Below are 115,343 nucleotides of genomic sequence, written 5' to 3'. Positions count from 1 at the left end.
CTGAACGGCGTTGTCGTCTCCAACCATGGCGGCCGCCAGTTCGATGCCGCGCCCGCGACGATCGACGTGCTGCCGGAGATCGCCCGCACCGTCGGCACCCGCGGCACCGTCCTCTTCGACAGCGGCGTCGTCTCCGGCGTCGACATGCTGCGGGCGCTCGCCTGCGGGGCGCAATCCTGCTTTGCCGGCCGCGCCTTCATGCTGGGGCTCTCTGCCCTCGGAGACCGCGGTGCCACCCACATGGCGCAGGCCTTCATCGAGGAATACCGCATCGCGCTTGGCCAGAACGGGCTTTTGAGCTCTGACGAGGCCCGCCGCGCGCCCGTGCGCCATCCCGGCGCCTGGACCGCCGACAATTTCCAACTTCGTAGCTAAATCCGTTCCCGGGAGGGGAGATCCATGAAAGTCGCAGACGCTATTGCCGAAATCTTGAAGCGCGAGGGGATCGAGATCGTCTGCGGCTATCCGGTGAACCACGTTCTCGAACACGTCGCGATGGCTGATATCCGCCCGATCATCGTGCGCCAGGAGCGCCACGGCCTGCATATGGCCGATGCCATGTCGCGGCTCTCCTCGGGCAAGACGATCGGCGTTTTCGCCATGCAGCTCGGACCGGGCACCGAAAACGCTTATGGCGGCATCGCTCAGGCCTATTCGGAATCGGTGCCGATCCTCGTTCTGCCGATGGGTTACGAGCGCCGTGTCGCGCATGTCGATCCGAACTACAATGCCACCCGCTCGATGCGCGACATCACCAAGTCGGCCGAGCCCATCACGCTGGCGGAGGAAATTCCGAACATCTTCCGCCGTGCCTTCTCCAAGCTCCGCAACGGCCGCGGCGGTCCGGTGCTGATCGAGATCCCCAACGACATGTGGCAGCATGAAGTGCCGGAACCCTTGAACTACCGGCCGGTGCTCGCCACCCGCTACGGGCCGGACCCGGCCGCCGTCAAACATGCCGTCGACCTGCTGCTCGCTGCCAAGCGCCCGGTTCTTTATGCCGGCCAGGGCGTGCACTACGCCGAAGCCTGGCCGCAGCTCAAGGAACTCGCCGAACTCCTGGCGATCCCGGTGTCCACGAGCCTAGAAGGCAAGAGCGCGTTTCCGGAGACCCATCCGCTGTCCGTCGGCGCCGGCGGCGCGGCGATCTCCAAGACGCTCCGGCATTTCCTCGATACGTCCGACGTGATCTTCGGCATCGGCTGCTCGTTCACCGAAACCGCGTTCGGCGTGCAGATGCCGCTCGACAAGACGGTGATCCATGCGACCCTCGATCCCGACCACATCAACAAGGACATCGAGGCCAAGGTGGCGCTGATCGGCGACGCGGCGCTGACGCTCGATGCGGTTCTGGCCGAGATCACGGCGCGCAACACGGCGCAGCGCGACAGCAAGGACGTCGCCGCGGAAATCGCCAAGGTGCAGGAGGAATGGCTTTCCGAATGGATGCCGAAGCTCACCTCCGAGAGCAAGCCGCTCTCCCCCTATCGCGTCCTCTGGGACCTGCAGCACACGGTCGATATCGAGAACACGATCATCACCCATGACGCCGGCAGCCCGCGCGACCAGCTTTCGCCCTTCTGGAAATCGGTGAAGCCACTCACCTATATCGGCTGGGGCAAGTCGACCCAGCTCGGCTACGGTCTCGGTCTCGCCATGGGCGCCAAGCTGATGCATCCGGACAAGCTGTGCATCAACGTCTGGGGCGATGCGGCGATCGGCTTCACCGGCATGGATTTCGAAACGGCGGTGCGCGAGCGTATCCCGATCCTGTCGATCCTGCTCAACAACTTCTCCATGGCCATGGAACTGCCGATCATGAAGGTCTCGACGGAGAAGTACCGCTCGACCGACATTTCCGGCGACTATGCCGCCTTCGCCCGCGCCCTCGGCGGTTACGGCGAACGGATCACCGATCCGGCCGAGATCGTTCCGGCGATCAAACGCGGCATCGAACAGACGCAGAAGGGCGTGCCGGTCCTGCTGGAATTCATCACCACGCAGGAGATCGCCCGCTCGCGTTATCACCGCATGCTGACGGGTGAGAAGAAATGAGCGGTCTGCAAACCACTCTCGACGCGCTGAAACTCCATTTCGGCGACCGGCTTTCGATTGCGGAAGCCGTGCGCGACCATCACGGCCACGACATGTCCCGCCAGCCGACGCGTCTGCCGGACGCGGTCGTTTACGCCGACAACGAGGACGAGGTGGCGCGCGTCGTCTCGGCCTGTTTCGAGGCCGGCATTCCGGTCACGCCGTTCGCCGCCGGCTCGTCGATGGAAGGCCACACGATCCCGCTGAAGGGCGGCATCTCGCTCGATCTCACCCGCATGAACCAGATCGTCGCGGTGAACCATGAGGATTTCGACGCGCAGGTGCAGGCGGGCGTCACCCGCAAGCAGTTGAACGCCCATATCCGCGATACGGGCCTGTTCTTCCCGATCGATCCCGGCGCCGACGCCTCGCTCGGCGGCATGGCCTCAACGCGGGCTTCCGGCACCACCGCCGTGCGCTACGGCACGATGCGCGAAAACGTGCTGGCGCTGCGCGTCGTCACGCCGCAGGGCAAGATCATCACCACCGGCCGGCGAACCAAGAAATCGTCGACGGGCTACGACCTGACGAAGCTCTATGTCGGCGCGGAAGGCACGCTCGGCGTCATCACCGAGGTCACCGTCCGGCTGCATCCGATCCCGGAAACCATCGCGTCCGCCGTCTGCACCTTCGCGACCATGCGCGGCGCGGTCGAGGCCGTCGTCGCGACGATCCAGAGCGGCATCCCGGTCGCCCGCATCGAATTCCTGGACGAAGTGGCCGTCGAAGCGGCCAACCGTCATGCCGGCCTCACCCTGAAGCTCGCCCCTACCCTGTTCCTCGAATTCCACGGCAGCCCACGCTGGGTGGAGGAGCAGTCGAACACGGTGCGCGAGATCGCCGACGAATTCGGCGGTTCCGATTTCGAGTGGTCGACCCGCACCGAGGATCGCGAACGGCTGTGGAAGGCACGCCATGAGACGCTGTTCGCCAACCAGACGCTGCGCCCCGGCTGCAAGGCCTTCACGACCGACGTCTGCGTGCCGATCTCCAGGCTGGCCGATGCGGTGATGGCCGCCCGCGAGGACATCGACAATTCCTTCCTGATGGGCAAGATCATCGGCCATGTGGGCGACGGCAATTTCCATGTGGGCTATCTGATCAAGCCGGAATTCCCGGAAGAACTGGCGGAGGCCGAGCGGCTTGCCGAACGGCTCTACCAGCGCGCCATCGACATGGGCGGCACGTTCTCGGGCGAGCACGGCATCGGCATTTCCAAGCTGAAATATCTCCGCCGGGAACACGGCGACGCCGTCGACATGATGAACGCCATCAAGGCGGCGCTCGATCCCAAGGGCATCATGAACCCCGGCAAACTCGGTCAGGTGGAATAGGATATGGAAAATCCATCCGTTTCTTCTGAAAATGCAACGTCCATTTCAATTGGAACGGGAATCCATTTCCGTCGTTAGGCCTATGTAACCCACGCCGCATATTGGCCAACGGAGGAAATCCAATGTTCAAGATCATCTCTGTATCCCTCATCTCGCTCGGTCTCGCAACCGGCGCCATTGCCCAGACGGCAAGCTCGCCCTCGACGCAAAGCGACTCCGGCGACCCGACCAACAAGGTCAATCCCGGCCCGATGCGTGGTCCGCAGGCGACGGACGACACGACCACCAACAGCATCCGCACCAATTGCGCGCCGAACCAGCAGACGGACAAGACGTCCAACATGCCGGACAAGACCGCCACCACCAACGTCACGCCCGGCACATCCGGCTCCAATACCAACGGTCAGTCCTCGGACTGCTGATTTTTTTGAACTTCAGGAAAAAGGCCGGTAATGCCGGCCTTTTTTCGTGAGGTGTACCCCGATGGCCGGATTGCGGTCGGCACCGTCGACGCGGATGATCCCGCGCAAGAGGACCATCGATCTTCCCCCCGACCTCCCCCTGCCCTAACTTGACTGAACAAGAAGAGAGAAAAGGAGCGATCATGATCATCCGGTCCGGCAGCTGCCTGTGCGGCAAGGTGCGATATTCGGTAAAGGATGCGCCGATCAGGCTCGGGCTCTGCCATTGCGCCGATTGCCGCAAGGAGAGCGGCTCGGTCTTCGCGACCTTCGGCATCTGGCCGGCCCACGCCTTCGAAAGCAGCGGCGAAGTCAAATATTTCCAAGGCCGCGGCTTCTGTCCCGAATGCGGTTCGCGCGTCTTTAACGAAAGCAGCGACGGCATGGAAATGGAGATCCGGGTGGGCTCGCTCGACATGGCGCCGACCGATCTCGAACCCACCTACGAGCTATGGGTAAAGCGCCGCGAAAACTGGCTTCCGCCGCTTGATGTTTCTCAGTTCGACGAGGATCGCCCGCAGTGAGAGGATGAAAGTGACCCATTGCCGTCACCCGCGATCTCTATAGAGTGCCGCCGAAGCGACGGAGACCAAAGCAATGCCGGACCTGCTCGAAAAAGCGATCGCCATCGCCACCGAGGCTCACAAAGGTCAGTCGTCGAAGACCGGCGGGCCGTTCATCGACCATGTGCGCCGGGTCGCAGAAGGCATGCCGGGTGAGGATGAAAAGCTGGTCGCCTGGCTGCATGACGTCGTCGAAAAAGGTCCCGGCTGGACCTTTAAACGCCTGCGCGAGGAAGGATTTTCGCAAGCGGTCGTCGATGCCGTCGATGCCATGAGCAAGCGCGACGGCGAGGAATATTTCACGTTCGTCCGCCGCTCGATCCGAAATCCGCTCGCCCGGCCGGTCAAACGTGCCGATCTTACCGACAATCTTGCGCAGATGCGCCAGATGGGCGGCGACGGCTCGAAATTCGCCGAGGGTCTGCGTATCCTCGACGAGGAATATCCCTCTTAGGCTCCGGAACCTCGAGCCCAGGTCCTCCGTTCGTTTCCGCGGGTCGCGATACTCTTCGAACGCAGGATGGGCTCATGGAATCTCGGGAATTCAAATCTCAGGTGGCGCTGGTCACCGGCGCAGGTTCGGGCATCGGCAAGGCGGCCGCCTTGAAGCTGGCGGCCGAAGGGGTGCGGGTGGGCGTGCTCGGCCACACCCGGAGCGAGGTCGACAAGACGGCCAGGGAGATCGAGAACGCAGGCGGCAAGGCGCTGGTGCTGGAAGCGGATGTTTCCAACGCCACCCAGATGCAGAACGCAGTCGACCGGCTGGCGGGAGAATTCGGGCGGCTCGATGTCGTCGTCGCGAATGCCGGCATCAACGGCGTCTGGGCACCGATCGACGATCTGAAGCCGGACGAATTCGACAGGACGATCGCCGTCAACCTACGCGGTACCTATCTCACCTTCCATGCCGCCGTGCCGCATCTCAAGAAAAACGGCGGCTCGATCGTGGTCGTTTCCTCCATCAACGGCAATCGTACCTTCACGACGCCGGGCGCCACCGCTTATGTGGCCACCAAGGCGGCCCAGGTGGCGATCGTCCAGCAGCTGGCGCTGGAACTCGGCAGACACGGGATCCGGGTCAATGCCGTCTGCCCCGGCGCGATCGACACCAGCATCAACGACAACACCACCGTGCGCGGCAAGCGCGAGACGGCCGTGCCGGTGAAATTCCCGGAGGGCGACATTCCGATCACCGGCGGCAAGGCGGGGACAAGCGAGGATGTCGCCGACGTCATTCTGTTCCTTGCTTCGGATCGCTCGCGGCATATCACCGGCACGCCCATCTTTGTGGACGGCGGCCAGGGCCTGCTTCGATAGGATTGTCTTCTGCTGCCTTGGTTGCGGAGACGCTCGCCAAAGCCGGACCTTGGTCCATTCCGGCGACCGGCGTATATAAAACCAAGGTCCGGCAGGCGCAGGACTTTGGTCCCAGCCGGCCGTTTTCCCGGAACCCCCAACCTTTCAAGGCGTTCAAACCTCATACAAAACACGAGGTTACACCCATGAAGAAACTGATTATCGCAACGGCATTCGCCTTTTCGTCCCTGCTTGCTTTTGCAGGGCCCTCACAAGCCCAGGGCGCCAGCGTCACCATCACCACCGGCGACGGTCCGCGCTATTATCGCGATTACGATCGCCCGCGTTATTATCGCGATCATCGCCCTCCGCGTTATGTCCGGAACTGGGATCGTCCGCGCCACGGCTGCATGACCAAGAAGGTCCGCACCTATCGCAACGGTGATCTCGTCGTGAGGACCACCCGGGTCTGCCGTTGATCCTCCCTGATTCTGCCGGTTGAACGGCACGGCATATCCGCGCATAAGAGGGTCTAAAGCCCGTGCTCAGGAGACCGCCATGCAAAAGCCGGCAGACGCCGCCCCCGTCATCGTCATTGATCTGCAGACCGGCATGTTCGACGGGGTCGCCGAACCGCCGCTTCATGATGCCGACAGGCTTGTCGAACGTGCCCGACAGGTGATCGACTGGGCGAGACGCGAAGGCCGCAAGGTCGCCTTCATCCGCCATGACGGTCCGGAGGGCGATCCGCTGGCACCCGGCGAACCGGGCTGGCCCGTCTGGCCGGCCCTCGGCCAGGCAGAGCACGAACCGACCTTTTCCAAGTCGGTGCGCGATTCCTTCAGCAACCCGAAGCTCGGCGCCTGGCTGGCGGATCTCGACACGCCCGAGGTGGTCATACTCGGCGCCCAGACGAATTTCTGCGTCGCCGGCACGGTGCAGGGCGCCATTGCCAACGGACTGAAGGTCACCGTTGTTTCCGATGCCCACAGCACCGTCGATCTTCCCGACGAAGCCGCCGCCTCGATCATCAACCGCTACAATGCCCAGTTCGCCGAAGCCGGCGTCAATCTGGTGACGACGGACGCGCTCACGAAGGCGTGACGCCGAATTCCAGCCTGCGGCTCGCACCGATCTCGTCCAGGAATACCTCGTCGTGGCTGACGACGAGGAGCGCCCCGTCATAGGCCCGCAGGCCGGCCTCCACCGCGGCGAGGGAATCGATGTCGAGATGGTTGGTGGGCTCGTCGAGGATCAGCAGCGACGGCGGCTCCTGACCGCCGAGCACGCAGGCAAGGCCCGCGCGCAGCATCTGGCCGCCGGAAAGCGTGCCGCTCACCTGCAGCGCCGCGTCGGCCCGGAACATGAAACGCGCCAGCGCCGCGCGGCAGGCGTTTTCATCCGTCTGCGGATTGAGCCTTTTGAAATTGTCGCGGATCGAAAGCGCCGGATCGAGAATGCCGACCCGCTGATCCAGCATAGCGGTCTTCACCGGCACGCGCACCGTGCCCGAGAAGGGCAGGAGCGCGCCGGATATCAGCGACAGAAGCGTCGTCTTGCCCGATCCGTTCGGGCCGGTGACGGCAATCCGTTCCGGACCGGTGATCTCGAAGGACAGGTTGCGCAGCACCGGTTTTTCCGGATCGTAACCGGCCGTGACGTTCTCGAGCCGAAGCACGGTCCGGCCCGCCGGCAGGCCGGTCGGCGGCAGCGTGACGGTCAGCGGCTGCAGGATCTCGACCTTTTCACGGGCGGCTGAGACGTCTTCCAGCGCCCGGGTCCGGAGCCGCTCGGCCAGCCGGGCGTTCCCGCCGCTGGTATTCTCCGCCTGGCGTTTCAGCCCGCCGGCAACGATACGCGGCATGTCGCCCCGTGCCGCTTTCCGTTTGCCGACGCCGTCACGGCGAGCCTTGCGTTCGGCGGTTTCCTGCGCGGTGCGGTTCACATCTGCAACCCGCTTTTCGGCATCGGCCAGATCGTGCTCGGCCGCAGCCAGTTCCAGCGCTCGGCACTCCCGGTAATGGCTCCAGTTACCGCCATACCGGGTGGCGCCGAGCGTCGTCATCTCGATGATCGCATCGACCGTGTCGAGCAGTTCGCGATCATGGCTGACGACGATCGCCCCTCCCCTCCAGCCGGCGAGAAGCCCGATCACCGCCCGCCTGCCCTCGCGGTCGAGATTGTTGGTCGGTTCGTCGAGAATCAGGAAATCCGGCTCGCGAAAGATCAGCGCCGCCAGCCCGGCGCGCGTGCGCTGGCCACCGGATAATGTCGCGAGCGGCGTTTCGGCCGTGGCCTCAAGGCCTGCGCGCGCCAGGGCCTCGGCCATGCGCGCTTCCAGCATCCAGTCGGCATCGGCAAGTTCGTCAGCCGTCGCCTCGCCCCGTTCGGCGCGGGCAAGAAGGGCAAACGCGCCGCGGACGCCGAAGAGATCGGCGATCGTCTCCTTCGGCCCGACCTGCACGCTCTGCCGCAGCACGCCGAGCGTGCCGGAGACGGAAATCGTGCCGGAAACCGGCGAGAGTTCGCCGGTAATCAGCTTGAGCAGCGTCGTCTTGCCGACGCCGTTGCGGCCGACGAGCCCGGCACGTTCCGGACCAAAGCCGAGATTGAGATCGGAGAAAAGCGGCCGGCCGTCAGGCGTGGACCACGAAAGATTGGCAAGCGTAATGGAAGGCATGGACAGATTCCCGGATTGCAAGGCGAAGGGGCGCTGCGATCTGGGTGGAATCCATTTTCAACCGTCCTGTTGGTGCTGCGGATGGTGGATATCTATGCGGGAAATACGGCCTGTTCAAGACCGCCCAAAAGAACCCTCGCGGGGTAGTGCGAGGGTTCTCTTGTTGGTCGACGCGAGGCCACAGGAAATGCCTCGATAGCCTCTAAGCATATCTTGCCGACTGTTGTACCGGCTCTGCACCAACCTTTTTTGGGTGCATCGAACACCCGGCCGCTAGGCGGGAACGATGCGATGGAGACGATCCGGGACCTATGCCCGCTCTTCCCAGAGCCTGGCGAGTTCGATCACGGTCTTGACCGCTTTTTCCATGTCCTGGCTCGAGACGAATTCAAGCGGCGAGTGGAAGGCGTGGCCGCCTGCGAAGAGATTGGGGCATGGCAGGCCCATGAAGGAAAGGCGCGAGCCGTCCGTGCCGCCGCGTATGCTGCCGCGCACCGGTTCCATGCCGGCCCGGCGGATCGCCTCGACGGCGTATTCGACGATCTCCGGATGCCTGTCCAGCACCACCTTCATGTTGCGGTACTGTTCCTTGATCGTGAACGTATAGCTGGAACCGGGATAGGAGGAGAGAACATCCTTCGTGATTTCTTCGAGCAGCGCCTCCTTCGTTTTCAAGCCTTCCTCGGTAAAATCGCGGATGATGAAGGAGAGGTTTGCCTTTTCCATTACGCCTGACACACCGGTCGGATGGATGAAGCCGTCGCGGCCCCTGGTGGTTTCCGGCGCCTGGTCCTTCGGCAGCCGGTCGATGATGGCGCCGGCGATCCGGATGGCATTTTCCATCTTGCCGTAGGCAAAACCCGGATGGATGGCGACGCCCTTGATGGCGATCTCCACCGCATCGGCGGAAAAGGTCTCGTCCTCGATCGTGCCGGCGGTCTCGCCATCCAGCGTATAGGCGAAATCGGCACCGAGCTTCTTGAAATCGACCTTGTCGACGCCGCGGCCGATCTCTTCGTCGGTGGTGAAGAGAATGCGGATCGCGCCGTGTCTGATGTCCGGGTTGTTGATCAGGAATTCGGCCGCCGTCATGATTTCGGCAATGCCCGCCTTGTCGTCGGCGCCGAGCAGCGTCGTGCCGTCGGTGGTGACGATGTCGTGACCGATCAAGTCCTTCAGCACCGGATGTTCGGCCACCCTGATCACCTGGGTCCTGTCACCCAAGAGCTGGATGTCGCCGCCCTGATAGTTCCTGACGATCTGCGGCTTGACGTTGGTGCCGGAAAAATCGGGCGCCGTATCCATATGGGCGGTGAAGCAGATGACCGGCACGTTGTTCTTGGAGGTCGTCGCGGGGATCGTCCCGTAGACGTAGCCGTGTTCGTCGAGATGCGCGTCGGTGACCCCGATCGCCTGGAGTTCGGCGGCAAGCAGTTCCCCGAGGATCCTCTGCTTCATGGTGGAAGGCTGGGTCGGCGACTTGGCATCCGACTGGGTATCGATGACGACATAACGGAGAAAACGATCGGTAACGCTATCGGCCATGGCGGGAAATCCAATTTTTCGAACGGAATGATGGATTTGTAGCGAGGCAGACCGGTCGCGTGAAGCGGCAAATGATGCCAAGGCCGGCATCTTTCTCCCTGATCCCAGATTCCGCTCCGGGAAGACCATAAAGTCGGTGCAAACGATGGTCGTCAGGCCTGCCCGCCGTTGACAGTCCGGCACCACAGGTACTACATATGATGGACCGTCGTTCCACATAGAAGAACATTGGCCGCTTGAAATACGCTGCGACGTGGCTGTGAACCTGCCGTTCCGCCGCGACGGCCGGAAACAAAGAGAAACCGCATTGGAAACGCGCAAGACCGTGCCGCTGATCGTCGCCTCGGCGCTTATCATGCAGCAGATCGACTCGACGGCGATCGCCACCGCGCTGCCCTCCATCGCCGATGCGCTCGGCGAACCGCCGGTCGTCCTGCACTCGGCAATAACCATCTATCTGCTGGCCGCCGGCGTCTTCCTGCCGATCAGTGGCTGGCTGGCCGACCGGTTCGGGGCACGCCTCCTCTTCTGCTCGGCGATCGGCATCTTCACCTTCGCCTCGCTTCTTTGCGCCGCATCCACCACCCTTCCCATGCTGATCGCCGCCCGTGCGCTGCAGGGCTTCGGCGGCGCGCTGATGCTGCCGACGGCGCGCCTTATCCTGGTGCGCTCCGTACCGCGCGAGGACCTGATCTCCGCCATGGTGCTGACGAGCATGCCGGCGGTGGTGGGTCCCGCGATCGGTCCGCTGTTCGGCGGCTTCATCACCGGCATCAGTTCCTGGCGCTGGATCTTCTGGATCAACCTGCCGGTCGGCATCATCGCGATCATCCTGACGCTGGCGCTGATCGACAAGGTGCCGGTCGCCGAACGCAAATCCTTCGATGTCCTCGGTTTCATCCTCACCGGCATCGGCATCGGCGCGACGATCTTCGGCCTCGATGCCTTTGCCCGCGATATGAATGGCGGATCGATCGCGCTCGCCTGCGCCGGGCTTGCCATCCTCGGCCTCTATGTGCTGCACGCGCGGCGCAAGACGGACCCGATCCTCGACCTGCGGCTTTTTCGCCACCCGACCTTCCGCGCCAGTCTTTCAGGCGGCACGCTGTTCAGGATCAGCATTGGGGCGCTGCCCTTCATGCTGCCGCTGCTGATGCAGGAAGTGTTCCGCTATACGCCGCTGCAATCCGGCGCCATCACCTTCGTTTCGGCGATCGGCGCCTTCGGCATGCGAACCATCACCAAGCGGATACTCCATCGCTTCGGGTTCCGCCGCATTCTCTTCTGGAATGCGCTCGTCGCCAGCTTTTCGATGGGACTCTGCGGGATTTTCACACCACAGACGGCAATGGCCGTGATGATCGGCATCATCCTGCTCGGCGGCTTCTTCCGCGCGCTGCAGTTCACCTCGCTCAACACGCTCGGCTTCGCCGAGGTAAGCGATGCGGAAATGAGCCACGCGACCTCGCTGTCGCAGATGGGCCAGCGGATCGCCCAGAGCATTGGAGTCGCATTCGCCGCGCTGCTGCTGCAATATTTCTCCGGCGGTTCGCAGACACTGACCAACCACGCCTTCACCATGTCCTTCGCGATCATCGCCGCGGTCTCGGCCAGTTCCTGCTTCACCTTCCTCCGCCTGCCGGAAACCGCCGGAGACGTGCTGGCCGGACGCAGAAGGCACGCCGCCGAGGAGCCGAGCCGGGAACGGGAAGCGGCGGAGTGAGGCATGAGGCGGGGTTTCAGAACGTACGGTTGTGCGTGACAGCACCAATTAGGCCATGGCCCGCCGCATATCGGCTCGACCTCCCGGGCCAGCCCTCGGTTTCCTTGAAGCGAAATGGTACACGTGCTAAGTTTGAACAACTTAGCACGCTAACTTCTGGCCTAGATGAAACCTGATCCGATCGCATCCGAATTCCTGGAAGCCCTCACCAAGGTGAGCCGCAAGATCCGCACGGCCTTCAACCAGCAGGTCACCGCGCACGGGCTGACCTATCCGCGGGCCCGCGCCCTTTTCCGCCTCGCCAAGAAACAGAACATGACACAGAGCGAACTTGCCTGCGAGCTGGAACTCGAACAGGCGACCATGGTGCGCCTTCTCGACCGCATGGAGGAAAACGGCCTCATCGAGCGCCGCCCGGACCCGAACGACCGGCGCGTCAAGCTGCTCTTTCTCACGCCGTATGGCGAGGAACAGGCGGCGATGGTTCGCGCGATCGCCGAACGGATGCGCGGGCAGATCTTTCGCGATATCGACCCGGATCAACTGCATGCCGCCCTCGCGCTCTTCGGGCACATCTCGGCCAATACCGGGGAACTGGAGGATATCGATATCCTCGCGTGACGCGGCTGCCCAGGCAATTATCGGGTGGATGACGGCGGTCGCACCTCCTACATGGAGGTCTCATTCTCCCTTTGACGCGTTGCAGCAATCGAATAACATCGCGACAAACCCAGGTCCGTTTCATGAGCTTCCGCCCGCCCCAATCCCTCTCGCAGCCCGGTTTCATCAATACCGGCTTCAACGTGCTCGAATACGAACTGCAGTCCGAGAGGGCGGCCGCACTGACCCGGCAGGGGGTTAAGGTGGAGGCCGCCCTTGCGGCGCTCGATGCGTGGGACGAGACGCGTGACGGGGCCGGGCGGCACGACACGCTGCTTTACGAGGCGGCGGATGCCGTCTGGGCCTTGTTCATCCAGCGCGAAATATGCGGCATGCGGAACAATCGCGACATCATCAAGCGCTACGGCATTCCGAAAGAGGTGTTAGCCAGGGTCGGCACGGTGCGCAAATGACGGCAAGCAGAGATATTCAAGAAATGTCCGTCCGGCCTTTCCCAAAGGCTGCGCGGTCCGGAAGACAGGACCTAAAATGACCAGACCTGTGATCGGCGTGATCGGGAATTCCTTCGTCGTCGAAAACCGCTTCACGGCCCAGCTTGTCGGCGAGGGAAATCTGAAGGCGATCGCCGATGTCACCGATGCCCTGCCGCTGATGTTCGCCGGCAATCCTGGTATCACCGATATCGGCACGCTTCTCGATATCGTCGACGGCATCCTGCTGACGGGGGCGAGGGCCAATGTCCATCCGAGCCATTTCAATACGGAGCCGCACGCGCGGCACGAGCCCTACGACCAGAACCGCGACGCGGTGGCGCTGCCGTTGATCAAGGCCTGCGTCGAAAAGGGCGTCCCGGTTTTCGGCATCTGTCGCGGCTTCCAGGAAATGAACGTCGCGGCCGGCGGTTCGCTGCATCCGGAGATCCGCGAACTGCCCGGCCGCATCAACCACCGCATGCCGAGGCTCGAAAACGGCGAGATCCATCCGGATATGTCGGTCGTCTTCGCCGACCGCCACGAGGTGCGGCTGATCCCCGACGGCGTGTTTGCAAGACTGCTCGGCCGCGAGACGATCCGGGTCAATTCGCTGCACGGACAGGGCGTTCTCGATCTCGGCGAAAGGATTATCGCCGAAGGCACCGCCGACGACGGAACCATCGAAGCGATCCGGTTCAGGGATGCGAAAGGTTTTGCGCTCGGCGTGCAATGGCATGCGGAATACGATCCGCAGGCCAATCCGATCAACCGGGCGCTGTTCGAAGCCTTCGGCGAAGCGGTCAGGACCTACAGGACCCGAAGATAGGCGGAAGACAGGTCAGGATCTCGGCCGGCCGTCGTCGAAGAGCTGCGCCAGCCACTGATAATAGCGCGGCTGCTTGTTGCGCAGCTCGGCGCGGGAATAGGGCGGCCGGTCGATATTGCCGAAGAGATAGACGCTCGCCGTCACTGCGAAGAACTCCCGGGCATTGCTCATCATGTAGGAATCGCCGGGCCAGAACTGGCGGCCGCGGTCATGGAATTCCTTGATGTCGGGGTTGTTGAAGCCTTGTGGCACTATCTTGTCGTGATAGGCATGCAGGAACTCGTGCAGGATGATCGGCTTGTCCGGATCGAGCTGCCTGACGCGCACGTCGACGCCGGCCCCGCTGCCGTAATGGCCGGGGCCGGAGCTTGCTTTCGAAGGGTCCGCCCAGACCGGGATGGAGCGCATGAACTGAACCACGTCCGGCTTCAGGCCGACCTGCTCGACGATATCGAGCTGGCGTTTGACGGTCGCGACCATCTTCTGGTCCGACTCGGCGCCGCGGGCGCCCGTCAGGTCCACCCGCCACCCGTGATAGGAGAAGACGAGCGGATCGGCCGCCGCCGGGAAGGCCTGCAGGGCATTGAATAAAATAGCGGCGCAGAGCACCGGAAATCTGGAAAATAAGCGCACTGTCTCCCCCGTTCCGGGTCGAAATCCCGGCCGGATCGTCTTGTCTCACGGGCGGCGGTGGAGCGCAATCGCCGCCGATGGCCTCACCCCCTTTTGACCGGCGGAAGCTCCTCTTCGAACCCGGCAGAGAGCCGTTTTCACGAGTGCACATTGGTGAGGCTAGGGCGCTTGCATGATGCGGCCACTGCCTCTGATCTCCGAGCGCCGCAGGATCGGGTGGCCGGATAGGTCAACATTGCCGCTCCCGAAAATGGAGACGTCCGCATCTGTCAGCGCCGTCATTTGCGCGTCGCCACTGCCGCGGATCTTGATCTGCGCGGACTTGGCAGTCAGTTCCTTGAGCCGTGCCGCGCCCGAACCCGAGATCTCCACGTCGACCGTATCAGAGGCTCCGCTGGCGGCGACGCTGCCGCTTCCGCGTATGCTCAGGCGCAACCGAGGCTGATCGATCTGCGACAAGGTCAGGTCGCCGCTGCCGAGCAGTGTCCAATCAGTTATCGCGGGTCCCGACACGCTGACGGCGAGTTTGGATGCAAACCAGCCTGGATCACAATCCAGACTCAACCTGTGACCTTCCATTCGCACATGATCGAGAAGAGCGGGATCTCCGCTGACAACAGCCTCCGCCTTGTCACCCGGCCTATAGCGGACCGAAGCCGGCAGATCGATTGTCAGGCTGTCGCTCGCCGCGAAAGGAAGGGTAATCTGCTGTTTGGTAGAGGCGGCGGATCCGCATGCGGACGGCATTGCACCCCACAGGTGCCTCGCGTCGGTCCAATCCCGCCCCGAAAGTCCGATGCCCAGGGTTAGAAAGGCCACCGCGCCGATCAATCCCGTCGTTGCAACGAATGCCAATTTTCCCGCCATTGTTCGGTTCCTTCCGTCGTGTCGTTCAAAATCAGACGCGGTCGCGGTCCAGCTTGGCCAAACGGAAATGCAGCCTGGCATAATGACCTAGAAAGCGTACGCCCGCGCCCAGTCCAATGAGCAGCAAGGCGCCGCCACCCAGCAGGCCACTCACGAGGCCAGCGCCAATGAACAAGCGCGCTGCTGCTCCAATCGCCGGTTCACCAAGGTCGAGCAGCAACGTGGTGAAGATGATCTTCACGCCGACGGCGCCGATCGCTACCAGCGCGATCGCAACGCCGAATGCCACAAAAATCGTAAGGATCAGCAACGGCAGCAAGAAGAGGATGTCGACAATCGCAAGGCCGGCGAGAGCCGTCGTGGCTGCCACAAGATTCGAAAGGCTCCAATGGTCTTCGAAGCGGCGCAGACCCGCCTCGGCCCGCAGTTCCCTGGCAATTCTGGCCGGGTCGCCCAATGCGGCGGCGACCTCTTCTTCGCTACGGCCGGACGTTTTCGACTCGGCAAAATGAGCAGCATAGTCAGCAACGATGTCCTCGACATCTTGAGACGGCAGGCCAGCAAGTCCCGATCTCAGCGCACGTAAGAAGGCGTCCCTGGTCATGGCAGATCCTCAAGAAGTTTGTCGACGGCATCCGCAAACGAGCGCCAGTCGCGGCGATGAGCCTCGAAAACCGCCTGGCCCAACGGCGTCAGGCGGTAATATTTGCGCGGCGGCCCACTGCTCGACTCGATGATGCGGGTGGCCACCAGGCCGTCATTCTGCATCCGGCGCATCAGCGGGTAGATCGTGCCTTCACCCATACCGACCGCCGCGACCAACGTGCTGGCGATCTCATAGCCATAGCTCTCGCCCCGCGAGAGCACGGCCAGGACGCAAAGATCGAGAGCGCCTTTTCGCAGTTGAACCTGAATCGAGTCGGACATGAAAACCTCGGCTTTACAGCTTGAATATAACAAGCTATCTGTTTATGCAAGATAGCAGCGGTATTTTTCATGCCTCGCGTTCAGCCCACGCTGAACTCGTGGATCATTCGCCTTCCCTTCAAATGTTTCCTACTCGATAGACCCGCAATCACATCTCTTTAAATGGAGTAATTTCAATGACTCGTCTCGCTTTAGCGCTTGCTGCGGCTCTCAGTCTTATCGCGCCACCGTCCCATGCCGCAGGCTTGAAATTCATCCAAATTCCTGCCGACGAGAGCGACCCGGCAATCGATGCCGCAATGTGGTCGCCTTGTACGGCGGCAGCCTCGGAAATGAAGATCGGAGCCTTGAGCGTACCGGCAGTGCCAAATTGTCCGATTGCGGGTGAGAAGTTGCCGCTTGTCATTATCTCGCACGGCTATGGTGGTTGGTATCTTGGCCACCATGATACCGCCGAAGCATTGGCCGACGCGGGCTTTGTCGTCGTTGCGATCAATCATCCAAATGCGAATTACGCCGACATGAGCCGCGCAAACGGCCTTGGTGTGCTGATCAAGCGTCCGGTCGATATCAAGCGAACTATTGACTTCATGATTACCACCTCTCCCGATGCCGCGAAGATCGATCCACAGCGGGTTGGCTTTTATGGGTTCTCTCAGGGCGGCTATACGGGGCTTGTCGCCGCTGGCGCCAATCCCGACTTCAGTAAGCTGCCGCCGCGTTGCGCAGATCCAAAAGCAACGGACTGCTCATCAGCCAATCAAGCTCAGGCTACCCGGCCAAAACTGCCGCCGCGGTCATGGAGCCACGATCCTCGGATCAAGGCCTTGGTGGTGGCAGACCCTCTGAGCATCGTCTTTCAGACCTTCGATAGCGTGAAGGACGTCAAAATTCCGCTCCAACTTTGGGGATCGGAGCTCGGAGGTGGTGGCGGTGCATCTCCCGAAGACGTTGCAACGCTTGCACACCTATTGCCGGAAAGACCCGACTTCCGAATCGTGTCCAACGCAGTTCATCTGTCATTTCTGACGCCTTGCCCGAAAATCCGACCATCGTCGGACGCGTGCGTCGATGCGCCGGGCTTCGACCGTGCCGAATTCCACAGAGAGCTCAATGTCGAAGTGGTCGCCTTCCTCCGCCGACATCTGGTGGAGAATAGCAGTCCCTGAAAATGCTCCGCCAAGACGAGTGAGGGGAAATATATGTTTTCCGCCCTCTTTTCGCGTCAACTGCCTTTGACGTAACCAAGCGCCTCGACAATACGGCCATCCTTGACCTTCATCAGGTTGACGCCGCGGACCGAATTCTCCTCTCCCGCGCCCCAGAAGAAACGCCAGAGAATGATGCCGCCCTCCCCCTCCGCCGTCAGGCTTTCCGTCTCGAACCGGGTGCCTTCCGCCGTGGCGATACCGGTCCAGAGCGCGATACAGGCGTCGCGCCCCTCGTGGCGGGCGCCGTTCGGGGCGGGAACGGTATTTTCGATCACGCAATCCTCCGCCACGAGTTCGGCGAGCGCCGATGGGTCATGGTTCAGGAAGACATCGTTGAAGCGGTGGAGCACCGCTTCCGTAGTTGCCGAAAGCCCGCTCATGGCCGCACTCCTGCAGCCGCCCGGTGATCTTCGCCGGCGCGCGGCGCAAAGAAAATGTTTTCGGGGGAAGCATGCAGACCTTCGGCCTGAAGGGCCGCCTGCACCGCCGGCCGGCCGGCGGCGGCGCGAAAGAAGGCTTCCAGGCGCGGCCAGGTCTTGAGGTCGATGCCGATCCATGGCGACCAGTTGAGGCAGACGAAGAGATAGGCATCCGCCACCGAAAAACCCTCGCCCTCCAGATAAGGTCCGCCGATCCGTCCGTTCAGCCAGTCGAGACGTCTCGACACCAGGCCCCGAATGGGGTCATGCGCCGGCGCATAGGCCGCGTTGAAGAGCATGACCATCGGCTTGTGCAGTTCCGAGGTGATGAAATTCAGCCAGGATTGCACCCGGCTGCGTTCCAGACTACCTACCGCTGGCAGCAGATTGCGGCCGGACGCAACGCTGGCGGCGAGAAACTGTACGATCGCCGGCCCCTCGGTCAGCACCGCGCCGTCGTCAAGCATCAGGGCCGGCACATAGCCAGTTCCGTTGATCCCGAGATAATCGCCGCCATCCGGCAGGCGGTAGGTGCCTCGCTCGACCGGCACGGTTTCGACTTCAAGTCCCAGTTCCCGGCAGACGATGTGCGGGGAAAGCGAACAGGCGCCGGGGTGCATGTAAAGTTTCATATTGCCTCTCCATCCTTGCGGCTTTGCGATTGAATATTTGTACCATCTCGCATAAAATCCTCTTCGTCAAGATTTTAATGCGGAACGGTACAAAAATGAGCGAGACAAAGAAGCGCGGCCGGCCGAGAGCGTTCGACGAAGCCGCGACGATCGAAAAGGCGCGCGAGGTTTTCTGGGACAGAGGTTTCGAGGGCACGTCGCTGGATGCGCTCAGCGCCGCGACCAGTCTCAACCGGCCGAGCCTCTACGGAGCTTTCGGCGACAAGGAGGATCTCTATCTCGGCACGCTCGCCGGCTATCGCGACGACAGTCTCGTTGCGATGGAAGAGGCGCTCGACCCTTCCCTGCCGCTTCGCGAGAACATTGCAGAGATCTATCGGCGGGCGCTCTCGACCTATCTTTCGGGAGAAACCTCCGCCCGCGGCTGTTTCCTGATCGGCACCGCCACTGCCGAGGCCATCCAGCATTCCCGCGTGCGCGACATGTTGCGCCAAAGCCTCGAAGCCTTCGACGCGGAGATCGAGGCGCGGCTCATGCTTGCGGTCGAAAGGGGTGAACTACCGAAGGAGGCGGATCCCAAGGCACTTTCGCTGCTTGCCTCTTCGGTCATGCATTCGCTGGCGGTGCGCGCCCGCGCCGGCGCCCCGCGCGACATGCTGGAAGACCTCGCCCGTGCCGGCGTCGACATGGTGTGCGGCAGGGCGCCCCAAAAATAAACTCGAAAAAATTTTCGGAGCGCTGTCGAATCCGACGGCTGGCTGACGACTATGGCCGTTCGAAGCGCCAACCCAAGGGAGACCACCATGCGCTATGCTTGCCTGATCTATTACGATCCCAAGATCCTCTTCAACGGCAGCCCGGAATCCAACACGGCGCTTGCCGGCTGCGCCGGTTATGACGACGTGCTGAAGGCCAGCGGCCATTTCATCGTCGGCGAGGCATTGGAAATGCCGGAATCGGCGATGACCGTGCAGGTCCGCAACGAAAAGATGTCGGCAACGGACGGTCCTTTCATGGAAACCAAGGAAATGCTGGGCGGCATCGTCATCATCGAAGCGCAGGACCTGAACGAGGCCGCCAAGGTTGCCGGTGGCCACCCGCTGGCGCGGATCGGCTCGATCGAGGTGCGGCCGCTGGTCGATTTCAGCACCGAGCCACCGCAGCTATGAGCGCCCTCGAAGCACGCGTCGCGCTGGAGCGCACATACCGCACCGAAAAACGGCGCGTGCTGGCAACCCTGATCCGCCTGCTCGGCGGCTTCGAAGCGGCGGAGGAGGCCTTGCACGAGGCCTTTGCCGCCGCGGCCGACCGTTGGCGGCGCGAGGGCGTGCCGAAGAACCCTTACGCCTGGCTGGTCTCGACCGGCCGGTTCAAGGCGATCGACCGCTGGCGGCGGCAGGCGCGGATCGCCGGCGCGATGCCGGAACTTCTGGCGCTTTCCGAAACAGAAACGGAGACCATGCTTCCGGCCGTGATCGAAGACGATGAATTGCGGCTGATCTTCACCTGCTGCCATCCGGCGCTGCCCGCCGACGCGCGCCTTGCGCTGACGCTTCGGGAAGTCGGCGGGCTGACGACGGAAGAGATCGCCCGTGCCTTCCTGACCCGCACGCCGACAATCGCCCAGCGGATCGTCCGCGCCAAGGCGAAGATCCGCGACGACAAGATCCCTTACGAAGTCCCGGCACGGGCGGAACTGCCGGCCCGAATCGAAAGCGTGCTCCGGGTCATCTATCTGATCTTCAACGAGGGTTATGCGGCAACCGACGGGCCTGACCTTCTGCGTACCGAGCTTACGACCGAAGCGATCAGGCTTGGCCGGCTGGCGTCCGGTCTGCTGGAAGATGCGGAAAGCCTTGGCCTGCTGGCGCTGATGTTGCTGCACGAAAGCCGGCGCAACGCCCGTGTCACTCCCTCCGGCGACATCATCCTGCTGGAAGACCAGGACCGGTCGCTTTGGGATCGCGACCTCATCGCCGAGGCGGACGGCCTGATACGCCGCGCCCTGGGGCAGCAGCGCATCGGTCCCTATGTCCTGCAGGCGGCGATCGCCGCCGTCCATGCCCATGCGGAAACGATCGACGCGACCGACTGGGCGGAGATCGCAACGCTCTACGACATACTGTTCCGGATCGATCCCTCGCCGGTCGTGGGGCTCAACCGCGTGGTGGCGATCGGCATGCGGGACGGGCCGGCGGCCGGCCTGGCCATGCTGCAACCGCTCCTCGGCAAAGGCGATCTCGACGATTACCATTTGGCCCATGCCGTCAGTGCCGATTTTACCGGCGGCTGGGCCGCAACGCAGAAGCCCGAGCCGGCTATCGCCGCGCGCTGGACCATGCGCGGCAGCCCGCGGAACGTCGCTTTCTCGAAATCCGGCTCGCGGAGCTTTGCAACGTTTACTGAAACTCTCAGCCGGGCACGCGTCGCTCAACGGCATGCCAGAACCCTCCCGGCACGCCGGCCGGGAAGGTTGTCTGCGGATCCCAATGATTTCGGAATCAATGCGAAGGGTGCTGCGTGCCGCCGCCTTTCTTTTTCGCATCGTGGGTATGGTGGCTGTCGCATTCGCCGCCCCCGCCGGAAACCCGGCTCTGCGAGCGCAGGTCGCTCCCGGCTGGCGGCTTCTTCACATCGAGCGGCGCCTTGGCATTTTCATGCGACGCGCCGGGGCCGCCCTGGCGGATGCTGGCGGGCGTCTTCGTCGAGGTCGACATGGGGCAGTCCTCCTTATCGATCCTGCTGGTAACCCTGGTGGGTCGTGTTGATCTTCGTATTGCCCTGCTGGCCCTGCTTGCCGGGGTCGTTGGCGGCGTGGATCTGGCCGCGCTTGGTATCCGCATGGGCCTGTTCGCCGGCGCCCTTGTGGCTGAGGTTTTCCGGCGGCGTCGGGGGAAGTCTGCTGCTCATGATGGGCCTCCTTGGTCTTCAGGTTTCCCAATATTCCAACCATCGAAGACTCCTAATGTTCCCTCCGATCAGCCGAAAGCAGGCGCCGCGAACGACGGCGGCTCCGGCGGAGGCCCGCCGAAGCCGCATGTCATTCTTCGTTTACCGGCCGGGATGCCGGGTTTCAGGCGGCGCGGCGCCGGAAGCCGGGTTCACCGGCCGCCCGGCGCATCTGGAAGCGGGCGAGAAGCTCCGACAGACGGCCGCTTTCCTCCGCAAGGCCGGCCCCCGCCGCGTTCATCTCCTCGACCATGGCGGCGTTCTGCTGCGTCACCTGGTCCATGTGGTTCACCGAGGCGTTGATTTCGGAAAGGCCGGACGCCTGTTCCTTGGCGGCGACGGCGATCGCATCCATGTGCTGGTTGATCGCGGTGACGAGACGCGCGATCTCCTGCAGGCCCTCGCCGGTGTCGTTGACCAGCACGACACCCTGGTTGACTGCCGCTTCCGAATTGCCGATCAGCGTCTTGATCTCCTTGGCGGCCTTGGCAGAGCGCTGAGCAAGCTCGCGGACTTCCTGGGCGACGACGGCAAAACCCTTGCCCGCCTCTCCGGCGCGGGCCGCTTCGACGCCGGCGTTCAGCGCCAGAAGGTTGGTCTGGAAGGCGATCTCGTCGATCACGCCGATGATCTGGCTGATCTGGTTGGACGCCGCCTCGATCTTGCCCATCGCATCGACCGCGTTTGACACGACCTGGCTGGAGCTTCCGGCACGGTCGCTTGCATGACGTACCATCTCGCGCGCCTCGCTGGCGCGCTCCGAGGTCTGCTTCACGTTGGTGGTGACCTCTTCAAGCGCCGCAGCCGTTTGCTCCAGCGAGGCGGCCTGCTGTTCGGTGCGCTTGGAAAGCTGGTCGGAGGCCGAGGAAATCTCGCCGCTGCCGCTGCGCACGCTGAGCGCCGACCTGCTGACGCTTTCGAGAGCGGAGCGCAGCTGATGGACGGAACTGTTGAAATCGTGGCGAAGGCTCTCGAACTGTTCCGAAAACACTTCGTCGATCTCGCAGAGCAGGTCGCCGGAGGCGAGACGCTGCAGGCCCCGCGCCAGACCCGACGTCGCGTGCTGCAGGCGTTCCTCCGCTTCGGCCTCCGCACGCTGCTGGAATGCGATACGTTCCGCTTCGGCAGCCTGACGGGCGCGGACCGCTTCCGCCTCGAGTTCGCGATTGTGGATCGCCGCCTCGCGGAACACCTCCACCGCACGGGCCATCTCGCCGATCTCGTCCCTGCGGCCGGCACCGGCGATCTCGACCGCAAGGTCGCCGCCCGCCAGCTTGCGCATGGCACCGGTCAGCACCGCGATCGGATTGGCGATACGGAAGACGATGGTGGAGATTACAGCCAGCGTCAGCACCAGTGCGACCAGCGTCGCGATCGAAAGGCCGATGATCGTCGCCGTCGACGATGTGAGGTTTCGTGCTGTCAGCGCGGTCATCTCAGCCAGCGAGACCGATGCGATATCGGCAATCGAGGACTGCGCCGGGCCGGCAGTCTTGCGCCAGTCGTCGACCGACATGTTGAACGGCCGGCCGGCCTGGGATTCCTTGATGGCCCCGGCGCGCTGTTCGGCATAGGCACCGCCGAAATAGGTGGCCTGCGCAGTGCGGTGCAGGGCCTTCAGTTTTTCCGGCGCGACATCGCTGCCGGCGAGCTGGGTGATGACATCCCAGGCCAGCGCCACCTTGGCGTCCTGCACGGCGATTTCGGCCAATTTTTCGGAAGAAAGCGGCTGCTTGGCGATCACGCCGCCGACAAGCGTCGAATTGGCCGTGCCGAGCTGGGTGCGCGCCGTCCAGGCAAGCGAGCGCAGCTGGGTAAACATGATCATCGAGGGATCGCGCGAGATGATCGCCGCCTCGACCAGGTTCGCCGTCCTTTCGAGATCGGCCAGCGTGCTGTCGGCAAGGCCGAGCACCGATTTGCCGAGCGCCGGGTCACGCTCCTTGACCGGCTGGTTCAGCGCCCGGTCGATATCGGCGCGATAGGCGAGCCAGCGGCCATAGCTTTGCAGCACGCCGCTCAGCGCATCCTGCAGCTTTCCGGTTCCGACCTCCTCGACCAGCGCCTTCGTCCTCGCAAACGCCGCGTCCACATCCTTGCGGCCGTCGGCGATGTTGCTCTTGCTGGTGGCGACATCGGCGGGCTCGAGCTTGATTGCCGAGGAAACGCCGCCGCGCTCGCCGCGCAGGCCGAGCAGCGCGTCGAACAGCGAAGCGTCGAGCTGGGCAAGTTCCGCCAGGCGGGCGGAGTTCTGACGCAGGCCGATTTCCTCGATGAGCAGTTTGCCCATCAAGCCCATGACGGTCAGGCCAAGGATCGAGAAAGAAACAATCAAGACATACTTAATGGAAAACTTCATCTTGCAACCGCCCCCTGAACGCGCCGCCGGCATCCGCTTCGGACGACGCTCGGCAATCACCGAATTCCTGCCCGAAATCTGATAAATTTGTCTTAAAATGTGACATATCACATAATAGGTCATACAGGTTTTTTAGCTTCATATGATGACTGCGCGCCCGTTCATGCCTCTGCCTCAGGAACCTGCGCCCTGTCTGTCGCGTTCGACCCTAAGGAATGGCGAGGGAGGACGGGATGAACGACATCCATGACCAGCTCGACGCGGTGATCCGGCAGGCGATGCCGCCTCTGGACCGCAAATGGTGGCACACCGCCACCATCTACCAGATCTACCCCCGCAGCTTCTGCGACCTGAACGGCGACGGCATCGGCGATATCGCCGGCATCGCCTCGAAGCTCGACTATCTGAAATCGCTTGGCATCGACGTGATCTGGCTGTCGCCCATCTATAAGTCGCCGATGGACGACAACGGCTACGACATTTCCGATTACCGCGACATCGCCCCGGAATTCGGCACGCTCGCCGATTTCGATCATCTGGTGGCGGAGGCGCGCAAACGCGGCATCGGCATCATGCTCGATCTCGTCGTCAACCACACGTCCGACGAACATCCATGGTTCCTGGAAAGCCGCAAAGGGCCAGGCAGCGAGAAAGGGGGCAATCCGTTCCGCGATTTCTACATCTGGCGCAAACCCGCGCCGGATGGCGGGCCGCCAAACGGGCTCAGATCCTCCTTCGGTGGGCCGGCCTGGACGCTCGATCCCGACAGCGGCGAATATTACCTGCACCTCTTCTCTCGCCGGCAGCCGGACCTGAACTGGGAAAACGAGAAGGTGCGCGAAGAAATCTATGACATGATGAACTGGTGGCTGGGGCGCGGCATCGCCGGTTTCCGCATGGACGTCATCGATTATATCGGCAAGCAGGCGGACCAGGAGATCGTCCATGACGGACCGCATCTGCACGACTATCTCAGGGAAATGAACGCCAGGACCTTCGGCAACCGCAACGTCCTGACCGTCGGCGAGACCTGGAGCGCCACCCCCGGCTCGGCGCTGCTCTATTCCGGCCGTGACCGCCATGAATTGTCGATGGTCTTCCAGTTCGAGCACGTCACGCAGGCATGGGACGAGACCTATGGCAAATGGCGCCCGAAGCCCTTCGACCTCGTGAAACTGAAATCCGTGCTCAGCAAATGGCAATATGCGCTCTCGGACGATGGCTGGAACTCGCTCTTCTGGGGCAATCACGATCTGCCGCGCGCCGTTTCCCGTTATGGCGACGCCACCGGCCACCGGAAGGAATCCGCCAAGATGCTGGCGACCGTGCTGCACCTGATGAAGGGCACGCCCTTCGTCTACCAGGGCGAGGAGATCGGTATGACCAACGTGCCTTTCACGACGATCGAGCAGTATCGCGACATCGAGACGCTGAACATGCACCGGCTGCATGTCGAGGCCGGGCTCTCCCCGGAAGAGTTTATCCGGGGTGCGAACGAGAGCGGCCGCGACAATGCCCGCACGCCGATGCAGTGGAGTGCCGCGCCCTACGGCGGCTTCTCGACCGGCGTGCCCTGGATCGAGGTGAACCCGAACTACGCGACAATCAACGCCGAAATGGAAATGACCGACGAGACGTCGATCTGGAACCACTATCGGCGGCTGATCGCGCTCCGCAAAGCGCATCCGGTCATCGTTTATGGCGAGTACCAGTCCTGGCTCGATCAGCACCCGGATGCCTTCGTCTACACCCGCACGCTGGACCGGGACCGGCTGGTCGTGGTGGCCAATTTCACGGCTCGGGAGGTCTCGCTGGACCTGCCGGGCGAACTGCAGTTTACGGGAGAGTGCCTGACCTCGAATTACGAACCGGTGGATGCGCTCGGGGAAAACGTGGCGCTGAAACCGTACGAGGCCTTTGCGGTGCTCGCGCGAGAAGGGTAAACCGCCGAACTATTCCCCTACCAATCGATCCGGCGGACAATCCATACCGTGTGGCAGAATGTGCAGGTGGTCACATTGTCTTTCTCCACTACGAAAGGGAGGCATTGCGCTCGAAGCCTATGCCCCGGAGGCCGTGATGAATGTGGTTTCGCACGGTTCCCCGCTCGGGAAATGTCGCCAAGCCCATGCAGACGGCTTAAATCTGATCGACATAGTTTCCGGCCCGCCCGTGACCGGCGCAGTGTACAAACTTGACTCAGCCTCAAGGTTATACCCTCACCCGCAGCAGCCGCAGCGCGTTGATCGTCACGAGCACCGTCGCACCCGTGTCCGCAAGAATGGCCGGCCAGAGGCCGGTGATGCCGATGATCGTCGTCACCAGGAACACCGCCTTCAGGCCGAGCGCGATGGCGATGTTCTGGTAGATGTTGCGCATCGTTCGTTTCGACAGCGCGATCATCCCGGCGATATCGCCGACGCGGCCGTGCAGCACCGCGGCATCGGCGGTTTCCAGCGCCACATCCGTACCGCCGCCCATGGCGATGCCGACATCGGCTGCGGCCAGCGCGGGCGCATCGTTGATACCGTCGCCGACCTTGCCGACGACGAACCCCTCGCGCTTCAACTCGCCGACGATCCTCTGCTTGTCCTGCGGCATCAGTTCGGCGCGCACCTCTATGCCAAGCTCTGCGCCGATCGCGCTCGCCGTGCGGGCATTGTCGCCGGTCAGCATCACGGTCTTCACGCCCGCATCGGCAAGCGCCTTGAGACCGGCCCTGGCATCGGCGCGCGGCTCGTCGCGCATGGCGATCGCGCCCGCCGGCACGCCCCCGACGACCAGTACCGAAACCGTGTTGCCTTCGTCGTTGAGCGCGGCGATGCGGCGGGAATGCGCCATCGGCAGCGGGACGCGTTCGGCCGCAGCCTTCGGCGACCCGAGGAAGACCTCCTGACCGTCGACGACAGCGGTGACGCCCTTGCCGCCGAGCGCCCTCGCATCGCTTGCAGCCGGGATTTCCACCTCGTCCTCCGCAGCCTTCGCCAGAATGGCCGCCGCCAGCGGGTGGCTGGAACCGGTTTCGAGCGCGGCGGCCAAACGCAGCACGTCCTCCGCATTGCGGCCGAAGGCGATGACGTCGGTCACCTCAGGCCTGCCCGAGGTGAGCGTGCCGGTCTTGTCCAATGCGACGGCCGTGATCCTGCCGAGGTTTTCCAGCACCGCGCCGCCCTTCATCAGGAGACCGCGGCGGGCGCCGGAGGAGAGCGAAGCGGCGATCGCCGCCGGAGTCGAGATGACGAGCGCGCAGGGGCAGCCGATCAGCAGGATGGCCAGGCCCTTGTAGACCCATTCGCCCCAGTCCGTGCCGGCCGCCAGCGGCGGAAGGATGGCGACGAGGGCCGCGACGACAACGACGCCCGGCGTATAATACCGCGAGAACCGGTCGATGAAGCGCTCGGTCGGCGCCTTCTTTTCTTGCGCCTCCTCGACCAGCCGCACGACGCGGGCAATCGTGTTGTCCTCGGCCGCAGCCGTGACGCGCACGCGAAGCGCCGCGTCGCCGTTGATCGTGCCGGCGAAGACATTGTCTCCGGCGCCCTTGGCGACCGGCGTGCTTTCGCCCGTCACCGGCGCCTCGTCGATCGAGCTTTCGCCGGCGATGATGACGCCATCGGCGGAAATCCGGTCGCCGGGCCGCACGAGGATGACGGAACCGACCGACAGGGTTTCGGCCGGCACTTCACGGGTCTGGCCGTTTACCTCCAACAGTGCGTTCTTCGGCACCAGTGCCGTCAGGCTCTGGATGCTCCGGCGGGCCTTGCGGGCCGCCACGCCTTCGAGCAGCTCGCCGACGAGGAAAAGGAAGACGACGGCAGCGGCTTCTTCCGATGCATCGATGATGACCGCGCCGACCGCGGCGATCGTCATCAGCATCTCGATCGAAAACGGCGTGCCGGCCAATGCCGCCATGAAGGCGCGCCGCGCGATCGGCAGGAGACCGATCAGCATCGCGGCGGTGAAGATATAGGTGTCGTAGGCGGGGATGAGATGGCCGATGCCGTAGGCCGCCACCAGCGCGAGCCCGGTCAGGATCGTCAGCCGTCCCTTGGGCGATTTCCACCATGGCCCGTCCGTCGGCCCGTGATCATGGCCATGCAAGCCTTCGATTTCTGCATGGTCGTGATGGGAATGATCGTGGGCGCCGTGATGGTGGTGCCCGTGCGAATGGCCCTTCTCCCCCCTTGCGGGGGAGATCGGGAACTCTGCAGCGGCGGTTTTCCTTCCCAACGCCCTCAGCGAATACCCGAGCCCCGCTACCCGCTTCTCGATCGCCGAAAAATCGCTCGAGCCGTCATGCGTCACTGTCATCGTGCCGGATGCAACCGACACGGAAACATCCTCGACGCCTGCCATGCGGCGGACCGCCGTGTCGATCTTCGTCGCACAGCTGGCGCAGTCCATGCCGCCGACCTTGTATCGTGCCTGATTTGTCGCTGCCATCTCGCTCTCCGCTTCTCTTCGCATCGAGCAGCCTTTCTAAGACCTCTAGCCGCTAGAGCTACAAGAGGCTTTTTCGAGAAAAATTCGCTGGCGGCGGCGTCCGGGTTTCGGTAAGCGTAAATTCAAGACAGGGGCGTCCGGCAAAGCCGGGCTGAGAAGCACCCTTTGAACCTGAACCGGATCATGCCGGCGGAGGGAGTCGTCCGGGCCTTCTTGAAATGTCTGCCCCCGCGCCTGCCTCACGTCTGCCCCCGGCCGAACGAGGCGAGAATGCGGATGGAACATACCCCCGGCCAATTGCTGAGCGCGATGCGCGCCAAAAATCCTCTGGTGCAGAACATCACCAATTTCGTGGCGATGAACATCGCCGCCAACGTGATGCTTGCGGCCGGCGCTTCGCCCGCCATGGTGCATACGAAAGAGGAGGCCGGCGAATTCGCCCGCATCGCCGCGGCGCTGACGATCAATATCGGCACGCTGTCGCCGGATTTCCTGGCCGGCATGAAGGAAGCCGCAAAGGCCGCCGGCGAGGCCGGCAAGCCTTGGGTGCTGGACCCAGTCGCGCATTTCGCCACCGCCTACCGCCGCGCGGCCGTCGCCGAACTCGTGGAGTTCAGGCCCGCCGTCATCCGCGGCAACGCTTCCGAAATCATGGCGCTGCTCGGCGAGCGCTCGAGCGGACAGGGCGTCGACAGCGGCGACAGCGTCACCGCGGCTGAGGGTGCGGCCACCGCACTTGCCGGCCGGAACGCCTGCGTGGTCGCGGTTACCGGCGAGGTGGACTTCGTCACCGATGGCCGCCGTTCGGTGCGCATCGCGGGCGGATCGGCACTGATGCCGCGCGTCACCGCGCTCGGCTGCTCGCTCACCTGTCTGGTGGGTGCGTTTGCGGCGGCAGGTCCGCAAGATGTCTTCGGGGCGACGGTCGCCGCCCTCGCCATGTTCGCCGTCGCGGGCGAGGAGGCCGCGGTCGAGGCCAAGGGTCCCGGCTCCTTCTCTCCCCTCTTCCTCGACCGCCTGGCGGCGCTGACGCCGGAAATGCTGGATGCCAAGGCACGCGTGGTGGCCGCATGAAGACCTTCGACCTTTCCGTCTATCTCGTCCTCGACCCCGATCTCTGCCGGCCCATCGGCATGGTCGAGACCGCAAGGCTTGCCGTCGCCGGCGGCGCCACCGTCGTGCAGCTGCGCGACAAGCAGGCGACGACCGAGGAGATGATCGAGACCGGCCGGGCGCTGAAGGCCGTGCTTGCCGGCACCGGCGTGCCGCTGATCGTCAACGACGACGTGGAGGCGGCGATCGCGATCGGCGCAGACGGCCTGCATGTCGGCCAGAGCGACATGGCGGCGGCGATGGCGCGCGCGCGTGTCGGCAGCGGCATGATCCTCGGCCTTTCGGTCGAGACGGAGGAACTGGCGCGGCGGGTCGATCCGTCCATCGCGGATTATGTCGGCATCGGCCCGGTCTTTGCCACCGCCACCAAACCCGATCACAAGCAGCCGATCGGCTTTAACGGCCTTGCCCGCATCGTTGCGGCGGCACCGGTTCCGGCGGTGGCGATCGGCGGCGTCAAGGCGGAACATGCCGGCGCCGCGCTCGCCGCCGGCGCCAAGGGCATCGCCGTGGTTTCCGCCATCTGCGGCCAGCCGGATCCGGAAGCGGCAGCCCGCCGGATCGCTGGGGAAATCGGAAAGGCCCGTGCATGACCATCAGGAACGTTCTCTCGATCGCCGGTTCCGATCCGTCCGGCGGCGCCGGCATCCAGGCGGACCTCAAGGCATTTGCCGCACGCGGCACCTATGGCATGGCGGCACTGACGGCGCTTACCGCCCAGAACACGCAAGGGGTTACCGGCGTGCTGACGATTCCTGCCGCCTTCGTCGCCAATCAGATCCGCACCGTTTTCCTGGATGTCCGCGTCGATGCGGTGAAGATCGGCATGATCGCCAATGCGGAGATCGCCGAGATCGTCGCAGACGTGCTGCGGCCTTATCGCGACACCGTGCCGATCGTGCTCGATCCGGTGATGATCGCCAAGGGCGGTTCGCCGCTGCTGAGCGCCGATGCGGTGGACGCCGTCACCCGCCGGCTGATGCCGGTCGCCGCCCTCGTCACGCCCAACCTGCCGGAAGCAGCGGCCCTTCTGGGCGAGCCGATTGCCACGACCCGCGAGGAAATGGCCGGACAGGCGGAGCGCCTGCGCGGGCTCGGACCGAAGGCCGCGCTGGTCAAGGGCGGCCATCTCGACGGCGACGAAAGCCCCGACGTGCTGGCGGAGGCGTCGGGCCTTCACTGGTTCGAGGGCAGGCGCGTTCCTACGAAGAACACCCACGGCACCGGCTGCACGCTGTCGAGCAGCATCGCCGCCGAACTCGCCAAGGGCGCCTCTCCGGTCGAGGCGGTCACGATCGCCAAGATCTATCTTGCCGGCGCCATCGCCGCGGCCGGCGACCTCAGCGTCGGCAGCGGCCACGGGCCCGTGTCGCATTTCCACGCCATGTGGTGAGCGGCCGGGCTGTTTTGCCCCCGCAGTCGCGGCAGCAGGACAGGCTGCCGCCGCTTCACCCCTTCTGCACGGTGATCTTCTCGAAGGCCGCGGCGATTTCATCGCTGCCGTAGGGTTTCTTGAGCAGGACCGCGCCTTCGACGGCCCCGTCGTCGGGCACGCGGTCGTTGCCGGTCGCAAACACGATGCCGATCTCGGGCGACAGCCGGCGCGCCTCATGCGCGAAAGCGCCGCCCGAAATCCCGGGCAGGCCGAGATCCGTCACGACCACGTCGAAGTGCCGCTCCTGCAACATCGAAAGCGCCTCTTCGGCCGACGAGGCTTCCGCCACTTCGTGACCGAACTCGCCCAAAAGATCGGCGGTGCTCATGCGGATCAGGAAATCGTCCTCGACGAGAAGCACGGAATACCGCGGCATTGCCGGCGAGCGGCTCGCCGCCGACGGCAGCGGCTTGGTCGAAAGCGTCGCCCGCACCCGGTTGCGATGCTGCTGGCCGTTCAGCACGTGGCGGATCTTTCTCGCCAGCGCTTCGCGGGTATAGGGTTTCGACAGCAGATCGACGCCCGGATCGAGCCGGCCGCCATGCACGATCGAATTCTCCGTGTAGCCCGAGGTGAAGAGCACGGCGATGTCCGGCAGGCGCTCGCGGGCGTGGCGGGCCAGTTCGGTGCTCTTGAGCGCGCCGGGCATCACGACATCGGTGAAGAGAAGGTCGACCAGCACGCCGCTCTCGATGACGCTCAGTGCGCCTGCCGCATCCTTGGCCTTCAGCACCGCGTAACCGAGATCGCCGAGCATTTCGACGACGGTCGTGCGCACCTGCTCGTCGTCCTCGGCCACCAATATGGTTTCCGTGCCGCCGGTCACCGGACCGAAATCGGCCTCCGTCACCAGATCCTCGCTGCGCTGCACGCGCGGGAAATAGATCTTGACCGTCGTGCCCTGGCCGACCTCGCTGTAGATCTTGACATGCCCGCCCGACTGCTTGACGAAACCGTAGACCATGGAAAGCCCGAGACCGGTCCCCTTGCCGACGGGTTTCGTCGAGAAGAACGGCTGGAATACCTGTTCGACGACCTCGGGCGGCATGCCGGTGCCGGTATCGGTCACGGCGAGCATCACATATTGACCGGCCGGCACGTCGGCATGTTGGCGCACGTAGTTGTCGTCGAGGAAGGCATTGCCCGCTTCGATCGTCAGCTTGCCGCCGCCCTCCATCGCATCGCGGGCGTTGATCGCAAGGTTCAAAAGCGCGTTCTCGATCTGGGTCGGATCGACCAGCACGTTCCATAAGCCGCCGGAGCGGATCGTCTCGATCTCGATATCCTCGCCCAGCGTGCGGCGCAGCAGTTCCTCCATGCCGGTCAGGAAGCGGCCGATATTGACCACTTTCGGCTCGAGCGGCTGGCGGCGGCCGAAGGCGAGAAGCTGGCTTGCGAGCTTCGAACCGCGTTGCACGCCGGCAAGGGCGTTTTCCACCCGCCGGACGGCGCGCTGATTGCCGGCCACGTCCTTGGTGAGAAGCTGCAGATTGCCGGATATCACCTGCAGGAGGTTGTTGAAGTCGTGCGCCACGCCCCCGGTCAGCTGGCCGAGCGCCTCCATTTTCTGGGACTGGCGCAGCGCTTCCTCGGCCTTCATGCGTTCGGCGATTTCCGACGCAACCCGCTGTTCCAGGCCGGCATTCAGCGCCTGCAACGCTTCTTCCGCGCGGCCGCGCTCGGCAAGCTCCCGCTCGACCTCGCGGAAAAGCCGCGCATTGTCGATGGCGATCGCCACCTGGCCCGCGGCGCCGACGAGCAGCCGCTCATGCTCCTCGCGGAACCGGGCCGGCTCGCCATGGCCGAAGAACAGGCCGCCGATCACCTCGCCGGAGCGCGACACGACAGGCACGGTGAGATAGCTGCGCACCGGCAGATGGCCTTTCGGCATGCCGAAATAAGGCTCGTTGTGGCCGTAGCGGGGGTCCTTCAGGATATCGTCGGAGCGGATGACGCCCTCGCCGTCGAAGGTCGGGGCGAAAACCGCCGTATTGCGCGGCATTGGAAAGTTTTCGAAAGCCGAGCGCGGAACGCCGGAGAGCGCATAGAGCATGTAGCTCTCGCCGCGTTCGTCACGGACGTTGTAGAAAAACGCCCCGAACTGCGCGCCGGTCAATTCCACGCCCGCATCGGTCGTCATCTGCACGACCTTTTCGAGGTCGAGTTCGGCGGAAAGATCGGCGCCGAGCCGGTTCAGCACTTCCAGATAACGCGTCTCGTTGCGCAGGGCGATCTGCGCCCGCTTCTGGTCGGTGACGTCGCTGCCCTGGATGAAGATGCCCGTCGTCCGGCGGTTCTCATCGAGGATCGGCTGATAGACGAAATCGAGGAACCGCTCTTCCGGCGGCTGGCCCGGCTGGCGCGCCAGCATGACCGGAACCGCCTGGCCGACATAGGGTAGCCCGGTGCTGCGGACCTGATCGAGCAGGTCGGGAAATCCCTGCTCGACGATTTCCGGCAATGCCTCGCGGATCGGCCTGCCCAAGACGTCGCGATTGCCGATGAGGCGCATATAGGCGCCGTTCGCCATCTCGAAGACGTGGTCCGGACCGGACACCATCGCCATAAAGCCCGGAGCCTGCTCGAACATCCGCATCAGGCGGTCCTGTTCGCCCTGCAGCCGCCGCTCGGCACGCACCTTGGCGGTGTTCTCGACGACGATCGCCATCACCCCGAAGGGCCTGCCCGCCTCGTCGTAGACCGGCGAATAATAGAGGTTCATGAAGGCGGAGGCCGGCACGCCGGACCGGTCGAGGATCATTTCCTGGTCGTAATAGTCCAGCGTGCCGCCGGCAAAACAGACCTTCATGACGTTGTCGTTGAAATCCGCGACTTCCGGCCAGCCCTCGCGGACCTTCGATCCGAGCAGGCCCGGATGGCGCCGCCCGGCAAACTCCGAATAGGCGTCGTTGTAGATCATCACGCCGTCTTCGTTCCAAAGCGAAACGATCGGAACAGGCGATTGCAGCATCAGCGAAATGGCCGTCTTGAGGCTCTGCGGCCACGCGCCGATCGGTCCAAGCGACGTGGCCGACCAGTCGAAGGCCGCTATGAGACGCGCCATTTCACCACTGTGGGAAAGGAAGGCGGTCTCGGCAGTCGGATGGTTCATCGTCGGGCTTTCGGTGGCGATAAGCTCATTGCCTGCCGTCTTACATGAGAACGATCACCTCGGACAGCCTTTTTGACAATCGTCAACTAGGGCGGCGGTCCAAAAAAACCACAGGCGGAAAGGCAGTTTCTCGATGCCGGAGAGATCAGGCGAGACGCATCGTACCGGTCTGCCGGCTCCTTTCATGCCAGGAGAAGGCCTCTTCGAGAAGGTGCGGCGTCTGCCCTCCCCGCGCACAGGCCCGTTCGAAATAATCCGCGAGCCGCTCCCGGAAATCGGGATGCGCGCAATGGGCGATAATTTCCCGCGCCCGTTCGCGCGGAGCAAGTTCCCGCAGGTCCGCGAGGCCGTTTTCGGTGACGATGATGTCCACGTCGTGTTCGGTATGGTCCACATGCGGCACCATGGGAACCACCGAGGAAAGACGTCCGCCCTTGGCGACCGACTTGCTGACGAAGATCGACAGATAGGCGTTGCGGGCGAAATCCCCCGAGCCGCCGATACCGTTCATCATATGCGTGCCGTTCACATGCGTGGAATTGACGTTGCCGTAGATATCCACTTCCAGGGCTGTATTGATGCCGATCACGCCGAGCCGGCGGATCACTTCCGGATGATTGCTGATCTCCTGCGGGCGCAGCACCAGCTTGTCCTTGTATTTGTCGAACCGGCCGAAGACCCGCTCGCCGCAGGCGGCCGAAAGCGTGATCGACGAGCCGGACGCAAAGGTGAGCTTTCCGGCGTCGAAAAGATCGAAGGTGCTGTCCTGCAGCACTTCGCTGTACATGCGCAGATGATGGAAAGGCCCTTGCGCAAGGCCGGTCAGCACCGAATTGGCGATCGTGCCGATGCCCGCCTGGAGCGGCTGCAGCGTCAGGTCGAGCCGGCCCTTCGCCACTTCCTGTTCGAGGAACCGGATGAGATGGCCGGCGATCGCCGTGGTGTCGGCATCGGCAGCCTCGACGGTGGAGAAGCTGTCCTTCTCGTCGGTCACCACGATCGCGGCGATCTTTTCCGGATCGATCGGCACATAGGGAAATCCGACCCGGCTTTCGCAGGAAACCACCGGGATCGGCACGCGCGACGGGCGCTTGGTCGGAATGTAGATGTCGTGCAGGCCTTCGAGCTCCGCCGGCTGGCTGAGGTTGATCTCCACGATGATCTTCTTCGCCAGGATGGCAAAGCTTGCGGAATTGCCGATCGAGGTGGAGGGCACGATGCCGCCATCCTCGGTGATTGCCGCCGCCTCGATCACCGCATAATCGATCGGGCCGAGCTGGTTGGACCGCAGATGCTCCACCGTCTCGGACAGGTGCTGGTCGATGAACATCACCTCCCCGCGATTGATCGCGGCGCGCAGCGTGGCGTCGGACTGGAAGGGGATGCGCCTTGCCAGCACATGCGTCTCGGTCAACATCCGGTCGATGTCATGGCCGAGCGAGGCGCCGGTGATGAGGGTGATCCTGAAGGGGTCCGTCTTCGCCCGCTCCGCCATGGCGATCGGTACGGCCTTGGCATCGCCGGCGCGGGTGAAGCCGCTCATGCCGATGATCATGCCGTCCTTGATGAGGCTGGCGGCCTGTTGCGGCGTGACGATGCGGTCGAGGAGCGAGGGGCGGCGGATACGGGTTTCGAGCATGGGCCTTCACGAAAAAAACGAAATGACGGCGCGACGCTATCCGCGCCGCCCGAACGCCTCATTGACCGACGTCAATTTGACAAACCGCAGGTCGGCCAGCCTTGGCGGTCCGAAATCCTCGGCTCAGTTGCAGCTCGCGGCCTGGTTCAATGCCGCGGTTATGCCCGAGAGCGAAAAGGTGTAGCTGGTCTTCGTTCCCCGTTGCGAGGTGGCCTGCAGGGTCATGCCGCTGCCGGCCTTCATGGCATCGATCATGGCCGCGTCGCTGCTCGCCTCCTCGGTCCAGCCGGAATTGCCCTTGGGCATCATGATGAACGTCTGGTCGTCGATCGTCACCGTCATCCGCGATCCGCTCTGCAGGTCATAACCCATGATCGCCTGCGGATAATAACCGGCGCCGGAGGGATCGGGCGCCACGAGGAAATAGTTGTCGCCATGGCTGACATTGGCGGGCATGGCCTGCTTCGGAACGGTCAGCACGTAGCAATGCCTGGAGCCGCCGGTATTGTAGGAATAAAGCCCCCAGTCGTTGAACATGCGGACCATGCTGGGGTTCGGGCTCGGTTGCGCGGCAACCGGCGCCGCAAGCGCGGAAAGGACGAAAGCGGTCAGGGCGAAAAGCTTGATGGACATCTTGCCTCCATGGTCAGAAATGGCGAGGGAGCGGGGCGGCGAAGCCGGCCACGAGGATAGCCCAATGAAAAATCTGCCGGTTACCGTAAAGTTAATTCGAGACGGCAATGTCCCCCGACAAGACAGCGATACGGCCGAAAAGAGCCGGGCCGTGAACCTTCGTGAGCGATGATTCCCCGCTTTTCCGGGAGAATTCGGCCAAGGCCGGGGGTGTCGTTCACAGATCGGTCACAGTCGTGTCAGGCAGCCGTATTTGCTGCCGCCGGACCTCTCTCACCCACCCTCACGTCTGTTGGTAGACGGCAACGACACGATCGAAATCGCGCTTTTCGAGATCGTTTTTCTGGATCAGGAAATAGACCGTCCCCTCTGCGCTCTGCTGCATCCAGTCGGCGACATCGATCTGCAGAAGCAGCGTCCAGTCGCGGGCCTTCTCGAAGATGGCAGCCCGGTTCGCCTGCCACTCCTCGCTGGAAAGGAATTGCTTGCCGAATTCCTTCACCGCCACCGCCTCGAATCGCGGGTCGTCCTGCACCGGGACTGGCAGGCCCAGCATCTGGTTCGGCGGATAGTAGCTGTTCGACAATTCATCGTAGGCCTCCGTGAAATCCGCGGCCGGCTCGCCGTCTGAACGGCCCGCCGAATAGATCGCCTGGAGTTCGCCGGTCGCTTGGGATTCGAGGCTGAGAAACGGCATGAGCTGCAAACCTGCCTTCAGCGCCATCGGCCGCAACGGGCCGCCGTAGGGCGTTCCGGGTTCAGGCGCGCCGTCCTTGCGCGCTTCGGGCTCCAGCCCGTACCGCTTGTTGGTTTCGTCGATCATCCGGCGATAGGCCGACGCCGCCTCCGCGAGGTCCTTCGGTACTGGTGAAGCTGAAAGATCGGCGGACGGGCTGCGATCCCAGATCACCCGCGCCGACTGCGTGCCCGTATCGAAAGGCCCGCCGATCATATCGTAGAAGAACAGCAGACGCCCTTCCTTCGGCAGCGCCGCACCAGCGGGGCCGAGGCCCGCGGCCTGCCCGAGGTCCACCTGGGCGAAGAAGGCGTAGGACATGCCCACGGCGAGATGATCGCGGAGTTCCTTGTCGTAAGGCTCGCCCGAGCGTTTCGAGATCTCGTCGGCGTTTTCGGGAACCGGCCGCCGCGGCCAGACTATGCCGGCCGGCAGATCGGGCACCCCGCCGATGCGGGTGCCGCCCTTCGTGTCCGTGTCCCTCGGCAAAAATGCCAAGGCCGGCCGCAGCTGTCCGAGCAGCATGTCGACCTGGCTGGCATCGAAGCGCTCCTCGATGACCTGGCGCGCTTCCACTGGCGTATCGAACATTTCGTCTCCCGCATCCCGCTGCATCCGGCCAGGATGTATGGCGCAGGTGCAGTGCGGCAAGGGTCACGATTTGCCATCGCCCTGCCACATGAGAGATGGCTGCGACATGAACCGGGCGACCGTCGTTACGGCCGGCCATCTCCCGTCATCGACCGCCCCGGCAGGTCAGTGACGCGCGCCCTTTTCCACCGTCAGGTGCTGGCCGAGAATGTTTTCGTCGGCCAGCAGATCGGCGCTCTTGCCCTGGTAGACCACCGCGCCGCGATCGAGAATGACGGCGTCGTCGGAGAGCGGCAGGACCTTCTTCGCCTTCTGCTCGATGATGATCGCCGACATGCCCTCTCCTTGCGTGATCCGCTGGATCGCCGCCAGAAGCTCGTCGACGATGATCGGCGCGAGGCCCTCGGTCGGCTCGTCGAGGAGGAGCAGCTTGGGATTGACCATCAGCGCGCGCCCGACCGCCAGCATCTGCTGTTCGCCGCCGGAAAGCTGGTTGCCAAGGTTCTTGCGGCGCTCCTTGAGGCGCGGGAACATCTGGTAGACGCGGTCCAGGTTCCAGATGCCGGGCCGCGCGATGGCGGTCATGTTTTCCTCGACAGTCAGCGACTTGAAGATGTTGCGCTCCTGCGGCACCCAGCCGATCCCGGCTGCGGCGCGCCGGTCGGCGCGGAGCTTCGTCACGTCCTTGCCCATCAGGTGGATCGAGCCGGAATGATGCGTCGTGACGCCCGCGAGCGTGTTCACGAACGTCGTCTTGCCCGTGCCGTTGCGGCCGAGCAGCGCCAGTGTGCGGCCTTCCTCGATGGTCAGGCTGATGCCGGCGAGCACGCTCGCCTCGCCGTAACCCGCCACCAGTTTTTCAGTGACCAGAACCGCAGTCATGCGTTTTCTCCGAGATAAACCGCCTTGACGCGCGGATCGGCGGCAATCTCCGCCACCGTTCCTTCGGTAAAGAGCGCGCCGGCGACCAGAACGGATATCCGGTTGGCGAACGAGAAGACGAGATCCATGTCGTGTTCGATCAGAAGCACGGTCACGTCGGCCGGCAGGTCGGAGACGATCGACAGCACTTCGTGGCGCTCGTCCTCCGGTACGCCAGCGGCCGGTTCGTCCAGCAGGAGCACGCGCGGCTTGGAGGCGAAGGCGAGCGCGATTTCGAGCAGGCGCTGCTTGCCGTAAGGCAGGATGACGGTGCGTTCGCCCATGACCGAGGCCAATCCGAAGCGAGCGAGGAGCGCTGCCGCCTCGTCGACGATCCTGTCGTAGCCGGCCATCGACTTCCACAGATTGTGGCCGACCCCTTCCCGCTCGGCGATCGCCAGCGCCACGGTTTCAAGCGGCGTGAAGTCGTTGAACAGCTGGTTGATCTGGAAAGTGCGGGTCAGCCCCCGCTTCACCCGCCGGAAGGAAGCGAGCGAGGTGATGTCCTCGCCTTCGAGGAACACCTGGCCCTCCGACGGCGGCAGCACGCCGGTCAGAAGGTTGATCAGCGTCGTCTTGCCGGCGCCGTTAGGGCCGATCAGGGCGTGGCGGGCGCCGCGCTCCACCTTGAGGCTCACGTCGTTGGTGGCGAGGAAGGCGCCGAAGCGGCGCTTCAGGTTCCTGGTTTCGAGAACGATGTCGCTCATTTGCCGTCCTCCTTCTTCGAGAAGCGTTCCGGCAGATATTCCACCCAGCGCGCCAGCCGGTCGCGGCCGATCAGCACGAGGATGACCAGCAGCATGCCGATGTAGAACATCCAGTATTGCGGCGTGATCACCGACAGCCAGTCCTTGATCAGCGTGAAGAAGACCGCGCCGAAAATACCGCCGTAAAGATAACCCGTGCCGCCGATGACAAGCACGAGCAGCACGTCGGCGGAGCGGTGGAAGGCGAGCACGTCCGGCGAAACGAAGCTGGTCGTCTGGGTGAGCAGCGCGCCCGCCATGCCGGCGAAGACTGCCGCGATCGTATAGACGGTCACCACGCGCTTGCGGGCGGGCACGGCGATCATGCCGGCGCGCATCGGATTGGCCTTGATCGCCTTCAGCGATATGCCGAAAGGCGAAAACGCGATCCTGCGCATGATCATCGTGCCGATGAAAAGCACGATCAGGCAGTAGATATAACCGGTCTTGCCGAACAGGTCGAATTCGAACAGGCCGAGGATAGCGCCCGGCGAGAAGCCGGAGAGCCCGTCGGCGCCGCCGGTCAGCCAGGCCATCTGGTTCGCCACTTCGGCCATCATCAGGCCGATGCCGAGCGTCGTCATCAGGCGGGTGAGGTCGGATCCGCGCAGGATGAGGAAGCTCGTCAGCAGGCCGAGAATACCGGAAACGGCGCCTGCCACGATCAGCCCGGTCACGGGTTCCGCCACATAATGCAGGGCGAGCAGGCCGGCGACATAGGCGCCCAGCCCGAAAAAGGCGGTGTGGCCGAGCGAGACGATGCCCGCGAAGCCAAGCACCAGATCGAGCGACACGGCAAACAGCGCCAGGATGGCGATCTCGGTGAGGATCAGCATCTTCGACGGCAGCAGGAAATAGGCGGCGATCGCGGCGATCCAGACGATGATCTCGTAGAAGCGGACGCGGCTGCGGCGCTTCATCAGCTTGGCGGCGCGGCTTTCCGCGGTGGCGGTGGAGGATTTGGCCGTCACGTTTGTTTCCTGTTGAACTGCACTCATCGGCTGCCCCTCGAAAAGAGGCCGTTCGGCCGCACGATCAGCATGACGATCATCAGAGCGTAGATGACGAAGGGACCGATCGCCGGCACGTAATATTTGCCTGCCACGTCGGCGATGCCGAGCAGCAGGGCGGCGAGGAACGGGCCAGAGACGGTCGAGGTACCGCCGACCGACACCACGATCAGGAAATAGATCATGAATTTCAGCGGGAAGTTCGGGTCGAGGCCGAGAATTTCCGCACCCATCGCGCCGCCGAGGCCGGCAAGCCCCGACCCGAAGGCGAAGGTGAGCGCAAAGACGACAGGCACGTTGATGCCGAGGCCCATGGCAACGCGCCGGTCATCCACCGCGGCGCGCAGCCGGCTGCCGAAGCGGGTCTTCGACAGGATGAGCTGCAGCACCACCGCCAGAACCGCGCAGACGATGATGGTGAAGAGCCGGTAGCGGCCGACGCCGACGCCGAACACGTCCATGCGGCCGGAAAGCTCCGGCGGCAGGTTGATCAGCTGCTGCTGGCCGCCCATGAAATAGTCGGTCGCGGCGATCGCCATGAAGACGAGGCCGATGGAGAACAGAACCTGGTCCAGATGCGGCGCCTGGTAGAGCCACTGGTAGAGCGTCCGTTCCAGCACCAGCCCGATCAGGGCGGAGACTATGAAGGCCGCGGGCAGACACCAGTAGAAGGAAATGCCGTAGCGGTTCATCATGATGACGGTGACGTAACCGCCCGCCATGGCGAAGGCGCCGTGTGCCAGGTTGATGAAGTTCATCAGGCCGAGCGTCACCGTCAGCCCGCAGGCCAGGATGAACAGCAACATACCGTAGGCGACGCCGTCGAACAGAATGGTCAGCATGCGAAATCTTCTTTGCTGCGATCGGTGATCTTCCCCGGCATTGTTGCCGGGAAAACGAAGGGGCTCAAGTGCCTTTGAAGAGGCTTGTTCGCAAGGGTTTATTTGGAAGACAGCGGGTGCCGCCCCTCACCCGGCCTCCGCTTCGCTCGGCCACCCTCTCCCCGCTGGGTAGAGGGGGAACGGCGAGCGTCGCAGCAACTCCCCTTCTCCCCAGCGGGGAGAAGGTGCCCGAAGGGCGGATGAGGGGGCGCCGGCTCTGCCGCCACTCACTTCGCAAGTGAGCGCGTATCGCGCCGCCGCCCCCAAAAACCGTTCCTTACTTCGCTTCGGCCTTTTCCGGATCCTTCAAATCCTTGAAGGTGGCGAACTCGACGTTGTGCAGTTCGCCGGCCACGTCCTTCACCTCGCGCATGTAGATGTTCTGGATGATGTCGCGGGTTTCCGGATCGATGGAAACCGGACCGCGCGGGCTTGTCCAGGCGAGACCCTTGACGGCTGCCATGAAGGCCGGGCCGGAAACGTCGCCCTTGGTCTTTTCCAGGGCGGCATAGATCAGCGCCATGCCGTCGTAACCGCCGACCGACATGAAGTTCGGGCGCATGTCGGCATTGGCCTTCTTGAAGGCGGCGACATAGGCCTTGTTTTCCGGGCTGTCATGGGCGGTCGCATAGAAATGGCCGGTGATCGTGCCGAGCGCCGGCTTGCCCATCGAGTTCAGGATGTCGTCGTCGGTCACGTCGCCGGTGGCGATCAGCTTGACACCGGCTTCGGCGAGACCGCGGTCGGCGAACTGCTTCATGAACAGAGCACCCGCGCCCGACGGCAAGAAAACGAAGACGGCGTCCGGCTTCGCATCGCGCACGCGCTGCAGGAAGGGAGCAAAGTCGGGGTTGGCGAGCGGAACGCGCACGGCCTCGACGATTTCCCCGCCCTTGGACTTGAATTCCTTGGTGAACCACTTTTCGGCGTCGATGCCCGGGCCGTAGTCGGAAACCAGCGTCACGACCTTTTTGATGCCGTTCTGGGAAGCCCAGGTGCCGACCGGCAGCGAATATTGCGGCAGGGTGCCGGAAGTGCGGGTGACGAATTCCGATGCCTTGGTGATCGAGGCCGTGCCGGCGGCCATGACGACGGTCGGGATCTTCGCCTGGGTCGCGACGGGCGCGACCGCCATGGCGAGCGGCGTCAGGCCGAAACCGGCCAGCACCTTGGCGCCGTCGTTGACGACCAGTTCCTGGGCGATGCGGCGGGTCTGGTCGGCCGTGCCGGCGTCGTCACGGATGATGAGCTCGATTTTCTTGCCGGCGACGGTATCGCCCTTCACCGCCATGAAGGTCTTGGCGCCGGCCGAGACCTGGCGTCCGGTCGAGGCGAACGGACCGGTCATCGGCAGGATGAGGCCGATCTTGATCGTTTCCTGCGCATGGGCCGGAACGGCGGCGATGCAGCCGAGCGCAACGCCCGCCGCGGCAATGAGTGTTCTTCTGTTGAGCATCTGTTTCCTCCTCAAGGATGCGGAACGTCCCACAACTGTCCCGCGATTGACGCATCGTTCAGGCAGCTTGTCCGAAGCCGCCTGAACGGCGGCCGGCAGCCACGACTGTATATACGACCGTTGGCGAAGCGGGATAGTTTGGTATCCCGCCATTCTCATATTTTCGTTAACCTCCGTGATCGCCTCTCGAGGCGTTCCCCGCCCTTCGCCGCAATCCCAAGGTTCTCCTATAGAACGGAGAGAGGCCAGGCGTTAATCAGTTCGGCTACCAGCCTCATAAGTTCTGGTTATAGTTCCTGTTCCGGGCGGACCGGCAGGAGGTCGAGGAAAGTCTGCTGGGCCGCCGTCGCCAGCCAGTCCTTCCGCAGCACCACGCCGATCGGACGCGAGGTGTGCGAGAGATCGAACGGCAGGGCGCGCATCAGCCCGCGGGCAATCTCGGCCTCCGCCTGCAGGCGCGACGTGCAGCCGAGATGATCGCTGCCGTCGAGCAGCTCGCGCATCAGGATCAGCGAACCGCTCTCGACGATGCTTTTCGGCGGCGCTGCGGCGACATTGAGGAAAACGCTGTCGAAATAGCGGCGGATCGGCGTGCCGGAGGGCGAGACCACCCAAGGATAAGCGGCAAGCTCCTCGACGGTGATCTCGCTTCTGCCTGCCAGAGGATGGCTGTTACCTGCCACGAGAACGATCGTGTCGTGGAAAAGTACCCTCTGCTCCACATCGCCGATCGGCGCCGGCACCCGCAGCGCCCCGAGCAGGAAGTCTATTTCCCCGCGCCGGAGCGCCGCCATCAGGTCCTGGTAAGGGCCTTCCTGGATCTGCAGCGGAAGGTTCGGGCGGACTTTCCGGAAATTCGCGATCGCCTTCGGAAGCACGAAGGACTTCGCGAGCGGTGTGGCACCGATGACGATCTGGCCGGTCTCGGCGGAGGTCAACTCCGCCATGTCCGCGTCCGCTTGCTGGAGTTCCAGGAAAGCGAGCTTTGCCGCCTGCGCCAGCGCCTGGGCCGGCCGCGTGGCGACGATGCCGTATGAGGTGCGCTCGAACAGCGGCCGGGCGGCCTCTTCCTCAAGCTGGCTCACCGCCCGGTAGACCGCCGGCTGGCTCAGACCCAGCCGCCGCGCCGCGAGCGTGAAATTCTCCGTCTCGCGCACCGCAATCAGCGCCTTCAGTTGCGCCGCCGTCGCCGTCACCTTCAGCCGCGGCGAAAGTTCCGACAATGCCGGATCGAGAAAACCGAAGGCGCGGCCGATGCGCCGCGCCAGCATCTCCCCAGCCTGGTTGGCGAAAATCCGCTGCGGCGTGCGGGAAAACAGCCGCAGGCCGACGGTCTTCTCGATCTTGGAAAGCGCCTGCGTGACGGCCGGCTGGGAGACGAAGCAGGTTTCTGCGGCGCGCGTGACCGAACCGGTATCGACGGCCGCAAGATACGCCCGCAGGTGCCGGAGGCTGTGGTGGAGGATGGTGGAGGCGGATGCGGGCCGCGAAGAAATCATGATGGCCATCTTAGCATGTCCCATGACGGAAACAGTTCGACACCGAACAAACCAAACAAAAACGGCGGGCCGAAGCCCGCCATCCGTATTGTCGGCAATCCCGCCCGGCTTACTTCGCGTTCGGGTCCTTGATCTTCGGGTAGGTCGCGAATTCGACGTTGTAGAGTTCGCCGTTCACGTCCTTGACTTCGCGCATGTAGATGTCCTGCACGATGTCGCGAGTGGCCGGGTCGATGGTGATCGGGCCGCGCGGGCTCGTCCAGGTGGCGCCCTTCATGGCTTCGATCAGCTTGGTCCCGTCGGTGTCGCCGTTGGTCTTTTTCAGGGCCGCATAGGCGAGCGCCATGGCATCATAACCGCCGACGGCCATGAAGTTCGGGCGCATGTTGTTGGTCGCCTTCCTCACCTGGGCGACGAAAGCCTTGTTTTCCGGGCTGTCGTGCAGGGCCGAGTAGAAATGGCCGGTGATGACACCCTTGGCAGCAGGGCCGATACCGTTCAGCAGGTCGTCGTCGGTGATGTCGCCCGTGCCGATCAGCTTGATGCCGGCTTCGGCAAGGCCGCGATCGATGAACTGCTTCATGAACAGCGAACCGACGCCCGAGGGAACGAAGGCGAAGACCGCATCCGGCTTCGCATCGCGCACGCGCTGCAGGAAGGGCGCGAAATCCGGGTTTGCCAGCGGAACGCGAACGGCCTCGACGATCGTGCCGCCTTCCTTCTTGAACTGGTTGGTGAAACCCTGCTCGATATCGATGCCCGGGCCGTAGTCGGAAACCAGGGTGACGACGCGCTTGAGATTGTTCTGCACCGCCCAGGTGGCGACCGGAACGGCCGACTGCGGGCCAGCCATCGAGGTCCGGGCGTAATATTGCGACTGCGGCATGATCGCCGAGGTCGTCGCCGAGGTTATGATCGCCGGAACCTTCGCCTGGTTGAGGACCGGCGCGACCGACATAGCGAGAGGCGTCAGGCCGAAGCCCATCAGCATCTTGACGCCGTCGTTGACGACGAGTTCCTGCGCGATGCGGCGCGTCTGGTCGGCGACGCCGGCGTCGTCGCGCAGCACCACTTCGATCTTCTTGCCGGCAACCGTGTCGCCGTTCAGCGCCATATAGGCCTTGATGCCGGCTTCGACCTGGCGGCCGGTCGAGGCGAACGGACCGGTCATCGGCAGGATGAGGCCGACCTTGACCGCCTCCTGGGCCGTTGCCGTCCCTGCCGCGAGCGCGCCGAGCGCGACGCCTGCCGCCGCCATCAATGTTCTTCTGCTAATCATTCTCTTTCCTCCTCAAAAGACGAACCGTTTTCGAAGCTCGGATGACAGGCCGCACCGTCCGGCACCCCTCGCCTGTCACAGCTTGTGGTCTATATCGGGGACATCGCAACCAACAGTCAACTGGACCGGATCGCCGCACATCCCGCTATCTTCCGTTTTTGTTGACCGGTCGGAACCGGCAGGCCGTTTCGCATCGATCCGAAGATTGGTCAGGCTTATTTTTCACGAACTTGTGTATACATCTTGCGCTACCGAATGTACGGACAGAGGGATGCAAAAAATTGCTCCATACGCGTACAAATTCGGCAAATATCAAAATGTCTTCACAGAAAGGAAATTACCAAACCCGGTCCCATAGTTCCGGCATGCCTGATCCTCCTCCTCACTCACAAGACAGGAATAAGTCTGTATACATAACCTGTCAATATTAGCCTTTGGGCGGGTCGGCTGGACATCCCGCATCTCCGCGGTATATCCTGATGGAGTTAAAGGATATACTCGATGGCACTTTACGTCAAAGATTCGGAAGTAGACGCGATGGCGAGCCGGCTCGCCGAGATCAGAAAAATCAGCAAGACGGAAGCATTGCGGCAGGCCTTGCGGCGTGAACTTGCGGAGCAGGAGAACGCGCCTTCCCGTATCGACGAAGCGCGCACTTTCATCCGTGCGTTGAATGCCGGTCGGGATAAATCGAAAACTCCGCCGCTCACGAAAGATTTCATCGACAGTCTTTACGAGTAGCGATGTTCATCGACGCATCCGCCCTGACCGCCATTCTGTCCGAGGAACCTGAAGCGGATGAACTCCTGCAGCGCCTCACCAAGGCCGTCGATCTGCTGACATCGCCGCTGGCGATATGGGAAACGACGGTCGCTCTCGCCCGCATCCTCGACATAACGCCTTCGGAAGCTGTCGGAGCAATCCGGCATTTCACCGCGCTTCTGAATATTCGGGAGATTGCCGTCACGCCCGCAGAAACAGCTTTCGCGATCGAAGCCTTCGAGCGCTACGGCAAAGGGCGTCATCCGGCTGGCCTCAATTTCGGTGATTGCTTCGCCTATGCCTGTGCCAAACAGCGCGCCACACCCCTCCTCTATAAAGGCGACGATTTCAGCCAGACGGATATTGCTGCGGGCTGATCCTCACGTCCTCAACGCATTCAGCATGGGATGGATCGAAAACCGGCCCTTTTCCGCCTTCCGCGTCAGGTCGCGCAGGTAACCGCCCGGTGAGCGGATATCCTCCGCCCGCTCCAGTATCGCCGAAACGACGACCGCTGCGGAAATATCGCCCATCGCGGTCCTCGCAGCCGTCCAGGCGCTGGGACTTATGCCGAGCATGGAGCGGACGAGATCCGCCGCGGTCACCACATCGCGCCAGTTCTTCACGCCGTCGCGGGCATAATCGGCGATCTGAGGGCAGGTTTTCAGAAATTCCTTCAGCCCGATCCCGACCGATTTGCGTTCCGGCGCCATTTGGGCAGTGGCTGCCGTCGCAGTCTTTTGTTCTTGGCCATTTATTTCAAATGGTGGGTCTGTGTTTGAATTCTGAATATGACGCTCAAAAACGGACTCATTGGCGCTCATTTCTTCTTCGGTGAGATTGTCGAGATAGGCCTTCTCCACTTCCGCCCGCAGACGGACGAGCCCTTCGCAGCGATCCTTGAGGGCGGCAAGCTCGCCCTGGCGCGAGACGCGTCCGGAAAGCCCCTGCAGGCGCTCGATAAATACCTGCCAGTCGCCTGCCCGCCTTTCCGTCAGGGCCGCCTCGATGGTCTTGGCGACGTCGCGCAGGTGCAGCGTGATCTCCGCCCTCACCCTTGCCACGCGCTTCGCCTCCTCGCGGATGGCTTCGGCGCGCGAAAAGATCTCCTCGGCGCGCAGCGCAAGCGGCGCAAGGTCGAACCCGAAGGCGCTTTCCACCTGGCCGCGATCGTCGCGGCGGCAGAAGCGCTTGCCGTTGGCACTGTCGCGGCGGAAGATCAGCCCCGCCTCCACCAGAGCCGCCAGGTGCCTCCGCAGCGTCGCCGGCGACATGCCGCGCGAGCGGATCGACAATTCCGCATTCGACGGGAAGACGATGATCGGTGCCTTGCCGTCGAGTTCCCGGTCCTGATGAAAGCTCGTCAGCGCCTCGAGCACGCTGATCGAGCGATCGGAAAGACCATAGGCCTCGCGCGCTTCGGTCAGCGCCCGGATGATCTGCCATTTCTCGGCCCTGCCGGTCTGATTGCCGCCCTCGCCGGCGCGCAGACGTTCCTGCCGGCGCTCCACTTCGGCTCTGAAGACAAAATTTTGCGCGCGCAAAGGCGCGCCGCCAAAAGGCGTCGTTGCCAGTCTTTCCACCATGTCCGTCTCCGTTCGGAGGCAAGCGCCCGTGGAAACGCTATCGTCATGCCATAAACCATCGTCGCGAAACCGCCGGAGGCGGCCGCGTGGCCTATGTCAGCCAAAATCTCCTACGCTCGGACACGGCATTCCTACCGCCGACTCTTGACTTTGGGCATTGGAAGTGATTCTCTAAAACTGCTTAGATTGAAGAGGGCTTCCAGGACGGTGACGTTTTGGGGGCCTTTTTTCTTGCTCTCGTAGCTTCCTTTCGTAAAGTCTCGGCGCCCTTGCGGGCTTCATTCGCGGCGTTTCGTCAGCTCTTGCCGGCTGTTCGATTCGCCAGGAACTCTTCGTAACGCTCGGCGAGATACGCCGCCGCCTCGTCTATGAAGGCTGCGTCGATATCCGCCGAAAACTCGATCCGGCTGGTTTTCCCATCGCGCCTGAGACGGGCAAAAACCCTGCCGCTCCTGTCCTTCAATTCCTCCGGCTTCGGTGCCTCCGGCTTGTCCCGCCGCGACAGGCGGTCGAAGAGGAACTGAAAACGCTGGTCGCTGCCGGCGGCCTGGAACCGTTGATAGTGCATCTCGTCGTTGGCGATGTCCTGGGCAGATTTCCGCTGCAGCATCTCGCCGAGCTTCATCCAGCGGTCGCGGCCGGCCTTCGGCGCCGGACCGATCATCCGGATGACGGTCTCTGGAATGCTGTCCACCACCTGCATCAGGCGGGAAAGCTCGCTCTTCTGCACGGCAAGCGCATCGCCGATCACCTTGCGGTCGAAGCCGCGAGCCGCAAGATTCCTGGCGAACAACCCGCGCTCGATGAACGAGAGATTGCGCCGCTCGGCATTTTCCTTGCCCTGCGCCAGCACCAGCTCGTCATCGGAGAGCGGCCGGACGATCGCCTTGACCTCGATGCCGAGCCGGGACGCGGCCCGCACGCGACGGTGGCCATAGGCGGTCTGGTAACGGCCGATCTTTTCCGGATGCGGGCGAAGCAGGACCGGCACCTGCTGGCCGCTCTCACTGATGCTGTCCACCAGCGCGGCGAAATCCTCGTCCTCGCGGCCGTCGAGCCGCAGGCGATCCTCGACGAAGGATGAGTCGATCTTTTCCGGAGCGATGGAGACGACACGTTCGCCCTCGCTCAAGGCCTTGTGGAGCGCACGTGCCTCCTCCACCTCTCGCGTCATGGCGCCAAGCGAAAGTCCCATGGCCTTGACGGCGCTGGAGGCACTGCGGGGCGGCAGGCCGCCCGTCGTCCCCACAGCCCCCTCCCCTGCCGGCACCGGGCCGGTCTGCGCATCAGGTGCAGACTTGGTTTCCGGCGCACGGGCGGCCTCGGCCGGAGCAAGCCCTCCTCCGAACAGCGCCTTCAACTCGTTCTTGCGGTTACCCGCCATCATCAAAACCTTTCTTCGATCGTCCCGCCGCTCACCGGCGAACACGTCGTCATTCTATCATCGGCCCCAGGCAGCGTGGATGAGCGCCTCGATCTCGCCGTTAACGGCGCTCATTGCCTCCACAGCGCGGTCATAGGTGGTGCGGGTGAAATTCTCGCGGCCGACCTCGTAAAGCGTCTGTTTTGTAAGGCCTGCATCGGAAACCGCCGTGGATTTCAGCATCGGCGACGTCAGCACCCGCTCGCCGAACAGCGAGCGCATGAAACCGACGATCTGCGCCTGCGGCCCGTCATTCGGCTCGAACCGGGTGACGAGATAACGCAGGAAATCGAAGTTCAGCGTGCCGCCCGCCTCCCGCACCACGGCGAGCAGATCGGCGGTCATGAACAGGAACTGGTTCATCGACGCGACATCGAGCATCTGCGGATGCACGGTGACGATGACCGACGTGGAGGCGCAGAGCGCCGAGAGCGTCAGGTAACCGAGCTGCGGCGGGCAGTCGATGACGACCACGTCGTAATCCGCCTCGACCGTCTGCAGGGCGGCCTGGATGCGGGCGAAGAACAACGGGCCGGCATCCTGGCCGTTCTGCCGGCGGGCCAGCGCCTGCGGCGTCATATGTTCGAATTCCTGCAGCTCTATATTGCCGGGAACGAGATCGACGCCGGCGAAATAGGTGCCGCGGATGATGTCCGACAGCGGCTGCACCTGGTCGTCGTAGCGGATCGCGCCGTAAAGCGTGTCGTTGCCGGTGAGATCCAGTTCCGGCTGATACCCGAAGAGCGCCGAAAGCGAGGCCTGCGGATCGAGATCGACGGCCAGCACCCGGTGGCCGGTGAGCGCCAGATATTGGGCAAGATGCACCGCGGACGTCGTCTTGCCGGAACCGCCCTTGAAATTGGTGACGGAAATCACTTGTAGATGTTCGCCGCGGGCCGTATCACGATGCGGCAGGTAGCTGCGCGCCTTGGCCTGGTTTCCCTTGGCAAGCGCCTGTTCCGCGAGATGGCGGCGCAGCGCGTTGATGTCGGCCAGCGAATAGAAGCGCCGGCCGCCGATGCCGGTCTCCGGCTGAGGCCCCTCGCCCGCAAGCGAAAGCTGGCGCAGATAACCGTCGGAGACGCCGATCAGCTTGGCCGCCTCGCCGGAGGAAAACGCCCTGAGCGATTTCATCGAAGCCGGCGGGAAAAGCCGCTCCCGCATCGCCTTCAGCTGCTCGGAAAGCGCCCGCGCATCGCGGGCTATGGCTTCGTCGGCAAGCACCCGCTGTTCGCCAGCGGCCTCCCCGCTCCGGGCACCCGATTTCTTCGCCGATGCGGCCATACGTTCATTCTCCTTCATGTCCGCCATGCCTTGCTCCTCTATTGATCAGGGGGCAAAGTAGACCCCTGATGTGAAGCCGGCTTGACCGGACACCCGATTCTCTCACCGATTTTATACGCCGGAGGCTCAGACTAACAGAGCTGGCCACCAGTTACGCCGAAACGGAGGATATCCGCCTCAATCCGTTACGGAGGCTGAACGCCTCTCCGAGTCGCGTCAAGAACTTTTTGGTTAATGAAAGACTAGCGCGTCGCTCCCTTTTCTCTTTCCTGTGAATCCAGCACGAGCCAGAACGATCACGGCGTGGATGATGGGCTTTGCATCCAGACCCAGTACGTTATGCACCAAGCATCTTCAGCAAGCGTCGAAGGACCATTCCGGTTGAAGAAGAAGAAGCCAAAGATCGTTGGCCTCCGATCCTTCAATCGGCTCGACCTGCTCGATCTTACCAGTGTCGATATCGCCGAGGACGCGCACGCTCGCCGATGCGCTTGTCTTTGACGAACCGGGCATGGCCGGCGAAGCGCAGTGGAACGACGAAGCCAAAGCCATGATTGGCGGCTTGATCCTGAGGATTATTGACTAGGGGGGAATTGGGCCGCCGGCATCTTGGCACCCTGCGGGAATATCCGACGCTGCCACCGGATGCTTTTGCCGCGCTGTTGACGACGATGCAGAAGAGTGCCGAGGCCGGGGGGGCTGATCGCCCGCGTTGCCAACCGTCATCTCGGCAAGACCGATCGCGAGGCGGCAGGCGTCCTGTCGGAGCACAGCGCCATACCCACTTCCTTAACAGTCCACGGATGATGCGGTTCTCGGCCAATCGGATTTCCCGTTCTGCGATCTCAAGAGCCGCAATGCCACCGGCTTCCGTTCTGCCGCCGGACCGTCTTTCCATCTACTCCCGATGGCTGTGCCTTCTTATCACCCAGAGCTCGACCGACATGGCCAGAGCGTCGGCGGCATCGGTCACTGAGGCAAAGCCGGTTGTTTACCTGGTCGATGAGTTTGCCGCCCTCGGGTATCTCGCCCCGGCGGAACGCGCCATGGGTGTTATGGCCGGATATGGCGTGCAACTTTGGCCGATCCTGCAGGACATCCATCAGCTGCGTGCCACCTATGGCCGGCGCTCCGGCACGTTTCTGTCAAACGCCGGCGTGTTGCAGGTGTTTGGTATCAACGATCACGACACCGCTCGCCTCATCTCCGATTTGCTCGGACAGGAGAGCGTGGTGTTCCAGACGATGGTCCGCGCACTCGACTCCGAGCAATCCGGTCTGTCCTCCAGCCGGCACATACCGGCCGGCCTTTGTTGACGCGGGACGAAGTTCGCGACATGGCAGAGCAAAGACAATTGTTGTTTCTGGCGGCGCTCCGTCCAGTCGTTGCGGCCAAGCTGCGTTATTATGCCGATGGGGAGTTCAAAGGGCGGTATGATGCGATCTGAACCGCCGGCCTTTCGACTGATCTGGCGCAACGGGCCGCGCAGCACCTACGCGGCCGCCGGATCTTCAACCAGCTGGCGGGCTTGGTCTTCCGGTTGTATATCCTAGACGAACCAAACCGAGGATGATGATTGACGGGCATGTCAGGCACTGGTTTGCAAGCAGTGCTTTTTTAGAAGGATACGGCACGACGAATGGACACGAGCGGTGGCGTGACTGACAATGAAGCCTTGAACCATCTTCCCGACCGCAAGCGTCGGGAGCTTTCGCGCGCCTTGAAGATCATTTTTGAGGAGTTCGATGCCGCGCAGCAGTCAAAGCTTTCGGAAAAACAGAAGGCGGGGCGGATCCTCAAGGTCATCCTGTTCGGTTCGTATAGCCGCGGCGGCTGGGTGGACGATCATAAGAGCGGTTATCGCTCCGATTACGATATCCTTGTCGTCGTCAACATGCACAGTGTCGGGGAAGAAAACGAGCTCTGGCACGACGTCTCCGATCATTTTCTGCGCGAACTACTGGTAACAAAGACGATTGAGACGCCGATCAATATCATCGTTCACACGCTGCAGGACGTGAACGACCAATTGGCCCGCGGACGGCCTTTCTTCATCGATATCATCCGTGATGGCATCATCCTCTATGAGAAGGAAGGCCATCCGTTTGTGGCGCCGAAGCCGCTCAGTGAGGAAGAGGCTCGGGAGGAGGCTGAAGGTTATTTCCATAAGCGGTCTAAAGCCGCCGATTTCTCCCTCCATCTTGGCAAGTACTCCTTGGCAAATGGAGAAATCAATCACGCAGCATTCAATCTACACCAAGCTACGGAGCAGCTCTACCACTGCGTCCTTCTCGTCCTCACCCTCTACAGCCCGAAATCGCACCGCTTGAAATCACTGCGCTCATCTGCGGAAAGACTTGAGCCACGGCTGATCGAGGCATGGCCGCGGGATACCAAGTTCGCCCGGCGATGCTTCGAACGGCTCGATCGGGCTTATGTCGATGCCCGCTACTCTCCGCATTACGAGATCACCGAGGAAGAGCTGCGCTGGCTGATAGAACGCATTCAGGTGCTTCAGGGTCTCGTCGAGCAGATCTGCAGGGAAAAGCTGGAAAGACAGGCATCGTAGCATTCCCAGTGTTGGTTGCGTGGGAACCCTTGTGCCTCGTGGCAAAACATCACCAAGATGGATCGGTAGGACCGACCGATTCAAACCGCCGCTGGACGTTCCAGTTCCGTTCGACGATCTTCTCCGCATGCTCACCCAGCCCTACCAGCCCTATGTCAAACGAACCGATCCCGCGAAAAACATGGCGCGGTTTTATACCGTAGCAATCTCGGAAACGCTGTTCGGCGAAGCCTGCCTGATCAGGCGATGAGGACGAATAGGCGCCTCCGGCCAATACATGGTCCGTGCGTTTTCTAAAGAAGAAGATACCGTTGGTTGTTCCTTGAGGTCGTCAAAGAAAGCGTGCGCGCGGTATCGTCCGAAGCTTGGCGCCTCGATCCTGACTTGTTGCCGTGGCTGAGCTAGGCGGCGCTGCCATGGTGGTGAAGGCCGACGCATACGGCTTGGGAGCGGAACGCGTTGCAAGGGCCGTCTATCAGCAAGGCTGCCCGAAATTTCTTCGGCGCACACTTCGTGGAATGACTGAGCAAATTACCCAAGATCTGGCCTGAGTCTTGCATGTCCCTCTTTATGAAACCTCTGGGCACGAACAATTCGCAGACGGTCACGGACGTGACATGGCGCCGTCTTTTCGGCGCTTTGACCAAGGACGGACAGGCACTTAACCTGCAGATCCGACGGATGATTGTCCATGCGATCGAAACGGGGGTCCTCAGCAAGAATACGCGTCTGCCATCCACACGCCAGCTTGCCAGTCTTCTCGGGATTGCGCGCAATACCGTCACGACTGCCTATCAATCGCTCATCGACGAGGACTTTCTGGTCTCTCGGGAGCGCAGCGGCATCTTTGTTGCGGCCGGCGGCATCGGTCAGGCCAAGGCACGGCATCAGGCCGATGCGGTGGACGACTGGTCGTCGCGCTTCGCGATCAAGCCATCGAGTCTTCGGCAAATTTGCAAGCCACGCAACTGGCTCGACTACGCCTATCCTTTCCTGTTTGGCCAATACGATCCCGCCCTATTCCCGACCAATAATTGGCGCGAGGCGGTGCGCGCAGCTTCCAGCGTGAAGGAAATACAGGGCTGGGCCGGCGACATGATCGACGATGACGACCCCGACCTTGTGGAGCAGTTGCAAGCGCAGGTGCTGCCGCGGCGCGGCATCTTCGCCGGCAAAGGCGAGATCATCGTCACGATCGGCTCGCAGCAGGCTCTGTCGATGCTTGTCCAACTGCTCGTTGGCCCGACCACGGCAGTCGGCATAGAGGATCCGGGCTATCCCGACGTCCGCAACATGGTGAGCCTCGCTACGAAGAACATCGTCGGCCTGACGCTCGATCGCCATGGCGTGTTGCCGGACGACGATTTCGCCAGCCGCGACGTCACCTTTCTCACTGTCAGCCACCAATGCCCCACAACGGCCGTTATGCCGCTTGATCGACGCCAACAATTGCTACAGATTGCCAGCCGCGAGAACGTCCTGATCGTCGAGGATGACTATGAGGCGGATCTGTCCATTGAGAGCGATGGAGACATCCCGTCCCTCAAGAGCCTCGATGCGGAAGGACGGGTCATCTATGTCGGCAGCTTCTCCAAGGTGCTGGCTCCAGGGCTGCGTGTCGGCTACATCGTCGCTCCGCCGCCGGTGATCAGCGAACTCAGGGTATTGCGCCGTCTGATGTTGCGTCATCCTCCAACCAATAATCAGCGCGCACTCGCCAATTTCATCGCACTCGGCCACTATCGACAACATCTTGGCCGCACCGGCGCTGTGATGCTTGAGAGGGCAAACCTGATTGCCGATCGGCTTCCCGATCTGGTGCCGTCATGCACAATCATCCGGGGGCAAGGTGCGACAAGCTTCTGGATCGAGGGGCCGCCCGACTTCGACGGCCGACAGTTGATGAACTTGGCGCGCCAATCCGGGGTGTTGGTCGAGGCGGGCGACATCTTCTTTGCCAATCCTCTCGCAGGGCGTCGATATCTTCGGCTCGGTTTCGGCTCGATTGCGACCCATCGGATTGAGGCAGGGCTCTTCAGGCTGGCACAACTGATCGAGAAGTCTGTCGAGAGATCCGGCACAGGATTGCGCGACCACGGCAGACAGCCGGGCTGTTACCCGACCATTTTGGTCTGATCCGGGGTCCAGATCAGACATTCCATGGAGCCAGAGACGCTTTGGCCGAGCGCATGCACTGCGACCTATGCTAGGTGATGCCATCCTTTTATCGGAGGCAATCATGAATTCCCTCGTTCAACCCAACGACATCCGTGACGTCATCGAAGCCGATCGCGCGCATGTCTGGCACCATCTGACACAGCACAAGACGTTCGAAACCGTCGATCCTCGCATCTTCGTCGAGGGACGCGGCATGCGGGTCTGGGATGCCACCGGCAAGGAGTATCTCGATGCGGTATCGGGCGGCGTCTGGACGGTGAATGTGGGCTTCGGCCGTGAGAGTATCGCCAACGCCGTGCGCGACCAGCTGGTCAAGCTCAACTACTTTGCTAATTCTGCCGGCTCCATTCCCGGCGCGCTCTTTGCGCGCAAACTCATTGACAAGATGCCCGGCATGAGCCGCGTCTACTATTCGAGTTCCGGATCGGAAGCGAACGAGAAGGTCTTCAAGATGGTGCGGCAGATCGCACACCGTCATCATAGTGGCCGGAAATACAAGATCCTCTATAGGGAACGCGACTATCACGGCACGACGATCGGAACGCTTGCTGCAGCAGGGCAGCCGGAACGGCGCGAACAGTATGGACCTATGCCGCCCGGCTTCGTCGAAGTACCGCACTGCCTCGAATATCGCGGCCAGTACGGCGATATTGCGAATTACGGCGAACGGGCGGCACAGGCGATCGAGGAGGTCGTACTTCGCGAGGGACCGGAAACGATTGGCGCGCTGTGTCTCGAGCCAATCACGGCTGGTGGTGGCGTCATCGTTCCCCCACCCGGCTATTGGGAAAAGGTGCAGGACATCTGCCGGCGCTACGATATCCTACTTCACATCGACGAGGTCGTCTGCGGCGTCGGCCGCACCGGCAAGTGGTTCGGTTACCAGAATTTCGGGATCGAGCCGGATTTCGTGACCATGGCCAAAGGCGTGGCATCCGGCTACGCGGCCATCTCTTGCACCGTCACCAACGAAAAAGTCTTCGGCCTCTTTAAGGACGATCCCTCCGATCCACTGTCCTTTTTTCGCGACATCTCGACCTTTGGGGGTTGTGTCGCTGGCCCGGCTGCCGCGCTGGAAAACATGCGTATCATCGAGGACGAGAATCTTCTCGAAAATACCACGCTAATGGGTGAGCGCCTGCGCGCCAACCTGTGGGAGCTGCAGACGCGCCATGAGGTCATAGGGGACGTTCGAGGCGCAGGCCTGTTCTGTGGTGCCGAGCTCGTGAGTAACAGGCAAACAAAAGAACCGGTGGAGGAAAAGCAGGTGCAAGCCGTCGTCGCAGCCTGCCTGGCGAATGGTGTCATCATCGGAGCCACAAACCGGTCGCTGCCGGGATTGAACAACACACTGTGCTTCAGCCCAGCCCTGATCGCCTCGGCGAGCGATATCGACGAGATTACTGGTGCGGTCGATACGGCGCTGACCAAAGTTTTCGGCTGATCGACACAACAACAAAGAGATGAGGGCCACGCCGATCATGCCGTGGCCTTCATCGTTCCGGTTGGGCGGTCGTTTCGCGATGGATCTGGAATGGCGCCCAGGATTGGCTGACCGGCATGATCTCGATGCTGTTGATGTTGACATGCGCCGGCAGTGAAGCCACCCAGTAGACCGTCTCGGCGATGTCTTTTGGCTGGAGCGGACTGGCGCCCTGGTAAAGCTTGTCGTATGCCGCCTTGTCGCCCCCGGTGCGCACCAGTGTGAATTCGCTTTCGGATAGTCCAGGTTCGATCGACGTCACGCGAACGCCGCGGCTGGAAAGATCGCTGCGTAGGCCAAGGGAAAACTGCCGGACGAACGCCTTGGTGCCCCCATAGACATTGCCGCCGGGATAAGGCCAGTTCGACGCGATGGAGGCCAGGTTCACGACGAGGCCACGCCGTTCGATCAGACCGTCGAGCATCAACCGCGTGATAGTGACCAGGCCGTTGATATTGGTGTCGATCATCGTTCGCCACTCGGCGAGGTCACAGGTATCCGCGGAACCGGTGCCGAGCGCCAGGCCGGCATTGTTGACAAGCGCGTCCACGCCCTGGAACACGGGGGGCAGAGATGCAAGCGCCTGCCGCGTCGCCTCTTCGTCACGAATGTCAAAACACAACCCATGCGCCTGTGTTGCGCCGCCCAGTTCCGCCACAAGTTCATCAAGCCGGTCCTTACGCCGCCCCGTCACGATGACGCCCCATCCCTCAGCGACAAAGCGTCGGGCAATGGATTGTCCGAATCCGGACGTGGCACCGGTCACCAGCGCTATTTTGGGCATTTTAGATTCCTTTCCAACGATCAGGTTGAGATGAGAGCGAAAACCGCTTGCGCTAGACCGGTCAGGGCGATTGCGACCAGACCGCCGGAGGCTACCCAATACCACATATTCGGCCCAAGCCACCGGGACAGCAGATAGCCCGCGCCAAAGCCCCCCAGCGTCACAGGAAGATAGGCAACGATAAGCCCGGGCAACTGTGGATCAACCCCGCCGATGAGCAAGCGGCTTGCAAGGCTGACTAAATCGATTACGCCGAAGAATAGGGCCAGGCTGCCGCGGACGTGGGAGCGCTGCGTGCCACCGGCGAGAAGCCAGGCAGCGGCAAGCGGACCGCCGACCGCAAAGGCCGACAGCAGTAGGCCGACTGCGAAACCGAATGCAAGTCCAAAGGCCCGGCCTGCCAGCCATCTCGGAGGATTGCGAATTAGCGCGACGCTGGCAGCCAGCACTACGAAAGTTGCGACAAATATACGAGCGGTGGATGCATCCAGGTACGCGGCAAGCCACCCGCCAGACAAAGCTCCGCAAAAGCCCGACACCAGCAGGACGCGGGTGGCGTTCCAATCGACGCTTCCACCCTTGCGATCGCCGAGGGTACACGCTGTCAGCACGAGATCGTTGAACAGGATGAACGGCACGCTGACGGCGGGCGCCATCAATGCGTTCGTCAGTCCTAGGGCGGCAACCATCGCATAACCAAAGCCAGTGATGCCGCGAAACGCGCCCGCCACTAATGTTATGGCTGCAATCGCCAATATGTCCATCAAGCCCCCAGCATCAGCTCGCGCCTGATCTGCTTCTAGAATCTGCGTTCTGCCTAAAGGCAGAGCCAGACCGGCACATCTGGGGGGCCAGTTAAGATTCTTCGCACCGTCACTGGTCCAGATGGCGGGAGAGATGGCTGCAACTGGCTCTTTCCGCACGATGCTTGCTTCCGTCTTAATGGATCCGTCTTTCCGATCCTCTCAAGGAGTGAGCTTCCATGAACCGCCTCAGCAAAGCCTTTGCATCCCTTGCCGTGACGTGCAGCGCCGTTTTAGGAATTTCGTTCGGAGCGGCGGCTCAGGACAAGAGCGTCACCTTTGCCTACCAGGACATGATGACGCCCATCCGGGTCTTGATGGAATCCGGCAAGCTGGAGTCCGAAACCGGCTATAAGATCAAGTGGGTCAAGTTCGGCGGCGGCGGCGACGTCATCCGCGCCATGTCCTCCGGCGACGTCGATATTGGGGAAGCGGGCTCCTCGCCCGTCGCTGCTGCCGCCTCCCAAGGTCTGCCTATCAAGCTCTTCTGGATCCTCGACGACATCGCCAACGCCGAACAGCTCGTCGCGCGCAATGGCAGCGGCATCAAGACGATTTCCGACCTGAAGGGCAAGACGGTCGCCGTTCCATTCGTCTCCACGGCGCACTACCAGCTGATGTACGCGCTGACCGAAGCCGGCCTGTCAAGCAAGGATGTCAAGTTGCTCAACATGCGTCCGCCTGAAATCGCCGCAGCATGGGAACGCGGCGACGTGGACGCCACCTTCATCTGGGCGCCGGTTCTCGATGTCGCCAAGAAAAGCGGCACCGTCATCGCCAGCGCCGGGGATTTCGCCGCCAAGGGCAAGGCGACGTTCGACGGCATCGTCGTCACCGACAATTTTGCCGGCGCCAACAAAAAGTTCATGACGACCTTCGTGAAGCTGCTTGCGGCGACCGATGCCGACTATGCTGCGAACAAGGCTTCGTGGACGGCGGATTCCAAGCCGGTCGCAGCCGTCGTCAAATGGACGGGAGCGAACGCAGCGGACGTTCCCGCAGGCATGGCCGCCTACAAGTTCCCGACGCTCGACGAACAGGCTTCGGCCGACTGGTTGGGCGGCGGCGCAGCCAAGGCGCTACGATCGACGGCCGAGTTCCTGAAAGATCAGGGCCGTGTGACCGAGCTTGCCCCGGATTATGCCGCCTTTGTCACGGACGAATACGTTAAGGCTGCCAAATAAACCAATCCCATGGGCGAACCGCAGCGGCGGTTCGCCCATCTTCTGTTCAGAGCGGTGAAAGAGATGCTCGAGATTCGCAATGTTAGCGTCCATTACGGTGAAGGCGAAAGCGGCATAGTCGCGCTCTCCCGCATCAATCTGGATATCCAGTCAGGCGAGTTCGTCGTGGCGCTCGGCGCCTCTGGATGCGGAAAGACCACGCTTCTGTCCTGCATCGCGGGCTTCCAGCCGGTGACGGAAGGCACGATCGAGATCGACGGCAAGCCTGTTACCAGGCCGGGAGCAGATCGCGGCGTGGTCTTCCAGCGCCACGCCTTGATGCCGTGGCTTTCGGTCGTGGACAACGTAGCCTTCGGTCTGCGCATGCAGGGCATGGGGAAAGCTGAAAGACTGGAGCGCGCACGCCACATGCTGAGCCTCGTCAGCCTCGACGGATTTGGCGAGAAGAAGATCTACGAACTTTCTGGCGGCATGCAGCAGCGCGTCGGCATCGCCCGAGCGCTTGCCGCAGATCCCGAAATGCTGCTCATGGACGAGCCTCTCGGGGCGCTCGACGCCTTTACCCGCGAGCAGGTCCAGGAATTGATCCTTAAGGTCTGGGCCCAGACCAATAAGATGGCTTTCTTCATCACCCATGATGTCGAGGAGGCGATCTTTCTTGCGACTAAATTGATCATTATGACGCCGCGTCCTGGGCGCATCGCGCGCGCGATAGCGCTGGATTTCGGCCGGCGGTTCCTGGAAGGCGGTGATGCACGCGCGGTCAAATCATCGCCGGACTTCATCGCCATCCGGGAAGAGGTCTTGGCCGCAATCCACAAAGGCGAGAAGATGAAGGAAGGGTTGGTGGCATGACCGAGGGAGCGTCGAACACTGCGGCCGAGTTACCCGTTGCGCGGCCGTCACGGGCCAAGCCTGCTCCCAGCCGCACCGCCCTGACCGCAGTTCAAATGGGCCTGATCAGCATGCTGGCCGTGTTGCTGGTTATCTCGGTGTGGATCGCCGTGACTCATCTCGGCCTGGTCAAGCCGCTGTTCCTTCCCAAAATTGAAACGGTCTTGAATGCCTTCATTTCGGCGATCGAGGGCAATATCGACGGCGCACCGCTCACCGAACATGTTCTGATGAGCCTGTTCCGCGTGATTTCTGCTTTCCTGTTAGCGGCCTTAATCGGCGTTCCCGTCGGTCTTTCCATGGGTCTCAGCCCTGCCATCCGGGCGATGCTCGACCCGTTCATCGAGTTTTACCGGCCGCTGCCGCCGCTCGCTTACCTGCCGCTCGTCATCATCTGGTTCGGCATCGGGGAAACATCGAAAGTTCTGTTGATCTTCCTCGCCTGCTTCGCGCCCGTGGCTCTTGCCGCACGGGCCGGCGTTTTGTCCGCTTCCTCCGACCAGATCAACGCGGCGCGCGCTCTTGGTGCCAGCCGTTGGCAGCTGCTTTGCTTCGTCGTTTTCCCGGCGGCTCTCCCCGATATTCTCGTCGGCTTACGGATTGGTATGGGGGTCGGCTGGACGACGCTGGTAGCCGCCGAAATGGTCGCAGCCTCGACAGGCGTCGGCCAGATGGTGCTGAACGCTTCGAACTTCCTGCGCACCGATATCGTCATGATGGGCATCTTCGTCATAGGCCTCTTCGCGATCATCTTCGAATTCGCGATGCGCTGGCTGGAAAAGAAGCTCGTGCCCTGGCGCGGCAAGGCGTGACGCTATCTGTTGATGACCGCTCAGTGTTCAAGCCACATGTCGCAGAAGGCGTGGGGGCATTGATTCCTGGTTTTCTTGTGCTCGCCTTCGGGCTTGCCCTTTATGGCTCTCACTTCCCTATCCTAGGGAGACATGTCGGCTCCGTTTCGGCCTGCCGTTGGTGCGATCGTTTTTGCTGTCGCTGCCAGCACTAGCTGTCGTTCTCTGGACACTGAAGCAAGGAGTTCCGGTAGATCCGATTGGCGGAGGATTGGCTATCGGGGGTTTCAGAGGAACGATTGTTGGCGGCCTATGCATTCGTCTGCAAGAATGATGGAGCGACCTTCGTCCTTACTTGGTATGCTTGGCATAGCAATAGTTATGGTTTGGGCGCCACCTGTTGATTATGGATGGCCCGCCCTTCCGAGGAGATCGAGTATGATGATCCGAGACTGAAGGAGAGGAGCCAACCCGTAATCAACAGCAAGAAACTCCCCGAACCTTATCCGAAGATCAACGTCGTGGAACACGGTCACGCCCCCGATCCTTACGCTGGCAGCTTGAAGGTCGGCCGTAACATTTTGCTCGGCAAGCACCTGATTGTACGATCCGTCTGGATCGGTAGTCGGCGCGATCATGCCCTCGGGTGCTTCGACCACATCGAGGGCGGCGCGCGTCATCGAGTTCGATCAGAACAACCGTAGGCGAAGCGTCCTTGAGGGTTGCGAGAGTGGCGTAGAACTCAGCCGAGGCGCACGGATCGAGGTTCCCCAGTCGGTCATCGAGCAAGAGCCCCAGCGGATCGAGAGCAAGCGCGCAGGCAACCGCGAGACGTTGGCGGCCACCACCAGACAGCTCGGCAGGTGACACAATCAACACGTTTCCGGCGACGCTCGCCGATCAGACCCGAGCCGCCACCTCGGAGCAAGGCACGCGGCAGTAACGCGGCCAAGCTCCACAAACCGAACGAAGCGGAGGCGATGGGCGGAAAGACGGTCGGTGGCCCAGGCCTTGCAGTGGACGCAGTTCCGGGCGTTGATGACGAAGGTGCCGCACCGTCCTTCTTCGAGGCCCTTGTCAAGAAGCGGCAGAAGGTGTCGGTTCGTCATTGAGCGGACAATTCCTGGGTCTGCTCTACTTGGATGGCGAGGTCATGGGTTGCGATACGCCGGCGTCATCGCGCTGACCTGTCAAGGGTGGAGCGCAGAATCTGAGGCTCCTTTCCTTGAAGCCGGTTCCCATCGCAAAGTTTCGTCGCCAACGAGCGCTCAAAGACGAAAGTCACCTCTGTTGGTCTTCATCTTGCACTTGAGGCTGCCGAGAAGCAGCTGCTCGCGCCCAAATCCGTCACGCGCAAAAAGCAAGGCGAATGACATCGTTGCGAATGGGAGCATACACCATCCGGGTGATTTTTCTTCTGAACGCTCATGTCTAGGCTTGTCGGCGTTTGGGATTAGGGATGGGAATTAGCCCCCAATCCTAGGCCACCACATACTTTGGGCGCAGTTATTTTTTCGGGAAATAAATGGATAGCGGGACGAACTCTGGAAGCATTGATGTACTTGAAGGGGTAATCACCGATTATTTTGACAAGGGAAAGTCTGATCTTATCGGCCGCTGGACTGGCTTCGAAGAATATCTTAACGCGCGATTAGATGCGGGCCTCGACCCCTACAGCAAGTATACCGCATCGAAAATTGGCCCTGAAATCATAGCCTACGACCGCGGCCGCACGCAGTTCACAGGCGTCAATTTCGCCTCTCAGGATTACCTCAATCTCTCCACCCATCCCGCGGTTATTCAGGCCGCTACTAAGGCTGCGAATACCTACGGCGTGCACAGTGCAGGATCGGCAGCGCTGATGGGATTGACCGAACTCACGATGGAGCTTGAGCGAACGGTGGCTAAATTCTTCCACGTTGCCGATGCTACAGTGTTTCCGACCGGCTGGGGAGCGGGCTTTGGGTTGATCAAGACGCTGGTGAAGCCTTGGGACCACGTAATCATCGACGTGCTGGCCCATGCTTGCTTACAAGAAGGTGCGGATAGCGCAACGGCAAACGTTCATAGATTTCCCCACTGCTCGAATGAGGCCGTCGAAAGGCGGCTCTCGCGGATCCGCCAAGGAGACCGAAACGCCGGCATTCTCGTTGTAACTGAGACGGTTTTCTCGATGGATAGTGACGTGCCACAGCTTCGGGATCTCCAACAGATGTGCAGGAAGTTCGACGCGACGTTGATGGTGGACGTAGCGCATGATGCTGGTGCAATCGGTCCGCGAGGCAGAGGTTATCTGGAGACCCAGGGCGTCTTGGGAGAAATCGACATCGTGATGGGAAGTTTCTCGAAGACGTTCGCTTCGAACGGCGGCTTCGTAGCAACCAATCGCCCGGAGTTGAAGCCGGCTTTGCGCTATGCATGTGGCCCCCTTACCTTCACCAACTCTATGTCTCCCGTTCAGGCAGCAACCGTTCTCGAATGTTTCCGGATCGTCGACAGCGCCGAAGGTCAGCAACGTCGCACGCGGCTGATGTCCAACATAACCTACATGAGAGAGCAAATGGCAGAAGCCGGGTTTGCCTTGTTGGGGCAAAACAGCGCGATCATCCCCGTGATCGTCGGTACGAATGGGACATCGCGCATGATGACGTCATATGCGCTGCGCCACGGCGCAATCGTCAACCTCGTTGAGTACCCCGCGGTATCGAAAAACGGCTGCCGCTGGCGCGTGCAGGTAATGCATGATCATACTACGGATCAGATCGACCGCTTCGTTGAAACGGCGAAATCTGCTCGGCGGGTGGTTGCTGCGGCTCATAACCTGATTCCACCAAGCGAGCTTCACGAAGATGCCTTCGAGCCAAAACGGCGAACCAGCTCTAGCTGACCAGAAATTCCTAATTTTCGAAAGACAACCTTCAACTGGGTTCGGACGGTCTCCTTGGAAACCTGTCGTGAATCGGCGATCTCAGAAAGAGACATGCCGTCGATGACTGCGGTTGCGACCTCCGCTTCTGCCGCAGAAAGGCCAAAAGCGCCTTCGGCGAGATCTGCCATCACAGGCTTTACAACCAGTGCCACTGAAGGGCCGTGAAGGAATTCGAAGATGTCCGAGGAATTCAACCATAGAGCAGTAATACGGAACGCACGGCCGTTTTTCTCAAATAGAACATCGTAGCTGGCCTGCGTCGTTGGCGCTCGATTATGCTCCAACATGTGCTGCAGCGACTCATCAAAGACACAAATCTTCCCGGTAGCTGATACCCGGATGCCGCAGCTTTGGTTCAGAAGTAACGACGCGGTCTCGTTCATCGTGATCACCTTCGCATTTCCGCCGCAAACCAATAGGCCCACGCCCGCAATATCAAGGAGACGATTTCTGGCTTGGCTCTGAAGTCCGTCCCGATACTGCTTCTGTTGATAGTCGAAAGCGCGCCGCAGATGCGGAGCGAGCGTCGTCATGAGTGCCGCGTACTCCTTTGATCTATGAAGATCTCTTTCCGACATCAGAGATGTGAGAATAAAGGATCGCCCCTTCTCTCGGGCTATGGTTACGCCTGCTCCTCCGGCTAATCCCGAAGCCTTTAAGTAGTCGTTGTAAAACTCCGTCTTTTGAAGTTCGCGCGGATGGTACATGTCATCAGAGGTTATGCCGACGCCGACGCGACGGATTGCGGCCTTCGGCATCCAAGGGTTTATTGAGGCGAAATATTGAGCATAGGCAGTTATCTCATGCAAATCATAACCTGATGATATCGGGAATGCACCAGCCCGAGTGGACGCATCATGTAATAGTAGAGAGGTCTTTCCGAACGACATCGACGCGTTAAGTCGATCAAGAAACGGTTGCCATCCCCTATCCGAAAAGACGGTCCCATAAATAAGGTCAATCAATTCGTCTTGGAGTGCCGATTTCATCACGTATTACCTGTTGCAACGCCGACGTCTCCCACCATCAAGAACCGCCCCGGGTTTGCCGGAGGCCATTTCGTTTAAGTTATGCGGCCATGGCTGGTGCGTCCAGCATGGCGTAGTATCGTTCTTCGGCCTCGGCTGGCGGAATGTTCCGAAGGGCTCCAGAAGGCGGCGGGTGTTGAACCCTTCGATATTGAACAATGCCGACTCCTGTCGTCCGGGCGAGGAGCTGGATCGACTTGCCGGAAGCAGGTGACGCAGCCCATTCGCGCCGTTCTAGGGCAGCGCTTCGGTCCCGTCCGGAAAGACGGAGGCTATTTCTTATCGCGAAAAGATTGGCGGCATCGATCGGCGAGCCGCAATTGCCGGCCAGATTTTCTGTCCGCAAACACCCGGCGTATCTCGATCTTCAGGCCGATATCGCTGCGGGCGCGGACTGACAGGCGATCCACGTCCAGGCGTTTGGCGACGTTCTCCTAGTAGGTTGACGGGGCGATCGGCAGCAGTCTGCAGATCGGCTCGACCCCGAACACGGTGTTCGTCGATGAACGAAATCATCGCTTGAAGGGGCGGTCGAGCTCCGCCATGGCGAAATAGGCCGAAGCTTTGCGCAGAATCTCGTTGGCCTGACGAAGCTCGCGGTTCTCCGGCTCAAGAGCCTTCATCTTCTCGGCGACATCGCTCGGCAGGCCTGCGCGTTTACCATTGTCGACCTCGGTCTTCTTGACCCATTCGTGCAGGGTGGCTGGCGAGCAGCCAATCTTGGCAGCGATAGATGAAACGGCAGCCCAGCGTGATGGATGCTCGGCTTCGTGGTCCAGCACCATACGAATGGCACGGTTGCGGACTTCAGGTGAAAATTTGTTTGTCGTCTTGCTCATGATGGCTCCACTTTCTCAGAAGTTGGAGCCTCCGGCAAACCCGGCGCGGTTCAATCTCTGAAGATTTCATAGGTGCAACTCCGCTCGAAAGTCGCGCTCTAACGCAGGCGCCGGTCCACAGTTTCAACCCGCTTTTCCAATATGTGTTTCCTGAAAACAGGCACCCCACAGCCAGTGTGGGAACTTCCAAGCGATGAAGCTGTTGGCCAGCGCCGGTTTCCTACGACACACCCACTGCATGGGGGATATAATGACCGCCGAAAACGAACTCGTCCATTTTGTGCTCGACCGGCTGACGGAGAAATCTGTCATTCCGGAACAATACGAAGATCTGCAAGGAGCTGTTCAAGAGGTTCCGCTTGCCAGCAGGCTGCGCATGGTGGAGGCATTGGGCTTTCTCAGGCTGCTCAATCCTGCACTTGCTGAAACGTGGCCGGAGCCGAGCCTCCAGGTTCTGCCTGGTGCGCGATGCTACATGCCGGCGTCGCTTCAACCGAAAGGTTGCTGGGGCGTTGCCGCTCAGATTTACGAACTCAGATCTTCGCGCAACTGGGGAATCGGCGATCTCGAAGATGTCAGAACGCTTTGCACCATTGCCGCCGATGCGGGTGCGGATTTCATTGGCCTTAACCCGCTGCACGCCCTGTTTCTGAGCGATCCGGAACGCTGCAGCCCATATTCCCCATCCAACCGCCGGTTCTTGAACCCGCTTTATCTTGCCGTGGATAAGGTCGCCGGGTTTCGGGATGACCTCGTGGACCAGCAGAGGCTAACCGAACTCAGGGCGACGGAGCTTGTCGACTACACTGCGGTGGCCGAGATTAAGCTTCAGGTTCTGAAAACCCTTTGGCGCAAATGGAGAAATGGCGACGCCAGGAAGGCGGCCGTCGACCAGCGGGCGTTTGAAGAGTTCAAGGCAGAGGGCGGCAGCTCACTTTTTGGTCATTGCCTGTTCGAAAGCCTGTCGTGCGAGATGCCTTCTCGCGGCTACGGAAGCGGTTGGTTGAACTGGCCTGAAGAGTTCCGCAGCCGCAGCAGCACGGCGGTGGAAGACTTCATAGCCGGACACAGCGACGACATAGATTTCCACATCTGGCTGCAATGGCTAACATCTATACAATTGGAAGAGGTTTCTGCCCATGCCCGCTCAGCCGGCATGTGCATCGGCCTTTATCTCGATTTTGCCGTAGGCGAAGTTCCGGATGGCTCCTCGACCTGGTCGGAACCGGACATGGTCCTGTCGGGAATGCAGATCGGCGCCCCCCCTGACGCCTTCAGTGCCCGCGGACAGGACTGGGGTCTGGTTCCCCTCTCGCCCGCTTCTTTGCTTGATCGCAGCCTCTCCTATTTCAGAGAGCTCATAGATTGTACGGCGCGGTATGCCGGCGCGCTGAGACTGGACCACGCCATGAGCCTCTGGCAGCTGTTCCTCATCCCGGCCGGAGAGGCGCCGGCTGCGGGGGGTTATCTTCGTTATCCTTTTACCGGGAGCATGAGCGATCTCGCGGAAATCTCGCATCACCGGAAAATGATCGTCGTCGGCGAGGACCTTGGAAATGTCCCCGCAGGCTTTCGTCCGGCGCTGCAGAAGGCCGGCGTGTTCGGGTACAAGGTTATTTATTTCGAAGATTTTTCACCGACGGATTCCGAAATAACCGGGTCTGCTTCGCTCGCATGTCTTTCCACCCATGATCTGCCGCCGTTAATCGGCTGGTGGAGTGGCGATGACATTGCTTTCGCGGAAATGAACGGCTGGTGCGACTCGGCGACCGCGACGAACTTGCATGCCGAACGGGAAGGGCGCAGACGGGGCATGTTTGGGATGTTGGCGGAAGCAGGCCTCATGCAACCAACGGCCAACACCTTGACACAGGATCCAGCCATTGCGGAAGACCTTGTTGTCGGCCTCCACACGCTATTGGCTCGCACGGATAGCCTGCTCGTCGCACTTCGGCTGGCAGATATGGTGGGAGAGCGCAGGTCTACCAATATCCCCGGGACATCGGAGGAATATCCGAACTGGCGCTTGAAGCTCGATGTGCCGTTGGAGGAACTGAAGGAAATGCGGCTGTTCAGGAATATTGCAAAGGCTCAGAGAGAAGAAAGACCACGCAAACCTGGATAGGGCCAGCCCAAGAAGATGACGCTGCGGCCTATATCATATCTCAACTGCAGTGCAGGCATGCACGAGAGATCTTGAGCATCAAGAACCTTGGCATCATGGTGATGCAGGAGCCGCCGGGTTGCGAGAGTCGCGGACCGCCGGTGTCGGATGGTCTCCCTCCGCACTCATCATAGCCTGATCGACGACGGCGACCACGATAGCCAAGATAACGATGAAGCCCGCAACCCCAGCAATAAGCGCCCGTCTGCTCATATCTTTCCTCCGTCTCCGTCGATAAAATCGTCGCCGCCGGTACATGCGGCGGCAGTCATCAGTTGCATCTGCTCGGCCTCTGCGCCGCCAACCAGATCGGCCGCGACTCTTCCTTGAGCTTGAGCGGTGCGCCTTCGAGGTTCATGGCGGCGCCATCGACGGTTTCGACAAACCGGATGCTGCTATTTGCCGTCAGCATAGAAACTGAACTCCTCTCGGTGAGGAGCCGCACGAACATCCGAGGGCGGCCGAAGTTTCCTTCAAAGTTCCAAATTTCTAAATAGCTACCCTTTCTTGCGAAATGGACCCTCGGCCAGCCGATCCAACGCTCGGATTTCTGCGGCCAGCGCCTCGGGTTGATCGAGTGCCGCGAAATAACCGCCCGTGGGCATACGGGTCCAGCGTACAACATTGAGCGCGCGTTCGGTGCAGCCAGTAGTCTCGCAGACCCTTTAGGAACGAAAGGCTGGTGCCGTCCTCCCAACTGTCCGCATCGATCGAACCGGGCCAATGACCATTCACGCAAGCGACGGTGCAGGTCTTCTCTGGCTTCGTCGGGTACCTGGATCGTGAAGGGACGGCTTTCCATCTGAGCCTGCCTAACGGTTGCGGAAGCTGCCAACTGAGAACAGCGTACCAATCTCCCCACATCGTGGCGAGAGTCGCGGCCAGATCAAAGCCTTGAATCTATAACGCGTCTATCCATGCTGTCACCGCAGCGTTCACATCGTCTTTGCGGTCGAGCATGATCCAGTGCCCCGCTCCGGTCCAAGCTTCTACCTTCGACTTGGGGTGCGAGAACCATTGCCGCATGCGGTTGGCCTGGGCCGGGTCCCGGCACAGATGGTAGAACGGGATTGTTAGTCGCTGGCAAAATCCAGCGCTCGCCTCCTCCACGCCAACCTGATCGGGTCCCGTGAAGAGTGGACCAAAGGACTCGCGCAGGACATGTCTGGGCATGCCCTCGACTCGTCGTGCGTGCCAGCGCTTGAAGGCGGGGGCCGTGGCGGAGTCGTAGGCCCCGGCAAACAGTGCGGGAACCACCGTGTCGGGATCGCCGAGGTCAGTGATCCGTTCTCTCAACGGCCGCGGCCTCTTTCATGCCATCTCCTTTGCATTCCACCGGACGCGCCAGGGAAGCGCCGCTGGTCACCTCGTCACAAACGAATTTTTCGTTCAACCAGATTTATGACTTTTATAGTACAAAAATCACTTTGATGTGCGTTGTGCACCCACCAGATGCTTACGCATCAGAGCAGCCGCGACTTCGTTGTCGCCACGCTCTAGCCGGTCGAGGATCTCCAGATGCTCGCGACAGGTCACCGCCACACGTTCAGCGCCGTGCTGCCAGTTGTAGTTCGACAAGCGCCTGAGCTGGTTCTGCCGGTGCATTGCTTCCCTAATATAGCGGTTACCGGAAGCAGCGCTGATACCGAGATGAAATTCGGCGTTCATTTCGAAAAGCATAACGCTGGACGTATCGGTCCAGGGCGCCGTCATGATCGCCTCATGGCGTGACCACATCGACTTGATCCAGTCCACCGAGAGCGAGAACTCCGGCGAAAGGATCGCGGCGCATTCGATCAGTTGCCGGAAATCGTAGCTTTCCTCGCGGGCACGCGCATCACGGACCGGGTCGAAGAACTGCCAGCCATAACCTTGCCGGCGCTCGATAACGCCCAGTCCTTCGAGCTTGATCAATGCTTGGCGCACTGGCGTCCGCTCGCGTCCTGTCAGCCGCATCAACTCAAGTTCCGCGAATTGTTCGGCCAACGCCCCCTCGCGACGCAGCCTCGCGATCGCGATCAGCAGTTCCTCTTCGGCAGGCGGGCCTTCCGATTTTTCGACGCGCGGCGGGATCGAGGCAACCATCATCCCGCGGTTTGGCTCATGTTTCACGACTCCCTCTTCCACCAGCATTTCCAAGGCGATACGCACCGGCGTGCGGGAGACACTGAGCCGATCCGCAAGCTGGTTTTGACGCAGCCGCGCTCCAGGCTGGAGATTATCATCGTGGATGAGGTCAATGATGCGACGCATCAGGTCCTGTTGAAGAGGCGTGCTCGCGTCCGACATTTTCCGCTTGCCTTCCTGTCATTTTTGGTTTTTGTTTTATGAAATACTTTTTTGATGGAGGCAATCCGATTGACCTTCGTCATCATCCAGCATGGAACAAGCCATCATGACCTTGCCCCTCCCCTGCCCGCTCATCGAAGTTTCTGGTACGCCGTTCGAACGCGGTCAACAATATGGCGAGCAGGCATCCGGGCGGATTCTCAGAGGTATCGAACATTACAAGGTGCAGCTGCATTCTTCAGGCCTGAAGGACAGCGATCTTGCCGCGATGATCGATCGCTTTGCCGGCGCGATCGAGAATTACGGCAGCCAGTATATCGAGGAAATGCGCGGCATCGCCAAGGCGGTGAATACCGATCTCGCCGCGATCCTACTTCTCAACGCGCGAACGGAAATCCTCAAGCTGGCGCGCCGGAGGGAAAAGGGTCAGGCGGATTTCATCCAATCGGACGGTTGCACCGGCGTCTTCGTCATGCCGTCTGCTACGCGCGACAAGATCTTCATCCACGCCCAGAACTGGGACTGGAAGGCGGAATGTGCCGAAACTGCGATCGTCCTGAAGATCAAGCGGAATGACGGGCCGGATATCATCACCTTCACCGAGGCGGGTGGTCTGGCGCGCACCGGCTTCAACGCTGCCGGCATTTCCATTAGCGGCAACTATCTCGAAACCGATCGGGATTACCGCGAACTCGGCGTGCCGCTCGCCATCATCCGCCGCAAGGTTCTGGAACAGAACCATCTGGCAATGTCGATGCAGGCGGTCTACGGCACCCGCAAATCGGCCTCGAACAACATGATGATCGGCCATGCGCATGGCGTCGCGATCGATTTCGAATGCGCGCCAGACGAGACCTTCCTCATTCATCCGCAAAATGGCGTGCTGGTACATGCCAACCATTTCCAGAGCCCTGTCGCGCTGTCGAAACTGCTCGACAAAGGTGTGGTCAACATGCCGGATTCGCTCTACCGCGACCTGCGCGTTCGCCAGTTGATCGAGCCGCATATCGGCAAGGTCACCGTGGATACGGTGAAGACCGCGCTGTCCGACACGTTCGAAAGCCCGTGGTCCGTCTGCCGCCCGCCGCGCAAGTCGCTCTCCAACAACCAGTCGGCAACGGTAGCGATGATCGTCATGGTGCCGAGCGAAGGCCGCATGGAGGTCGCATTGCTGCCGGCACTCGGGGCACATTTCTGGAACTACAGCCTCGACATGAAAATCCGGCCCGTCGAAGAGCCTCGCAAGGCACGGACGAACGCCGCCTAAGTCAAAATCAATAAGGGAACGAATACGGGAGTCTCCATGAAATATCGTAGCCTTTTGAAGACTACGGCAGTGATGGCACTGCTGGCCGCGACCGCTGACACGGCGATGGCGCAGGACAAGATGATGCGGGTGCGCATCAATGCCGATATCCGCTCGACCGATCCGGGCGTCAACCGCGATGCAAACAGCGATGCAATCGTACTGCACATGGTCGAGGGCCTCGTCGGCTACAAGGACGATGCCTCGATCGCGCCGCTTCTGGCGAAATCGATCGATGTGACCGCCGATGGCAAGGCCTATACATTCAAGCTGCGCGACGGACTTAAGTTCAGCAATGGCGAGCCACTGACCTCCGCAGATGTGCTGGCTTCCTGGCAACGCTACGTCGATCCTAAGACCGCATGGCGCTGCCTGAAGGACGTCACCGGATCGGGCGTCGCCAGCGTGACCAGCGTGACAGCCCCGGATTCCTCGACCGTCATCTTCACGCTGGAAAAGCCGACCGCCCTCTTCCTCGCAACGCTCGCCCGCACCGATTGCGGCGGAACCGGCATCTACCACAAGAGTTCGATTGACGCACAGGGCAAGTGGGTGAAGCCGGTCGGCACCGGTCCCTTTTTGCTGCAGGAATGGCGCAGTGGACAATACGTCCAGCTTGCCGCCAACCCGAACTACGTCTCGCCCGGCGGTGAACGCACTGGTTATGTCGGCGACAAGACGCCGAAGGTCAGTACCGTGCGCTTCATGGTCATTCCGGACGATGCCGCAGCCAAGGCCGGGCTTTATTCCGGCGATATCGATGTCATCAGCGACCTCAACAATGCCGATGTCGAAGAGCTTTCCGCCAGCAAACAGCTGAAGGTGGATAAGGTCGCCAGCATGGGCCTGACCGGCCTGCTGTTCCAGACGCGCGATCCCCTGCTCAAGGATGTCCGCATCCGCAAGGCGCTGCTGCTGTCGCTCGATATTCCGCAGATCGCCGAGGCGCTCACCAACGGCCAGTCGCCGGCCAACCTCTCCGTCATTCCGGTGCCGAGCCCCTACTCCGGCAAGGTGCAAAAAGATGTGCCGGCGCGCGACCTCGCGGAAGCCAGGAAGCTGCTCGCGGAAGCGGGATACAATGGCCAGCCTATCAAGTGGCTCGCGACAAAATTCTATCCGTCGCTCTTCGATGCCGCTGTTCTCGTGCAGGCCATGGCGCAGGAAGCCGACATCAATATCGAAATCGAAACGCTCGACTGGGCGACGCTGCTCGACCGCTATACGGCCGGCAACTATTCCGCCATGTCGTTCACCTATTCCGCACGCCTCGATCCCTCGCTCTCCTTCGACATGGTGAGCGGTAACAAAGACAAGAGCCCGAACAAGGTCTGGGACAATCCGGAAGGCCTGAAACTGATCGCCGAGAGCACGACTATCAGCAATGACAAGCAGCGCCAGGCGCTGTTCGACAAGCTGGAAGGCATGATCCGTGCCGATGTGCCGCTGATTCCGCTTTACTCCGGCACCCGCATTGGTGCGGTACGCGCCAATGTGGAAGGCTACAAGACCTGGCCGGTCGGTTATCCGCGTATGTGGGGCGTTTCCTTCGCAGCTGGGAAATAATTCATGCACGCCCTTTCGAAATATGTCGCGAAGCGTCTGTTATGGACGCTTCCGACACTCTTGATCGTGGCCGTCATGGTGTTCTTCCTGGTGCGGATGATTCCCGGCGACCCTGCCCAGCTGATCCTAGGCGATAGCGCCAGCCCGGAAGAGCTGGCCAATCTGCGGGCCAATCTAGGCCTCGACCAGTCTGTGCCGCTGCAGTTTCTCTATTGGCTCGGCAATGTTCTTCAGGGCGATCTCGGCCATTCGATTTCCAACGGCGCTTCCGTCCTGCCGCTGATGCTCGACCGTTTCCAGGTCAGCGCCATCATCGTTTTGGTCGCGGTAGCGCTCGCAACGCTGATCGCTGTTCCGGCAGGCCTTATCGCGGCGTGGCGGCAGAACGAGCATGTGGATATCGCGATCGTCGCAGCATCGACGCTGCTGATGTCCATTCCGAGTTTCTGGCTCGGCCTCATGCTGCTTCTGGCCTTCGGGCTGAAGCTCGGATGGCTGCCGGTCGTCGGTTACGTGCCGTTCACCGAGAAGCCGTGGACCGCCATTACCTATGTAATCCTGCCAGTGGTGACGCTGATGCTGATCGAGGTCGGCGTGCTGACCCGCATGATGCGCGCCAGCGCCATCGAAATCCTGCGGCTGGAATATGTCATGCACGCCCGCGCCAAGGGCCTCTCGGAACGCAAGGTCCTGCTCCGTCACGTGCTTCCCAATGCCTTTGCCCCGACATGGACGATGATCGGGCTGGTGCTCGGCGGGCTGCTCGGCGGCATCGCCGTGCTGGAAACCGTCTTCACCTTGCCCGGCCTGGGGCGCCTTCTTGTCGATGCTATCTTCGCTCGCGACTATCCGGTGGTACAGGGATGTCTTCTGTTCACAGCGTTGATCTACGTGATCGTCAATCTGATCGTCGATCTCTGCTATCCGTTGTTCGATCCGCGGGTCACCGCGTCATGATCAGGCAGCCCGCAAACCTCGTCATCGGCTCGCTCCTGCTGATCTTCATCGGCGGCATAGCTTTGCTCGCGTTGTTCTGGACCCCCTACGATCCGGCCGCGATCAAGCTCATCTCCAAGCTGAAGCCACCATCGGCGCAATTCTGGCTCGGCACCGACGAATTTGGCCGTGATGTCGTCTCGCGCCTGATGACCGGCGCGGTGCAAAGCATGACGGTCGCCATCCTGACCGTCGCCTTCGCCGTCACCGCCGGCACGATCACCGGCCTGATCGCGGGTTACACGCGCGGACTGGTGGACCGTATCTTGATGGTCTTCAGCGATGCACTGCTCGCCTTTCCCGGCACGCTTTTGGCGCTCGGGCTGATGGTCATCTCCGGTCCGAACAAATACGGCATCATTCTCGCACTCGGCGTCGCCTATTCGCCCTCCGTGCTGCGCATCGTCCGAGCCAGCGTGCTGTCGGCCCGCGAGCGCGAATATGTCGAGGCGTCGCGCGTCATCGGCAATTCCGAATTCACCACCATGTTCAAGCATATCCTGCCGAACTGCACGGCGCCGATCGTGGTGCTCGCCACCTCGATGTTCGGCTGGGTGGTGCTGGCGGAAAGCAGTCTCAGCTTCCTCGGCCTCGGCGTCCCGCCACCGGCACCGACCTGGGGCAACATGCTGTCGGCCGCGCGCACCTATATCGAAAAAGCCCCATGGCTCGGCCTCGCCCCCGGCATCTGCATCTCGCTGACCTTGCTCGGCATCAACCTTCTGGGCGACGCATTGCGCGACCGCTTCGATCCGAGAATGGAGCAACGGTGATGAATACCGAAACGCCCAACCCGCTGCTCAGCGTCCGCAATCTGCGCATAGAGACCTCCAACGGCCATCCGGTCCTGCATGACGCCTCCTTCGAGGTCGAGGCCGGCAGCATCGTGGCGTTGGTCGGCGAAAGCGGCAGCGGGAAGACGGTCGCGGCGCGCGCCGCCATGAGGCTGCTTCCAAAGGCCATCCGGCCGGTTGCCGGCGAGATTCTGTTCGAAAACCGCGATGTCCTCAAAATGTCGGATGCCGAGGTGCGGCAGGTTCGCGGCGCCAAGATCGGCATGGTCTTTCAGGAACCGATGGTGTCGCTCAATCCGGCGATGACGATCGGTGCCCAGCTTGTCGAAGGCCTGCGGCTGCATGAAAAGCTCGCGGTGGAGGAGGCGCTTGCCCGCGCGACGGAAATGCTGGAACGGGTGAAAATCCCGAACCCGACCGCCTGCCTTTCGGCCTTTCCGCACCAGTTCTCCGGCGGCATGCGCCAGCGCATCATGCTCGCCTCAGTCATGCTGCTTCGCCCGAAGCTGTTAATCGCCGACGAGCCGACGACGGCGCTCGATACGCTGACCCAGCGGGAAGTCCTGGAGGTGATGGTGGATTTGACACGCACCTTCGGCACGGCGGTCCTGTTGATCACCCACAATCTCGGTCTCGTCGCACAATATGCCAAAAAAGTCATCGTTCTGGAGCGCGGCAAGCTGATCGAGACGGGGCCGGTGAAGGAAGTGCTCCACCACCCAAAGGAGCAGTACACTCGCACGCTGATCGACGCATTGCCGAAGCGCGATTTCGGCCGCAAGCCGCTTACCGATGCCGCCCCGCTGATCGAGGCACGCAATGTCGAGGTCACTTTTTCCGGCGCCGGCAACATGTTCAGTATGGCGGAAAAGAAGCTTGCGGTGCGCGGCGTCTCGCTCGGCGTCCGCCCCGGCGAGGTCGTAGCTGTGGTTGGCGGCTCCGGTTCCGGCAAGACGACGCTCGGGCGGGCGATGCTCGGGCTGCTGCCGCTTTCCTCAGGAGACGTATCCTTCCGCGGCCGATCAATGGCACAGGCCGATCGCGCTGCAGTTCGCGAGTATCGCCTGCAGTGCCAGTTCGTCTTCCAAGACCCCTATTCCTCCCTCGATCCACGCCAGAAAATCTCCGATATCGTCGGTGAACCGCTGGCACATGGCCCGAAACTCAGCCGGGCGGAGAAGGTGGAGCGGGTGAGCGCCATGCTTCATGAGGTGGGTCTTGCCGGACTCGGCGACCGTTTCTCCCATGCGCTCTCCGGCGGCCAGAGACAGCGTGTGGCGATTGCCCGCGCGGTGATCCGCAATCCTGCTTTCGTCGTCGCCGATGAGCCGGTCTCGGCGCTCGACATGACAATCCAGAAACAGGTTCTCGATCTCTTTCGCAAACTGCAGGAGAACCACGGCTTTGCCTGCCTGTTCATCTCGCACGATCTCGGCGCCGTTTCCCGCGTCGCCGACCGGATCGTCGTCATGCAGCAGGGCCTGATCGTCGAGGAAGGCAGCACCGGCGAGGTTCTCGACCATCCGCGGCATGACTACACGCAGGCGCTGCTTGCAGCGACACCAACCTTGGGCATAGCGGCGTAACCACCGCAGGCACCAAGGAACGGCGACAGAGATATGAAACAGATCCTAGCATTCGGTGACAGCCTGACCTGGGGTGCAAGTCCGGGCGGCGGCAGACACCCGTTCGAAGACCGCTGGACAAGTGTGGTCGAGGCGGCTTTGAGCGGCGTCCGCGTCATCGCCGAAGGCCTGCCCGGCCGGACGACAGCGTTCGACGATCCGTTGGCGGAGGTCGACCGGAACGGATCGAGGGTTCTGCCCATTCTGCTGGGCAGCCATGATCCGCTCGATCTGGTGATCGTCATGCTCGGCACCAACGAGCTAAAGGGGCATATTTGCGGCAAGGCGGCGGGTTCGGCAGAGGGTATTGAGAAGATTTTGGAAATCGTCGCAGGCTTCTCCTATTGCGAAGCGCACGCCGCACCCGGGGCGATGATCATCAGCCCGCCACACTTCCGCAATCCTGCGCTGCCGAAAGTGCTCACCAACAGGCGGGACATCGAGGAATCTCTGAAGCTCGCCCCTTTCTACAAGGCGATAGCCGACCGCCGGGGATGCCTCTTCTTCGATGCGGCGACCGTCGCGGAAGCCTCACCGATCCACGGCGTACATCTCAATGCGGAAAACACGCGCGCCATCGGCGCCACGATCGCAAAATTCCTGAAAGAGACCGATCGCTTGTGATCGCAATATAAAGGCCCAAGCCCATGCAGCAGATCAATGCCAATTCGCTCGAATCCTACTGGATGCCTTTTACGGTGAACCGGGATTTCAAGAAGAAGCCCCAGATCGTCACCGGCGCATCCGGCATGTATTACGAAATGAGCGACGGGCACAGGCTGCTGGACGGAATTGCCGGCCTCTGGTGCGTCAACGCCGGTCACGGACATCCGAAGATCGTCGAGGCGATCCGGAAACAGGCAGCACAGCTCGATTTCGCTTCATCCTTCGGGCTCGGCCATCCGCTGGCCTTCGAATATGCCAATCGCCTGACCTCCGTCGCGCCGAAAGGTCTCGATCATGTCTTCTTCACCAATTCCGGATCGGAAGCGACCGATACGGCGCTGAAACTGGCGCTCGCCTATCACCATGCGCGCGGTGAAGGGCAGCGGCAACGCATCATAGGCCGCCAGCGCGGTTATCACGGCGTCGGTTTCGGCGGCCTCTCCGCCGCGGGCATGGGGCCGCACAAGAAGCAGTTCGGCATGTTTTTGCCGGGCGTGGCCCATATGCCGCATACGCATGATCTCACCCGCAATGCCTTCGCCCAGGGCCAGCCGGCTCATGGCGCCGAAATCGCCGACGCGCTCGAGCAGATGCTGCAGACCTACGATCCCTCGACGGTAGCGGCCGTGATCGTTGAGCCGATCGCCGGTTCGACGGGCGTGCTGATCCCGCCGGTCGGTTATCTCGAAAAGCTGCGCGACATCTGCACCCGCCACGGCATTCTGCTGATCTTCGATGAAGTGGTGACCGGCTTCGGCCGCCTCGGGCGACCTTTCGCGGCGGATCGTTTTGCCATAACACCCGACCTCATCGCCATCGCCAAGGGCATGACCAACGGCGCGGTGCCGATGGGCGGAGTAATCACCTCCAACGGGATCCACACTGCATTGATGGACGGTGCGGCGCAGGGAGCGGTCGAGTTTTCGCACGGCTACACCTATTCCGGCCATCCGCTGGCCGCCGCGGCGGCGCTGGCAACGCTCGATGTTTATATCAGCGAGGGGATTTTCGACCATGCGGCAGCGGTGGAGCCGGTCTGGCAGGAGTGTGCCCATGCGCTCAAGGGCCTGCCGGGCGTTGTCGATATCCGCAATCTCGGCCTGCTTGCCGGCATCGAACTCGGCGAAGATGTTGCCAGCGGAAAGGCGATCGTCAGGAAGGTCTACGACTTCTGCTTCGCGCGGGGTGTCTTGATCCGCCCGGTGGCGAATACGATCGTTCTCTCCCCTCCACTTGTCATTTCGGAGATGGAAATCGAGATGTTGTTCTCGATGATCGCCGATGGGTTGAAAACGCTGTAACGTGAACCGGCATGCGAACGAAAATCGGGATCAATGGCGTAACTTATGACCTGATCGATTTGCCTGCTGCAGTCGGCGCCGATCTCACGCGCATGCCGTATATCCATAGGATATTGCTGGAGAATGTTCTAAGGACCGCCGGCGACGATGGGCACCGCGCCAAGGCAGCCATGATCGATTGGCTGAAGACAGGCCGGAGCGACGTCGAAATCCCCTTCCTGCCGAACCGGGTCCTGATGCACGACACGACTTGCGGCCCGGCCCTTGTCGACATTGCCGGCATGCGCTCGGCATTGGCGGAGGCCGGAGGCGATCCCGCGCGGCTCAATCCGGTCGTGCCGGTAGACGTTTCCACCGATCACTCCGTCGCGGTCGATGCTTTTGGCACGCCGTCTGCCCCCAAATTCAATATGAGGCGGGAATATGAGCGCAATGCCGAGCGTTACAGCTTCATGAAATGGGCGACGAATACACTGACCGGTTTCCGGGTCTATCCGCCCGGAACCGGCATCATGCATACGCTCAATCTTGAACGGCTCGCGACGATCGCGACACAGCACCGGCAAGGCGACCAGCTTTGGGCTGTACCGGATACGTTGATCGGCACCGACAGCCACACGCCGATGATCAACGGGATCGGAGTGCTGGCCTGGGGTGTGGGCGGGCTTGAAGCGGAGAGCGTGTTTTTCGGCATGCCAGTTACGTTGCGCGTGCCCGACGTGGTCGGCGTCCGCCTGACGGGAGCGCTGAAGGAAGGGGTTCTTGCCACGGACCTCGCACTTGTCGTGACGCATCTGCTGCGCCAGATCGACCTTCAGGACACGTTCGTTGAATTCTACGGACCAGGCGTATCGAGCCTGGCGGCCGGCGACCGCGCCGTCATAGCCAACATGACGCCCGAGTTCGGCGCCAACAGCGGCTATTTTCCGATAGATCACCAGTCGATCGACTATCTCATGAAAACCGGCCGCCGCGAGGATCACGTCCGGTTCACCGAATGTTATGCGAAACAGGTCGGCATCTGGTTCGATCCCGATGTGGACCCTCGTTACACTTCGACGTTCGGCCTAGATCTCAGCGGCGTCGAGCCCAGTCTTGCCGGTCCACGCCGGCCGCAGGACAGGATCGCAGTCGGCGAGACTCGCGCGGCGATTGGCGAGATGAAGTCGTTTCCGGACAATGCCGCAGTCGAGGGCAAACCCAATGACGGCGCCGTGGCGATCGCCGCGATCACCAGCTGTACGAACACCTCCAGCCCGCGACTTCTCGTGGCCGCCGGTCTTCTCGCGCGCAAGGCCCGCGCGTACGGCCTGCGACCGCCGCACTGGGTGAAGACATCTCTTGCTCCCGGTTCACCGACTGCCGAACGTTATCTCACCCGCGCCGGCCTGCTCAGCGATTTGGAAGCCGCCGGCTTCGGCGTCGTCGGATACGGCTGCACGACCTGTATAGGCAATTCCGGACCTTTGACCGAGCCGATTGTGGACGCAATGGCTGACCGCGGAATACTGCCGGTCGCCGTTCTGTCCGGCAACCGGAACTTTCCGGGTCGGGTACATCCGCTGCTGGAGGCCGGCTTCCTCGCCTCGCCGCCGATGGTCGTTGCCTTCGCGCTCGCCGGAACCGTCGAAATCGACATCCTCCGCGACCCGATCGGCATTTCTGCCAACGGCACGCCGGTGACGCTGGCCATGCTCTGGCCCAGCGCATCCGAGATCGAGGCAGCCCTTCTGGCTGCGTCCGATGTTGGCGATTTCGCGTCCGCCTACGAGGCGACGGAAATGAACAGAGTATGGAAAGGCCTTCCCGCGCCAACGACCACTCTGTTCCCCTGGGATGAAAACTCCACCTATGTCCGGCGACCACCCTTTGCGAGCTTCGGCGACGGAACCCAGCTCGGCACCTATGAGGCTCACCCGATCCTGGTTCTCGGCGACGACATCACCACCGACCATATATCGCCTGCCGGTGCGATCTCCACAAAGGGCGCGGCCGGGCGACATCTCGTCGAGCGTGGGGAAAACCCGGCCGACCTCAACGTTTTTTCGTCCCGACGCGGAAACTGGGAAGTCATGATCCGCGGCTTGTTCACCAACAAGACCGTGCACAACCTTCTGGCCTCCGACATCGCGCCGGGCTTCACGGTGCATGTGGGTTCGGGAGAAGTGCTGCCACTCTGGGACGCGGCGCAGCGTTACAAGGCGGAAAGAAAATCCGTCGTGCTTGTGGCGGGAGACCGCTACGGGATGGGCTCGTCCCGCGACTGGGCGGCAAAGGGCGTGGCGCTTCTCGGCGTCCGTGCCGTCCTTGCGTCAAGCTTTGAGCGCATCCACCGCTGGAATCTAATCGGCATGGGCATCCTCCCGCTGCGCTTTCCACCCGACCTGAAGCAACCGATGCTCGAACTCCGTTCGGGCGATTTCCTCACCATTCACGCCAATCCCGACATGGTGTCTCCACGCTGTGATGTACCGGTGACCGTGAAGCGCACCAGCGGCTCATCCATGACTTTCAATGCTTCTGCGGCGATCGAAACAAATGCCGAGGTCGAGATCTTACGCGCCGGTGGCATCTTACCACTCATCCTCAAGCGTTGCCTCGTTGAAGTGCCACAGGTTAAGTGATCCAACGAGCTTTATGTGAGGCTGGGTTCCGGACGATGAACCCGAGTGGGTAAAATACAATGCCTTGCCGAAAGACTGCCGGCGTCCACTGATCCGATCGATTGCCTGGTATCGACAGTTCCTGTCCCAGATGTATCCGGTCGGCGGTGGTGCGGAGCGGTAATCAGAGAGACCGCGCGTCCGATGTTGAGAAGGCCAGAATAGCCGGCAAACCTGCAGGCTGCGAAAAGCCTGGTCGCAGGTGTTGGTGCTCCGTTTGAGCACATAGGCGCGGGAAAAGCGGGTTCATGTACCGCGAACGGGTTGATCACATAGGCCCAGCCCTGGATCTTCCCGACATACCATGCCCATCGACCGGAACTGCCGCAGCAGCCGAGTCGACGGGTCGATGGGAACTTCAGCTTTTCACACAGTTGAAACTGGCAGCGAGGTTGGGGTTGCCTTCGCCCTTGTAGCGCGGCCACTCGGGATGCTGGCACAGGGGTCGGCTCACGCTGCCATCGGTATTTTCATTGATCAGGTTGCCCGGCGCCTTGCCGTCCTTGACCCAGGCTTCAAGCTCGCTGAGCAGGTCTGCGGTCTTGGGCATCCCCTTTGGCCGGACCCCGCCATGATTTATCTACGGGAAGATGTAGAACCGTGCGGATTCGGTTCCCAACTTTGTCCCGACTGTCTCGTTCATTCGCTTCCAGTAGGCGACAACCTACTCCGGCGGCACTCCGGACGCACCTCCGGCATAGAGGATCATCTTGGCTCCGCCTGAAAACAGCGGCCTCAGGTCCGGATTTGTCGCGCATGGCGATGAGCCATGCGCAAGGCGAAACCCTCGTCTGGAAAGACGAGGCGTGGACGATCGAACTCACCGGTTTCGTTTTGCCGATCGATCTGGATGGCGATCTTTTTACGAGTTCATGCTGGTACCATGGGCGCGTGCAGCCACAGCGCACCACCACCGCCCAATCAGTTGGTTCACGTGGTTTCAGACGAACCGTTCCGGATGTCGTGGTTCTATGAAGTTATTACGGTGACCGGATCTCTGCGACCCGGCCTTGATAAGGCACAACTCTTCATCATGGATGGCACACGCATCCTCGATTATGGCTGCAGCATGAGCCATGGCAGAGTGGCAAAAGCAACTGGCTTTGCCGATCCTGATCTCGCTCGGCTTCGCCGGTCGGCGTCGTGGCGAGATGACGATATCGGACCAGCTTTCCTGAGGCCAGTCACTTGAACCGCTCCAAAGAAAGTTGCCGGCGTGACGCCGTTGCGTACTGCGAACCGGTGCCGGTCGGTTCAAATTTCAGCGAAGAATTCCTGTTGCTGACCGGCTATGCGCCGGCTTTTTCGGCATCGGTTGCGGCTTTCTCATCATGCCTGTTCGATTGGTGACTACGCTCTATCGGCAATGTGATTGTGAAAGTCGAACCCAGGCCTTTTACGCTTACTACCTCGATAGAGCCTCGATGCAATTCGATAATATGCTTGACGAGATTGAGGCCAATTCCTGTTCCCGCGATACCGCTTGATGTTCTTGCCCTAAAGTAACGTTGAAACATTCGCGGAAGATCCTCGGCGTCAATGCCAATCCCGTTATCGCGAACAGCGACCTTGATGTTGTCGGCCTCGCGCCAGCCACGGACCTGGATATCGGGAGACGAAGGAGCATATTTGACCGCATTCGACAAAAGATTGGTCAACACTTGCTCAAGTGCGCCGATATCTCCTTCAATCACATCCGGTAGACCGGCGAGGTCCAGCTCGATATTGTAAGCGGTTGCTATTGATTGCTGGCGGTCACAGCAAGTCTCGATCAACTCGCGTATTGCTAGAGGTCTATGGCTCATCTCTAGCGCGCCCTGATCGAGGCGACCGACCGCAAGTATGCTTTCCATCAGTTCCACGATCCGCGCAACCGCCATTCTTATTCGCTCCGCCTTTTCAGCCACGAACTCATGAGCCACTTCAGAGCGGCGGCGAAGAAGCCGTTGGGCGGCTGCGTCAATGATGGTCAGGGGGGTGCGGAACTCGTGCGATGCCATGGCTACAAATTGCCTTTGCAGCTCGTTGATATGCCTCTCCTGAGCCAGCATCCGTTCCAATTCCTGAGATTGCCGCTCGATCTCGGCCGTCCGTGCTTGTACCGCAGCCTCGAGGGTATCTCTTTGTTTGCGCAACTCAATGGAGACGGCAACCGCGGCGGTGACATCCTCGTGGGTTGCCACATATCCGCCGCCCTTCATCGGATTGTGGGTGATTTTGATAACTCGTCCGTCGACCAGATCAATATTCCGGCTGGCGAAGCTGCCAATTTCGTTGGCCTCCGCCACGACATAAAAATATGTCGACCGGTCGCGTGGTCCGTTTCCCAAGGAATAACGGTGCTCCAAGATAGAATCCAGCGGCGTTCCCGGCTGTGTCAGTGCGGCTGGCAACCCATACATCTGCGCATAGGCGACGTTGCAAATTATCAGCTGCTTTTCGGCATCGAACATGCACAATCCATGTGGCATGTTATTGATGGCGGCATCCAGGCGAGCAGACTGATCAGCCAACTCACCTTCAAGACGTGCAAGTGGCGAAAGATGCTCATTGGTCATGATGGGTGCCATCGCGTTCCGCGGTCTTTATCAGGCTGGCGACCGGGCCGAGCCTGTTGGAAATAATCGAGATTCCTTCAGGCTCTTCTGCAGTGTCTGCGCCTGGTCTAGAAGTGGCGGTCGCGACACGCGCAAGGATGATCTTCTGCTGGATGGACGTCATGATCCGGACTCTAGGTTTCACCTCCAAGCGAGAATATGCGCGTGTCCTTAATTATCCTTCAAAGTTCGGATTTGGGCGTCGTCGAGCTCGCAGCCAGGGCGTAAGCAGCGCCTTTCGCTCCGTCGAACTTACGGTCGAGCAGCATGACCACGCCCAGCAGGCTTGAGCTTCACCTCTCCCACTCGATCCCTCTATCACGGTCCCGCTTTATCTCATTTTGGCGCGGCGGCTCCGGACGCGACAGCTCAGCCTGTCGCGCTCGTTCAGCAATGCCGGCGCCATTCAACGCCATCCGTCTCCATCTGGAACGGCCGAAAACCCGGGAAGAACAGCTCGGGTCGGGTTGCGTTACGATCGTTCATCTCGTCACCTGTTTCTCTGAAAGCCAGCGTGATCGATATCGCAGCTGTCCATCGAGTTGGACGAGCAGGATGGGAGTCGGCTAAGCCGGCTCCCAATGCTACTTGCTACCCTCGACAGAAGCCGCGAACTTGGCCAAATCCTTGTTGAACCGCCACGCTTCCTCAAGAAATGGCGCATGACCCGCGTTTTCGTAGGTCTCCAACTTGATCTGGCCGTTTAACCCCCTTTGCACGGGCAATGCTCGGCTCAGGCCGCACCAGATTGTCTTTGCCGCCATAGATCAGCAGAACCGGCACCTTTGCCTTGCGCAAGCCCTCCTCTGCGTGGACTGTCATTGAGGGGACGGTGCGGGTCATCAGCCGCGATGCCGTAGCTGCGTTGCGCGGCCACGTTATAGCCATGGGCCATGAAGAGCGCGGTCCAGCTTGCGCCGATCGTGCCGCAACCGATGACGGCAACCCGCTTGATGGCCCTCCTTCCATGTCGCTTCTCCGCGTGGCCGTCATGCCTGGCATCGACGAAACCGCACGAGCAAGGAGGTGACGCAAGCGAGGGTGCTGCTCTTACCGCACACCGATCGGAAAACCACTGCATCCCAGCCTGCCTTAGCCTTTTAATATTTCGCGTTGCCACGCTTCTGGGGTACCTCTACGTTCATCTTAAATACTCGTTCCTGCCTATGTCCAACGTTGTCTCGGTATCGCGGTCGCGGAAGCACCATTTCTCCAAGCCGTTAACTCCAGGCCGAGCTCGAATAGCGTCGCCGCCGCGATAACGGCAAAACCCCACCGCCTCCCACGTATCCCGAGACTGAAGAGAGCAAACGCGAAGTTGCCCACCCCCTGCGCCATGGGCGGATCCGCGGCGGCTAAGTCTGAGCCTTCGATACTCATCATGAAAGCAACGTCGCGAGCCAACCAGGCGCAGCACGTGAATCTGTTATTGTGCTAGCCTCCGGGCATCCGGTAAATGAGAAGGCCGTTCAAAAGAGACTTCGTAATGCTTCGCCCGAAAAAGCTCCACCCCATTCTCATCGCAGGACTAGTGTCCGCTCTCGCCGCCTGCGCCCACTCGACCCCGACCACCGACACAACGGGACCCTGTAACGATCGCGCCGCCCGGAACTTGATTGGTCGGCCGAGGCCGCCCGACGCGGAGGCCATGCAGCTGACGAATGCCAAAATCGTTCGCCAGATCGAGCCCGGACAAATGGTAACCCACGACTACAGGGAGGATCGGGTGACGGTCGAGACCGATCCTCAGTCGGCGCGCGTGGTTGGAGCCAGGTGCGGTTGAGCATCCTCTTGCCGATTCGAAAGACGCGAGGTTGCACCTGCCAAGGCGCTCAAGGATGCACTGAATGAGTGATCCCTGACATCGAGAGCCCCGCCCTGGGGGGTGGGGCTTTCCGGATCAGTCCCGGTTGGACTGTGAAGCGCCGTGGACCGGCAATGCGACGCCACTATGAATCTCGCCGCCGGAATTGCACACCCAGAGCACAATAGCGGCGATCTCCTGGGCGCGTCCGAACGGGCAGATCGGCAAGAACGATCGCTCGGTATCACCGGAACCGGACGACGCGGGCGGCGCGACGCTGATGCGGATATTCCTCGAGTTAAGCTCCGCGGCCTTCCTCGATTGCCGCAATAAACGCGTCGAACGTGTCGCCAAGCACCTGGACCTCGTTCTGCCAGGTTCCGGCAAAGACGAACGGAATCGACACATAGTCCTTGCCGATTACTGCGTATGCGGTTGGCCCCCCATTGGAGCCGATCAGGAAACGGTCTGACCGGAATTGAAAAATCTCGTAACCATCGGCCCGGGAAAGTTCGTCGACACTCCACAGGATCAGATATCCGTGCCCAAGTTCATCGTTGAAGCCGTTTGAGACCCGCAAGAATGCTTTGTATTCTTCCGGCAGAGAAATCTTCAGCGCAGCCTCGCACGCCTCGATTTCCGAAGAGGTGACGCCCGGCAGCTGAAATCCATGCTGCAACTTTTCGAGTGCTCGCAACGGCGTCATTGCGCGAGACCGGCAATTGCGGTCAGGCCCGACGCCGCGGCGACGAGAACCACCAATTGAGTGAGCGCAAGCATTCGCCAGTTCCCCCGAGTTCCGTTCCAGTCATAGTTCAAGCGCTTTCCTCCCTACTCGTGGCAGCGCGATCGCAGAACGACCGCTGATAATTGTACGCCATACACATGATATGCGTTTCAAAGGAGACAAATGGTGGAGCTTGCCTGCTGCAGATCCGCCTGGCAGGAGCTAAATCATTCCCATCGCCGTCGTAATCCCGCTCCACAGATTTGCAGTTGAGCCTACTCGAACCGTCGGACCCATCAGGGTGAATGCCATCCGGCCAGGGTTTATCGACACCAACCTGTGGAGCTTCTTGTCCCCAACAAATGCGATTGACGTCGGTGAGAACGTGCGCGCCAATTTCCCGGAATCCGAGCGCTTCCAGCCGCTTCTGCATGGTGCTCAACTGGCCCTGAAACCGGCTGCGGCAAGGGATGTGAACGCCACTCCGCAGTCATCGTAGGGGATGATAATTGATTGCAGCCTCGACAACCGCAAAAAGCGAGGCCCAGCTGAACCTTGACGAACCAATGTGGTTCAAAGATAATCAATGTGAATAGGAGAAGATCTACTCATGACCGCATTCACGATCCGAGTCCCAGACGAGGTGGCCGACCGGTTAAACAAGATTGCTCAGAAGCTCGACCGTTCCCGCTCTTATATGGCAGCACAGGCCATCGAAGATTTTGTTTCACGCGAAGAATGGCAGCTTGCCGAAATTGAAGCCGGAATTGCTGAGGCAGACCGCGGCGAGTTCGCCAGTAACGACGACGTGGCTCGTGTGGTCGCGAAATACGTCAAAGTTTCATCTCGGTCATGAACCACAAGCGCATCCGCTGGACCGTGCGGGCCTTGCGACGGCTCGATGAAATTGGTGCCCACATTGAACACGAGGACCCTGATGCTGCGGCACGGGTTGTTGCCCGGCTCGTGGCGTCCGTCGATATGTTGGTAGAGTTTCCAGGCGCTGGACGCCTCGGCCGCATTGCCGGCACGCGCGAGATCGTGCTGTCCGACATTCCTTACATCATTCCTTATCGGGTTCGCCAGGACATTGAGATCATCACCGTGATGCACGCCTCTCAGAAATGGCCGAAGAGGCTATAAGACTAGCAGGGGCAAAGTAGCTATGCTCTTGAAGGGATCAGAACTGGCGCCCCCCTTTTTGACCACGCGATAACAACGATTTATCGGTCTTGCGCTCAGGTAATCTCGCCTCCGTCCAAACATCATTCGTTCAGACGATCAACCAAACGCTTCATGAGATCCATTCGTTCATGAAGAATTGCCACGATGAGGGCGGGCGCATCCTCTCGAGGCAGACAAAAGACGTAGTGGTGTTTGCATCGCGCCATTCGTAACGCCGGATAAAGCGCGCTCATATCCTTGAAAGGACCTTTGCCCTCGGCAAGGATTGCGATACCTCGCTCCAAACCCGAGACGTAGCGGCGTACCTGGGCAGCACCCCATTGCGCACGTGTGTAGCGGATTACCGAACGTAGATCCGATTCCGCCTCCGCGGTAAGAATGTAGGCCGTCAAGCACGACCCTCGGCAATCTCCTCGTCGAGGATCTCACCTACGGTTTTGGTCGACAGTCTTCCGGCGAGCCCCTCATTGACGCGCGTGTTCATCAACGTCTTCAACTCCTCCCAGGCTCGTTCTCCATCTGTGTCACCGGGAAAGAGGCGCTCAAGTGCATACTGCTTGATTGTCTTGCCCTGTAAAGCGGCTAGCGCCTTTAGGCTTTGATGTTGTTGGTCCGTTATGTCGATCGTCAATCGGCTCATCTAACGCGCTCCTGAACTGAGAAAACCCACATTAACACATATGTGGGTAGGTGGCCACCGCCGATACCTCTGATCCGATGTCGCTTGGAGGGATCTGCTATTTCGAAGAAGACGCCGATCCGCCCTATCTACCTCTGCTCGAGCACAACCCCAGACCGGTTGCTAGTGCGTGCAGTTGAAGGGAGCCGAACCGCCGACCCCGCGATTGTTTCCAGTTGAAGGTATACGAACCGACTACCTTGTTGTCCGCACCGATTTTTTAGTATGGCCAGTGACTTGGCGGACCCTATTGAAACAGATGCCGACCCTTCAATAGGGGAATACGCGACCCTAGCCGGGTCGGTGTTTCCCCACTGAGGATCAACCATAGGAGCTGAACGCCGCCGCATCGTCCATACCTATCCCTGCGGTCGTCCATCGCGTCGGCTAGTCATCCTGTAAAAGACGAACAGAACCAGGCCGCTGGCTTCCAAGCCGGCGGCGGCGAGGCCGATTATTTGGACGGGACGGCTTGCGATGATCGCGGAGCCGAGCGCACTGCCCACGCCAAAGCCGGCATACATGACCGACGTGTTGAGCGAGAGCGTAACGGGCGCAGCGGGCGGGCCTCCAGCACTGATGAGATGGGCCATCTGCGCGGGGTAGAAGCCCCAGACGGTGATGCCCCACAGGACGATCGCCGCCATCACCGGAATCAACGCCTGATCCGGCGATAGAAAGGCTGCGCTTGCCGCCAACGCGAGGAACGCCAGTGTCAGAAGCCCGAGGGCTGGTCCGATCACGTAGGGGGAGCCGAAACGGTCGTTGACCGAGCCGCCGAGCGTCATACCCACCACGGCCGACACGCCCCAGACGAATACGGCGACGGACACTCCGTCATCGCCGAAGCCGACAGCCGCGTGGAGATAGGGTGCGATGAAGGGGTATGCCGTGAAGGCACCCGTCGCCCAGAAGAACGTCAGCGACAGTGCCTTGATGGCGGCAGGCTGGCCAGCGACTTTAAGACGCTCGGACACGCCGGCGACGCGAATGCCGTCTCCCGCGCCCTTGGCCACGCCGGCAAACAGGCCGATGGCCGCGATGGCGGCGAGTAATCCGACGCAGAGAAAGGTCGCCCGCCAGCCCAGGGCATGACCGATCACCGAACCGAGCGGCAGGCCGAGGGCGATGGCGATGGTCGCGCCGCCGGTCACGATGGCGAGCGCTCGCCCACGCCGTTCAGGCGCGACAAGCGTGCCGACAAGCGCGCTGGCATTGGGCAAATAGAGACCTGCCGACAGCGCAAGCAGGACACGCGCGGCCATGATCCCGGCAAACCCGGTAGAGCGCCAGGCCACGATATTGGCCGCCGCGAAGACGGCCATCGCCCCGATCAGAAGCGCCCGCCGGTTCAGCACGCCGGTCGCCACTGTCAGGATCGGGGAACTGATCGCCAGCGTCAGCGTGAAAACGGTGACGAGCAGTGCAGCGCATGAAACCGGCAAGGCGAGATCGTCGGCGATCTGCGGCAGGAGCGGAGCGATCATGAATCCTTCGGTGCCGATGGCGAAGGCTCCGAGCGACATGCAGTAGATGGGCAAAAGGCCCTTCCGTTCAGGCCGGGCTTTGCTTGGTGAAACTGGAATGGCTTGGCTCTGCGGCTCGGTCTCCATCGAATGTCCTCTTGCGATTTGTCGGATGGAGAAGCCTAACCTTGAAGAGGTACGTCTCAAATGTCATAGTCACGTCGTTTCAAGACATTCGAGACACGCCCCATGCTGACGATCGGATTCATGCTTCATCCCGGATTCTCCCCAATGGGGCTTGCCATGGCGGCGGCATTCGACGTGGCCAACCAGCAGCAGTCGGGTCGCCAACGCTCCAACCCAGTCTATAACCTCGTCATGCTCTCGGACGCCGGCGGCCTTGTCCGGGGGGCAATGGGCATCGCCGTCGAGACCGAGGCGTTGTCCGCCCGGCATCTCGACCTCATCATCATCGGCGGCGGTGTCGAAGCGGCGACCCCGGCGACGATAGCGTTCCTTCGGAATGCCGTCGGTCGCGTCGGCCGGATCGCCGGCACCTGTACGGCGGCCTTCGTGCTCGCGGAAGCAGGATTGCTCGACGGACGACGCGCGACGACGCATTGGGCGCGGGCGCGCGAACTCCAGCTCCGCTATCCCTTGGCGAGGATCGAGGAGGATCGCATTTTCGTGGAGGACGGCCCGATCTGGACATCGGCCGGCATGACCGCCGGGCTCGATCTGGCGCTCGCCTTCATTGAACGCGACTTGGGGACGGAGGCGGCACGATCCGTCTCGCGGGCGCTGGTCATGTATCACCGCCGCACCGGCGGGCAGTCACAGTTCTCCGCCCTTCTCGAACTCGAACCGAAATCCGACCGTATCCAAAAAGTCCTCACCTATGCGCGCCGCAATCTCGCCAACCGACTGGATGTGGAGGAACTCGCGGCCGTCGCCGGCATCGGCCCGCGGCAGTTCACTCGCGTTTTCATCCGCGAGACGGGTCAATCGCCGGCCAAGGCGATCGGGAACCTGCGCCTGGAGGCGGCACGCAGCTTGATGGAGGACACAGACCAGACGATCGACGCTGTGGCGCAACAGACAGGATTCGCGGACCGTGACCGGATGCGCCGCGCGTTCCTGCGCGCCTTCGGACAGCCGCCGCAGACAATCAGGCGAGCAACCCGCGCATCTTACCCAGAGGGGATGGAGGCAGCCGTTTTCGATCTCGACGGGGTGCCGGTCGAGCACAAGCTTAGCTGTCGATGAGTGTGATCAGAGTCCCAGTCCCCGCTGCCCCAACTGCCACGACACCGAACCATTTTGCACGACGCCAGTGACCTCACGGCCAAGTTGGCGGTCGATGACCGGCCGCCACGGAACAAGGGTGAACTCGCAACTACGCTCGACCATCGCGAACTTCCCGCTCGATAGCTGCACGGTCCCGGTGAACTTGCCTTTGACATCGCGTCATATGCGCGAGTTCTCGCCGCCACCACTGCAGACTGAGGAACTGAGAAATGGGCGCCCTATCCGCCGAGCTATCCGATCAGTTGTTGTCGATGTTCGGCAATCGCTTCTCGATTTCGCAGGCGCTGCGCGAACAGCATGGCCGCGGTGAATCCCACCACGCACGGCAATCCCGGATGCCGTGGTGTTTGCAAGGAACACCGACGATGTTGCAGAAACCGTCCGGCTCTGTGCCGCAGCGGGTGTGCCGGTCATCGCCTTCGGAGCGGGAACCTCGCTGGAGGGCCACCTGAATGCAGTGCGCGGCGGCATGGCAGCGACCCGTGCGTCGGGCACCAACGCCGTTCGCTACGGCACCATGCGCGAGAACGTGCTGTCGCTGACTGTCGTGCTGCCGAGCGGCCAAATCATTCGCACCGGCGGAAGGGCGCGTAAATCGGCAGCCGGCTATGATCTCACCCGCCTGTTCGTCGGCTCGGAAGGCATCCTCACCCGCGATGCCGGCGCATCGCAGCTTGCCCAGGCATCCACTGGACAGCTGACGAAGGTCGATGTGGAACGCTTCACCGGTGAACTGCGGCCTGTACGCATTCTCGACGGAATGACGTTTATCGCCGGATAGAAAGGCATCAGCCAATCTCGCTTGCCCGAGCCGGAAATCCTCATCCTCGTGCTTCAGTTTGCGCTGACAAAATAATCTACAAATTTCATGGAAAAAGAACAACCAGTCTTTCTCGAAACCGATCCGCTCACATAGGCTCCTGTTCGTCATCAGCCCTGCAAAACAGGACCACTTCATGAACGACCGCACTTTTCGCCTTCTTCTTTCCCGGCGTCGTCTGCTGACCGCCACCTCTGCGCTGGCATTTGCCGCTCTGGTCGCAACAGCTGGTGTAACCCCGGCATTGGCTGAGGATGGCGCGCATGATGGCGGGGACGTCGTCTTCCTGATCGACTCGCTGGGCGACACCTGGATTCCCAACAACAGCGCGATCTCGAGCTTTCAAGGCCATATCTGGGGCCATGTCACCGACAAGCTTCTTTATGTCGATGCCGACGGCAAGGTCAGCCCGTGGATCGCCGAGCGCTGGGAGCAGAACGAAAATGCGACGGAGTTCACCCTGCATCTCAAGAGCGGCGTGACCTTCTCCGACGGGAGCCCGCTCGATGCAGCAGCCGTCGTTGCCAATCTCGACATCTGGTATGCCGGACGCAAGAGCGAGGGCATCAACCCGATCGGCCTGTTCCCCAAGACCTATGATCATGCCGAAGCTGTCGATGCGACAACCGTGAAGGTCTTTTTCAAGAAGCCGACGCTGGGTTTCATTCCGACGCTCGGCTATCATGGCTCGATCCTCATTTCCCCGAAGACTATCGCCTCGCCGGCGAGCAGCCAGGCCGATCTCGGCAAGACCTCCGGCAGCGGCCCCTATGTCGTCGAGTCCTGGAAGGAAGGCGACTACGTCAAGCTCACCAAGCGCAAGGATTACAACTGGGGTCCTGCGGCAGTCGGCCAGACCGGTCCCGCCCATCTCGATACGATTACCTACAAGCTCGTCTCGGAACCGTCGCTGCGCGTCGCAGCCGTCCAATCCGGCCAGGCCGACGTTGCCTATAACGCATCGCCGCAGGAACTCGAGTCCCTCAAGTCGGAAGGCCTCACGGTAGCGACGCCCCGCTATCTCGGCTTCGTCAACGGCTGGGCGATCAATACCAAGCTTGCGCCCTATGACGACGTAAAGGTTCGCCAGGCGCTTCAGGCCGGCATCAATCGCCAGGAGATCATTGACACGGTCTATACCCCCGACTGGAAGCTTGCGACGTCGTTCATCCAGAGCAACGTTCCGGGTGCGAGCGACCAAAGTGCACTCCTCGCCTTCAATCCTGAAAAGGCAGAAAAGCTTCTCGACGAAGCAGGCTGGAAGAAGGGAACTGGCGGCGTCCGCGTCAAGGACGGCAAACCACTGTCGCTGACGCTGAATTCAAACCCTTACCTCGCGACATCGAAATCGATCGACGAACTGATTGCGCAGCAGCTCGGCAAGATCGGCTGGAAGGTCGATATCCGTGCCTATGACGTCGTCACCTTCGGCCAAAAGGTCAAGTATGGCGGCGCGGGCGTACCGGCATATGAGGTGACGCGCTCCTTCATCGACGCCGGCACCGTCGCCAGCATCCTGACGAATGCCAACAATGGCGAGAACTGGTTTGCGCTCGACGAGAGCGACAAGACCCTCAACGACCTGCGCGACAAGATTGCCGGCGCCGGCTCTATCGAAGCCCGCAAACCGCTACTCGACGAACTGCAGAAATACGTCCTCGACCAGGGTTATTTCATTCCGCGAACCCAGATCGTCCAGCGCATCTACGTGCAGTCGCCCAAGCTCAAGGGAGAGGTCTACAACGGCGTCGCCTATGCCAGCTACTACACCGCCACGAAAAGCGAATAGCCCGGCCGTTCAACAGACACAGAGGTGATGGGCATGAGCAAAGCCTATTTCGACTACGCCGCAAAGCGGCTCCTGCAGGCGATCGTTGTGATCCTGCTGTCTTATGTCTTCACCTTTGTCGTCGTCAGCATCCTGCCCGGCGATCCGATTACCAACGTCCTAAACAACCCTCAGAACGGCTTCACGCCGAATGAGATCAAGGAGATCATCGCTGCGCAGGGTCTGGACAAACCGATCCCCGTGCAGCTCTGGAGCGCCTTTTCCGGCTTCGTGACCGGCGATCTCGGTCTGTCGATGCGGACCAACCGGCCGGTTGCGACGCTGATCGCGGAGGTGCTGCCGTCGACACTCGTGCTTGCCTCGGCGGGCCTCGCAGTTGCCCTGTTCCTGGCAGCGATCATCGCCTATGGCACGCAATTTCTGCCCCGGCGATTTGGCCAGGGACTGCTCCGCGGCTTCCCGTCTCTATTTCTGTCGGTTCCGAACTTCGTGATCGGCCTGGTGCTGATCCATCTCTTCGGTTTCCAGCTCGGCGTCTTTCGCGTTATCGAGCCGGACAGTTTCTGGGCGACGCTTTTCGCAGCGATTGCCCTTGGCATTCCGATCTCGGCACAGATCGCCGAAGTCCTGATTGCCAATCTCGATCACGAATCCGGCCAGGACTATGCCGCCGTCGCACGCGGACGCGGGCTTGGCCAGATGCGGCTCTTCGTTACGCACCTGCTCAAGCCTTCATCACTCCCGGTCATCACGGTCGTCGCTTTGACGATCGGCGAATTACTCGGAGGCTCGCTGATCACCGAAACGGTGTTTGGCCGAAACGGGCTCGGCAGCCTAGTGCAGCGGTCCGTCAGCACGCAGGACCTTCCGGTACTACAGGCAGTCGTTTCGCTCGCTGCGGTGGTCTTTGTGGTCGTCAACCTGATCGCCGACCTCACCTACCCGCTCCTCGATCCGCGTGTCAAACTTCTCGGCGGGCAGGAGCGCCGTCCGACGACGGCCGATGACAGCTCTCTTCCCATCTCCAAGGCGGTGACCCGATGACACTTGCCTCTGTCTCCTCCACCCCGCGCGCGACGGGGATCGGCCGTCTGACCGGCCTGCGCGTGCCGCCAGTCGTCATTCTTTCGTTCCTGGTCGTTGCGCTGGCAATCGGCTGGTCTTTGGCGCCTGGCCTTTTTACCCACTACGATCCCGTGAATGGCACTCCCGCTCAAAAGCTGCTCGGTCCAAGTGCAGCGCACTGGTTCGGCACCGACCATCTCGGCCGTGACCTCTATGCGCGCGTCGTCTACGGCACGGCCTCATCAGTGGCGAGCGCACTGATCGCGGTCGTCATCGGCGTCGTCGCAGGCGGAATTGTCGGATTGCTGGCCGGCTTCTTCGGCGGCTGGGTAGACACAGTCTTTGCCCGTCTCGTCGACGTGTTGCTGGCCATCCCCAAATTCCTGTTGGCGGTCATCGTCGTCACCGCAATCGGTTTCGACACAACGAATGCGGCAATCGCGACGGGCGTCTCAGCCGTCGCCCTTTTTGCCCGGGTGATGCGCTCCGAAGTCATCAAGACCCGGCAGGCAACATTCGTCGAATCGTCCTTCCTCCTCGGGGGCTCGCGCTGGCATATTCTATGGCGCCATGTGCTTCCGAACGCATCGCGATCGGTGCTGCCGCTTGCCGTCTTGCAATTCGGCGATTCCATCCTTGTCATCGCCAGCCTTGCCTTCCTTGGCTACGGCGACCCGCCGCCGGCCTCCGACTGGGGCCTGCTGATCTCGATCGGCAAGGATTACCTCAAATGGCCCTGGCTGGTTTACGCCCCGGCCCTCGTCACGATCGCAACCGTCCTCTCTGTAAACAGGATCAGCCGATGGCTCCGCGAGACAGACTGACTTCGCTTTCAAATCGCGCGTCGACCCCGCTGTTGCGGGCCGAAGGATTGTCGGTCGCCTATGGCACCCACAGGGTCGTGAGCAATGTCGGCTTCGAGCTTGGACGCGGCAAAGGTCTCGCGCTGATCGGCGAATCCGGATCGGGCAAGTCGACCATCGCGCGCGCCGTCCTGCGGCTGCTTCCCGCAACGGGACACGCTTCCGGCCGCGTCGAATTCGAGGGCCAGGAGCTTCTGGGGCTTCCGGAGCGCCGCTTTCGGCCGTTCAGGGGACGCAGGATCGGTTTCGTGCCGCAGGACCCCGGCAACTCCCTGAATCCGGTCCGCGCGATCGGCGCGCAGGCAATGGAAGCGGCCGCACTGCTGGACGAGCCGGACACGGCGCTTCGCAAGGCGCTCGTTCTGGAGACATTCGCGCAGGTCGGGCTCGACAATCCGCAGCGTGTCTATGACTCCTATCCGCATCAGCTATCCGGCGGCATGCTCCAGCGCGTGCTGATCGGTCTCGCCGTTCTGCCGCGGCCTTCGCTGCTGGTTGCAGACGAGCCGACCTCCGCGCTCGATGTGACGATCCAGAAACGTATTCTCGACCTCTTGTCGAAGTTGCAGGAGGAATTGCAGATCAGCCTCCTCCTGATCACCCATGATCTGGCGATCGCGGCCGAGCGGGCGGATTCCATCGTGGTTCTCAAGGACGGCACCGTCCAGGAAGCCGGCAGTACCGCCACGGTATTTTCCGCCCCTTCCTCGTCCTACGCCAGAAAGCTTCATGGCGACGTGCCGGCCCTCAATCCAGACCGGTACCGGCCATTGCGAGAGCCCGGTTTCCGCCACCTTGGCGCCAGGCGCGAGAAGACACCAAAGATCGAGGTTGCCGGCGTAACGAAGACCTTCACCGTCGACGGCAAGGTTCTGACCGCCGTCAACGACGTCTCGTTCGACGTTCAGGCGGGAACGACGCATGCCCTGGTCGGGGAATCCGGATCCGGAAAGACAACGGCGATCCGGATTCTGCTCGGGCTTGAGCAACCCGACACCGGGAAGATCGCGGTCGGCGGCGAACAGGTCAACGGCCGCTCACCCGAACAGTTGCGCTCTGTCTGGCGCCACCTGCAGCTCGTCTACCAGAACCCCTTCACCTCGCTTGACCCGACCTGGAACGTCGAGAAAACCGTGCGCGAGCCGCTGGACCGCTTCAAGATCGGGACACACCAGGAGCGGGCACTTGCGGTGCGCAAGGCTTTTGCAGACGTCGGGCTGGGGGAGCATCTCTTGACCCGCAAGCCCGCCGCCTTGTCTGGCGGCCAGCGCCAGCGCGTTGCCATTGCCCGCTCGCTCGTCCTGAAACCCGATGTGATCGTGCTTGACGAGCCCACCTCGGCGCTCGACGTCAGCGTTCAGGCTGATATCGTCGAAGTGCTGCTGTCGCTGCAGGCCAAGCTTGGTCTTACCTATGTCTTCGTATCGCATGATCTGGCGCTCGTGCGCCAGCTTGCCCACACGGTCTCGGTCATGCAGCGCGGACGCATCGTCGAGCACGGCACCGTCGGAGAGATCTTCGACACCCCCCGCCAGCCCTATACGCGCTCGCTGCTGGAATCGATCCCGTCGGGTGCGGCGCGTTTCGCACGCGCACAGCCCCTGCAGCACCGGCAGATCTTCAGCGAGGAAAAGATCGCATGACCGTCATCGCCCCCGCCGCGGCACCGTCCACGTCATTCCATCCGAAGAAGCGGCTTGGCTTCAACACGCGCGTCTCGTTCAACGACGAGACCGGCCCCGCTCACGGCTTGCGGGAGGGCATCGAACTTTTCAAGGCGGCAGAACGCCTGGGCTACCAGTCGGGTTGGACCTATCAACGCCATTTCGACCATTATCTGTCCTCGCCGCTTCCCTTCTTTGCCGCGGCCGGCCAGCATACCAGCCATATCGTGTTCGGCTCGGCCGTCATTCCGATGCGCTATCAGGATCCCATCCTGCTGGCGGAAGCCGCAGGCACGACAGATCTCCTGATCGGTGGCCGGCTGGAACTGGCGATCTCCACCGGCTCCAACGCCGCCTTTGATGCCGTCTTCGGCACTGTCGAAACCGATGCCCGGACGGAAGCCAAGCGCCGTCAGGCCCGTTTTCTTTCCGCGATCGCAGGCGACGTTCTGCATACGGTCGCAGAACGCGGCCAGGGTGCCGCGCAGGGCAGCCAACTGAGGGTGACGCCATATAGTCCGACCCTTCGCTCGCGCATCAGACAGGGTTCCGCCAGCCTTGGATCGGCGATACAAGCCGCCGAACTCGGTATCGGGCTGATCGCTGGAACCGTGCAGCATGACCACGCCGAGGGTGAGAGCTTCGGAGCTTATCAGGCCCGCTGCATCGAGGCTTTTCGAGCCACCTGGCGCAGCGAACGGACAAGCGAGCCGCCGCCTGTTGCGGTCGCAGCGTCGATCCTGGTCGGCACCACGCCGGACCTTCGCGAAAAATACGCCGCCTATGATCTCGAGCGTCGCACCCAAGGCATCGCCGCATCGCGGCCGAAGGGCGCGCTTGAGCCGAGCTCGCGGACCAATCAGCCGCCAGGAAGCCAGATCTCAACGGTCTTCCAGGGCACGCCGGACCAGGTCATCGAAGCGGTGCTCAGTGATCCCGGCCTTGCCGCGGCCGACGAAGTCGTCCTCTTTCTGCCGCCTGCGTTCGACCTTGCCGAGAACATCCGGCTGCTCACCGATCTTACTGAAACCGTCGCTCCAAGCCTCGGTTGGTCGCCCGACTGGTAAGGCCGCCGCTCGGCCAGATCTTCCGCGGGAGCAATTAGGTAATATTTTCTATAGATTCAGTAGAAATGGAAAGACCTGTCTTCCTTACTCCTGAGCTGCCGCCTAACTTTCCTCCAGCATTCGACAATCAGAGGAGCTCCCATGTCCGTGGAATTCATCAGCGTTAGCTTTCCCAACGCCTCGACCGATCTCGATCCCCTCCCGGACGCTCCGGTCGATCCCCGCTATCTCGAGCGTTATGCGCGCGCGCTCGATGACTACGGCTTCAACTATACGCTGATCCCCTATTCGTCCTCTTCCTTCGACCCGTTCACCGTCGGCGCCACCGTCCTTGCGCACACGAAGAACATCAAGATCATCGTCGCGCTCAGGCCCAATACCGTCTATCCGACGGTCGCGGCCAAATCGCTTGCCACACTCGACCAGTTGAGCGGCGGGCGGGTGGTCGTTCACTTCATCGCCGGCGGCAGCGATGACGAGCAGGCGCGCGAGGGCGACTTCCTCAACAAAGAGCAGCGCTACGAGCGGCAGGAGGAATATATCCGTATCCTGCGTCTTGCATGGAGCTCGACCGAACCCTTCGATTTCGACGGCGAATATTACAAGTTCAAGCAGTTCCGCAGCGCCGTCCGTCCGACGAATGGAACCATCCCCATCTCGGTCGGCGGGTCATCGGACGCAGCCTACCGGATCGGTGGCTCGCGCGGCGATATCTTCGGACTATGGGGCGAACCGCTGGCGGAAACCAAGCAGCAGATCGAGCGGATCTGCTCCGAGGCAGCAAAGGCCGGCAGGACCGGCCGACCCCGGATATGGGTGACGTTCCGTCCGATCGTTGCGGAAACCGACGAACTGGCCTGGGAAAAGGCTCACCGGGTGCTCGACCGCCTCAAGGACAACCGGGAAAAGGGCCTTCATCGTGCGCCGCCGACCGCCCCTCGTCCCGCCAATGTCGGATCGCAGCGGCTTCTCGACATTGCCGCACGCGGCGACGTTCATGATCGCGCCCTGTGGTATCCGACGGTCACGGCGACCAATGCCTCCGGGGCAACCACCGCGCTCGTCGGATCGCCGCGCACGATTGCCGATTCCATACTCGACTATATCGATCTCGGCTGCGACCTGATCTCGATCCGCGGCTATGACAACTTCAACGATGCCGTCGACTACGGCCGCTATATCCTGCCGCTGGTGCGCGAGGGCATACGCGAACGGGAAGAGGAAAAGAAGAAGGCGGCGGCCTGATGATCGCCCATGACTCGACTTTCGATCCAAGCCTGCTGAGAGCGACAACGCGTGCTCTTGCGGACGCTGCCCCCGAGGCCGATCGAACGGGGAACTTTCCATGGGCAGGCATCCGTGCGGTTCATGAAAGCGGCCTGCTCGAAAGCACCGTCGCGGCGAGATATGGAGGGGCTGACGCATCCCTATACGAGGCCGCGACGATCCTTGCGGCGCTCGGTCGGGGTGATCCATCGGTCGCGCTCATCAGCGCCATGACGATCTTTAACCACCTTGGCCAGGCGACAAAAAGCCATTGGCCCGAGGACCTCTATAGGAGCTTGCTTGCCCAGGCCAAGCATCATCCGCTGTTGCTGAATGCCGCGCGTGTCGAGCCCGAGCTCGGCTCGCCCGCACGCGGCGGCCTGCCGGCGACACTCGCCCGCCGCACGGCCTCCGGCTGGTCGATCACCGGTCGCAAGCGGTTCGTCACCGGCGCCCACGGCCTGACGCATTTTCTGGTCTGGGCGCACACCGACGAGGCGCCGGCCCGCGTCGGAACATTTGTCGTGCCGAACAAGCTCCCGGGCATCCGCGTCATCGAGAACTGGAACAGCCTTGGCATGCGCGCCTCCGGCTCTCACGACGTCGACTATACCGATGTCGAGATCCCGCTCGAGAACGTGATCGATCTGGTCGATCCGTCCGTTGCACAGCAGGATAATCGGGCGCACGCAGCAATCACGCTGGCGCTGACCGCGCTTTATCTCGGGGTGGCCGAAGCCGCTCAGGAAGCGTTCATCCGCTTTGCCCACGAGCGGGTGCCGACCAACCTTGGTCATCCGATCGCACGCACGGAACGCTTCGTGACGCTCTCCGGCGAGATCGATCTACTGGTCTCCGGCGCCCGGCAGATCATTTTCGATGCCCTGAAGGACAAGCATGCCGATGCCGAGAAGCACATAAGGGCCCGGTTGATCGCAGGCCGGCAGCTGCGCGATGCGGTTCAGGTCGCTGTTCGCGGGATCGGCAATCCCGGTCTCGGAAACGAGTTGGGCCTGGAGCGCCACTTCCGCGACATTCAATCGGTGCTCGTCCATGCCCCGCAGGAGGACACATCCATCTCCATTCTCGGGCGCACCGCCTTCGAACGCTGGAAGAGCGAAAAGGACACGCCTTCGGCTCCTCCGCTCAATCTCACCGTATTGAAGACGGCCTGATCATGACACGCTACATCATCATCGGCGCCGGCGCGGTCGGTGCGAGCCTCGCGGCCGAGTTCGAAACGCACGGTATCTCCTATGTTCTGGTCGGCCGCGGCGCGCAGATCGCCCATATCGCCAGCCACGGTCTCTCATACTGCCGGCCGGATGGGCAAAAAGTCGTCCGGCTCAACACCGCCGACACGATCACACTGCCGGTGCTCCAGCGAGACGATATTCTCGTTCTCACTGTGAAGGCCCAGGACGTCGAGGCGGCCACGGAATTCTGGGCCTGGCGAGATGTCGAGGGGTCGGGATTCGCGTCAGAACTGCCCCTCGTGACATTGCAGAATGGTCTCGCTGCGGAAGATATCGCCCTGCGGCGCTTCGATCGCGTCTATGGTGCAAGCATTCGCATTCCTGCGCGCTACATCGTCACTGGCGAGGTCGTCGTCGGGGGTGAGCCGAATATCGGGATCGTCGCCCTTGGACGTTACCCGCAAGGGCTGGACGATACCGCTTTGTCAATCGTCGCAGATCTTTCAAAGGCTGGCTACCTTGCCGAAGCGCGTCCGGACATCCGCCGCTGGAAGGCTGCCAAGCTGGAGCACAATGTCACCAACGCGGTCGAACTGTTCGCAGGTCTTCCCGAGCTCCGTTCAGAAGCCTCAGCGGGCTTGGCGCAAGAGGCCCGCGACGTTCTCATTGCCGCCGGATATGATCCGGCCTCCCCCTCGGAATGGAAGATCGACATCTCGTCCTGGCGCGTCGCGCCGGAAAGCGGCATACAACCCGGCCAACAATCGACCTGGCAAAGTTTTACCCGCGGCACCACAAGCGAAGTTGATTATCTCAATGGCGAAATCGTCAGGCTCGGCCGCATCCATGGGGTAGCGGCTCCTCTCAATGCAGCCTTCCAGCAGGCGGCGGCAAGGCTTGCGCTCGAAGGCCGTCAACCGGGCACGAGGGATATAGCCGAGATCTACCCGAGTGTTGCCGGCAGGGCCGCACTTTAGCATACCCGTTGTCTTTCAGCCCGACCGAAAGGAAGAACATGGGAACCCCCAGGATCGTCGCAATATTGTGAAGCTTCAGCCGGCCGTCGAAAACCACAGCGCTCGTGCAGCATGTTGCCGGACGAGCAAGTGATCGCTACGGCTTTGACAGCGTCACTTACGACATGGTCGATATCGGACCATCGCTCGGCACTGCGCTTTGGCGCAAACAGCTCGACGACAGGGCTCAACATGTTCTCAAAGAGATTGTCGATGCCGACATTCTGGTCATCGGCGCACCGACCTATAAAGGTTCCTATCCGGGTCTTTTCAAACATCTGGTCGATCTCATCGATCCGCAAGAACTCAGGTCGAAGCCGATTCTCATCACCGCCACGGGCGGTGGTGATCGCCACGCGCTGATGGTGGAGCATCAGCTTCGTCCCCTGTTCGGGTTTTTCATGGCCCACACCCTGCCCACCGCGGTCTATGCATCGGATCGCGACTTCGCAGACTACGCCGTTTCATCAGAGCAACTCGTCAAACGCATAGACGAAGCGGTCTGTGAGGTCGGCGCCTTCTTTCCCACGACAACGGCCAATCGTGCGGCGGCCGAGTGAAACGTTGCTAAATAAAGGCCACTTACAAACTGACTTTCGGCAATCTGCGAGCGGCAGAGGCGGCGAGGTGTGCTGATGAATTTGCGAAAATAATGGCTTTCGAAGGATTCTGATCTCAACACGCTCGTGAAAACGAAATGCTAGCATGTTGATCGATTTGGTCGAGATTAATACCCTCCAGCAATCTCACACACCTCTGTCAGGGGATACGTGAGGAGACATGCGAATGCATGACTTTCGAGATCTCAACGCCTGTTCCAGGAGCACGCATGCCGCCGCGTCATTTTCCAAGAAGCCGCCGCCATCTCAATTGGCGTAACTCATTGTTCGCCGTTGGGGCGTCCCTCGGTCTCATCGCAATGCTGGCGCCCGGGCAGGCTGCGGCCGAAGGGAAGATCCGCATCGCCCAGCAGTTCGGCATCTCCTACCTGACGCTCGACGTCATTCGCGATCAGAAGCTCATCGAAAAGCGTGGCAAGGAAGCCGGCCTCGACATTGACGTCGAATGGGCGACGGTGTCCGGTGCGACGGCGATGAACGAAGCGCTTCTATCCGACAATCTCGATATCGCCGCGGCCGGCGTGCCGCCGGCGCTCACAACTTGGGACCGGACCAAGGGGCGTCAGGACGTCAAGATGGTAGCAGCACTTGGCTCGCAGCCCAACTACCTGTTGACGACCAATCCAAACATCCATTCCCTGAAGGATTTTGGATCCAACGACCGGATCGCGGTGCCTGCGGCTGGCGTAGGTTTTCAGTCCCGAACGCTGCAGATCGAGGCCGCCAAGGTCTTCGGCAAGGACAATTTTCAGAAACTCGACGATATCACCGTCAGCCTGCCGCATCCCGATGCAACCGCGGCACTGATTTCGGGCGGGACGGAAGTGAACTCGCACTTCTCCTCAGCACCTTTTTATTATCAGGCGCTGCAGGGCAACAAGGCAGTTCACAAGGTCATCAGTTCCTATGATATCCTTGGCGGTCCGGCGACCTTCAACGTTCTTTATGCCACCACCGCTTTCCATGACAAGAATCCCAAAACCTATGCTGCCTTCTACGCGGCGCTGCGCGATGCCGCAGATTGGATCAAAACTCACAAGGCGGACGCCGCAGAGACCTTCATCCGCGAGCAAAAATCGAAGCTCTCGCCCAAACTCGTGCTCGATATCATCAACGACCCGGAAAACGACTTTTCGATCGTGCCCAAAAACACCTTCATATACGCCTCGGAACTATACAAGATCGGCGTCTTGAAGAACGAGGCCAGCTCTTGGAAGGACTACTTCTTTCCGGAAGCACATGGCGACAACGGCAGCTGACCACTCATCGGGCAAACCTGATCCTGCAATAGCGCGGCCTTGAAGGCCGCGCAGAGCATTTGCGAGATAGAATGGACGGCACATCAACTGCATCCGTAGGCAATACAAGTCACTCGGCGCAAACGCCGCTTCTTGCGGTCGAAGGCGTTACATTGGAATATGTGGCGCCGGGGCGGATCGTGCGCGCGACGCAGAATGTCAGCTTCGACATCTGGGAAGCAGACCGCTTCATCCTGCTCGGCGCCTCCGGCTGTGGCAAATCCACCTTGTTGAAGGCAGTCGGCGGCTTCATTGCGCCCAGCGAAGGGCAAGTCCTGTTGGATGGTCGCCCGGTCACCGGGCCAGGACCGGACCGCGTGGTAGTCTTTCAGGAATTCGACCAGCTACCGCTGTGGAAGACCGTCCGCGAGAACGTGGCGTTTCCTGTTCGGGTCTCAGGCCGCCTCGGCCGCAAGGAAGCTCTCGAACGGGCTGACCATTATCTGGAAAAGGTCGGCTTAAGTCGTTTTGCCGAAGCCTATCCGAATGCACTGTCGGGGGGGATGAAGCAACGGGTTGCGATCGCGCGGGCGCTCGCAATGGAGCCACGTGTCCTGCTGATGGACGAGCCCTTCGCCGCGCTTGACGCGCTGACCCGGCGCAAGATGCAGGAAGAACTGCTGGCGCTGTGGGAGGATGTGCGCTTCACTCTGCTATTCGTCACCCACTCCATCGAAGAGGCGTTGGCCGTCGGCAACCGTATCGCGCTGCTGTCTCCGCATCCGGGCCGCATGCGCGCTGAGATCAACAGCCATGAATGGGACCTGCAGAGCGGTGGAAGCTCTGAGTTTCAATCCGCCGCGACGCGCATTCATCGTCTTCTGTTCGACGAAACGCCCGGTGCAACGGAGAGCGATCATGAGTGACACTGCTACCGCTGGCCCTGGCGCAATACGGCCGACGCCTCCGATCCGACCTGAATACGAGCGAATACCCGAACCAATCGCTGGCAGTTCCATCGAGCGGCGCGTGTCGCTGCCGCAGCGCCTCTGGCAATATGCCTGGCTGCGAAAGGCCCTTATCCTGATCTTTCTCGCTGTTATGTGGGAGATTGTCGCAAGACTTCAGGGAAACGACCTTCTCCTGCCCTCATTCACGGCAACGCTGCAAGCCTTCTTCGAAGACATCGGCAACGGGATCATACCTGGCCGCGCAGCGAACTCCGTCGATATCCTGGTCAAAGGCTATGTCGCGGGGGTCGTTCTGGCCTTCGTCCTGACATCTCTTGCCGTATCCAGCCAACTCGGGCGCGATTTCCTGTCGACATTGACCTCCATGCTCAATCCCCTCCCCCCAATCGCGCTTCTGCCGCTTGGACTCCTGTGGTTCGGGCTTGGCCAGGGAAGCCTCATCTTCGTGCTGATCCATTCGGTGCTCTGGCCGCTTGCCCTGAACATGTATACCGGCTTCACCAGCGTACCGGAGACCCTGCGAATGACCGGCCGCAATTATGGCCTGCGCGGGTTGCGCTATGTCTTCCTCATTCTAGTGCCGGCAGCCCTGCCGTCGATCATTGCGGGACTTAAGATCGGCTGGGCCTTCGCGTGGCGGACGTTGATTGCCGCCGAACTCGTCTTCGGGGCATCCTCGGGCCGCGGTGGGGTCGGCTGGTACATCTTCCAAAACCGCAACGAGCTTTATACCGACCGGGTCTTCGCGGGCCTGATGACGGTCATCCTGCTCGGCCTCCTCGTCGAGAATGTCCTGTTCCGGCAGTTGGAGCGGCGAACGATCCTGAAATGGGGCATGACGCGATAGCATGACCGGCAGACGATGATGACACAGAAAAAGTATGTGGTCGGCATCACCGATCATATGATCGGTACCCCAGATCTTGAGGCTGATGTACTCGGAGGGGATGTCGAGATCGATTTTTTCGCGACCACCGACGAGACGCTGTTTGACGCCGATCGTTTAGCAAGACTCGACGCGCTGATGGTTTGGGGCGCGCGACTGACCTCGCGCAGCATTTCCTATCTTAAGCGCTGCCGCGGCGTCGTGCGCTATGGCGTCGGCTACGAGAAGATCGACCTTGCGGCATTGGCAAGCGCGGGCATCCCCTTTGCCAACAACCCGGATTATGGCACCGAAGAGGTTGCCGATCACGCGATCGCAATGATCCTCTCGCTTCATCGACGTCTCTGGGAACACGATGCCCGCGCTCGCGGCTACGCGTCCGGTTGGCAGGTCCATAGCCTCAAACCGCTTTTCCGTTCGAACCGCGCAACCGTCGGAATCATCGGCGTCGGCCGGATCGGTACGGCGGTCGTCAACCGACTGAAGCCGTTCGGCTTCCGCATCCTTGGCTACGATCCAGGTCAGCCGCCCGGCCATGAGAAGGCTGTCGGTTATGAGCGCGTGGAACGGCTCGCAGATGTTCTCGCTCAGTCGGACATCGTCACGCTTCATTGTCCTGCGACCGCGGAGACCCGCGGCATGCTGGACGCTGATGGTCTCGCACAGCTGAAACCGGGGGCGATCCTGGTCAATACCGCTCGCGGAGAATTGCTCGGGGATCTTGATCCCCTCGAAAAAGCATTGCGCAGCGGCCACCTTGCTGCAGCGGCGATAGACACGCTGGCCCAGGAACCGCCCGGCCAACATCCCCTCTTGTCTGCATGGCGAAACCGCGAGGATTGGCTTGCCGGACGGCTTGTCATCACGCCTCACAACGCCTTCTACTCCGACCATGCGGCTGTCGAAATGCGCACCAATGCAGCGCGGACGGTCAGAATCCTGCTCGATGAGGGCCGGTTGCGAAACCGTGTTACGGCCTAACCACACGACCTTTCACGATCCAGTCCAAACAATCCAGGCTACCCCATGACCAATAGCTCCGAATTCCTGTGGTACATTCCAAACGACGTCAAGGCAGGCCACAGAGGCGATGCCGCCATCGAAAACCATAACAGCCTTGAAGCATTGACTGCCCAGGCCAGAGCACTCGAGGACCATGGCTGGAAGGGGGCGCTCATCGGGACGGGCTGGGGTCGCCCTGACACCTTTACGATCGCAGCAGCGCTTACCGCACGCACCACCACGTTCGAGCCCCTCATCGCTGTGCGGCCCCGCTACTGGCGCCCGGCGAACTTCGCTTCCGCTGCAGCGACGCTCGATCCGCTTACCGGGGGGCGTGTTCGGGTGAACGTCGTCTCCGGACAGGACGACCTTGCCGCCTATGGCGACGACGAAGGCGATCAGACGCAGCGCTATGCACGTACGAAAGAGTTCATGCGGCTGATCCGCCGGCTGTGGACGGAAGAGGATGTCACATTCAATGGCAAGCATTTTCATGTAACCGGTTCCACCGTTGCACCGCGGCTCGATGTGCGTGGCGATCGCCGCTACCCAGTAGACCGCCCATTCGTGATAGCTATGTGATTGGCACAACACGTTCTTCTGTTCGCCGGCCGGAGAGGTTCCCGACGATCCATTATGTGATCTTCTTCGCCCAGAACGTGAACACAACGGCAACAAGCTGGACGCTGGCCGGGAAAGCTCTCGCCGTGCCAGAACCGTTGACCCCGCTATTTCAGTGTCAGTGGCGAAGAGGTATTTATGCAACCGAACGGGTTGGGCTACGACCTAGATAGAGACGATCGCTGTTAAGCAAGCAGCGATCCGACGTGCCGATGCGCCCTAACCATGCTATTGCGGAGCATGGTTCGGAAAACTTAGCCAGCTGATGCGACGTCAAGTTCAGCGGGAGGTCAATAGAGATCTATGATAGCCCAGGAAGGTCCTGTGCCTGAAACCATGGGAACGCATATCGTGCGGCACGAGATTTGAGTGGACTTCGACGCGGAACAGTCGTTCATCCACCGTTCCAGCTTGTAGACGTCCATCTCGGTGGGCATCACGTTGAAATCGCCAGCGAGAATGACCGGCACCTCCAGCTCCAGCAGCTCGGCGGCGTAGTCTTGAAGCCGCTTGAACCAGTGCAGTTTATAGTCGAACTTGGGTCCCGGATAAGGATTGCCATTCGGGAGGTATAGCCCACCTATGACGATCCCGTTGACGATGGCTTCGATGTAGCGGCCGTGCTCGTCTTCCGGTTCGCGTGGAAGCCCTCGCCTCGTAAGATGTGGCTCCTGCCCCTCTGCAAGAATCGCAACCCCGTTCCAGGATTTCTGGCCCTGCCACACCGCGCAGTAGCCGGCGGCCCCGATCGCCTTGATCGGAAACTTCTCTTGGGGGGCTTTTAGTTCCTGCAGGCGACGTCCGGCGCGGCCTCCTCCAGCCATGGGAGGAGGATTTCAAGCCTACCGTTCACGCCGTTGACGTGCCCGGGAGGCTCTCTCTCGGCTTGCGAACGTCCGTCCTGTCGAGGAGAGCGTCACTGCGGAGTGACGGGAAGCAGTCGTCTCCGTCAGCGAACGGAATCCGATGCCTTGCTTTTCCAGACCTTGGACGGTTTTCAGCGAGCTGCTTCATCGACCAGCCTAATCGATCGAGCTTCCACACAACGAGTGTATCGCCCTCGCGGATGTAGTGAGTGCCGCCGCGAGCTGTGGGCGGTCACGGTTCGCGCCCGAGGCGGCTTCCTCGAAGATGTGGGCGCATTCGGCTATACACAGCTACGCGAACTGGGCAGCGGCGGTTTTGAGGATGAGCCCGGTTAACTGCTAAACGACAGGCGACACCTGCTTCCAGATCGGCCAGCAATCGCACATCAAATACCTCAGCCGAGACAAAGGCCCGCAAGCGAGACGGCCGGGAATGTCGCGCTCAGAACACCAATGACCGAGAGCATCAGTCCTGCCGTGCGCCGCAAGGCCGGACCTCGCCACCGCGACGATTGTGCCCCGGTCAGTACCGCCGCGCCAGCGGCGACAGCCGCAACGGCGGGAATAGTTGCAAGCCCGAAGCCGGTCATGAACAGCGCGCCGCCGGCCATCGAGCCGGTCAGCATCGCCGTCATCAGCGCATTGTAAACCATGGCGCAGGGCGCCAGCCCCCAGCAGATGCCGGCAGCGAGCGGCGCCGATGCGCTGAGCGGCCGCGAGATGGCCGCCGGCGCCCGGCCGATTACAGCCATGACCCTGCCGTCCAGCCGTCGAATCGCCGGCAGAATGCCGACGATCGAAAGTCCCGACCAGATAAGGGCTGCGGCCGCGATCAGCCGCAACACCTCCTGCCCGCCCGAAAATTGCAGCAGCCGGCCGAATGTCTCCATCATCGAGCCGACGGCTGCACCCGCGACCGCATATGTCAATATGCGGCCGAACTGGATCATCAGGAACGAGGTCGAGCGGCGGCTTTCTGCCGCGGTCGCCAGCATCAGCGACGAGGCGATGCCGCCGCAGAGACAGGCGCAATGCGCGCTGCCGGCAAAGCCTAGCATCAGGCCGCTCAACAGGATGACGTCAGCATTCATCTCAGGCCTGCCTGGGCAGACGTTGTCGGCAACTGCTCCTTGGACCGGACGACAAACAGCCCGCCCCACTAAGCATTGCAACTCGCGGCATTCACTTCCGGCGCCAGGTTTATCGCTGGATTGCCGTCGAAAAAGCCGTTCGGCATCAGCTTGAAGCCAGTGGTCACGCAGGGTTGGACGGGAAAATCCTCGATCCGCACCGGATGATGCAGGCCGAAGACGTGCCAGAGCACGATGTCGGTATTCTCGATCGGCCGATCCTTCTTGATGAAATCTGATACCCCGCCGCTGCCATCCGAATGGTTCATGAACTCGCCGGCCGGAAATCGCTCCTCGGGATCGAGCGCTGTCACCCAGAGATGGTTCTGCACGAAGCCAGCGCGCTTGCCCGAAGGGGAATCCGGATGCACGAAGGGCGCTATGCAATGCGTTGCATCCAGCCGATAGCCTACCGGCGAGCCGGCGTAGTTGGTCTTGTTAGGGTTGATGACCTTCCAATAGCGATGCGACGCCGGATTGGCGCGCCGCGCAGCCTCGCTTTCGCGCGAGAAGACCGTCTCCTGCTCGTAAAAGGCGTTGCCATAAGGGTTTGCCGGGCCGAGCGGCTCGGCATAGGTGTTGCACTCGACCACGCTATTGGCATCGCCGTCGACCGTCATTTCCAACCGCGCGCAGAGGATATGCTGGTGAATATGGCCGATCACCCCGGGCACGACCTCGCGACCATATTTGCCCGGCTGGCCGGGGATGCAGGCGGCGGTGTTGATGATGCCGGTCGCCTTCACTTCGAACTCGATCATACCATCGAGAAAGAGATACCAGTAGAGCGCATATTCGTAGTTGCCGACGGTGCAGATCGTCGAGATCACCAGCTTGGACCCCCGTCGGATCTCGGCCCGTTCGCTACGGAAATCGATATGTTTCCAGAGCAGACCGGAATCCTCCTCATGCACGCAGATCGCCTTTTCGATCGTCCACGGCTCGCCGTCCATGGTATTCAGCGTGACGTCGAGATACTTGATAACGCCGAGGCAATCGCAGCCGAGCGACAGCGAATTCGCGAGCTTGCCGATGCCGTATTCGCCAATATCGAACACATTCTTGCGGAAATGGCCATTGTCGGGGCTGCCGTAGGGAACGGTCATCTCAACGATCGACGCACGGTGCACGATCGGCCGACCGTCGAAGGAGAGGTCGTGCAGAGTCAGCGCTTCGCGGGCGTTGAAACCGACCACTAGCGACCAGTTGCGCCAGGTCAGCCTGTGGCCATCGAACTTGAAGTTGACGCCTTCCGGCTGCACGACATCGATCGGCTTTGCCTTTGGCTGGAACTCAGTCAGGAACTGATGTTCGTAGTTGGCCTCCTTCATCGGCACCGGCACGACGCCATAATCGTCGACGCGGATCACCTCATTGGTGGTCAGGTCCACGACTGCATTCAGTCCTTCGATCGGATGGGCGTAGAAGTTTTCGTTCTCGCGAAGCCTGAGCCAGACGAAGACGTGGCAGAGATGCCGGCCCTCCTCGCCAGGCACGCTGAAATTGCCCGCCGACCATGGATCGACGCAGACCTTTTCCATCTCGGTGATCCCACGCTTGGCGCAGGCGGCGATGAACTCGGGATTGGCGCGCACGATGCTCTCGATGCCGAGGAACTGCTCGAGCTGAATCATTGGCCGCTTGCCGGGCAGGGTCTCGGACGAGATGATCTTCTCGTCGTCGAGCGATACGATCATCTTAGTGACACTGACGGCGGCAGCGCTGAAGACGTTGACGCGCGCGCGCCGCAAGACCGGCCCGCCAGCAAGCCGGGCGCGGAGCTCCGCCTTGCTAGGCTCCAGAAGCTGGATAGTTTCGAAGCGAGTGTCGACGCCATAGGGCGGGTCGCGTCGAACGATCGCGGCGGCCCTGCGGATTTCGTCCGCCGTCAGCGGTTCGAGCGGATGAATGGCGGCCGCGTCGACAGGCGCTCCATTGGCTCGCGAGGTTGCACAGCAATGATCGACATGATCCAGCATCGGTAACTCCATGTGTTTTGTTGAAGATCTATGCGGTCGCCGGACAGCTTCCGGCGACCGATCGGCGATGGCCTATTCGAAAGCCCGGCCGAGATTGGCGTAGACCAGCGGACGGTTGGTGCGTATCCACACGGCGAAGACCGCGCCCAGCACGCCGATCAGAGCGACGATGACCGGGAACATCTCGACGACCAGCGATTCCGATCCGCTCACCAGCGATATGTTTGAGATCATCAGCACGAGGCAGGTGGCGAGCCCGATGCCGCTGATGGCGGGCGCGATCAGTCGGTGCCAGAGGCCGACGCCGCGGCTGTCGGCGCGGAAGAAGCCGATGACCGCCAGCGAAACCATGATCTGCAGCACGAGGATGCCAATCGAGGCGAAGGCGCCCATCCAGGCGAATACGACGGCGTAAGGGTCCTGCCCGGCAAGCGCGAAGAAGGCGATGAGCACGAAGACGATCAACGTCTGGATCACACCAGCGACGTAGGGGGACTGGTGGTCGTCGTGGGTCTTGGCAAAACCGGTCCAAGCCAGCCCCTCACGGCCGATGGCGAAGAAGTAGCGGTTGATCGTGTTGTGGAACGACAGCGCGCAGGCAAATAGGCTGGTGATCAAAAGCGCGTTGAGCACGATGCCGGCCACAGGCCCGAGCAGCGTCTGCACGGCAGTCAGGTAGAGCGTGGCCGTGTTGGCGGTGGCCTCCGCGGCGATCCTGGAGGGACCGTAGTAAAGCGCGATGCACCAGGTGACGAATGCATAGAACACCGCGATGATGATCACTGCCAGATAGGTGGCGCGGGGAATGGTCTTCTTCGGATCACGTGCTTCCTCGCCGAAAATCGCTGTCGCCTCGAAACCGATGAAGGAGGCAACTACGAACACCAGGGCGACGCCGATCCCAGGCCCCATGATCGCCGAGGGTCCGAATGACGCGAGCACGATGCCTTCCGGTCCGCCGCCGGTCATGAGCACCTTGGCACTCAGGAGCAGCAGGATAGCGATCTCGGCGACCATGCAATAACCCAGCACCTTACCGCTGAACTCGATGTTGCGCATGCCGCAGAAGAACACGGCAACGCCCAGAAGCGCGGCATAGACCCACCAGGCAATGTCGGGGCCGCCCGCTGATTTGACGATGTCGTTGACGAAGAAGCCGAACAGGCCGTATACCGCGATGTCGATCGCATTATAGGTTGCGAGCGCCACGAAGGCGCCGGCAACGCCGGCCGGCTTGCCGAGACCTGTGGCGATATAGGGATAAAAACCGCCGGCACTGCCCATGAAGCGGTTCATCGCCGTGAAGCCGGCACTGAATAACAGGTAGAGTGCGCCTACCAACAGATACATGGCCGGCACGCCCGCGCCGTTGCCGAAGGCGAAGGCCGCCGGCGAGGCGCCGACGACCGCCGTCAGCGGTGCCGCCGCGGCGACCACGAAGAATATGATATGCGAGATGCCGACCGCGTTGCGTCTCAACTGATTGCTGCTGTTCAGGTCCATCGTAGACATGCAATGCCTCCTTCGAAGTGATCGCTGTGGCCGAAGGCGTTTTGCACCTCCGTCGGAAGCCAAGCCCGCCGTTTTGCGGACAAACGGATGCATCCGGCAATCGCTTCAAGCTGCTGCCCGACCGGTGTTCGCAACATTGAACTTTCTTCTCGCTGGCTTGATGGTGCGCAAAAGTCGCTGGCGTGTAATTGACATTTTGCGCCAAAAATTTCCGCGGTTCGCGGGAAATGCAGGCGACGGCGATCTGGCATGCATCTTGCGTTGATCCTTTGTCCGGCGTGAAACCGGAGGGGAAAACGCCATGGAATCTTCTGGGGTCATAGCTGCATCGGTGATCGATGGCGTCCTTTCGACGATCCACACTCGTGGAATGGATCGTCAGACGATCGCCGCCCGCGTCGGCATCGGCGACGAAGCTCTATTGAAAGCCCAGCATTTCCTGCCGCTGACGACCTTCACCTCCATCCTGGAAATTGCAGCGGAAGAGAAAAGCGATCCGCTGCTGGCGCTTAGTCTCGGAAAAGTCTTCAAATTCGACGGCCTCGGTATGGTCGCCCGTGTGTTCCATACTGCGCCGACGCTCGGCGAAGGCATCGAGAAGTTCGTCCGCTATTTCCCGGCACTGCAGAGCAACACGAACTCGGCGCTCAACATTGAGAACGGTTTGGCGCGCTTCTCCTATTCAATCAAAGACGCCACGATCCGCGATCGTGTGCAGGACGCGGTCTTCACGGAGATGGTGTTTTGCTCCATGCTGGAGGCGACCATCGGCGCGGGCTGGCGGCCCTCCTGCATAGACTTTGAGCATCTCCCCGGTGAACATCTGGCAATATATCAAGCACATTTCGCCTGCCCGTTGCGTTTCGGACGGCGCGAGAACGCAATTTTCTTTCCTGCACAACAACTCGACCGGCCACTCGACCAGTATGATTTTCACCTGCAGGCGCGGCTGGAGATCGAACTGGGCGAGTTGATCGACGGCGACGACGCCCGCCTCGACCTGATCACCAGCATCAAAGCCTGGATCACCGCCGCCCTCTGCCGTTCGGCAAGCCTCGACATCGAAGATGCCGCCCGTGATTTCGGCATGAGCCTTAGAAGCTTCCAGCGGAAGTTATCGGAGTGCGGCGTCAATTATGCTGACATTCGCAACTCGGTGCGGATCCAAATCGCACGCAGCATGCTGGCCTCGACCACCTTGCAGATTCCGGTCATCAGCCAATATCTTGGATATAGCGAGCCGAGTGCCTTTTGCCGCAGCTTCAAACACCTGACCGGCGATACACCTGTCGGCTACCGTCAGCGCCGCGTCATTTAACAAATCATGAGAGACCGGTAACTTCTCTGGGCCGCATAGCTGCGGCTTGCGTTGTCGACTGCTGCTCTTGAACATGGGGTAATCGCCGTTGGTTCCCCCACGCCTTTGCCTCAGCAATATCTGACATGGGTGGTTGCCCCCGGTAAGATGGAAATACGGGCTCACGATTGGAACCGGGCCCAACATCAAATGGGAGGCAACCATGGACCAATATATGGGCTTGATGTTTCGTTGAAAGATACAGCGGTCTCGATCCGAGAGGATAGGAAGCGGATCTGGCGAGGGAAATGTCCTTCTGACCCAATAATTCTGGCGCAGATGATCCGCAAACACGCTCCGCACGCAAAGCTCGTTGTCTTCGAGACAGGCCCATTGTCGACGTGGTTCTATCATACGCTGACGGCCGAAGGGATTCCTGCGATTTGCATAGAAGCTCGGCATGCGCAAAAGGTTCTGAACGAGACGCTCAACAAGACGGACGCCAATGATGCTGATGGCCTGGCGCGGTTGGCCGAAACCGGCTTTTACAAAGTCGTGCGAGTAAAATCTTTCGACAACATGTTGACGCGCACACTGGTGGCGGCGCGTAGCCAGCTCGTAAGCATCTCCAAGCAGCTCAGCAACCAAATACGCGGCATGATGAAGACGTTCGGCCTCATCGTGCCTAAGGGGGAAGGCCGGGTATTTGGTGCCAATGTGAGAGGGCTGCTGGATGGAAATAAAGGCCTGGAACTTGTTATATCGCCCCTGCTCGAGGCGTGGCGCGACATACGTAAGCACGTGGCCAATCTTGATCATCAGTTGCTTGCAGCCTCCAGACAGAGCCAGTCTACGAAGCTGCTGATGACGATCCCGGGTGTTGGTGCCGTCACGGCCGTCTCTTACATTGCCGCGATCGAAGATCCTGAAAACTTCGCCACCTCGCGCTCTGTTGGCGCTTGGCTCGGGCTGACGACGCGACGTTATCAGTCAGGCGAGATCGACTATGATGGCCACATCTCGCGACGCGGTGACGGCCGGCTACGGGGATTACTCTACGAGGCGGCAACCGTTCTGTTAACAAGAACCACTGCCAGAACCGAATGCAGACTCAAAACCTGGGGACTGAAGCTGCGTGAGCGGCTGGGCTTCAAGCGTGCCGCGGTTGCTGTCGCGCGAAAGCTTGCTGTTATCATGCATAGCATGCTCAAAACCGGGGAAGTGTTCAATCCATTGGCTGGCGATCCCGCATAAGCGAGAGCCGGCCTACCTACCTCAGTGCCTCAACCCGATTGAGAACTGGGCGTCCCTGCTGTGGACGTTGGTTGGGTCATTCCGTCGATTCCGTCGCAGCTCGCTCGAGACTGCGTCTTGAACATAGGAAAACCCACCCTGCGAAAACCCATCGTGCGGCGACCACGTGTCGACCGCGGAGACAACACTGCTCCCAGCACCGGACGAAATAGCGATGCAGAACCCACAGAAGTAAGAAAGATGCCGCAATGCACGACTTGCAACACGGTAACCACGCAGCGCGTGCAAAATCCGCTTGACCCAGAGCATGCGACTAGATGGGATATTCGGCTTTGCGTCTCAGCGTTGACCATTTTGGATTGCGGTGCTGCGCTTCTGGCTGATGGTAAAACGAGGTCATGTCTTTCAACGGCCTCAAACATCAAAGGGAGAAGCGCAGCA

99 protein-coding genes, 11 pseudogenes, 1 riboswitch and 1 other annotated feature (1 of these 112 running past the window's edge) are annotated in these 115,343 nt (G+C 61.4%); of the genes and pseudogenes, 64 read left to right on the top strand and 46 right to left on the bottom strand.

Annotation, left to right across the window (positions count from 1 at the left end):
* The 9 genes from DMO26_RS16325 to DMO26_RS16285 form a co-directional block, all read left to right on the top strand.
* Positions 1–375, top strand: partial view of an alpha-hydroxy acid oxidase gene (locus DMO26_RS16325; RefSeq protein WP_226951315.1) — the 3' portion only. The gene continues 789 nt to the left of window position 1, outside the view; only the last 375 of its 1,164 coding nucleotides appear in the window; its start codon lies off the left edge, out of view; its stop codon occupies positions 373–375.
* Positions 376–399: 24 nt separating this feature from the next.
* Positions 400–2,055 (top strand): thiamine pyrophosphate-requiring protein, encoded by a 1,656-nt coding sequence (locus DMO26_RS16320; RefSeq protein WP_117193211.1) that lies wholly within the window; start codon positions 400–402, stop codon positions 2,053–2,055.
* The gene (locus DMO26_RS16315; protein WP_117193210.1) at positions 2,052–3,428 is read left to right on the top strand and encodes an FAD-binding oxidoreductase; all 1,377 of its coding nucleotides are present in this window, start codon (positions 2,052–2,054) and stop codon (positions 3,426–3,428) included. The genes DMO26_RS16320 and DMO26_RS16315 overlap by 4 nt, the downstream gene beginning before the upstream one ends.
* 122 nt (positions 3,429–3,550) lie before the next feature.
* Positions 3,551–3,850 carry a hypothetical protein gene (locus tag DMO26_RS16310; protein ID WP_117193209.1) on the top strand — a complete coding sequence of 100 codons (300 nt, stop codon included), beginning with the start codon at positions 3,551–3,553 and terminating at the stop codon, positions 3,848–3,850.
* 182 nt (positions 3,851–4,032) lie between these two features.
* Positions 4,033–4,413, top strand: coding sequence for a GFA family protein (locus DMO26_RS16305; protein ID WP_117193208.1), 381 nt, complete (start codon positions 4,033–4,035; stop codon positions 4,411–4,413).
* Positions 4,414–4,486: 73 nt separating this feature from the next.
* Complete coding sequence (locus DMO26_RS16300; RefSeq protein WP_117193207.1) at positions 4,487–4,906, top strand: HD domain-containing protein; 420 nt, start codon at positions 4,487–4,489, stop codon at positions 4,904–4,906.
* A 74-nt stretch (positions 4,907–4,980) separates the two neighbouring features.
* Positions 4,981–5,769, top strand: coding sequence for an SDR family oxidoreductase (locus DMO26_RS16295; RefSeq protein ID WP_117193206.1), 789 nt, complete (start codon positions 4,981–4,983; stop codon positions 5,767–5,769).
* A 185-nt stretch (positions 5,770–5,954) separates the two neighbouring features.
* On the top strand, positions 5,955–6,227 hold the full coding sequence (locus tag DMO26_RS16290) for a hypothetical protein (RefSeq protein ID WP_117193205.1): 273 nt from the start codon (positions 5,955–5,957) through the stop codon (positions 6,225–6,227).
* A 79-nt stretch (positions 6,228–6,306) separates the two neighbouring features.
* The gene (locus DMO26_RS16285) at positions 6,307–6,852 is read left to right on the top strand and encodes an isochorismatase family protein (protein WP_117193204.1); all 546 of its coding nucleotides are present in this window, start codon (positions 6,307–6,309) and stop codon (positions 6,850–6,852) included.
* Here the strand turns inward: DMO26_RS16285 and DMO26_RS16280 are convergent.
* Both DMO26_RS16280 and pepT read right to left on the bottom strand, forming a co-directional pair.
* The gene (locus DMO26_RS16280) at positions 6,839–8,428 is read right to left on the bottom strand and encodes an ABC-F family ATP-binding cassette domain-containing protein (protein WP_117193203.1); all 1,590 of its coding nucleotides are present in this window, start codon (positions 8,426–8,428) and stop codon (positions 6,839–6,841) included. The two genes, DMO26_RS16285 and DMO26_RS16280, sit on opposite strands and share 14 nt — an antisense overlap.
* A gap of 309 nt (positions 8,429–8,737) precedes the next feature.
* Entirely contained in the window at positions 8,738–9,973 is a 1,236-nt protein-coding gene (gene pepT, locus DMO26_RS16275) for a peptidase T (protein WP_117193202.1), read from the bottom strand.
* Positions 9,974–10,280: 307 nt separating this feature from the next.
* Between pepT and DMO26_RS16270 the strand changes: the two genes are divergently transcribed.
* The 4 genes from DMO26_RS16270 (at position 10,281) to DMO26_RS16255 (ending at position 13,616) form a co-directional block, all read left to right on the top strand.
* Complete coding sequence (locus DMO26_RS16270; RefSeq protein ID WP_162894934.1) at positions 10,281–11,696, top strand: DHA2 family efflux MFS transporter permease subunit; 1,416 nt, start codon at positions 10,281–10,283, stop codon at positions 11,694–11,696.
* Between the two features lie 165 nt (positions 11,697–11,861).
* Positions 11,862–12,317, top strand: a complete 456-nt coding sequence (locus tag DMO26_RS16265; RefSeq protein ID WP_117193200.1) for a MarR family winged helix-turn-helix transcriptional regulator — start codon at positions 11,862–11,864, stop codon at positions 12,315–12,317.
* A 122-nt stretch (positions 12,318–12,439) separates the two neighbouring features.
* Positions 12,440–12,769 (top strand): DUF6665 family protein, encoded by a 330-nt coding sequence (locus tag DMO26_RS16260; protein WP_117193199.1) that lies wholly within the window; start codon positions 12,440–12,442, stop codon positions 12,767–12,769.
* A 76-nt stretch (positions 12,770–12,845) separates the two neighbouring features.
* Positions 12,846–13,616: a gamma-glutamyl-gamma-aminobutyrate hydrolase family protein gene (locus tag DMO26_RS16255; RefSeq protein WP_117193198.1), complete on the top strand. Its 771-nt coding sequence runs from the start codon at positions 12,846–12,848 to the stop codon at positions 13,614–13,616.
* A gap of 12 nt (positions 13,617–13,628) precedes the next feature.
* On the opposite strand, the gene DMO26_RS16250 is transcribed toward DMO26_RS16255, so the two are convergent.
* The 4 genes from DMO26_RS16250 to DMO26_RS16235 form a co-directional block, all read right to left on the bottom strand.
* Positions 13,629–14,249 carry a hypothetical protein gene (locus DMO26_RS16250; protein WP_117193197.1) on the bottom strand — a complete coding sequence of 207 codons (621 nt, stop codon included), beginning with the start codon at positions 14,247–14,249 and terminating at the stop codon, positions 13,629–13,631.
* 159 nt (positions 14,250–14,408) lie between these two features.
* Positions 14,409–15,116, bottom strand: coding sequence for a GIN domain-containing protein (locus DMO26_RS16245; protein WP_117193196.1), 708 nt, complete (start codon positions 15,114–15,116; stop codon positions 14,409–14,411).
* Between the two features lie 31 nt (positions 15,117–15,147).
* Positions 15,148–15,720, bottom strand: coding sequence for a DUF1700 domain-containing protein (locus DMO26_RS16240; RefSeq protein WP_117193195.1), 573 nt, complete (start codon positions 15,718–15,720; stop codon positions 15,148–15,150).
* Positions 15,717–16,043 (bottom strand): PadR family transcriptional regulator, encoded by a 327-nt coding sequence (locus tag DMO26_RS16235; protein ID WP_117193194.1) that lies wholly within the window; start codon positions 16,041–16,043, stop codon positions 15,717–15,719. The genes DMO26_RS16240 and DMO26_RS16235 overlap by 4 nt, the downstream gene beginning before the upstream one ends.
* 176 nt (positions 16,044–16,219) lie before the next feature.
* Between DMO26_RS16235 and DMO26_RS16230 the strand changes: the two genes are divergently transcribed.
* A complete protein-coding gene (locus DMO26_RS16230) occupies positions 16,220–17,212 on the top strand; it encodes an alpha/beta hydrolase family protein (protein WP_117193193.1) in 993 nt (330 codons plus the stop codon).
* A 56-nt stretch (positions 17,213–17,268) separates the two neighbouring features.
* Here the strand turns inward: DMO26_RS16230 and DMO26_RS16225 are convergent, their stop codons facing one another.
* Together DMO26_RS16225 and DMO26_RS16220 are read right to left on the bottom strand one after the other, a co-directional pair.
* Positions 17,269–17,634, bottom strand: coding sequence for a nuclear transport factor 2 family protein (locus DMO26_RS16225; RefSeq protein ID WP_117193192.1), 366 nt, complete (start codon positions 17,632–17,634; stop codon positions 17,269–17,271).
* Complete coding sequence (locus DMO26_RS16220) at positions 17,631–18,305, bottom strand: glutathione S-transferase N-terminal domain-containing protein (protein WP_117193191.1); 675 nt, start codon at positions 18,303–18,305, stop codon at positions 17,631–17,633. Before DMO26_RS16220 ends, DMO26_RS16225 begins: the two co-directional genes overlap by 4 nt.
* Before the next feature lie 95 nt (positions 18,306–18,400).
* Here DMO26_RS16220 and DMO26_RS16215 point away from each other — a divergent pair, with 95 nt between their 5' ends.
* The 3 genes and pseudogenes from DMO26_RS16215 to DMO26_RS34950 all read left to right on the top strand — a co-directional run.
* On the top strand, positions 18,401–19,021 hold the full coding sequence (locus DMO26_RS16215) for a TetR/AcrR family transcriptional regulator (RefSeq protein WP_117193190.1): 621 nt from the start codon (positions 18,401–18,403) through the stop codon (positions 19,019–19,021).
* Positions 19,022–19,108: 87 nt separating this feature from the next.
* A complete protein-coding gene (locus DMO26_RS16210) occupies positions 19,109–19,474 on the top strand; it encodes a YciI family protein (protein WP_117193189.1) in 366 nt (121 codons plus the stop codon).
* Positions 19,471–20,250 (top strand): annotated as a pseudogene (locus DMO26_RS34950) (RNA polymerase sigma factor); the annotation flags it as partial. The gene DMO26_RS16210 and the pseudogene DMO26_RS34950, both read left to right, overlap by 4 nt.
* A gap of 556 nt (positions 20,251–20,806) precedes the next feature.
* Here the strand turns inward: DMO26_RS34950 and DMO26_RS16200 are convergent.
* The 3 genes from DMO26_RS16200 to DMO26_RS16190 all read right to left on the bottom strand — a co-directional run bounded on the left by DMO26_RS16200 (position 20,807) and on the right by DMO26_RS16190 (position 23,613).
* Entirely contained in the window at positions 20,807–21,022 is a 216-nt protein-coding gene (locus tag DMO26_RS16200) for a hypothetical protein (RefSeq protein ID WP_117193188.1), read from the bottom strand.
* Positions 21,023–21,035: 13 nt separating this feature from the next.
* Entirely contained in the window at positions 21,036–21,215 is a 180-nt protein-coding gene (locus DMO26_RS16195) for a hypothetical protein (RefSeq protein ID WP_117193187.1), read from the bottom strand.
* Between the two features lie 163 nt (positions 21,216–21,378).
* On the bottom strand, positions 21,379–23,613 hold the full coding sequence (locus DMO26_RS16190) for a methyl-accepting chemotaxis protein (protein ID WP_117193186.1): 2,235 nt from the start codon (positions 23,611–23,613) through the stop codon (positions 21,379–21,381).
* Positions 23,614–23,846: 233 nt separating this feature from the next.
* Here DMO26_RS16190 and DMO26_RS16185 point away from each other — a divergent pair, with 233 nt between their 5' ends.
* Positions 23,847–25,556, top strand: coding sequence for a glycoside hydrolase family 13 protein (locus tag DMO26_RS16185; RefSeq protein ID WP_319025402.1), 1,710 nt, complete (start codon positions 23,847–23,849; stop codon positions 25,554–25,556).
* Positions 25,557–25,824: 268 nt separating this feature from the next.
* Here the strand turns inward: DMO26_RS16185 and DMO26_RS16180 are convergent, their stop codons facing one another.
* Positions 25,825–28,056 (bottom strand): heavy metal translocating P-type ATPase, encoded by a 2,232-nt coding sequence (locus DMO26_RS16180; RefSeq protein WP_117193185.1) that lies wholly within the window; start codon positions 28,054–28,056, stop codon positions 25,825–25,827.
* Positions 28,057–28,175: 119 nt separating this feature from the next.
* Positions 28,176–28,271, top strand: a riboswitch (TPP riboswitch).
* A 55-nt stretch (positions 28,272–28,326) separates the two neighbouring features.
* Between DMO26_RS16180 and thiM the strand changes: the two genes are divergently transcribed.
* Genes thiM through thiD form a run of 3 tightly spaced genes read left to right on the top strand, consistent with a single transcriptional unit; the run spans position 28,327 to position 30,562 of the window.
* The gene (gene thiM / locus DMO26_RS16175; protein ID WP_117193184.1) at positions 28,327–29,130 is read left to right on the top strand and encodes a hydroxyethylthiazole kinase; all 804 of its coding nucleotides are present in this window, start codon (positions 28,327–28,329) and stop codon (positions 29,128–29,130) included.
* Positions 29,127–29,762: a thiamine phosphate synthase gene (gene thiE, locus DMO26_RS16170; protein WP_117193183.1), complete on the top strand. Its 636-nt coding sequence runs from the start codon at positions 29,127–29,129 to the stop codon at positions 29,760–29,762. Before thiM ends, thiE begins: the two co-directional genes overlap by 4 nt.
* On the top strand, positions 29,759–30,562 hold the full coding sequence (gene thiD, locus DMO26_RS16165; protein ID WP_117193182.1) for a bifunctional hydroxymethylpyrimidine kinase/phosphomethylpyrimidine kinase: 804 nt from the start codon (positions 29,759–29,761) through the stop codon (positions 30,560–30,562). The genes thiE and thiD overlap by 4 nt, the downstream gene beginning before the upstream one ends.
* 55 nt (positions 30,563–30,617) lie before the next feature.
* Here thiD and DMO26_RS16160 read toward each other — a convergent pair whose 3' ends face one another.
* The 11 genes from DMO26_RS16160 to DMO26_RS16105 all read right to left on the bottom strand — a co-directional run bounded on the left by DMO26_RS16160 (position 30,618) and on the right by DMO26_RS16105 (position 45,107).
* Entirely contained in the window at positions 30,618–33,200 is a 2,583-nt protein-coding gene (locus tag DMO26_RS16160) for a response regulator (protein ID WP_226951329.1), read from the bottom strand.
* Between the two features lie 661 nt (positions 33,201–33,861).
* Positions 33,862–35,355 carry an acetyl-CoA hydrolase/transferase family protein gene (locus DMO26_RS16155; RefSeq protein ID WP_117193181.1) on the bottom strand — a complete coding sequence of 498 codons (1,494 nt, stop codon included), beginning with the start codon at positions 35,353–35,355 and terminating at the stop codon, positions 33,862–33,864.
* 123 nt (positions 35,356–35,478) lie between these two features.
* Entirely contained in the window at positions 35,479–35,988 is a 510-nt protein-coding gene (locus tag DMO26_RS16150; RefSeq protein WP_117193180.1) for an invasion associated locus B family protein, read from the bottom strand.
* A gap of 283 nt (positions 35,989–36,271) precedes the next feature.
* A complete protein-coding gene (locus DMO26_RS16145; protein WP_117193179.1) occupies positions 36,272–37,315 on the bottom strand; it encodes a DUF1963 domain-containing protein in 1,044 nt (347 codons plus the stop codon).
* A 165-nt stretch (positions 37,316–37,480) separates the two neighbouring features.
* On the bottom strand, positions 37,481–38,197 hold the full coding sequence (locus DMO26_RS16140; protein WP_117193178.1) for an ABC transporter ATP-binding protein: 717 nt from the start codon (positions 38,195–38,197) through the stop codon (positions 37,481–37,483).
* Positions 38,194–38,943 (bottom strand): ABC transporter ATP-binding protein, encoded by a 750-nt coding sequence (locus tag DMO26_RS16135; protein WP_117193177.1) that lies wholly within the window; start codon positions 38,941–38,943, stop codon positions 38,194–38,196. The genes DMO26_RS16140 and DMO26_RS16135 overlap by 4 nt, the downstream gene beginning before the upstream one ends.
* Positions 38,940–39,902, bottom strand: coding sequence for a branched-chain amino acid ABC transporter permease (locus DMO26_RS16130; protein WP_117193411.1), 963 nt, complete (start codon positions 39,900–39,902; stop codon positions 38,940–38,942). The genes DMO26_RS16135 and DMO26_RS16130 overlap by 4 nt, the downstream gene beginning before the upstream one ends.
* A 74-nt stretch (positions 39,903–39,976) precedes the next feature.
* Positions 39,977–40,834, bottom strand: coding sequence for a branched-chain amino acid ABC transporter permease (locus DMO26_RS16125; protein WP_117193176.1), 858 nt, complete (start codon positions 40,832–40,834; stop codon positions 39,977–39,979).
* A gap of 316 nt (positions 40,835–41,150) precedes the next feature.
* Positions 41,151–42,329: an ABC transporter substrate-binding protein gene (locus tag DMO26_RS16115; RefSeq protein WP_117193174.1), complete on the bottom strand. Its 1,179-nt coding sequence runs from the start codon at positions 42,327–42,329 to the stop codon at positions 41,151–41,153.
* Positions 42,330–42,616: 287 nt separating this feature from the next.
* Positions 42,617–43,828, bottom strand: coding sequence for a LysR family transcriptional regulator (locus tag DMO26_RS16110; RefSeq protein WP_117193410.1), 1,212 nt, complete (start codon positions 43,826–43,828; stop codon positions 42,617–42,619).
* Positions 43,829–43,937: 109 nt separating this feature from the next.
* Positions 43,938–45,107 carry an ABC transporter substrate-binding protein gene (locus DMO26_RS16105; RefSeq protein WP_117193173.1) on the bottom strand — a complete coding sequence of 390 codons (1,170 nt, stop codon included), beginning with the start codon at positions 45,105–45,107 and terminating at the stop codon, positions 43,938–43,940.
* A gap of 501 nt (positions 45,108–45,608) precedes the next feature.
* On the opposite strand from DMO26_RS16105, the gene DMO26_RS16100 reads away from it, so the two are divergent.
* Together DMO26_RS16100 and DMO26_RS16095 are read left to right on the top strand one after the other, a co-directional pair.
* Positions 45,609–45,848: a type II toxin-antitoxin system VapB family antitoxin gene (locus DMO26_RS16100; protein ID WP_117193172.1), complete on the top strand. Its 240-nt coding sequence runs from the start codon at positions 45,609–45,611 to the stop codon at positions 45,846–45,848.
* 2 nt (positions 45,849–45,850) lie between these two features.
* The gene (locus DMO26_RS16095) at positions 45,851–46,246 is read left to right on the top strand and encodes a type II toxin-antitoxin system VapC family toxin (protein WP_117193171.1); all 396 of its coding nucleotides are present in this window, start codon (positions 45,851–45,853) and stop codon (positions 46,244–46,246) included.
* Positions 46,247–46,249: 3 nt separating this feature from the next.
* Here the strand turns inward: DMO26_RS16095 and repC are convergent, their stop codons facing one another.
* From repC to repA, 3 genes are all read right to left on the bottom strand, one after another.
* Positions 46,250–47,455 (bottom strand): plasmid replication protein RepC, encoded by a 1,206-nt coding sequence (gene repC / locus DMO26_RS16090; RefSeq protein WP_117193170.1) that lies wholly within the window; start codon positions 47,453–47,455, stop codon positions 46,250–46,252.
* A 295-nt stretch (positions 47,456–47,750) separates the two neighbouring features.
* Positions 47,751–48,842: a plasmid partitioning protein RepB gene (gene repB, locus DMO26_RS16085; RefSeq protein ID WP_117193169.1), complete on the bottom strand. Its 1,092-nt coding sequence runs from the start codon at positions 48,840–48,842 to the stop codon at positions 47,751–47,753.
* A gap of 54 nt (positions 48,843–48,896) precedes the next feature.
* Positions 48,897–50,162: a plasmid partitioning protein RepA gene (gene repA, locus DMO26_RS16080; RefSeq protein WP_117193409.1), complete on the bottom strand. Its 1,266-nt coding sequence runs from the start codon at positions 50,160–50,162 to the stop codon at positions 48,897–48,899.
* 417 nt (positions 50,163–50,579) lie between these two features.
* Here repA and DMO26_RS34155 point away from each other — a divergent pair.
* The 6 genes and pseudogenes from DMO26_RS34155 to DMO26_RS16050 all read left to right on the top strand — a co-directional run.
* A pseudogene (locus DMO26_RS34155) lies at positions 50,580–51,609 on the top strand (type IV secretory system conjugative DNA transfer family protein); the annotation flags it as partial.
* A gap of 192 nt (positions 51,610–51,801) precedes the next feature.
* Complete coding sequence (locus tag DMO26_RS16070) at positions 51,802–52,731, top strand: HEPN domain-containing protein (RefSeq protein WP_117193168.1); 930 nt, start codon at positions 51,802–51,804, stop codon at positions 52,729–52,731.
* Positions 52,732–52,858: 127 nt separating this feature from the next.
* A complete protein-coding gene (locus tag DMO26_RS16065; protein WP_117193167.1) occupies positions 52,859–52,981 on the top strand; it encodes a WGR domain-containing protein in 123 nt (40 codons plus the stop codon).
* A gap of 160 nt (positions 52,982–53,141) precedes the next feature.
* Positions 53,142–53,250, top strand: a pseudogene (locus DMO26_RS16060) (alanine racemase); the annotation flags it as partial.
* 39 nt (positions 53,251–53,289) lie between these two features.
* Entirely contained in the window at positions 53,290–54,867 is a 1,578-nt protein-coding gene (gene pdxR, locus DMO26_RS16055; RefSeq protein WP_226951312.1) for a MocR-like pyridoxine biosynthesis transcription factor PdxR, read from the top strand.
* 103 nt (positions 54,868–54,970) lie between these two features.
* A complete protein-coding gene (locus DMO26_RS16050; protein WP_117193166.1) occupies positions 54,971–56,353 on the top strand; it encodes an aminotransferase family protein in 1,383 nt (460 codons plus the stop codon).
* Positions 56,354–56,402: 49 nt separating this feature from the next.
* On the opposite strand, the gene DMO26_RS16045 is transcribed toward DMO26_RS16050, so the two are convergent.
* Positions 56,403–57,176 (bottom strand): SDR family NAD(P)-dependent oxidoreductase, encoded by a 774-nt coding sequence (locus DMO26_RS16045; protein WP_117193165.1) that lies wholly within the window; start codon positions 57,174–57,176, stop codon positions 56,403–56,405.
* A 20-nt stretch (positions 57,177–57,196) separates the two neighbouring features.
* Positions 57,197–57,940: a sulfite exporter TauE/SafE family protein gene (locus DMO26_RS16040; protein ID WP_162894932.1), complete on the bottom strand. Its 744-nt coding sequence runs from the start codon at positions 57,938–57,940 to the stop codon at positions 57,197–57,199.
* Positions 57,941–58,158: 218 nt separating this feature from the next.
* Between DMO26_RS16040 and tauA the strand changes: the two genes are divergently transcribed.
* The 4 genes from tauA to DMO26_RS16015 all read left to right on the top strand — a co-directional run bounded on the left by tauA (position 58,159) and on the right by DMO26_RS16015 (position 63,735).
* Entirely contained in the window at positions 58,159–59,163 is a 1,005-nt protein-coding gene (tauA, locus tag DMO26_RS16035; protein WP_117193163.1) for a taurine ABC transporter substrate-binding protein, read from the top strand.
* 63 nt (positions 59,164–59,226) lie between these two features.
* Positions 59,227–60,018 carry a taurine ABC transporter ATP-binding protein gene (locus DMO26_RS16030; RefSeq protein ID WP_117193407.1) on the top strand — a complete coding sequence of 264 codons (792 nt, stop codon included), beginning with the start codon at positions 59,227–59,229 and terminating at the stop codon, positions 60,016–60,018.
* Positions 60,015–60,869, top strand: a complete 855-nt coding sequence (locus DMO26_RS16025; RefSeq protein WP_117193162.1) for an ABC transporter permease subunit — start codon at positions 60,015–60,017, stop codon at positions 60,867–60,869. Before DMO26_RS16030 ends, DMO26_RS16025 begins: the two co-directional genes overlap by 4 nt.
* A 1,504-nt stretch (positions 60,870–62,373) precedes the next feature.
* Positions 62,374–63,735 (top strand): aminotransferase class I/II-fold pyridoxal phosphate-dependent enzyme, encoded by a 1,362-nt coding sequence (locus tag DMO26_RS16015; RefSeq protein ID WP_117193160.1) that lies wholly within the window; start codon positions 62,374–62,376, stop codon positions 63,733–63,735.
* Here the strand turns inward: DMO26_RS16015 and DMO26_RS16010 are convergent.
* Together DMO26_RS16010 and DMO26_RS16005 are read right to left on the bottom strand one after the other, a co-directional pair.
* Positions 63,690–64,766, bottom strand: a complete 1,077-nt coding sequence (locus DMO26_RS16010; RefSeq protein ID WP_117193159.1) for a helix-turn-helix transcriptional regulator — start codon at positions 64,764–64,766, stop codon at positions 63,690–63,692. The genes DMO26_RS16015 and DMO26_RS16010 overlap by 46 nt on opposite strands.
* 353 nt (positions 64,767–65,119) lie before the next feature.
* Positions 65,120–65,644 (bottom strand): annotated as a pseudogene (locus DMO26_RS16005) (transposase); the annotation flags it as partial.
* Positions 65,252–65,363 (bottom strand) — a sequence feature (AL1L pseudoknot). Its footprint overlaps the pseudogene before it by 112 nt.
* A gap of 250 nt (positions 65,645–65,894) precedes the next feature.
* On the opposite strand from DMO26_RS16005, the gene malQ reads away from it, so the two are divergent.
* A complete protein-coding gene (malQ, locus tag DMO26_RS16000; RefSeq protein ID WP_162894931.1) occupies positions 65,895–67,769 on the top strand; it encodes a 4-alpha-glucanotransferase in 1,875 nt (624 codons plus the stop codon).
* A 310-nt stretch (positions 67,770–68,079) separates the two neighbouring features.
* Here malQ and DMO26_RS33720 read toward each other — a convergent pair whose 3' ends face one another.
* The 3 genes from DMO26_RS33720 to DMO26_RS15990 form a co-directional block, all read right to left on the bottom strand.
* Entirely contained in the window at positions 68,080–68,220 is a 141-nt protein-coding gene (locus tag DMO26_RS33720) for a hypothetical protein (RefSeq protein ID WP_162894930.1), read from the bottom strand.
* A gap of 488 nt (positions 68,221–68,708) precedes the next feature.
* The gene (locus DMO26_RS15995; RefSeq protein WP_205421226.1) at positions 68,709–69,104 is read right to left on the bottom strand and encodes an alpha/beta fold hydrolase; all 396 of its coding nucleotides are present in this window, start codon (positions 69,102–69,104) and stop codon (positions 68,709–68,711) included.
* Between the two features lie 126 nt (positions 69,105–69,230).
* Complete coding sequence (locus DMO26_RS15990) at positions 69,231–70,097, bottom strand: GntR family transcriptional regulator (protein ID WP_117193157.1); 867 nt, start codon at positions 70,095–70,097, stop codon at positions 69,231–69,233.
* A gap of 106 nt (positions 70,098–70,203) precedes the next feature.
* Between DMO26_RS15990 and DMO26_RS15985 the strand changes: the two genes are divergently transcribed.
* From DMO26_RS15985 to acnA, 8 genes are read left to right on the top strand one after another with little or no spacing between them, the layout of a single operon-like run.
* The gene (locus DMO26_RS15985; protein ID WP_117193406.1) at positions 70,204–71,364 is read left to right on the top strand and encodes a C45 family autoproteolytic acyltransferase/hydolase; all 1,161 of its coding nucleotides are present in this window, start codon (positions 70,204–70,206) and stop codon (positions 71,362–71,364) included.
* 36 nt (positions 71,365–71,400) lie between these two features.
* A complete protein-coding gene (locus tag DMO26_RS15980) occupies positions 71,401–72,969 on the top strand; it encodes an ABC transporter substrate-binding protein (protein ID WP_117193156.1) in 1,569 nt (522 codons plus the stop codon).
* A gap of 3 nt (positions 72,970–72,972) precedes the next feature.
* Positions 72,973–73,926: an ABC transporter permease gene (locus DMO26_RS15975; protein WP_117193155.1), complete on the top strand. Its 954-nt coding sequence runs from the start codon at positions 72,973–72,975 to the stop codon at positions 73,924–73,926.
* Positions 73,923–74,738: an ABC transporter permease gene (locus DMO26_RS15970; protein WP_117193154.1), complete on the top strand. Its 816-nt coding sequence runs from the start codon at positions 73,923–73,925 to the stop codon at positions 74,736–74,738. The genes DMO26_RS15975 and DMO26_RS15970 overlap by 4 nt, the downstream gene beginning before the upstream one ends.
* Positions 74,738–76,345, top strand: coding sequence for a dipeptide ABC transporter ATP-binding protein (locus DMO26_RS15965; RefSeq protein ID WP_117193153.1), 1,608 nt, complete (start codon positions 74,738–74,740; stop codon positions 76,343–76,345). Before DMO26_RS15970 ends, DMO26_RS15965 begins: the two co-directional genes overlap by 1 nt.
* Before the next feature lie 33 nt (positions 76,346–76,378).
* Positions 76,379–77,008: an SGNH/GDSL hydrolase family protein gene (locus DMO26_RS15960; RefSeq protein ID WP_117193152.1), complete on the top strand. Its 630-nt coding sequence runs from the start codon at positions 76,379–76,381 to the stop codon at positions 77,006–77,008.
* A gap of 23 nt (positions 77,009–77,031) precedes the next feature.
* Positions 77,032–78,351, top strand: coding sequence for an aminotransferase class III-fold pyridoxal phosphate-dependent enzyme (locus DMO26_RS15955; RefSeq protein ID WP_117193151.1), 1,320 nt, complete (start codon positions 77,032–77,034; stop codon positions 78,349–78,351).
* A gap of 11 nt (positions 78,352–78,362) precedes the next feature.
* A complete protein-coding gene (gene acnA, locus DMO26_RS15950; RefSeq protein ID WP_117193150.1) occupies positions 78,363–80,975 on the top strand; it encodes an aconitate hydratase AcnA in 2,613 nt (870 codons plus the stop codon).
* Between the two features lie 397 nt (positions 80,976–81,372).
* On the opposite strand, the gene DMO26_RS15945 is transcribed toward acnA, so the two are convergent.
* Entirely contained in the window at positions 81,373–81,594 is a 222-nt protein-coding gene (locus DMO26_RS15945) for a tannase/feruloyl esterase family alpha/beta hydrolase (protein ID WP_404947060.1), read from the bottom strand.
* Positions 81,595–81,761: 167 nt separating this feature from the next.
* On the opposite strand from DMO26_RS15945, the pseudogene DMO26_RS15940 reads away from it, so the two are divergent.
* Positions 81,762–82,169 (top strand): annotated as a pseudogene (locus DMO26_RS15940) (DUF3299 domain-containing protein); the annotation flags it as partial.
* A 134-nt stretch (positions 82,170–82,303) separates the two neighbouring features.
* On the opposite strand, the gene DMO26_RS15935 reads toward DMO26_RS15940, so the two are convergent.
* On the bottom strand, positions 82,304–83,584 hold the full coding sequence (locus DMO26_RS15935; protein WP_117193148.1) for a sensor histidine kinase: 1,281 nt from the start codon (positions 83,582–83,584) through the stop codon (positions 82,304–82,306).
* 760 nt (positions 83,585–84,344) lie between these two features.
* Positions 84,345–84,692, bottom strand: a complete 348-nt coding sequence (locus DMO26_RS34395) for a 3-hydroxyacyl-CoA dehydrogenase NAD-binding domain-containing protein (protein WP_226951311.1) — start codon at positions 84,690–84,692, stop codon at positions 84,345–84,347.
* A gap of 375 nt (positions 84,693–85,067) precedes the next feature.
* On the opposite strand from DMO26_RS34395, the gene DMO26_RS15915 reads away from it, so the two are divergent.
* Positions 85,068–85,394, top strand: coding sequence for an I78 family peptidase inhibitor (locus tag DMO26_RS15915; RefSeq protein WP_319025401.1), 327 nt, complete (start codon positions 85,068–85,070; stop codon positions 85,392–85,394).
* 319 nt (positions 85,395–85,713) lie between these two features.
* Here the strand turns inward: DMO26_RS15915 and DMO26_RS15910 are convergent, their stop codons facing one another.
* Positions 85,714–86,121 (bottom strand): SMI1/KNR4 family protein, encoded by a 408-nt coding sequence (locus DMO26_RS15910; RefSeq protein ID WP_117193145.1) that lies wholly within the window; start codon positions 86,119–86,121, stop codon positions 85,714–85,716.
* 631 nt (positions 86,122–86,752) lie between these two features.
* On the opposite strand from DMO26_RS15910, the gene DMO26_RS15900 reads away from it, so the two are divergent.
* Both DMO26_RS15900 and DMO26_RS15895 read left to right on the top strand, forming a co-directional pair.
* Positions 86,753–86,998 (top strand): CopG family ribbon-helix-helix protein, encoded by a 246-nt coding sequence (locus tag DMO26_RS15900; RefSeq protein WP_117193144.1) that lies wholly within the window; start codon positions 86,753–86,755, stop codon positions 86,996–86,998.
* Positions 86,995–87,285, top strand: a complete 291-nt coding sequence (locus tag DMO26_RS15895; RefSeq protein ID WP_117193143.1) for a type II toxin-antitoxin system RelE/ParE family toxin — start codon at positions 86,995–86,997, stop codon at positions 87,283–87,285. Before DMO26_RS15900 ends, DMO26_RS15895 begins: the two co-directional genes overlap by 4 nt.
* A gap of 122 nt (positions 87,286–87,407) precedes the next feature.
* On the opposite strand, the gene DMO26_RS15890 is transcribed toward DMO26_RS15895, so the two are convergent.
* The 3 genes from DMO26_RS15890 to DMO26_RS15880 form a co-directional block, all read right to left on the bottom strand.
* Positions 87,408–87,719, bottom strand: coding sequence for a type II toxin-antitoxin system RelE/ParE family toxin (locus tag DMO26_RS15890; RefSeq protein WP_117193142.1), 312 nt, complete (start codon positions 87,717–87,719; stop codon positions 87,408–87,410).
* On the bottom strand, positions 87,716–87,967 hold the full coding sequence (locus tag DMO26_RS15885; protein ID WP_117193141.1) for an antitoxin: 252 nt from the start codon (positions 87,965–87,967) through the stop codon (positions 87,716–87,718). The genes DMO26_RS15890 and DMO26_RS15885 overlap by 4 nt, the downstream gene beginning before the upstream one ends.
* Before the next feature lie 398 nt (positions 87,968–88,365).
* Positions 88,366–89,547 (bottom strand): MFS transporter, encoded by a 1,182-nt coding sequence (locus tag DMO26_RS15880; RefSeq protein WP_226951310.1) that lies wholly within the window; start codon positions 89,545–89,547, stop codon positions 88,366–88,368.
* A gap of 174 nt (positions 89,548–89,721) precedes the next feature.
* Here DMO26_RS15880 and DMO26_RS15875 point away from each other — a divergent pair, with 174 nt between their 5' ends.
* A complete protein-coding gene (locus tag DMO26_RS15875; protein WP_117193139.1) occupies positions 89,722–90,738 on the top strand; it encodes a GlxA family transcriptional regulator in 1,017 nt (338 codons plus the stop codon).
* A gap of 6 nt (positions 90,739–90,744) precedes the next feature.
* Here DMO26_RS15875 and DMO26_RS15870 read toward each other — a convergent pair.
* A pseudogene (locus DMO26_RS15870) lies at positions 90,745–90,933 on the bottom strand (DUF3363 domain-containing protein); the annotation flags it as partial.
* A 56-nt stretch (positions 90,934–90,989) separates the two neighbouring features.
* Here DMO26_RS15870 and DMO26_RS15865 point away from each other — a divergent pair.
* The 15 genes and pseudogenes from DMO26_RS15865 to DMO26_RS15795 form a co-directional block, all read left to right on the top strand.
* A pseudogene (locus DMO26_RS15865) lies at positions 90,990–91,429 on the top strand (FAD-binding oxidoreductase); the annotation flags it as partial.
* A 307-nt stretch (positions 91,430–91,736) separates the two neighbouring features.
* Positions 91,737–93,389 (top strand): ABC transporter substrate-binding protein, encoded by a 1,653-nt coding sequence (locus tag DMO26_RS15860; protein ID WP_117193138.1) that lies wholly within the window; start codon positions 91,737–91,739, stop codon positions 93,387–93,389.
* Between the two features lie 33 nt (positions 93,390–93,422).
* A complete protein-coding gene (locus tag DMO26_RS15855) occupies positions 93,423–94,433 on the top strand; it encodes an ABC transporter permease (RefSeq protein ID WP_117193405.1) in 1,011 nt (336 codons plus the stop codon).
* A complete protein-coding gene (locus DMO26_RS15850; protein ID WP_117193137.1) occupies positions 94,430–95,278 on the top strand; it encodes an ABC transporter permease in 849 nt (282 codons plus the stop codon). The genes DMO26_RS15855 and DMO26_RS15850 overlap by 4 nt, the downstream gene beginning before the upstream one ends.
* Positions 95,257–96,960 (top strand): ABC transporter ATP-binding protein, encoded by a 1,704-nt coding sequence (locus tag DMO26_RS15845; protein ID WP_117193136.1) that lies wholly within the window; start codon positions 95,257–95,259, stop codon positions 96,958–96,960. Before DMO26_RS15850 ends, DMO26_RS15845 begins: the two co-directional genes overlap by 22 nt.
* Positions 96,957–98,048 carry an LLM class flavin-dependent oxidoreductase gene (locus tag DMO26_RS15840; protein ID WP_117193135.1) on the top strand — a complete coding sequence of 364 codons (1,092 nt, stop codon included), beginning with the start codon at positions 96,957–96,959 and terminating at the stop codon, positions 98,046–98,048. Before DMO26_RS15845 ends, DMO26_RS15840 begins: the two co-directional genes overlap by 4 nt.
* A gap of 141 nt (positions 98,049–98,189) precedes the next feature.
* Positions 98,190–99,293, top strand: a complete 1,104-nt coding sequence (locus DMO26_RS15835) for an LLM class flavin-dependent oxidoreductase (RefSeq protein WP_117193134.1) — start codon at positions 98,190–98,192, stop codon at positions 99,291–99,293.
* Positions 99,293–100,489, top strand: a complete 1,197-nt coding sequence (locus DMO26_RS15830) for an acyl-CoA dehydrogenase family protein (RefSeq protein ID WP_117193133.1) — start codon at positions 99,293–99,295, stop codon at positions 100,487–100,489. Before DMO26_RS15835 ends, DMO26_RS15830 begins: the two co-directional genes overlap by 1 nt.
* 2 nt (positions 100,490–100,491) lie before the next feature.
* Positions 100,492–101,487 (top strand): ketopantoate reductase family protein, encoded by a 996-nt coding sequence (locus DMO26_RS15825; protein WP_117193132.1) that lies wholly within the window; start codon positions 100,492–100,494, stop codon positions 101,485–101,487.
* A gap of 38 nt (positions 101,488–101,525) precedes the next feature.
* Positions 101,526–102,086: pseudogene (gene msuE / locus DMO26_RS15820) on the top strand (FMN reductase).
* Positions 102,087–102,445: 359 nt separating this feature from the next.
* Positions 102,446–103,405 (top strand): ABC transporter substrate-binding protein, encoded by a 960-nt coding sequence (locus tag DMO26_RS15815; protein ID WP_226951309.1) that lies wholly within the window; start codon positions 102,446–102,448, stop codon positions 103,403–103,405.
* 71 nt (positions 103,406–103,476) lie between these two features.
* Positions 103,477–104,310, top strand: a complete 834-nt coding sequence (locus DMO26_RS15810) for an ABC transporter ATP-binding protein (RefSeq protein ID WP_117193130.1) — start codon at positions 103,477–103,479, stop codon at positions 104,308–104,310.
* Positions 104,303–105,202 carry an ABC transporter permease gene (locus DMO26_RS15805; RefSeq protein ID WP_205421225.1) on the top strand — a complete coding sequence of 300 codons (900 nt, stop codon included), beginning with the start codon at positions 104,303–104,305 and terminating at the stop codon, positions 105,200–105,202. Before DMO26_RS15810 ends, DMO26_RS15805 begins: the two co-directional genes overlap by 8 nt.
* 18 nt (positions 105,203–105,220) lie before the next feature.
* The gene (locus DMO26_RS15800) at positions 105,221–106,222 is read left to right on the top strand and encodes a C-terminal binding protein (RefSeq protein ID WP_226951308.1); all 1,002 of its coding nucleotides are present in this window, start codon (positions 105,221–105,223) and stop codon (positions 106,220–106,222) included.
* Between the two features lie 45 nt (positions 106,223–106,267).
* Positions 106,268–106,795, top strand: a pseudogene (locus DMO26_RS15795) (LLM class flavin-dependent oxidoreductase); the annotation flags it as partial.
* 458 nt (positions 106,796–107,253) lie between these two features.
* Here the strand turns inward: DMO26_RS15795 and DMO26_RS15790 are convergent.
* The 5 genes and pseudogenes from DMO26_RS15790 to DMO26_RS15770 form a co-directional block, all read right to left on the bottom strand.
* A pseudogene (locus DMO26_RS15790) lies at positions 107,254–107,717 on the bottom strand (exodeoxyribonuclease III); the annotation flags it as partial.
* Between the two features lie 91 nt (positions 107,718–107,808).
* Positions 107,809–108,009: pseudogene (locus tag DMO26_RS34390) on the bottom strand (recombinase family protein); the annotation flags it as partial.
* A 116-nt stretch (positions 108,010–108,125) separates the two neighbouring features.
* On the bottom strand, positions 108,126–108,821 hold the full coding sequence (locus tag DMO26_RS15780; protein ID WP_117193128.1) for a sulfite exporter TauE/SafE family protein: 696 nt from the start codon (positions 108,819–108,821) through the stop codon (positions 108,126–108,128).
* Positions 108,822–108,889: 68 nt separating this feature from the next.
* Positions 108,890–110,839, bottom strand: a complete 1,950-nt coding sequence (locus tag DMO26_RS15775) for a primary-amine oxidase (protein ID WP_117193127.1) — start codon at positions 110,837–110,839, stop codon at positions 108,890–108,892.
* A gap of 72 nt (positions 110,840–110,911) precedes the next feature.
* The gene (locus DMO26_RS15770; RefSeq protein WP_117193126.1) at positions 110,912–112,351 is read right to left on the bottom strand and encodes an APC family permease; all 1,440 of its coding nucleotides are present in this window, start codon (positions 112,349–112,351) and stop codon (positions 110,912–110,914) included.
* Between the two features lie 301 nt (positions 112,352–112,652).
* Between DMO26_RS15770 and DMO26_RS15765 the strand changes: the two genes are divergently transcribed.
* Positions 112,653–113,669 carry an AraC family transcriptional regulator gene (locus tag DMO26_RS15765; protein WP_226951307.1) on the top strand — a complete coding sequence of 339 codons (1,017 nt, stop codon included), beginning with the start codon at positions 112,653–112,655 and terminating at the stop codon, positions 113,667–113,669.
* A gap of 189 nt (positions 113,670–113,858) precedes the next feature.
* Positions 113,859–114,902 (top strand): IS110 family RNA-guided transposase, encoded by a 1,044-nt coding sequence (locus tag DMO26_RS15760; protein WP_117193125.1) that lies wholly within the window; start codon positions 113,859–113,861, stop codon positions 114,900–114,902.
* The last annotated feature ends 441 nt before the right edge of the window (positions 114,903–115,343 follow it).

Source organism: Rhizobium terrae (assembly GCF_003425685.1).
GTDB lineage: Bacteria > Pseudomonadota > Alphaproteobacteria > Rhizobiales > Rhizobiaceae > Neorhizobium > Neorhizobium terrae.
Note: the sequence above shows the minus strand (reverse complement) of the source record. Positions and strands in the feature narration are given on the sequence as shown.

Coding starts and splice junctions, on each gene's coding strand:
- DMO26_RS16240 (WP_117193195.1), bottom strand. CDS start 15,720: ATGACCAGGGACGCCTTCTTACGTGCGCTGAGATCGGGACTTGCTGGC.
- DMO26_RS15935 (WP_117193148.1), bottom strand. CDS start 83,584: ATGGCACCCATCATGACCAATGAGCATCTTTCGCCACTTGCACGTCTT.
- DMO26_RS16030 (WP_117193407.1), top strand. CDS start 59,227: ATGCTCGAGATTCGCAATGTTAGCGTCCATTACGGTGAAGGCGAAAGC.
- DMO26_RS15830 (WP_117193133.1), top strand. CDS start 99,293: ATGATCGCCCATGACTCGACTTTCGATCCAAGCCTGCTGAGAGCGACA.
- DMO26_RS15775 (WP_117193127.1), bottom strand. CDS start 110,839: ATGCTGGATCATGTCGATCATTGCTGTGCAACCTCGCGAGCCAATGGA.
- DMO26_RS16155 (WP_117193181.1), bottom strand. CDS start 35,355: ATGCTCGAAACCCGTATCCGCCGCCCCTCGCTCCTCGACCGCATCGTC.
- DMO26_RS16265 (WP_117193200.1), top strand. CDS start 11,862: ATGAAACCTGATCCGATCGCATCCGAATTCCTGGAAGCCCTCACCAAG.
- DMO26_RS16260 (WP_117193199.1), top strand. CDS start 12,440: ATGAGCTTCCGCCCGCCCCAATCCCTCTCGCAGCCCGGTTTCATCAAT.
- DMO26_RS16255 (WP_117193198.1), top strand. CDS start 12,846: ATGACCAGACCTGTGATCGGCGTGATCGGGAATTCCTTCGTCGTCGAA.
- DMO26_RS16320 (WP_117193211.1), top strand. CDS start 400: ATGAAAGTCGCAGACGCTATTGCCGAAATCTTGAAGCGCGAGGGGATC.
- repA (WP_117193409.1), bottom strand. CDS start 50,162: ATGGCCGCATCGGCGAAGAAATCGGGTGCCCGGAGCGGGGAGGCCGCT.
- DMO26_RS15855 (WP_117193405.1), top strand. CDS start 93,423: ATGAGCAAAGCCTATTTCGACTACGCCGCAAAGCGGCTCCTGCAGGCG.
- DMO26_RS15955 (WP_117193151.1), top strand. CDS start 77,032: ATGCAGCAGATCAATGCCAATTCGCTCGAATCCTACTGGATGCCTTTT.
- tauA (WP_117193163.1), top strand. CDS start 58,159: ATGAACCGCCTCAGCAAAGCCTTTGCATCCCTTGCCGTGACGTGCAGC.
- DMO26_RS16190 (WP_117193186.1), bottom strand. CDS start 23,613: ATGAAGTTTTCCATTAAGTATGTCTTGATTGTTTCTTTCTCGATCCTT.
- DMO26_RS16235 (WP_117193194.1), bottom strand. CDS start 16,043: ATGTCCGACTCGATTCAGGTTCAACTGCGAAAAGGCGCTCTCGATCTT.
- thiM (WP_117193184.1), top strand. CDS start 28,327: ATGCGGATGGAACATACCCCCGGCCAATTGCTGAGCGCGATGCGCGCC.
- DMO26_RS15810 (WP_117193130.1), top strand. CDS start 103,477: ATGGACGGCACATCAACTGCATCCGTAGGCAATACAAGTCACTCGGCG.
- DMO26_RS16290 (WP_117193205.1), top strand. CDS start 5,955: ATGAAGAAACTGATTATCGCAACGGCATTCGCCTTTTCGTCCCTGCTT.
- DMO26_RS15800 (WP_226951308.1), top strand. CDS start 105,221: ATGACACAGAAAAAGTATGTGGTCGGCATCACCGATCATATGATCGGT.
- DMO26_RS15910 (WP_117193145.1), bottom strand. CDS start 86,121: ATGACGCCGTTGCGAGCACTCGAAAAGTTGCAGCATGGATTTCAGCTG.
- DMO26_RS15980 (WP_117193156.1), top strand. CDS start 71,401: ATGAAATATCGTAGCCTTTTGAAGACTACGGCAGTGATGGCACTGCTG.
- DMO26_RS16105 (WP_117193173.1), bottom strand. CDS start 45,107: ATGATTAGCAGAAGAACATTGATGGCGGCGGCAGGCGTCGCGCTCGGC.
- DMO26_RS16195 (WP_117193187.1), bottom strand. CDS start 21,215: ATGAGCAGCAGACTTCCCCCGACGCCGCCGGAAAACCTCAGCCACAAG.
- DMO26_RS15885 (WP_117193141.1), bottom strand. CDS start 87,967: ATGAGCCGATTGACGATCGACATAACGGACCAACAACATCAAAGCCTA.
- DMO26_RS16130 (WP_117193411.1), bottom strand. CDS start 39,902: ATGAAGCGCCGCAGCCGCGTCCGCTTCTACGAGATCATCGTCTGGATC.
- DMO26_RS15960 (WP_117193152.1), top strand. CDS start 76,379: ATGAAACAGATCCTAGCATTCGGTGACAGCCTGACCTGGGGTGCAAGT.
- DMO26_RS16285 (WP_117193204.1), top strand. CDS start 6,307: ATGCAAAAGCCGGCAGACGCCGCCCCCGTCATCGTCATTGATCTGCAG.
- DMO26_RS16125 (WP_117193176.1), bottom strand. CDS start 40,834: ATGCTGACCATTCTGTTCGACGGCGTCGCCTACGGTATGTTGCTGTTC.
- DMO26_RS16210 (WP_117193189.1), top strand. CDS start 19,109: ATGCGCTATGCTTGCCTGATCTATTACGATCCCAAGATCCTCTTCAAC.
- DMO26_RS16145 (WP_117193179.1), bottom strand. CDS start 37,315: ATGTTCGATACGCCAGTGGAAGCGCGCCAGGTCATCGAGGAGCGCTTC.
- DMO26_RS15850 (WP_117193137.1), top strand. CDS start 94,430: ATGACACTTGCCTCTGTCTCCTCCACCCCGCGCGCGACGGGGATCGGC.
- DMO26_RS16215 (WP_117193190.1), top strand. CDS start 18,401: ATGAGCGAGACAAAGAAGCGCGGCCGGCCGAGAGCGTTCGACGAAGCC.
- DMO26_RS33720 (WP_162894930.1), bottom strand. CDS start 68,220: ATGCTGACGGCAAATAGCAGCATCCGGTTTGTCGAAACCGTCGATGGC.
- DMO26_RS15770 (WP_117193126.1), bottom strand. CDS start 112,351: ATGTCTACGATGGACCTGAACAGCAGCAATCAGTTGAGACGCAACGCG.
- DMO26_RS15840 (WP_117193135.1), top strand. CDS start 96,957: ATGACCGTCATCGCCCCCGCCGCGGCACCGTCCACGTCATTCCATCCG.
- pepT (WP_117193202.1), bottom strand. CDS start 9,973: ATGGCCGATAGCGTTACCGATCGTTTTCTCCGTTATGTCGTCATCGAT.
- DMO26_RS15780 (WP_117193128.1), bottom strand. CDS start 108,821: ATGAATGCTGACGTCATCCTGTTGAGCGGCCTGATGCTAGGCTTTGCC.
- DMO26_RS16200 (WP_117193188.1), bottom strand. CDS start 21,022: ATGTCGACCTCGACGAAGACGCCCGCCAGCATCCGCCAGGGCGGCCCC.
- DMO26_RS15845 (WP_117193136.1), top strand. CDS start 95,257: ATGGCTCCGCGAGACAGACTGACTTCGCTTTCAAATCGCGCGTCGACC.
- DMO26_RS16115 (WP_117193174.1), bottom strand. CDS start 42,329: ATGCTCAACAGAAGAACACTCATTGCCGCGGCGGGCGTTGCGCTCGGC.
- DMO26_RS16100 (WP_117193172.1), top strand. CDS start 45,609: ATGGCACTTTACGTCAAAGATTCGGAAGTAGACGCGATGGCGAGCCGG.
- DMO26_RS15915 (WP_319025401.1), top strand. CDS start 85,068: ATGAGAAGGCCGTTCAAAAGAGACTTCGTAATGCTTCGCCCGAAAAAG.
- DMO26_RS15765 (WP_226951307.1), top strand. CDS start 112,653: ATGGAATCTTCTGGGGTCATAGCTGCATCGGTGATCGATGGCGTCCTT.
- DMO26_RS16295 (WP_117193206.1), top strand. CDS start 4,981: ATGGAATCTCGGGAATTCAAATCTCAGGTGGCGCTGGTCACCGGCGCA.
- DMO26_RS15860 (WP_117193138.1), top strand. CDS start 91,737: ATGAACGACCGCACTTTTCGCCTTCTTCTTTCCCGGCGTCGTCTGCTG.
- DMO26_RS15875 (WP_117193139.1), top strand. CDS start 89,722: ATGCTGACGATCGGATTCATGCTTCATCCCGGATTCTCCCCAATGGGG.
- DMO26_RS16225 (WP_117193192.1), bottom strand. CDS start 17,634: ATGAGCGGGCTTTCGGCAACTACGGAAGCGGTGCTCCACCGCTTCAAC.
- DMO26_RS34395 (WP_226951311.1), bottom strand. CDS start 84,692: ATGCAGTGGTTTTCCGATCGGTGTGCGGTAAGAGCAGCACCCTCGCTT.
- DMO26_RS15760 (WP_117193125.1), top strand. CDS start 113,859: ATGGGAGGCAACCATGGACCAATATATGGGCTTGATGTTTCGTTGAAA.
- pdxR (WP_226951312.1), top strand. CDS start 53,290: ATGTCCCTCTTTATGAAACCTCTGGGCACGAACAATTCGCAGACGGTC.
- DMO26_RS15970 (WP_117193154.1), top strand. CDS start 73,923: ATGATCAGGCAGCCCGCAAACCTCGTCATCGGCTCGCTCCTGCTGATC.
- DMO26_RS15990 (WP_117193157.1), bottom strand. CDS start 70,097: ATGTCGGACGCGAGCACGCCTCTTCAACAGGACCTGATGCGTCGCATC.
- thiD (WP_117193182.1), top strand. CDS start 29,759: ATGACCATCAGGAACGTTCTCTCGATCGCCGGTTCCGATCCGTCCGGC.
- DMO26_RS15835 (WP_117193134.1), top strand. CDS start 98,190: ATGTCCGTGGAATTCATCAGCGTTAGCTTTCCCAACGCCTCGACCGAT.
- DMO26_RS15895 (WP_117193143.1), top strand. CDS start 86,995: ATGAACCACAAGCGCATCCGCTGGACCGTGCGGGCCTTGCGACGGCTC.
- DMO26_RS16025 (WP_117193162.1), top strand. CDS start 60,015: ATGACCGAGGGAGCGTCGAACACTGCGGCCGAGTTACCCGTTGCGCGG.
- DMO26_RS15825 (WP_117193132.1), top strand. CDS start 100,492: ATGACACGCTACATCATCATCGGCGCCGGCGCGGTCGGTGCGAGCCTC.
- DMO26_RS16045 (WP_117193165.1), bottom strand. CDS start 57,176: ATGCCCAAAATAGCGCTGGTGACCGGTGCCACGTCCGGATTCGGACAA.
- DMO26_RS16050 (WP_117193166.1), top strand. CDS start 54,971: ATGAATTCCCTCGTTCAACCCAACGACATCCGTGACGTCATCGAAGCC.
- DMO26_RS16305 (WP_117193208.1), top strand. CDS start 4,033: ATGATCATCCGGTCCGGCAGCTGCCTGTGCGGCAAGGTGCGATATTCG.
- DMO26_RS16140 (WP_117193178.1), bottom strand. CDS start 38,197: ATGACTGCGGTTCTGGTCACTGAAAAACTGGTGGCGGGTTACGGCGAG.
- DMO26_RS16220 (WP_117193191.1), bottom strand. CDS start 18,305: ATGAAACTTTACATGCACCCCGGCGCCTGTTCGCTTTCCCCGCACATC.
- DMO26_RS16245 (WP_117193196.1), bottom strand. CDS start 15,116: ATGGCGGGAAAATTGGCATTCGTTGCAACGACGGGATTGATCGGCGCG.
- DMO26_RS16065 (WP_117193167.1), top strand. CDS start 52,859: ATGCTCACCCAGCCCTACCAGCCCTATGTCAAACGAACCGATCCCGCG.
- DMO26_RS16135 (WP_117193177.1), bottom strand. CDS start 38,943: ATGAGCGACATCGTTCTCGAAACCAGGAACCTGAAGCGCCGCTTCGGC.
- DMO26_RS16185 (WP_319025402.1), top strand. CDS start 23,847: ATGAACGACATCCATGACCAGCTCGACGCGGTGATCCGGCAGGCGATG.
- DMO26_RS16070 (WP_117193168.1), top strand. CDS start 51,802: ATGGACACGAGCGGTGGCGTGACTGACAATGAAGCCTTGAACCATCTT.
- DMO26_RS16110 (WP_117193410.1), bottom strand. CDS start 43,828: ATGATTTCTTCGCGGCCCGCATCCGCCTCCACCATCCTCCACCACAGC.
- acnA (WP_117193150.1), top strand. CDS start 78,363: ATGCGAACGAAAATCGGGATCAATGGCGTAACTTATGACCTGATCGAT.
- DMO26_RS16310 (WP_117193209.1), top strand. CDS start 3,551: ATGTTCAAGATCATCTCTGTATCCCTCATCTCGCTCGGTCTCGCAACC.
- DMO26_RS16180 (WP_117193185.1), bottom strand. CDS start 28,056: ATGGCAGCGACAAATCAGGCACGATACAAGGTCGGCGGCATGGACTGC.
- DMO26_RS16010 (WP_117193159.1), bottom strand. CDS start 64,766: ATGAAATCGGCACTCCAAGACGAATTGATTGACCTTATTTATGGGACC.
- DMO26_RS15965 (WP_117193153.1), top strand. CDS start 74,738: ATGAATACCGAAACGCCCAACCCGCTGCTCAGCGTCCGCAATCTGCGC.
- malQ (WP_162894931.1), top strand. CDS start 65,895: ATGACCGCCGAAAACGAACTCGTCCATTTTGTGCTCGACCGGCTGACG.
- DMO26_RS16150 (WP_117193180.1), bottom strand. CDS start 35,988: ATGTCCATCAAGCTTTTCGCCCTGACCGCTTTCGTCCTTTCCGCGCTT.
- DMO26_RS16015 (WP_117193160.1), top strand. CDS start 62,374: ATGGATAGCGGGACGAACTCTGGAAGCATTGATGTACTTGAAGGGGTA.
- DMO26_RS16230 (WP_117193193.1), top strand. CDS start 16,220: ATGACTCGTCTCGCTTTAGCGCTTGCTGCGGCTCTCAGTCTTATCGCG.
- DMO26_RS15975 (WP_117193155.1), top strand. CDS start 72,973: ATGCACGCCCTTTCGAAATATGTCGCGAAGCGTCTGTTATGGACGCTT.
- DMO26_RS15815 (WP_226951309.1), top strand. CDS start 102,446: ATGCTGGCGCCCGGGCAGGCTGCGGCCGAAGGGAAGATCCGCATCGCC.
- repB (WP_117193169.1), bottom strand. CDS start 48,842: ATGATGGCGGGTAACCGCAAGAACGAGTTGAAGGCGCTGTTCGGAGGA.
- thiE (WP_117193183.1), top strand. CDS start 29,127: ATGAAGACCTTCGACCTTTCCGTCTATCTCGTCCTCGACCCCGATCTC.
- DMO26_RS16315 (WP_117193210.1), top strand. CDS start 2,052: ATGAGCGGTCTGCAAACCACTCTCGACGCGCTGAAACTCCATTTCGGC.
- DMO26_RS16160 (WP_226951329.1), bottom strand. CDS start 33,200: ATGCGGATGTTCGAGCAGGCTCCGGGCTTTATGGCGATGGTGTCCGGT.
- DMO26_RS16095 (WP_117193171.1), top strand. CDS start 45,851: ATGTTCATCGACGCATCCGCCCTGACCGCCATTCTGTCCGAGGAACCT.
- DMO26_RS16300 (WP_117193207.1), top strand. CDS start 4,487: ATGCCGGACCTGCTCGAAAAAGCGATCGCCATCGCCACCGAGGCTCAC.
- DMO26_RS16280 (WP_117193203.1), bottom strand. CDS start 8,428: ATGCCTTCCATTACGCTTGCCAATCTTTCGTGGTCCACGCCTGACGGC.
- DMO26_RS15805 (WP_205421225.1), top strand. CDS start 104,303: ATGAGTGACACTGCTACCGCTGGCCCTGGCGCAATACGGCCGACGCCT.
- repC (WP_117193170.1), bottom strand. CDS start 47,455: ATGGTGGAAAGACTGGCAACGACGCCTTTTGGCGGCGCGCCTTTGCGC.
- DMO26_RS15985 (WP_117193406.1), top strand. CDS start 70,204: ATGACCTTGCCCCTCCCCTGCCCGCTCATCGAAGTTTCTGGTACGCCG.
- DMO26_RS15900 (WP_117193144.1), top strand. CDS start 86,753: ATGACCGCATTCACGATCCGAGTCCCAGACGAGGTGGCCGACCGGTTA.
- DMO26_RS16040 (WP_162894932.1), bottom strand. CDS start 57,940: ATGGACATATTGGCGATTGCAGCCATAACATTAGTGGCGGGCGCGTTT.